Here is a 110086-nt window from a genome sequence, read left to right on the forward strand (position 1 = left end):
ATCCAGCTCGCGCACGGCCTGGGCATGGACGTGGTCGCCGAGGGCGTCGAGACACCGGCCAGCCTCGACGTGTTGCGCCAGGCCGGCTGCGACGCCGTGCAGGGATTCCTGTTCTCCGCGCCGCGACCGGCCGACGAGTTCATCCGCTTCGTGAGAGGAGGATAGCCATGACGAGCAACCAAGCTGTGACTGTCGACTGCTGCGTCTGCTGCAAGGAAATCCCGCTCGACGCCGCTTTCACGCCGGAAGGCGCCGAGTACGTCGAGCACTTCTGCGGACTGGAGTGTTATCAGCGCTTCCAGGCGCGAGCCAGGACCTGCGAGCGCGAACCCGAGCGAGCGCCAGATCAACAGCCTGATCGATCCTGAGTCCGGTCACGCCGCGCCTCGTGGGCACGCCACTGCATCAGAAGTTGAGACGGAAGCCGGTGGTCAGGATGTAATCGTTCCTGAGCGCGCTGCCGTTCAGGCGCTGCGAGACCGGTATCTGAATGCCCGCTTCGAGCACCCATTTGCGTGTTACGTACTGCACGGTGGGCGTGAGGAACAGCGTCGTGCCGCCCGAGTTTGGATCGTCAGTCCCGTTGACCTGATCCTTGGCGACATGAATGAGGTTGGCCTCCAGCCCGCCGTAAAGAAAGCTGGGGACGCCTTCGCCCAACATGCCGGGCCACAGCCGGCGCTGAACCGACAGATCGAGACGGCTGACCGCGCCGGCCCGGAAGCCGCTGGCTTCCCCATTGCGCTGATAGGCAATCTGAACATCGCCGCCCCAATCCAGCGATTGAAAGGACGCCACTGCGCCTCCCTGCCAGTCCCAAGAGCCGGAACCCGGCTGGAGCATCGGCGGCAGCCGTCCCAGGCGATCGGATGCGCGGTCGTCGCCGGTCGGCGCCGTGACGGCGAGAAACGGCGCAATGCGGAAGGTATGCCCTGTCGCGTTGGCTTCAAAGGCCGTGTAGCGGCCCATGAATGTCGCATCGCCGAAACCTGCCTGGCTGCGTGTCACGTCCGCCCCGCCCACGTTCACGGACAGCCGCTTGTCGGCATAAGGCAGCACGGCGAAGACCGCAAAGTCGCGGCTGACCCCGTAACCCAACACGGACATCAGGCCAGAAACCTCCATGCGGCGGTTCATCGACGATGGGTCGTCGGTGCTCTTCATGTAGACGAACTGCTCGCGCAGAATCCACTCGTCCTTGGAGATGGGCAGGGCCGTATTGAAGGTGAGCGGCGCGGCATTGGCGGCCCCCGCCCAGGCGCACAGCATGGCCAGCGCCAGTATGTTTCCGGGCGGGACATTCATTTGGCTTCTTCCTTGGATACCTTCGCCTCGCCGGGGGTAAAGCCGGCATCATGGATGAGCTGTTTGTAACGATCGAGATCGGCCTGCGCACCGGGTTTGAGCACGATGCGGACGTTCTGCCCCTTCAGGCTCGCGCTTGCATGATCGACTTCGCTCGCCTTGCCGAGGTTCTTCTCCAGCCCGTAGGCGCAGAACGGGCAGGTCATGCCCTTGACAGCAATGTCCACCACCAGGCGCTCCGCGCCGAAGGCCATCAGTGGCAAGCACAGCGCCAAAGCTGCTGCCAAGTGTTTCAGATGGGATCTTTGCATCACGATGATCTCCTTCGAAGATGGGACGCTCAGACCCCGAGCCAGATACGGATCGGCAGCGCCAGATAGGCGGCGAAGAGGCCGACGCCCCAGAGGGCGGCTGAGATTCCATGAATCCGCCGGTTCCAGCGGTCGGCTCGCTCGCACAGGCGCGCCAGCTCGGGGTCGCTCGGACAGGCTCGCCCAGGCCGGTAGAGCAGCCAGCCGGAAACGAGCAGCATCAGTCCGGAACCCGCGAACACCCAAGCCTTGTGCAGGGCCAGCGCGACCAGGAACGGCACTGCGCTGGTGACGGCCGCCACGGCGGCGCCCAGGCCCAGCGTGACGAACAGGATCGGCAGCGCGCAGCAGACCAGCGTGCCGGTCGCGGTGAACAGCGTCAGCCAACTGACGGCGTTTTGCCGAAGCTGCGACGAATCGGTCTTCATCGCGTGCGCCTACCAGGTGAGCCAGGGGAAAAAGGCGAAGTAGCCATTGAGCAGATACAGGCCGGTGACGATCAGCAGCAGGCTGCCGGTCAGCTCAAAGGCGCGGCGGAACCGTCCGAGCGGTTTCATCTGCTCGATCCACTCCATTGCGACCGCCGCCAAGGCCAAGGGGATCGCGCGGCCGATGGCGAAACTGATCAGCATGGCGGCGCCGAAAAGCGGCGAGCCGCTGGCTGCCGCCGCGCCAACCAACACGACGAGCGCCGGGGCGCAGGATGGGCAGACGGCGACGGAGAACGGAATGCCGAGCGCAAACGCGCCCCAGCCACTGCCGACCCGCTTGGCTCTGAATCCGACCTTCGGCAACGGCAGCTTGACCCACCCGGTCCACAGCAGGCCCAAGACGATCAGCCAGGGGCCGAGCAGCAACCCCCACCAGCGCCCCGCCAGCGCTTGCACCCCTTGACCGCCGAGTCCTGCCACGGCACCCAGCAACGCATGCGCGGCGATCAGGCCGCCGATGAAGGCAAGGCCGTAACGGGCCGCCTCGCTTGGCGCGCGGGCTCGGGTGACGTAGGCAAGTGGCACCGGCAATGCGGCTATCGCCAAGGGACTCACGCTGAACAGCAGCCCGGCCAGCAGGCTGATGCCGCTGGCGACCCCCACGCTTTGGGAGGCGAGCTGCCGTAGCGTCTCAAGCTCCATGGCTGCGCACTCCATCGCGCCGACGCAGTTCGGCAACGAGCTGTTCGGCTGTCGGGAGCGCGGTGAACACCAACTCGCCATCCACGGCAAGCGCGGGCAGCGTCAGCACCCCGAGATCGACCGCGCGGTCGAGATCATCGAGCACGTTGACCTCGCACCACTCGACTCCGGACAAGGCTTGCACCGCCGCCTTGAGCGCCGCTGTCGCCCCGGCACACTTGGCACAGCCCGGCGTGTAGAAGAGCTCGATCCTCATGGCGTGCGCTTCGCCTCAAAGCTGACCGCTTCCAGGGCCGCCAGGATCGGACAGTCATCGACAGGCAGCGCCCCACCCGAGCACTCGACGATCAGCACGTCGAGCGCCGCCGACATCGCCTGCATGGCGCGAATCTTGGCGGCGAGCTGGAGCTTCTTCTCGATGGCGCGGCTCTTTATGTCGTCGCAGCATGCGCCGTCGGCCTGGCGCAGATGCAAGAGTTCGCGAATCTCCGCGAGCGTGAAGCCGCAAGCCTGGGCGTGCTGGATGAAGCGCACCCGCCGCACCGCATCCTCGCCATAGAGGCGATAGCCGCTGTCGGTTTTGCTCGCCGGGACGAGCAGCCTCTCGCGCTCGTAATAGCGCAGCGCGTCGGGGCTGATATCCCCGGCCTTTGCCAGTTTGCCGATGGTCAGCATCAGGGCTGGCCGAGGCCGGCGGCGCGCAGGCTCGCCTCATCGACACCGCGATCAACGCAGCAGCCGGCGAGCCGGCCGTCGATCGCAACAGCCGGCACCGAGCGCACGCCGAGCGCCTTCGCGCGCTGTGCGACGGCCAAGTCGCGCATGTCGAGCACATCGACTTCGCACGAGGAGCAGGCCAGGCTTTTTACAAGGGTTTCGACATCGGTGCAGGCCGGGCAGCCGGCGCTGAACACCTCGACTTTGCGTTTGGCAGTCATTTCAAGGCTCCTGTTGATGTTCGTGATGCGTTGCAGCCACGCGGATGCGTGCTGCCCCGTCACGATTTCAGGATAAACCTTGGAGTGCACTCCATGGTCAAGCAGAACAGCCGGACGGATGAATGCCACATCATCGAAACCACGCTTTCAAGGTCGAGGAATACCGTCTGGATGGGCGCGAACGTGGGTTCGGTTCCCGGATTGCCGTTGTACGAAGGCGAGTAGCCCCCGTCGCGTCCCCCTGCGGGGCTCTTCCTTTTCATGGAACGCGGTGCCGGCGCATTGCCGATTCCCGGCGGACGGCCGCCGCCATGTGTCGCACGCTGGCCGCATGTTCGCTGGCGTTGCCGGCAGCATGCCCAGGCAGTCGAGACCTTCAAGACTGCGGCGCGGTTCGCCGTGCTGGTTGTTTCGTTCCCCGGGCGCACTCGCGTCCATCCACCTCACCCTCAAGGGACGGACCTCCCTTGCGGGCGGGAGTCCCTTGGTTGCCACAAGGAGTCTCCCGATGGATACCCAAGCCATCCGTGCACAGATGCCAACGCTGGTTGTCGGTCATGTGCCTACCAACGTCCGTTCGTTCAAGTTCAACATCTTCGACGGCCAGCCCAAGGTTTCGACGCTGGGCTTTCACATCGACCCGAAGCCTTTCGAGGGCAAGGTCATCGCCACCACCGACGAGGCCATCGTCGTCAAGACGGGGCGAGCCGAGTTCGCGGTGCTCGATCGCACGCTCGTGACCGAGGTGCCCGACGAGGGCGCCAAGGTGCAGGTCGAACCCTATGTCAGACGCCGCTTCGACGGTCAGCGGGCGGACACGCCCGAGGAGCAGACCGAGTTCACCGCCGACGGCCAGCCCTACACGGTGAAGCGGTTCGTGCTCGGGTCCGCACCGGCGAAGCTGCCGATCCCCGAGCCGCGCTGCCCCGAGCTGCAAGAACTGGTCGACCAACTGGAGCAGTTGCCCGCTCCCGACGGTTTCCGGCGCATCACCCACATGCTGGTGGATGCCGGTGCGCGGGACATCACCTGGGTCGATCCGCTGCCCGCCGACATCATCCGCACGCCACCGGCCATCGGCTTCACCGTCGCCACGATGAAGTTCCAGGGTCGCGTCACCGTGCTGTATGAGCGTGGCCTCGACCTCTACGCGGTGGAGCTGCACCGCGACGGCGAGCTGGTCGAACGGGTCGATGAGGTGTTCTTCGACACCCTCGGCGAGACGCTGGAACGGCTGATCGACGACGGGAGCTGGCGGCGCATCCGCGTGCAGTGCCTGTCGGGTCGCAAGGCTGTCCGGCACTGACCTCCCAGCAGCTTCCCGCCTTCGCGGCGGGAAGCCTCTCTTCCTGCCTCCCTGGAGATCACACCCATGACTGTTCGATTCAAAGGCACGGAGCTGCGGCCCGTGCTCGCCGAAGCGGTGGCGAATCAATGCCGCGTCATCCTGGTCAAGGATCAGGGCGTGTACTTCCTGGCCGAGCGCGGCGAGCGTCGACCCGATGGTCGCCAGAAGACCATCGCCTATGCCGCCGGCTGCAACCCGGATGTCGATGCCTTCGACGACTGGTGGGAACTGGCGCGTGCCGAGTTCGGCGGCGACGACTTCGGCGAGTTCTTCGATCCGCAGGAGGGCGTGTTTGCGCGCATCCTGCGCAGCGAGGACGACCTCGACGTGTCCGCCACCGCGACACACCTGTCGCTGCAGGCGGTTCCTCCCACGCCCAGCGGTAACTGACCGCCCATCCCCGGCCCCCGCTCCGGGGGCCTCTTTCTTCCCGGCAATGCGGACAGCCGCGAGTGCCGATTGCCGCTCGCCTGCGCGCCGTCCCGGCGCCACGCTTCCCGCCATGTTCCGCTGACGTCCGTCAGCGACATGCCCAGGCAGCCACGATCTTCAAGGCTGCGACGCGGTTCCGACCGCGTTGATCACACCAGTTCGCACCGGCATCCATGCGCGAACGGCCATCGGTTCTCGATGGCGATGCCACCAAGCTGTTCCATCAACCCACGCGGGGGTTCCACACCTTCCCCGCCTTGGGTCGGGTGTGTCTCCGCCTCATTGTTCTCAGGAGATTCACCATGACCACTTCCAACGAAAAGTCCTACTTCGATCTGCACATCACCGGCCTCGGGTACCTCAATCGCATCCGCGAAGTGAAGCCCAAGAAAGGCGATGCGTTCCTGGCCTGCGACATCGCGGCTCTGAACGGTCCCAGCGATGACGTCTCGTATGTGCGTTTCGACACGCGCGTATCGGGATCGGAAGCGCAGCACCTGGTGCGCCGCTGCATTCAGGCGGTCGACGCCGAGAAGAAGGTGATGATCGGCTTCCGCATGGGCGACCTGTGGACCGACACCTTCACCTACTCCAAGGGCAAGCGTGCCGGCGAGCAGGGTGTGAGCCTCAAGGCCCGCCTGCTGTTCGTCAGTTGGATCAAGGTCGACGGCAAGCTCGTCTACAAGGCCGAGCCCAAGCCGACCGAGACCGACGAGCGGGACCCGGAAGTCCCTGTGACGTCCGACGCGCCCGCCGCGCAGCAAGCCTCGGCACCGGAGCCTTCCGAGCCCGTCGCCGATGCTGCCGACGACGCAGCCGATGCCCCCGCATTGGCCGCTGCCGAGTCGTTCTGATCCGCAAGGCCCCATCCCCGGGGCCTTGTCTTCTCTTCGTCCGCAGGAGACCTTCATGATCACCATCCCCGGCCAACTGGCCATCAAGACCATCCACGGCAGGAACGGCGACTTCAACGTCGGCCGCCTGGCGACCTCGATCGGCGAGTTCGTCGTGAAGAACGCCGAACTCGATCAGTACCGCGAGGGCAAGTACGACGGTGATTTCGTCATCGTCGAGATTCGCCCCTCCACGTACAACGCCAACGGCCGCATGGTCATCGAGATCCGCGCCCATCTGGGCGGGATGACACTGTCCAACATCGACGCCCTGAGCCGCGACGAAGCCCGCCGGCTGAGTCCGCAGGAAGTCGATCCGATCGACGAGGAGGCGCAGGCGCCCGTGCCGGCAACGCCCCCGGCCAAGCCGAAGGCGAAGCCGCGCAGTCCGCGCGATCCCCTGGTCGATACCACGCCGTTCGGCAGCGAACCGGCTCCCGTGTCCGCTGCGGCCTCGGCCGAGGCAGACGACGCGGCGCTGTTCGGTGCCTTGTGGCCCCTGGGCGAGACCGTGAAGCTCGATGCGACCGTGGATCGTCGTGTGCTGCGTCAGCAGCGCGACCGTCTCGACAAGCTGGGCTACGAGTTCGCTCCGTTGTCCCAGGACTGGCACCTCAAAGCTGCCTGATCCATCCGCCGCCTTGCGCGGCATACCGCCACCCGCCGGGGTTCTCCCCCGACGGGGAGGGCTCCGGCCTTTTCTTCAAGGAGACCCTCATGGGCTGGACCTTCGTTCGTCAGACGCGCGATCAGTTGATCCGCGAGCTGCTCGCTCCGCAAGCGTCCAAACGCGCTTGCTGCGAAGTCATCGACCACACGCTGGACGGCGACGTTCTGTGGACCGTGGTTCGCATCACCGCCAGGCAGGCGGGCGTCATGGGCCTCGCGGCCGGTGAGTCCGTCTGCTACATCGGCTGCCATCTGCTGGAAAGCTCGGGCGGCGATTGGGGCTACAAGTCCCTCGATGAGTCCGTGCATCCGTACTACTACTCGTGCCCGCTGCGCTATCTCGACATGGCGCCGGTGCAAAGCCCCAAGTGGCGCGAGCGGGTTCACCGCTTCCACGCGGGGCGCGCTGTCTAGCGGCACGCATCTTCCTTCCACCCAACCGGGGCGAGCATGGCCCCGCGGGCTGTGGTTGCTCCTTCATTTTCAAGAGGACATCACCATGCCTGCACCTTCTTCCGCGAAACCGCTGTACCGCATCGACGAATGCCCCGACCTCATGGCCGACGGTTGCGTCGGTGACGAGCAGGGCAATCTCGTCTTTCTCTCGATCTGGGCGCGCGACACCGCCGTTCAGGAGTTCCTCGCCCGCCTGACCCTCGGCCGGGATGAACAGGGACTGGATCAGTTCCACGTCATCACCGAGCAGGGCGCATCCATCCCGGTCTTCGTCGGCAATGTCGAGAACCTGGAAAAGCGCATCACCCGCGCCTATCGGCGAACGCTGTTCGGTTCGCTGACGAATGTGTGGCTGTTCGATCGTCGCTGCGTGAAGCCAGACAAGGCCAACGCCAGCGCGCTGGCGCTTCTGCCCAGGGATTCCGCTCACCGGCTCGACCGGCTGTGGACGCTGGTGCAGGACACCTGCCCGCTGCCACTGCTCGACCACTGGCGCGACACCGTGCTGGAGCTGTTGCAGACACGGCGGATGCTGACCGGTCTTCCCTTGGCCCTCGGGCCGCTGGAAGGCCATCGGCTGGCCCTCGATGTCCCGGCGCTGACGAAGGCGTTGGGCGAGCTGATCCGCAACGGCACCCTCGGCGCCACGCAGTACGAACTGGCCGCGAACGCACCGCTTCGGCGTGTGGCGTGAGCCATCCCCACGGGCATGCGCGCCGCGCGTGCCCGCCTTCCCTCATCCATCATCAGGAGAAATCCATGGCACTCATGTTTCCGCGCCTGGCGCGCAACTTCATTCGTAACGGCTACTTCCCCACCGACGAGCCGACGCTGGAGCGGGCCTTGTCCGCACTGGCGCCGTCTCCCGGCTCCATGTCCATCCTCGATCCCTGCGCCGGCGAAGGCGTGGCGATTGCCGAAGCCGCCCACGCCCTCGGGCGCGAGCAGGTCCAGGCCTTCGTCGTCGAGTACGACGCCGAGCGTGCCCGCCACGCACGGCAACTGGTCGATCGCTGCATCCACGGTGACCTGATGGACACGCTGATCTCGCGCCAGTCCTTCGGGCTGCTGTGGCTGAACCCGCCGTATGGCGACCTGAGCAAGGACGTGAACGGCAACATCGGTTATCAGGGCCAGGGCCGTGCGCGGCTGGAAAAGCTGTTCTATCAGCGCGCGCTGCCGCTGCTGCAATACGGCGGCGTGCTGATCTTCATCGTGCCGTCTTACGTGCTCGACCCCGAGCTGGTCGGATGGCTGACGCGCCACTTCGCCGACCTGCGCATCTACCGTGCGGTGGAAACGCAGTTCAAGCAGGTGGTGATCTTCGGTCGCCGGGTTCGCCAGCGCGACCAGGCATCGGATTCGGTCAAGGCCACCCGCGGTCTGCTGCTGCAGATCGGACAGGGCGACGCCGAAGCCGAGGAGCTGCCGCTCGAATGGCCGTTCCTGCCGTACACCGTCCCTGCCAGCCCGGCCGAGCCGGAGCACTTCTATCGCGTGACGATGGAGCCCGAGCAGTTCGCCGATGAAGTCGGCCGGCTGCAAGGACTCTGGCCGGCGCTCGATACGCACCTGGGCGCCGCGCAGCAGTCGCTGCGTCCGCCCGCGCGGGCCTTGTCACACTGGCATCTCGCCCTGGCACTGGCCGCGGGCGCGATTTCCGGCGTAGTGACGTCCAAGACCGGGCGCGTGCTCGTCGTCAAAGGTGACACCCACAAGGAGAAGACGCTCCAGACGGAATACACCGAACGCGACGACGGCTCCGTGGCCGAGACGCGCATCCTCACCGACAAGTTCGTGCCGGTCATTCGTGCATGGGACTTGACGCTGGGCTCGCCCACGTGGGGCGAAGTGCTGACCATCCGCTGATCGCTGTTCCCTGACGGTTCGCCGTCGCTTTCATCCACCCACCGGGGTCACGTTGCCCCCGATGGGGTGCCGTGGCCCCTTCTTCCAGAAGGAGAAACCACCATGGCACTCGCAATCCTCAACCTCGCGTCACAAGCACGCTTTTCGCCCGGGCAGGTGGTCATGACCGCCGGCGTCGACGAGCTGGTCCGACAGGGCCGGCTCAACCCCACGCCGTACCTGCGCCGCCATCTTCATGGCGACTGGGGCGACCTGAGCGACGACGATCGGCGATTGAACGACGCCGCGCTGAAGTCCGGCGAGGATCGTCTGTTCTCGTCCTACCAGGTCACGCGCGACCTGAAGCTCTGGATCATCACCGAATGGGATCGCAGCGTCACCACACTGCTGCTGCCCAGCGAATACTGATCCGCATCCGGCGGCCTCGCGCCGCTTCTTTCTTCCCACCCAGGGGCACGTCACCGCCCCGTGGGGGAGGTGCATGCCCCATCTCTTTGGAGCATCACCATGTCCCTCGATCTCGATACCGTTCCCGAAACCGCTGTGCAGGGCGACCTGCTCGAAGCGGCCGCTTCACCCCTCACACTCAGCCTGCAGGACTTCGTGTCCGAGTTCGGCGACGAGCTGCTCGACTCGCTCAACCGCGCCAATCCTCCGGTCTACACCGGCCAGGTGCGGGTGCATCGGCAACTGATCCTCGCCGAGCTCAAGCGCAAGCTGTTCCCCGCGCAAGCCGATGTGGTCCATGCCGTCACCGAGCTGTTGGTCGATCGCGGCGAACGCGCCGCGATCGTCAATGGCGAGATGGGCTGCGGCAAGACGACGGTGGGTATTGCCACCGCCGCCGTGCTCAACGCCGAAGGCTACCGCCGTACCCTGGTGCTCTCGCCACCCCACCTGGTCTACAAGTGGCGGCGCGAAATCCAGGAGACGGTGGCCGGTGCCAAGGTCTGGGTGCTCAATGGCCCGGACACGCTGGTCAAGCTGCTGAAACTGCGCGAGCAGTTGGGCGTGCCGGCTCAGGTCCAGGAGTTCTTCGTCCTGGGTCGCGTGCGGATGCGGATGGGGTTCCACTGGAAGCCTGTCTTCGTTCGGCGGCGCACGCCTCACGGCGACGTGGGGGCCTGCCCGGATTGCGGGCATGTCATCACCGACCTCGACGGCGAGCCGATCAACCCGGTCGAGCTGGAAGCCGAGGAGTCCCGCCGCAAGTGCAGCCACTGCCGTGCACCGCTGTGGTCGTTGATCCGTCCCAGAGGCCTGTCCGCCAGCGACCAGTCCTCGACCGTGCTCAAGGCACTGAAGCGTATTCCAACCATCGGGGAAGTCACCGCGCAGAAGCTGATGCAAAAGTTCGGTGACGCCTTCCTCGCGTCGATGCTCGGGGACAACATCCACGAGTTCATCAACCTGATGGACGACCGCGGCGAGTTGGTCTTCTCGGACCGGCAAGCCCATCGCATGGAACGTGCGATGGCCAACATGGAGTTCGGCTTCGGCGAGGGCGGCTACCAGCCGTCCGAGTTCATCAAGAGGCAGCTTCCCCAAGGCACGTTCGACCTGCTCATCGCCGACGAGGCGCACGAGTACAAGAACGGCGGCTCCGCACAGGGCCAGGCCATGGGGGTTTTGGCGGCCAAGGCGCGCAAGACGCTGCTGCTCACCGGCACGCTGATGGGCGGCTACGGCGACGACCTGTTCCACCTGCTGTTCCGCGCCCTGCCTGGGCGGATGATCGAAGACGGCTACCGGCCGACCAAGCAAGGTTCCATGACGTCGGCCGCGATGGCGTTCATGCGCGATCACGGCGTGCTCAAGGACATCTACTCCGAGAGCACGGGCACGGCGCACAAGACCGCCAAGGGCACCAAGGTATCGGTGCGCACGGTCAAGGCGCCGGGCTTCGGTCCGAAGGGCGTGCTGCGTTGCGTTCTGCCGTTCACCGTCTTCCTCAAGTTGAAGGACATCGGCGGCAACGTGCTGCCGCCCTACGACGAGGAGTTCCGTGAGGTCACGATGGACACGGCGCAAGCCGCGGCCTATCGCGATCTGGCAGGACGGCTGACCGCGGAGCTGAAGCAGGCCCTGGCGAAGCGCGACACGACGCTGCTGGGTGTGGTCCTCAACGTGCTGCTGGCCTGGCCGGATTGCTGCTTCCGGTCGGAGACGGTGGTGCATCCACGCACGCGCAACACCCTGGCCTTCGTGCCGGCTCAGTTCAACGAGCTGGAGGTGATGCCCAAGGAGCGCGAGCTGATCGAAATCTGCAAGCAGGAGAAAGCAGAAGGTCGCAAGATCCTGGTCTATACGGTCTACACCGGCACGCGCGACACCACGTCGCGCCTGAAGGTGCTGCTGGAGCAGGAAGGCTTCAAGGTGGCGGTGCTGCGCGCGAGCGTGGATGCCTCCCGCCGCGAGGACTGGATCGCCGAGCAGTTGGACCGCGGCATCGACGTGCTCATCACCAACCCGGAGCTGGTGAAAACCGGCCTGGACTTGCTGGAGTTCCCGACCATCGTGTTCCTCCAGTCCGGCTACAACGTGTATTCGTTGCAGCAGGCCGCCCGGCGCTCATGGCGCATCGGCCAGAAGCAGCCGGTGCGCGTGATCTACCTCGGCTACGCCAACTCCTCGCAGATGACCTGCCTGGGGCTGATGGCCAGGAAGATCATGGTCTCGCAGAGCACCTCGGGCGACGTACCCGAGTCGGGCCTGGATGTTCTGAACCAGGATGGCGATTCCGTCGAGGTCGCCCTGGCCCGGCAGCTTGTCACGGCCTGATCCATGTACCCATGCCGGCGGCCCCTCGGGGTCGCCGGCTCCTTTCCACGGCCCTTCGGGGCCGTTTTTCTTGGGCGTATGACAGTTCATGGCGCCGCCCCGCCATGTATTCGGGCGGGCGTCAGTGCGTTTTGTTTGCTGCCCGCAGGCCAAGCGGCGGCGATGGTGAGCGCTCCGTGTTCCAGGGAAGCGCCCTCCATGCAACCATCCATCCGCGCTGTTCACCGCCTGGCCCTCGCCGCTGGCTTGCTGGCCGGCAGTCTGTTGGCCGCCGGCTGCGCCACGACCGCCGCACCGTCTGCGCCAGCGGTGCTGGCCGCTTCGCCAACCGCCGTCGCGCCGGAGCCGGGTTTTGTTCCGGTGGCCCGCTATGGCCGCTACACCCTGGTCGAGCTGGTGCCGGAACCTGCGCAGCGTGATCTCTTGCAACAGGCGGTGGAGGTCTCGATTCCGCCCATGCTCGATGCCAGCGTGGGTGACGCCATGCGCCATGTGCTCCTGCGCTCCGGCTACCGGCTCTGCGATGCGGCCGAAGCCGCCACCCTCTACGCGCTGCCGCTGCCTGCCGCACACCTGCGCCTGGGCCCGCTGATGCTGCGCGATGCCTTGCTGACCCTTGCCGGCCCGGCCTGGGAGCTGTCGGTCGATGACTTGAGCCGCCAGGTCTGCTTCAGCCGGCACGGTGCTCCCACCTTCCTTTCCGCCAACCCGCCCGGCACCGCCACGCCCGCGCCGGACGCCGACCGGCCCGAGGAGATGCAGCCATGACCTTTCCCCAAGCGCCATCCGAGCGCAATTCCCGCACGCGCTGGCTCAAGGTCGCCGCGGCCTTCTGGCTGCTGCTCATCAGTGCTGTAGCACTCATCAACAGCGTCGGCCTGTCGCGGCTCGCCGAACAGACCCAGAGCAGCGCACAGGATGCGCAGGTCAACGCGCTGGGCCTGCGCGTGGCCGATCTCGAACGACAGGCCGATGCGGACAAGCGCCGGCCGGCGCCGATCAGCCAGGCCGAATTCGCCAATGCGCGGCAGGCGCTGGACGAACGGATGACGCGCCTCGAAGAGGCCGACGAGGCGAGGGCCTTGGCCATCGACCTGCAGACGCTGCAGGCGCGCGTGAATGGAATCGAAACCCGCCTGGAGAAGACCCGGCAGGTTGCATCCGCTGCTCGCCCGCGCGTTCCGGTTGTGACGAAGCCCAAGGTGCCGGAGCCGCCGTTCCGGGTGCTCGGCGTGGAACTGCGTGGCGGCGAGCGCTTTCTGTCGATCACCTCCACCGCCGCGGCCTCGCTCGCGGGCGCCCGGCTGCTGCGCGAGGGCGACGCCGCGGGCGGCTGGCAACTGCAGTCCATCGAGGCGCAGGCGGGCGTGTTCCAGGTGAACGGCCAGACGCAGCGCGTTGCGGTGCCGTAGGGGGTCGCCATGAACCTGCGGCCGTTGTTCGCTGCCGTCGTCCTGTTCGCCGCTTTCGACGCATCCGCCCAGCCGGCCCCGGTGACGAACTCGCGCTTGGTGCCCGCCCAGGTGCAGCCGGGCGCTGATGCCGCGCTCGACGAGAGGCAGGCGCGGGAGTGGGGGCTTCGCTCCGAGGAGTGGGCGCGTTACCGGCAACTGATGCAGGGGCCGCTCGGGGTCTATTCGCCCCAGCTCGATCCGCTCACGACGCTGGGCATCGAGGCCCGCAGCGAGGAGGAGCGCAGGCGCTACGCCGAGCTGCAGGTGCAGGCCGAGGCCCGGCGCGTCGGCAAGACGCTGGCCTACCAGCGTGCCTACGACGCGGCGTGGCAGCGCCTGTTTCCCGGCCAGCCGCGCGTGAGCCTGCCCGGCGCCAAGGCGCAGGGTGCCGGCAACACCGGCTCCGGGCGCCTGGCGGTCTTCGTCAAGGCCGACTGCGCACCGTGCGCGCAGCGCGTGCAGCAGTTGCAGGCGGCCGGCACGGCCTTCGATCTCTACATGGTCGGCAGCCGTCAGGACGACGCGCGCATCCGGCAGTGGGCCACCCAGGCGGGCATCGACCCGGCCAGGGTGCGCGCTCGCACCATCACGCTCAACCACGATGCGGGGCGCTGGCTGTCGCTCGGCCTCCCCGGCGATCTGCCGGCCGTGGTGCGCGAGGTGAACGGCCAATGGCAGCGGCAATAGGTACTCCGGGCCGGGAGCGTCGGCCATCCCGCGTCACCATCCGCTGCGCCTGCGCCGTGCTGCTGCTCGCCACCGGCACCGCGGCCTTCGCAACGCCGGCGCGGGAAGTGCCGCCGCCGGCCTATCAACTGGCGGCGCATCGTGCAGACGTGCCGGCGGCGGTGCTGTACGCGGTGGCCTTGCAGGAGAGCGGCGCCATGCTGCGCGGGCGCCTGATCCCCTGGCCGTGGTCGCTCAACGTCGCCGGCACGCCGCAGCGCTATGCCACCCGCGCCGAGGCCTGCGCGGGGCTGCACCGTGCGCTCGCCCACACGCCGGCCAATCGCATCGACGCCGGTCTCGGCCAGGTCAATCTCGGCTACCACGCGCATCGCTACACGCAGCCCTGCGAGCTGCTGGACCCGTACCGCAATCTCGCCGTCGCCGCGGAAATCCTGCGCGAACAGCACACGCCGGGCGAGGACTGGCTGCTTGCCATCGGCCGCTACCACCGGCCCGCCGGCGGGGCACCCGCAGCGCGCTACCGGCGCAGTGTGCATCGGCACCTGACCCGCGTGATCGACCCCGGCGTTCCCGTTCCAACCCTCCAGGCCACCACGCCATGAACCACACCGTCCTCATCGCCGCCATCGGGCTGCTGTCCACGACCACCGTCTTCGCCCAGACCGTCTCCGCGCCGCTGATCGTCGTCGAAGACCGCGGCGGCGACTCCGCGCTGCCGTACTACCGGCCGCTGAATCCCCAGCCGGATCAGGCCGCACCGCCGGCCCCGATGCCAGTCCCTCGCGTGGGTAACGCAGCCGACGCCGAAGCCGCCATGCTGCCGGTGCGCTCGGCGCAACTGTCGCCGGGCGAGGTGCAGCGCCGCGTCATCCGGGCGCCGGGCCTGACGGCGCTGTTCCTGATCGGCGACGACGAGCGGTCGCGCGCCTGGCTGCGGCAGCGGCAGGCCGCGCTGCGCGAGCTGGGCGCCGTGGGCCTGGTGGTCAACGTGGAATCGGCGGCGGCACTCGCAGAGCTGCGCCGCCTGGCGCCCGGCCTGACCCTCTCGCCGGCCTCCGGCGACGACCTGGCCCAGCGCCTGGGCCTGCGCCACTACCCGGTGCTCATCACGTCCACCGGCATCGAGCAGTAGGTGCGCAAATGGCCCAACCGCATGCGGTCGAGGTGCTGCTGCGGCCAGCGGTGGAGCTTCATACCGTGGCGGTCTGCACCGGCGCCGCGATTCTGTGCCTGGTGGCACCGTGGTCGCTCGCGCTGAATCCGCTGCTCGGCCTGGGCTCGGCGCTGGCCTTCCTGACCTTCGGCGCGATTCGCCTGCGCGATGCCTGGGCGATCCTGCGCTATCGCCGCAACATCCGCCGCCTGCCGCGCTACGTGATGACCAGCCGCGACGTGCCGGTGAGTCAGCAACGGCTGTTCGTCGGCCGGGGCTTTCGCTGGGAGCAGCGGCACACGCACCGGCTGATGCAGACCTACCGGCCGGAGTTCCGCCGCTACGTCGAGCCGACGGCGATCTACCGGGCCGCCCGGCGGCTGGAGGAGCGGCTTGAGTTCGCACCGTTTCCCATCTCGACGCTGGCGCGCGCGCTGGCCTGGGACAGCCCGCTCAACCCCGCGCGGCCGCTGCCGCCGGTCGGCGGACTGCCGCGCCTGCATGGCATCGAGCCGCACGAGGTCGACGTCACCCTGCCGCTGGGCGAGCGCGTCGGCCACAGCCTGGTGCTGGGCACCACGCGCGTGGGCAAGACGCGGCTGGCCGAGCTGTTCATCACCCAGGACATCCGCCGCAAGGTCCGCGGCGAGCACGAGGTAGTGATCGTCTTCGACCCCAAGGGCGATGCGGACCTGTTGAAGCGCATGTACGTCGAGGCCAAGCGCGCCGGGCGCGAAGGCGAGTTCTACGTGTTCCATCTGGGCTGGCCGGACATCTCGGCGCGCTACAACGCCGTGGGCCGGTTCGGACGGATCTCCGAGGTGGCCACGCGCATCGCCGGGCAGCTCTCGGGCGAAGGTAACAGCGCCGCGTTCCGCGAATTCGCCTGGCGCTTCGTCAACATCATCGCGCGCGCCCTGGTGGAACTGGGACAGCGGCCGGACTACCTGCTGATCCAGCGCCACGTCATCAACATCGACGCGCTGTTCATCGAGTACGCCCAGCACTACTTCGCCAAGAACGAGCCGAAGGCCTGGGAGGTCATCGTCCAGCTCGAAGCCAAGCTGAACGACAAGAACATCCCGCGCAACATGATCGGGCGCGAGAAGCGCGTGGTGGCCCTCGAACAGTACCTGTCCCAAGTGCGCGTCTATGACCCCGTGCTCGACGGTCTGCGCAGCGCCGTGCGCTACGACCGGACGTACTTCGACAAGATCGTCGCTTCGCTGCTGCCGCTGCTGGAGAAGCTCACCACCGGCAAGATCGCGCAACTGCTCGCACCGAACTATTCCGACCTGTCCGACCCGCGACCGATCTTCGACTGGATGCAGGTCATCCGCAAACGCGCGGTGGTCTACGTGGGGCTGGATGCGCTGTCCGACGCCGAGGTCGCGGCGGCGGTGGGCAACTCGATGTTCAGCGATCTGGTCTCGGTCGCCGGTCACATCTACAAGTTCGGCATCGACGACGGGCTACCCGGCGCAGCGGCGGGCACCAAGATTCCGATCAACGTCCACGCCGACGAATTCAATGAACTCATGGGCGACGAGTTCATTCCGATGGTCAACAAGGGCGGCGGTGCCGGCGTACAGGTGACGGCCTACACGCAGACCTTGAGCGACATCGAGGCGCGCATCGGCAACCGTGCCAAGGCCGGCCAGGTGGTCGGCAACTTCAACAACCTGTTCATGCTGCGCGTGCGTGAGACCGCCACCGCCGAACTGCTGACGCGACAACTGCCCAAGGTCGAGGTGTACGCCACGGCACTGATGAGCGGCGCCACCGACAGCTCCGACCCGCGCGGCACTACCGCCTTCACGTCCAACACCCAGGACCGCATCAGCAGCAACAGCGTGCCGCTGATCGAGCCGGCGCATGTGGTGGCGCTGCCCAAGGGGCAGTGCTTCGCGCTGACCGAGGGCGGCAACCTCTGGAAAGTCCGCATGCCGCTGCCGGCACCCGACCCCGACGAAGCCATGCCGGAGGATCTGCAGGAGCTGGCCGGCTACATGCGACAGCACTACGTCGAGGCAGGCGACTGGTGGGAGAACCAAGGCATCCCCGGCCTGCAGGACAAGGCGCTGCCCGAAGACCTGCTGGACGACTTCAAGCAGATGGCCGCCGCTGAAGAGGCCGAAACATGAGCGATCCGGCCGTCGCGGCCCAGCGCCAGCAGCAACGACAGCAGGGGCTGATCGCCGGCCTGGTCACGTTGCCGTTCCGCTTCTTCGGCGTGCTGTGCGGCGCGCTGCTGCTGTGCATCCTGATCGAATGCGTCGGCATGCACTTCTTCTGGCCCGAGCAGGGCTGGCGCCACGCGCAGGGCATGCTGCACTACGAGCTGGATCAGCTCTCCACGCATTTCACGCGCAGCGCGCTGTTGCAGGAGCCGGGGCGCACCGCGCACCGGCTGGTCGAGCAGGGCTACGACTGGCTGTTCGTGAAAAGCGGTCTGCTGGACTGGATACGCGACGCCTCGGCGCAGGCCAGCGCCGGCAGCCATCGCCCGACCAAGGACTTCCGCTACTACCTGGGTCTGGTCTCCGTGAACGTGGAGAGCTACCTGATCGCGGCGGCCTACACGACACTGGTCTTCCTCGTGCGGCTGCTGGTGCTGTGCCTGACCTTGCCGCTGTTCCTGATGGCCGCCTTCGTCGGGCTGGTGGATGGCCTGGTGCGCCGGGACATCCGCCGCTTCGGCGCGGGACGCGAGTCGGGGTTCATCTATCACCGCGCCAGGGCCAGCCTGATCCCGCTGGCCGTGCTGCCGTGGGTGACTTACCTGGCACTGCCGGTCAGCGTGAACCCGCTGCTGATCCTGCTGCCCAGCGCCGCACTGCTCGGCGTGGCGGTGTGCATTGCGGCGGCGACGTTTAAGAAGTACCTGTGACCTGGGTGCCGCTGCGATGGAGTATGCGCCGTCAAGTTCGTAGCGACATGTGGATCAGTTTGAACATGTCTCCGCTGTACGTAGCAGCCACTCAATCTGCCGCCGCGCGGTGGAGATGACCTGACCAAAAATCCGAGCCTCGACATGCGGTTCACGATTGTCCGTAGGAAAGTCGGAAGACCGACTGCCGCCGACGAGCAGAACCTGAATCGGAGAACCGAGATACTTTGCCAGTTCGTGCCTGTAACCAATCGCTTGCACGTAATCATCGTGATTCAGCGCGTGGCTCGGCCGCTTGAACTCGATCAACAGGTACTGTCCGCCGAGGTTCTCGTTGAGGAGCAGGTCGGGGCGCCTGTTGGCCTTGTCACCTGTGTAGGTCTCTCCGAGGACATCTTCCACTTGCCGCCGCAATGTACTGTTCGAGCTGAATAGCGAGTATTCGGGACCGAATACCCACAGGTTTCGCTCCAGGGCTTTGTGCACGACGGCTTCCGTCGTAGCGGCGTCACGAGCGAGCGCGTCCAGTTGATCAAGGAAGACCTGGCGAGCCGTCGCTTGCTGTACAAGGAAGGCCATCTCTGCCAAGCCAAATTCATCAAGGCGCTCGGCTACCCCAGCGACATCGCCCGGTGTTGCTTCTGCGATGTGCTCCAGGAGGATGCGGTAGTCGGAACGCTCCATCGCTTCCAACAGCACATTTACCACCGGCTCGACTTTGCTCTCCGGCTCGCCGTAATACTTGTCGAGAATCTTCTTGATCGCGCGGTCGGCAAATACACGCTTGTGCTCTGGCAGAGCCGACAAGCGCGCGAGGATCGCTCTCTGCAAGCGGGCCTGCGCCAACTGAATTTCGCGCCGGTACTGCTGCTCATAGGCTTCTCGCAAGATGGGCTGGACGTAGCCCTCAACCTCTCTCAGAAGCTCGCTGTTCTCGACCGCCGCATCCCAGCCCGCCGTGATGTGGTCGCGCAGTCCATCTGCTTCGATCTCGCCGTAGAGCTTTCGCAGCAGCTTGGATGGAAAGTCATCTCGTTGATCAAGGCCGAAGAACCCAGGCCGCCCAACGGCCTTGCCGTCCACACGCAGAGTGATGCCTGGCTGACGCAACCCGGACTTGCCGTCGCTGATGGAGAAACGCAGCTTTACCTTACCGGCACTTGGAAGCTCCTCTTCCTGCTCCGAGTAGCTACCGGATACATCATCGACGTCGAGCCGCTTGCCGTCGATCGTGATTGCAAAGTCATCCTGTCGCCCGTAGTCCTGCAAAAGGATCTGGCGCAGCCGATTGGCATCCGGATAAGCCAGGCCCTGATGCAGATCGCTCAGCGTGATTGTCGTGCCATGCAGTTCCGGCCCACAAGGATCGCTTTGCAGGCCGATATTCAACTGTTCAATGTCTTCGACTTGGGACAGATCGTCCAGCCGCAAGGTGATACAGCACAATCGACCGCGCGCACGGGTTTCAAGCGTCATCACCGCTGCGGCCATGAGCCCGGCGAACTTGCCGATACCCTTGCGCCCCTTGACCAAGCGATTTTTCCCGGCCGTGCGCTCACCGCGCCGCGAACGCCGATCAGATGCGATCGACAAATAGTGCCGGCGCAGTTCTTCCTCGGTCATGCCAGTGCCGTCATCCTGGATGACGAGAGGGTCACCACTCAGAGGTTTCGGGAGGAGGATCGTTATCTGCTCCGCGTCGGCGTCCCATGCGTTGTCCACGAGTTCCTTCAGCGCTCGCTCGGACGAGGAGTATTCCTGACTCAACAATGTGGCGAGGCGGGAATCCACCTGGAAGCGCAGATGAGCACGGCTCATATCGGAATCTCCGTGGGCGAACAGCGGTAACTCAATTACGCCTTGACCTCAAAGCGCAGGTAATCCGCGAGCCGTTTCGACTCGCTGACTTCGTCATGGGGCACCAGCAGGTACTTCCAGGGCTTGGTGCCTACGTTCGCCGCATGATCGGAAGCGTGCTTGCACCAGCGCATGGCGGCAGCGGCCTTGGCCTGAACCTCCTGCGTGTTGATGTCGGCACGTGCCTTCGTCTCCACCATGAAGATGGTCGCGTCCGTCTCGGCCACGAAGTCGGGGATGTACTCCGGCTGCTCGGTGCCGAGCTTGTAGTAGATCTGGAACTGCCCCTTCGCGGGCTTGAGCCACTTCGTCGCGTCGCGCTCCAAGATGATGGCGAAGCGCCGCTCGGTATCCGAGTCGAACTTCTGCAGCGGGTACAGACAACGCGCGAAGCCACCGAAGAGCATCTGCTTGATGCGACTGGTCTCGGTCACGGTCTCCCGGAAGTGGTGGGCCGTCTGGCCTGCGGTGGCGGTGTAGTTGCACGGCTTGAGTTCGGTGAAGCCGCGACTGACCTGCACCTCGTACTCGGTCGCCTCCTCCCAGAAGTGGGCCATCATCTGCGCGTGGATTTCCCGTGCGATCAAGCGGCGGTCACGATCCAGCACGCTGATGGCCTCGTCCTCGGACAGATAGCCGCGCAGGTGCTGCACCATCTGGCCCGCGAGGTCGTAGAGCAGCTCGGCGTGGGTGAAGTAGTCGATGTCGTCGAAGTCCACCATGGCGTGGACGATGTAATCCTCCGGGCGCTGCTCCTTGAGCCCGACTTCGGCGGCCAGGGTGAACTGCTCGTTCGTGCGCAGCATCTGACCGACGATCTCGCGCTGGCCAGGCTGGAGATGGAGCTGGCTCACATCCAGCTTGAAGGCGTGGAAGCCCGTTGTGATCTCGCCAGTCGGCACCACCGCAATGCGTGGGATGTCGATGGTCTGCTGCACCACGATCTCGGTGGTCTTCGCCACCACGGCGGACAAGTCAAGTGCGGGGACTGATTCATCCACGTCCGCCAGCAATTCGCCTTGCAGCGGCTTCAGCCGCTCTGCCACTTCCGCGAGGATTTCCTTCTGCACTTCTGGTTTCAGCAGCGCGCTGCTGGTGGGCACCAGATCGCGCTTGACCTCGTACTTGCCGATGACGTCCATGACCACGCGCGCGGCCTGCTTCTCCGCCTCCGTGGTGAACACCGGTTTGGGCGCGGGGACTTCCGCTCCACTGTCAGTGGCTGAAACCCCTGTGATCACGACCGGTGCTTCCGTCAAACCGAGACGCGCCGCCGCCCCGGACTCGACCTGCACGCTGACCTTCTTATCGTCGGCGCTCGGCGCATCAAGGATGACCTGCTTCAGACGAATCGGCGAATCGCCGCGGTTGGCCTCGTCGATGATCTCCTGGAACTTGTCGTGCGCGACGATGTTCAAGCGATCCACCGACGCGACGCCCGTGCGCTTGCCGTAAGGCAGACGCAGGCCGCGCCCGATGGACTGCTCGATCAGCGTGCGGGCATTAGCCGCACGCAGCGGCACGATGGTATAGAGGTTGGTTACGTCCCAGCCCTCCTTGAGCATGTTGACGTGAATCACGATCTCGGTCGGCTCATCCACGCTCTCCACGGCCAGCAGGCGCGTGATCATCTCTTCTTCCTCCGCGCCGGTGCGGCTGGAATCGACCTGAATCACCTTGCCCTGGTAGCGCCCCTCGTAGAAGGCTCCCGACTCCAGAAGCGCCAAGAGTTGCGCCGCGTGCGTGGTATCGCGAGCGATGACGAGCATGAAGGGCTTGACCGGCTTGACGCCGTTCTCGCGGGCGTAGGTGAGCAGCTCGACCTTGGTCGTCTCATGCAAGCGCACGCCGTCTTCCAGTTTGGTCTTCTCGATCTCCTCGGGCGTGTGAGCCTTGGCGTCGAAGTTGCGCTGGGTGACCACGGCCGGCTCCTTGACGAAGCCATCCTCCATCGCCCGCGCCAGCGGGTAGTCGATCACCACGTTCTTGAACGGCACAGGCCCTCGGTTGGACTCGACGAAGGGCGTCGCTGTCACTTCCAGACCGAACAGCGGCTTGAGTTCGTTGATGGCGCGCACGCCGGCGCTGGCCCGGTAGCGGTGCGACTCGTCCATCAGCAGCACCAGGTCAGACAGGTTGGCCAGATGGTTGAAGTAGCTGTCGCCCAGCACTTCCTTCATCCGCTTGATGCGCGGCTCCTTGCCGCCGCGTACCTCGGAGTTGATCTTGGAAATGTTGAAGATGTTGATGCGCACGTCGTGGGCGAAGCCCATCGATTGATCGTCTACCGCTGCACCGGTCTGGTCGTAGTTGTCGCCGGTGATGATCAGCGGCGGTTGCTGCGCGAATTCGGCGATCCCCTTGAACACGTACTTCGGCGTGTTGCGCGTAAAGTCCGTGATGAGCTTGTTGTAGATCGTCAGGTTGGGTGCGAGCACGAAGAAGTTGTTGATGCCGTGCGCTAGATGCAAGTAGGCGATAAAGGCTCCCATTAGGCGCGTCTTGCCCACGCCCGTGGCCAGCGCGAAACACAGCGACGGGAACTCGCGCTCGAAGTCCTCCAGCGTGCTGAACTCGGCCTTCAACGTGGACAGAATGGCCGAGACATCACGCTCGTGACCCAATAGCTCGGGCGCAGCATCAAGCGCGCGAGCGAGCTTGATAAGGGACTCGGCTTGCGGCGGACGAAGAGACAGACGACCGGTAACGGCGTGCAGGACGCGGGTGCTCATTATTCGTTCCCCCCAAACAGGCCGCCCTGTCCCGCGTTGGCGAGGGCCGCATTCTTGTTCTTGATCTTCTTGCTGCTATCGACCGTGGCCGCAGGCTCGGCCTTCGCAAGCTGCGCCATCGGCAGATTGGCCACGTTCAGGCTGTAGTCGTCCTGGCCCCACTCACAGCGGGCCAGCACCATCCTGGGAATCTTCTTCAGTGTCAGGTTCGGCCAACGCTCGGATGCCCTGGCGGCCGTTACGCCGCGGAAGGCCGAACAGCACACCAGCAGGCTCTGCTCGGGGCCAACTTCATCGGACAAAGCCTGCAACTGCTCGGCGGACAGGTTTTGAGTGGTGACACAGATGAAATCGCGCTCGCTGGAGTGGCCGTGCTGCCACCAGCGCGTCTCCGAGGGTGCGTAGGTGAAGCCTTCCAGCTTCGCCAGGGCCTCGGCCAGCATCGCGGCGTTGTACTCCGGGTTAACAACAGGGTTGCCCCAGCGGTCGTTGACGATCAGGCTGGGGGCAAGGCGGTAATAGCGGAACCCGCCGCCACCCTGCCAACCAACGCTCTCGGTGACCCCTCCCTCATCTGTACCGTCAATCACCTTGCGGAGTCGCGGGATGACACATGTGTGGCAGTGCTCGCCTAGTTCGACCATGATCCAGCGGCGCCCCATTTTGTGCGCCACCGCTCCTGTGGTGCCGGAGCCGGCGAAGGAGTCCAATACGATGTCGCCGGGATTGGTGGCAATCGTTATCACCTGCCTGAGCAGACGTTCCGGCTTCGGTGTATCGAAAGGCACATCTTCTGGGAAGAGCGCCTGAATCTCTCGCTTCGCTTCCTGCGAGTGACCGACTTCTGAATGAGACCACCAAGTCCGAGGTACCAAGCCTTCCTGAACTTCACGCAAAAACAGTTTGACGGCTGGATTGTTGTCTCCCTTTTCACCAAACACGATCCTGCCTTCCTTGACCATCTTCCAGAAGTCATCTTCCAGCATGCGCCAGTGACTTCCCTTGGGGGGGCTTACCGACCGCCCAGAAGGCGTTGTTATCGTGTACATGAGCCCCTCGTGCCTCTCGCCGGCTGCAAAGATCGGACCCAGTCGCCACGCACCACGTGGGTCGTTGTCAGGGTTCTTGTACTTGCTCGCAGCTTCTTCGCCTCGCGGGAGGAGGTTTCGAACCTTCTTCCAGTCCTGCCCCATTGGCGAGTACAGCAGGACGTAGTTGTGTGCTGGCGAGACAGCCGCTGCATTGCTGCGCCCGTAAAAGTTCTCCCACACCATCGACGAGACAAACGCCTGACGCCCAAAAACCTCGTCGCAGAGCACCTTCAAGTAGTGCCCTTCATTGTCGTCAATTGCTATCCATAAGGAGCCATCAGCGGAAAGTAGGCGTTTGATGATCTCAAGACGGTCTCGCATCAATCCCAGCCAAATTGAGTGTTCAAGTCCATCGTCGTAGTGCTCAAACGCACTTCCAGTGTTGTACGGAGGATCAATGAACACGCACTTCACCTTGCCCGCAAACTCGGCCTCCAGCGCCTTGAGCGCTAATAGGTTGTCGCCAAAAATCAGCCGATTGTCGAAGATGTCGTTGTCCGTCACGCGATGCTTGGCGTGATAGGACTTCTCGGGGTCTTCGAGCAGGATGCGCGGCTCCAGCTTGGGCCGCTTCTCCTTCCCGATCCAGGTAAGTTCTAGTTTTTGTTTGCTCATGGCATCGCTCTCATAGTTGTGGCGCGCGGCTCGACAAGTAGTCGATCAGGCGCTTGCGCGGATACGCGTCCGCTGCATTCTGAATATTGCGTAGTGGCGCTATGGCCGGATCGGCACCCAGGGCGAAATGTGCTTCCATCAGGTCGGCCAGGAAGGCGGCGACGTTGCCCTGGTTGCGGAAGTAAGCCAGCGGCCCCTCAAGAACGAGTCGTTGCTGGCCGAGGTCGAAAGCCTGCTGCCGGAGCTGATCGAGCGGCTGGCTGATCAGCGCGGGAATCGCTGCCGGGTCGATGACGGCCGCCGTGCCAATGCGGCTGCGCAGGCGCTTCATCATGACGGCTGTGATGACGTGTACGCCGTGACGGTAGATCAGACGTTCCTGGCTGCGCGCTGGAGCCTTCTGCTCGTAATCCACCACCAGGGCGCGGATGGCGCGGTGGCACAGGACCGCATTGATCAGCGTCACGCCCGGTAGCGCGGCAGTGAACAGCGCCTGGTACTCGGTGGAGTCGGGGTTGGCGAGCCGCACCGGTTCGCTCTTGAGCCATACGGCGTAGCGTGGGTCGTTCTGTTGCGAGGCCATTGCCCGCAGAGCCTCATCGAGCGTGATGGCCTTGGGGCCGGTCGCGAGGGCCTCGGGGCGATAGTGGTAATCGAAGCTGAGGTGGGCGATCTCCTGCCGTAGCCGCTCCTGGTTCTCGTCCAGCGAGGCGAAGTTCGCGGTCTGCACCGGGTTCTGGTGGTTGCGAGCCTTGGTCACGCTCTTCCCAAACTGGCCGTCCGCCGATGCCTTAATCAAAGTGAGCATCACCTTGGCGTCATCGATGCTCTTGCCCGGATGCTGGCGCACGAACTCGGCAGCCGACGCCACCGTCTGCGCGCCGTTGATGATGGACAAGCCGCGCACCTTGAACTTCTTGACGCCATTCTTGTTAGCCTTCGGCTCGATCAGGTCGCAGACGGCCGTGACGCCATTGTTCAGGTAGAAGAAGTCCGCCGGGGCGTCATGCAAGGTCGTCTTGATGGCCTTGTTAACATCAGACTTGCTGCTGCCGAGGAAGTAGCGGATGTTGCGTTCGTACAGGGCCTTGCCGTGCGTCTGATGCAGGGCCACCAAGTCCGCCAGCCGCGCGACACCGTAGTACGTGGCTCGCGGGCTTTCGACTTTCGCGTGCTTCTGCAACGCGATATCCGTGTGCACGGGTTGGTAGGCCTGCTCCGCCAACAGATCGCGGGCGATCTCGGTTGCCGTGTAGTATTCCACCTGTTTGACCAGCCGCTCTTCGTCGAGGTCTTCGTCATCGAGCAGCGCCTGCAAGGCGTCGCGGGCCGTTTGCGATACACCATCGCCGGTGCAGGGCACGACCAGCTTGATGTGGCTGCACGCATCGAGTGCGCCCTCGATATCAGCCTTCCGATTTAGGACGTTCCCGTTGAACGCGGTGAAGTCCTGTTTGAGCAACAGGCGAATGCCCTCGCAGAACGGCAGCGCATCCTCCTGCTTGAACTGCTCGGACTCCTTCAACTTGGTTTGCAGCAGGTACAGCGTCTCCGACGGCGCGTGGTAGTGGATCGCGTCGATGCCCTTGTCGTTGAAATCATCCACGACCGAGGCGGCCGCCACCTGCGGCGTAATGTCGAGCAGTTTGTGGAGGACGAAGGCGCTGAAGGCCCGCGAAAGCTGTTTCGCCGCGTGATCGGCGGGATTGACGTTGCCGAGCAATGGCGGCAGGAACGGCACGAAGCGGGCGGCGAGCACCTGCTTCAAGATGGCCAAGTACTGAGGTTCGAGCGCCGGCATCAGGCCCTCCCGCCAATCCGAGCGCGCGCACGTGCCTGGGCACGCGCTTGCAGCGCTGCTTGCACCTGGGCGTAGAGCTGAGCGTTGGCCTGCTCCCGATCCGCCAGCACCACGGCGACGGCATAGGGCTCGTCCCCATCGCGCCCATCGGACCAAAGGCTGTCTTGCCGGGTCACCACGACGAACACCTTGTGACCGTTGGCCAGCGCCTGTTTGAAGCGCCATCGAGAGACCTGCAACGTGCCGTTCTTGCGGGTGTCGTTGGGTAGCCAGCGGCCGTTGGCGCGTTCGCCCATGCCTTCTTCCCGATTGCGCCGGTAGGCTTGGGTGACCTCATCCAGGCTGCCAGCCGTCACCAGGTGGAACCACAGTTTGGCTCTTCGGTAGTCCAGCCGCGTGGTGCGCACGGCAGGGCTGTAGGCGAGCGCGACGGTCACCTCACGCGTGCGGCGGCCACCGTCCCAGAAGCTGTCTGGTAGAGGTAATTCGAAGAAGTGGTGCTGGTCGTTTCCGACGCGCTCTTCGGCCAGCAGGGTGACGGTGTGATCAAGCGAGCGGAACAGCGCCGCATCGTCCACGCGCCCATACCCGACGAGGCGCAGGAGTTTGTCGCGGCCTTCAGCATTGTTGCCGGGGTTCAACAGCGCTTCGCAGGCTTGCGGCCAGCGGGCATGGGCGCCGATCAGTGCGCGCAGCAGGCTGGGCGAAGCGTCGGGCACTTCGGCCAGTAGCCGCGCGGCTTGGTGGGCGACTTGGGGGGCGGCGTAGCTAGTGCCGATGTCTTCCTTGAACGCCGGCCCCAAGGCAAAGCCGCCGTTGAGCGACACCACTCCCAGACCGGCATGGTCTGTGCCACCTCCAGTGCGCCGCAAGGCGATGTTGCCGGCATGCGCGACCACGTCGGGCTTGATGGCGCCGCTGGCAGAAGGGCCGCTGCGAGTCAATGGAAACGGCTGCTCCGCCCGTGCCAACACGTGGTCTTCAATCGTGTTGGGATGGCGCTGTGCATTGCGTGTGGCCTCGTTCAGGCTCAAGCCGCCAACGGTCAGCGCGTTGAGCGATGTGGCGGGGTCCAGCAGGCGGGCGTGGCCTTCGAACAGGTAGTCCGGGTAACTCGCGCGTGTATCGGCTGGCAACTGGGATGACAACAAATTGCCCGCTGGTACTACGAACAGGACCCCCAGCTCACGCGTCAGCCGATCCAGCGTGTAGGCGAGCCCGCGCACATGACGGCCATCGTAGACCTTGTTCAGGTCGCCATAGCTTAGGTTGAAGACCCGGCAGCCGTATTGCGCATGCAGTGCGCGCACGGCTTCCTCGACCGCCTTTTCGACGAACGCAGTTTGGTCTTGTCCGTCGTCTTCGAACACTTTGCCGGAGAACAGGCGAAGCTGCGGGACGAACTGCCCTTGCTGAATAGCGCTATGGACATCGCCGTACAACGCAAGCCCGCCGACGAAGGTGCCGTGCCAGTGGGGATCGGTGTCATCCGCACTGCGATGCGGTGCGAGGTAGCCCTGCGCGTCGCCGACCGCTGCGCCGAGCAACGAATGTCCGCGCGTCAAGCCTGAATCCAGCACGGCAATGGACGGAGCATCGTCAGAAGGGGGATCGATCGGAGGAAATTGGTTGATGTCGGTATGAAGCAGTTGTACGGCCACACCCAAGCGGGGCGGCAGGTCGGCAGTGCGCACATCGCGATGGTGCAAGATCTGCTCGGCCTGCGCACCGTTGCAGCGCACACGGACCATGACGAGCGAGGGTTGCTGGATGTCGTCCAGCCGCTCAATGCCTTGTGCATGCAACCAGTCGAGAAAGGCACGCACCATTTGCTGGCGCTTGTCCTGTCGCTCCTGGGGCCATAGTTCGACATCGAGCATGAAGGTTGGCGCGGCTGGAAATCCTTGCTCAAGCAAGGCCGCGCCGGTACGGTCCTGGGGTGTCCAGTGGTCGAAGTCTTCGATGACGTAGAACAGTTCCTTGCGTGTAACAACGCCATCACGTGCAAGGGTGGCCAGGCGGCTCTCGAACTCGCTCAAGCCGTCATCAGTGGCGAATGCCAGCACGATGGATTCATCTTCCTGGCTGACAATCTCCACGCCAGGAATGGCATCGAAGGCGGGCACGCTCTTGTCGCCCGCGCGCAGCCGAATCTTGAGCAGCTTACGGTCGTCGAACCCGCCGACGTCCTCTGCCATCGCACGTTGCCGCGCTTGGTCGAGCCGCCCGGCTAACGCGGCACCATGCGCTCTCGGATCGGCAGGAGGGCGAATTCCCGGATGACGCCTCGGATGGCGCTCCGTTGAGGGCGCTTCTCGCTCCAAGCGCAAGTGTTCATAGGCCATGCCTCCCCCTCCATCCCTTAACTCTTATGACGATACTCACGGGCAAGCGCGGTATCGAGGTGGCTTTTCTCCAGGAACTCCCGGCCGGACAGGATCATTTCCTTGACGGAGCGCCGAAGAACCCGCTCGATGTCGGCGTGCGACATGCCCTTGAACACGGATGCCACCTGGCCATCGTCGGGCTCGAAATTGCGGCGGACACCGGAGAGTTTCAGAGCTAACAAGCGTTTGATCTGCTCCAGATTCGGCATCTCGAAGCGCACAACCTCATCGAAGCGTCGCCAAACCGCCTTGTCCAATAAGGTTTCGTAGTTGGTGGTGGCGATCAGGATGCTCTCGCCTCGATAACCGTCCATCATCTGCAAGACGGCATTTACGGAGCGTTTGAGCTCACCATGATCGGCGCTGTCGCCACGATCCTTGGTCAGGGCGTCGAATTCATCGAACAATGCGACCACGGGATGCGTTGCGACGTAATCGAACACTTTGCGCAAATTGGCGGCCGTCTCTCCCAGAAACGACGAGATGACCGAGTCCAGCCGAACGAGGATGAGCGGCATGGACAGGGAATGCGCGATGACTTCGGCGGCCAGCGTCTTGCCGCAGCCGGGAGGCCCGCAAAACAACAGCTTCTGCGCGGGTTGCAGGCCATAGGATCGAAGCACGTCCGTCCGGTTGTGCTCCATCAGGATTTCATCGAGTGCCGACTGCGAAGCATCCGAGAGAATGATGTCTTTCTCCTCTCGAATCACGGCACGCTCTTCTAGTAGCGCAAGGCCGTTGTCTTTATTTGTCGGCACGCTGGGCAAACTTTGCAGCTTCCGCGCACTCTTCCCGACCGTTGCCTGATCGCCGTAAAGTAAACGCTCAAGGTCATTTGCGAGCAGATGATGGTTCTTCTCGCGCTCCTCTTTGATCACTGCCTCGGACGCCGCGCGAAAGCCCGAAGCATCGCCTTGCGTTCCCGATTTGATGAGTTGCCGCAGTAATTTTCCGCTAGCCATATCTCGCTCTCCTCAATTCTTGGCACGCTTCAACCGCGGCCTGGTCATGCGCAGGTCTAACGGTGCTACTTGATTAGTCATTACACCAGCTCCCACTCGACAGTGAACAGCGTGCGCTCCTCGACCTGCTGTTGGAGTTGCACTTCAAGCTGGCTGATCAAGTCATTGCGCTGCGCTTCGACTTCGTCCTGCCGGGCAAACAACTCGCGGCGCAGCTTGCTGCGCTTACTCTCCAGTTCGCGCTGCTTCTTCTGCCATGACAACTTTTCTTCCAGCGTCGGCGAGGTCGCGGCGGTTCGGCGCACCTCCTTGATCTCGCGGTCGATCTCCTTGATCTCCTGCTCCAGACCGAGCTTCAGGTCGTCCGCCCAGGCATCCAGCTTCTGGACTTCCTGCTCGAAGTAGCCGAGGTTGCGCTCGTTGACGTCGCGCAGGAGTGCGGTCTTGCGGGCTTCCACGTCGGCCAGCAGGGTGGCATCAGGGGCGTTGAACAGACTGGCCGCCTGCGTGGTCGCGGGCAGGCGCAGCAGTTTTTCCGGGTCTTCTTCCGCGAGCACGACGCCGTCGGTCGTGCCCGCCGCAACCAGCAGATGTTGCTCCTGGTTGCCGAGTGTCTCGACCGAGATTAGCTTCACGGTGAGCCATCCGGCCTTGCCGCGCCAGGCTTCAAGCGTGCTGATCTTTGCACCGTGGGCGTTGTAGTCGAACACAAGACGAGCCCCGTTGAGTGCGCGAGCCTTGGCCTGCTCGATGCCCCATCGCGCCAGCGGATGATTGATGCGGTATAGATGCGCGTCGCCGGAGCGGCGGGGCAATTCGTAGCGCCCCAGCTCGATGCCCGCGAGGCCGCCGTGCTCGACTCCAGTCGGTATGTGGCGGAGATCGAAGCCGTCGTCATCGAACGCGGCGCAATGGACCAGTTCGGCGCGGGTCAAGTCCATCAGCATGCGCTCGAAGCGGTTGCGCGCGTTGCGGCTGTCGTCGGCCCGCATGCGCAGCTTCTCCTGCACCTCCTCATCAAAGTTCTCAAGCAAGACCTGGCGCGTCTTGACCATCGCCTCGTTGATTTCGCCGGAGAGGTCGAGCTGGAGTTGCTCGAAGCTGGACTTGATTTCCTCGGGCTCTCGGCAGTTCTGGTAGATCTCGGCGATACGCCGCTCGAAATCGACACCGGAGCCGATGGCACCCAGCACTTCGTCGCTAGCCCCAAACACGCCCTCGAAGAGCTGGAACTTCTGCGACAGCAGCTCGTACACCCGTGCATCGGCCTCATTGCTGCGGTCGACGAAGTTGACCACCACCACGTCGTGCTTCTGACCGTAGCGGTGGCAGCGCCCGATGCGCTGCTCGATGCGCTGCGGGTTCCACGGCAGGTCGTAGTTGATGACGAGCGAGCAGAACTGGAGGTTGATGCCTTCGGCTCCGGCCTCGGTGGCAATCATGACCTTGCCACGCTCCTTGAAGTGCTCGACCAGTGCCGCACGGGTGTCGGCAGTCTTGGAGCCGGTGATGCGGTCGGTGCCTTCGTGGCGCTTCAGCCAGTCCTTGTAAATCGCCTGCGCACGCTGGTCGCTATTGGTGCCGTTGAAGAGCACGATGCCGTCGCCGTATGGCGTGTCGGCCAGCAAGTTGAGGAGGTATTCCTGCGTGCGCTTGGACTCGGTGAAGATGATGGCCTTCCGGGCCGCGCCCAACCGATCCAGTTCGGCGAAGGCGCGATCCAGCGCGGTGAGTAGCGCCTTGCCCTTGGCGTTGTCCCGGATGTTGGTTGCCAGCGCTTTGAAGTGGCGCAGCTCGTCGATCTCCTGCGCGATGGCCTCGCGTTCCGTTCGGCTCGATGCTTCGACATCTGAGTCTTGGTCGCTCCACTCATCGGCGGTTTCGTCGAGCGACTCGTAATCCTCGTCGAGTTCATCGACCAGATCGGGAGCCTCGGTGACTTCGTCGAGCACACCCTGGAGACGCTTGGCCATCGTCTCCAACGCACCCGCAATCGCGTGCGTGCTGGAGGCGAGCAGCTTCCATAGTACGAGCGAAATCAGTTGGCGCTGCCCCTCGGGCAGGGCCTTGAGGTTGGGGCGGCGCAGGTAATCGGCGACGAGCCTGGAAAGTTCCTGCTCTTCGCTCGACGGCGTGAACTCCTCGACGATGGCCTTGCGCGCTGTGTACGACACGTAGGGCTGAACCTGTTTGCGCAGGGTGCGCTTGCAGATGGGGGCCAGCCGGTCACGCAGGCTGCTGAAGGATTGCTCTCTGCCAGTGAATTGCGAGCGGAAGCTATCAAGGTCTCCGAACACGCGGTCATCGATGAAGCTGACCAGTCCATAGAGTTCGAGCAATGAGTTCTGCAACGGCGTCGCGGTCAGGAGCACCTTGGAGTGAACGCGCGACAGCGCCTCCTTGAGGGTCTTGGCGATGACGTTGCTGGTCTTGTAGACGTTGCGCAGGCGATGCGCTTCGTCGAGGACGACCAAGTCCCAGTCGATGCCCTTGACATCGTCAGCCTTGGCCTTCGCGAACTGATAGGAACAGATGATCGGACCGGACGCGAACAGGAACGGGTTCTGCCGCTCCTGTTTTCGGATTGCGTTGTAGCTTTTGGCTTCGAGGATCAGCCCTTGCAGGCCGAACTTGTCCTGCAACTCCTGATGCCATTGCTTGCGCAGGTTCGCCGGAACGATGATGAGGACCTTCCGCCGCCGTTCGGCCCAGCGTTGGGAAAGGACCAAGCCGGCTTCGATGGTCTTGCCCAGACCAACCTCGTCGGCGAGGATCACGCCGCGTGAGAGGGGGTTGCGGCAAGCGAAGAGTGCGGCCTCGACTTGATGAGGATTCAGATCGACTTGCGAATCGACCAAAGTCGAAGCCAGCGACTCCACGGAGTCGCCTGCTGCACGCCTGGTCAGCAGCCAAGCAAAGTACTGGCTCTGGTGCGGCGTCAGAAGCTGCTGTGTCGTCAACGGCGATCCTCCCCTTGTTCTTCCTCGAGCGTGATTCGGCGGCTGGCATGGTCCGCGCTCACTCGGCCTCCGGCTTCGTCTTGTTGATGCTTTCGGCGATCCACCGATCCAGCTCCGAGCGGCGAAAGCGCCAGGTTCCCCCAAGCTTGAACGCCGGAATCTCTCCTTTCTGGGCAAGGCGATAGACCGTCCGTTTGCCGGCTTTGAGGTAGGCCGCGACTTCCTCCAGCGTGAGGATCTCGCTTTCGACTTCACTCATCTGAAAACCATCTGGTTTGGTCTTTCGTGACTTTGGATTGCCAAGTTTGCCCAATTCTACCAAAGGGTGGTAGGCGCTAGCCAACAAGAAATCCACCAGGCATTGCGCGAATGTCGGCCAGCGCGACCAACAAATCCGGTCATGCCGTAGTTCCCATTCCCTGCGGCGCAAAGCGAGAGCGCGCCACAGCATCTGGCCATCCGCTTCAACAGGGAATGGCACGATGGGACAGACCAACCGCCGCACATCCGCATGGCCTGCGCTTGCCGTGGTGTTGGCTGTGTCGTTCTCGGCGCTTCAGCCTGCCGCCGCTGCCGACAGCCTCGCCTCGGAGCGTGAGCAGCTCGCCGCGCTCACCCGCCAACTCGACCTGCTCGACCGCCTCGCCGAGCACGCCGCCCATACCGCTCCGCAGGAACGCGCCCGCTACCACTTCGACTACGCCCGACTGCGTGCCGACCTGAACCGCGTTCGCGCCGGCCTGCAGGACTACCTCGTGCCCCAGCGCGCCCAGCCGCGCGATCCCGTCCCGCTGGCCGGCGACTACGTCCGCCGCGACCGCGCCGACGACGAGGAGCCGTCGCCATGACGCCCTCTGCCGATCAGGTCGCCGCCTTCCAGGCCAACGGCGGCTTTGCGCCTTCGGCCGTCGCTGCCGTGGTGCTGGGCTTCGTGTTCGCCGTGTTGCTGCTGTGGGGCGTGTGGGCCATGCGCACCGCCTACGTCGGCTGGGCCGAGCACCGCATCACTGAACGTCAGTTCCTCGCCGTCGTCGTGCGCTTCGTGGCGATGTACCTGGTGCTGACCTTCTTCCTCCTCTCCTGACCGTCACGAAGGGCCATACGCCATGAACACTCCAACGACATCCCATCGCATTCCGTCCCGCATCGCCGCTCCGCTGCTGCCGCTGGCGCTCGCGGGCCTGCCGCTGTCGGCCTTCGCGCAGGGCCTGCCGACCATGGAGGACCCTTCGCGCGGCCAAGGCAGCGGCATCCTGCAGACCTTGCAGAACTACGGCTACGACATCGTGCTGCTGATCGCGCTGCTCGTGGTCGCCTCGATGTTCGTCGGTGTCTGCTATCACGCCTACACACGCTACTCGGAGATCCACACCGGCCGCGCCACCTGGGGCCAGTTCGGCCTGACGGTCGCCGTGGGCGCAATCCTGCTGGTGGTCGGCATCTGGCTGCTCACCAAAGCCACCGGCGTGCTGTAAGGGCGGCAAGCGATGGCCGTCCCTTCGGAGACCCCGCGCGACACGCTGGTGACCTTCCTGCCGCACCGGCTGAACCGCCAGCCGGTGGTCGTGCGCGGGCTGACCGCCGACGAGTTGTGGATCTGCGCCGGCCTGTCGGCCGCCGCCGGGTTCGCGCTCGGCCTGCCGCTGGCCTGGCTCACGCACAGCATCGCCATGGTGCCCACGCTGATCGTCGCCGGCATCGCGCTGGGCGTCTTCGTCGGCGGTGGCTTCCTGCGCGCACAGAAGCGTGGCCGGCCCGACACCTGGCTGTACCGGCAGCTCCAGTGGCGGCTGGCCCTGCGGCACCCGGCGCTGGCAGCGCTCCTGGGCGGGCAGCGCCTCATCACCCGCGCGGGCTACTGGGCGACCCGGCGCAACGCCGATCGAGGTGCGCCATGAGCCGCTTCAAGAACGAGGTTGCGCACCTGCAGGCGCACGTGAAGACGCTGCGTCTGGGGGCCGGCGCGTTGTTCGTGGTGGCGCTGCTGCTCGGCTTCGGTTGGTGGAGTGCGCCGAAGAGTCTGACCATCCATGTGCCGCCGGACCTGCGCTCGGGCAGCACGCGCAAGTGGTGGGACGTGCCGCCCGAGAGCGTGTATGCCTTCTCGTTCTACATCTGGCAGCAGATGCAGCGCTGGCCCACGAACGGCGAAGAAGACTATCCGCGCAACCTGCGCGCGCTGTCGGCCTACCTGACACCGAGCTGCCGGGCCTTTCTGCAACAGGACTACGAGTACCGGCGCGCCAGTGGCGAGCTGCGTCAGCGCGTGCGCGGCATCTACGAGATTCCCGGCCGCGGCTACGGCGATGATCCGGCCACGCGCGTCAAGGTGGTCTCCGACCGCGATTGGATCGTCACGCTCGACGTGAGCGCGGACGAATACTACGGCTCCGAGCAGGTCAAGCGCGCCCTGGTGCGCTACCCCATCAAAGTCGTCCGGCTGGACATCGACCCCGAGCACAACCCCTTTGGTCTGGCGCTGGACTGCTACGCCAGTGCACCCCAGCGCATCGAAACGCCGCCGACGCCGACCCAGGCCGGCGCGCCCGCCAACGCCTCCGGCCACCTGCAGGGAGACTCTCCATGAAGCCCGTTGCCTTGTCGGCCCTGGCCGGCGTCCTGCTGACCCTCGGTTTCGTGCCGGCCAGCCAGGCCGTGGAAATCCTGCGCTGGGAGCGCCTGCCCCTGCCGGTGCCGCTGGTGGTCGGCCAGGAGCGCGTGGTCTTCATCGACCGCAATGTGCGCGTCGGCGTGCCGGCCAGCGTCGGCGACCATCTGCGCGTGCAGAGTGCGGGCGGCGCGATCTACCTGCGGGCGAGCGAGCCGATTCCGCCCACGCGGCTGCAACTGCAGGACGTGGAATCCGGCGCGCTGATCCTGCTCGACATCGCCGCCGAGCCGGCGAAGGACGGCCAGGCGCCGCTGGAACCGGTGCGCATCGTGGAAGCGGAAGCCCCGGCGAAGCGCTACGGAGGCGGTGCAGCAAGCGGCGCGGACGAGCAGGCCGATGCGCCCGTAGACAAATCCGTTCCCCGGCGCGAAACGCCGGTACCGGTCGTGCTGACGCGCCATGCCGCACAGAACCTGTACGCGCCGCTGCGCACCGTCGAGCCGGTCGCCGGCATCGGGCGCGTGAACCTGCGCCGCGGCCTCGCGCTGGACACCTTGCTGCCGACGCTGCCGGTGCACGCGCGGGCACTGGCCGCGTGGCGCCTGGAAGACCAGTGGGTAACGGCCGTGCGACTCACCAACACCGCCGCGCGCTGGCTCGACCTCGACCCGCGCGCCCTGCAGGGGAACTTCGTGGCGGCGACCTTCCAGCATCCGAACCTGGGGCCGGCCGGCACCCCGTCCGACACCACGGTGCTTTACCTGGTCACGCGCGGCCACGGCCTGGCCGAGTCGCTGCTGCCGGCGCTGAGCCCGATCGACGCCGCCGTGAACCTGCCGCCGGCCGCCGCGGCCGGCTCGACCGGAGGAGCGCGCGATGAAGAGTAATCCGCTGCTCAAGTGGCTGCTGATTCCGATGGCGCTGCTGCTGGTGTTCGTCGGCATCAAACTGTTCTCCGGCGCCCCCGGCGGCCAACCCGCCCCCAAGGGCGCGGCCAGTACGCTCACGCCCGAGGAGATGAAAGCCCTGGGCATCGCAGGCGACACGCCGCGCGATACCGTTGCCACGCTGGTGGCCCAGGTGAAGCAGTTGCGCACGGAGCTGCAGAGCGCGCTCGGCGACAACAAGCAGCACAAGGCCGAGAACGAGCGCCTGCGTGCGCGGGAAAGCGCGATCGACCAGCGCATCCAGAGCGCGCTGGAAGGCGAACGCAACCGCCTGGAGCAGGAACGCAACCAGGTGGCCAGCGACAGGCAGCAGACCCAGGGGCTGCTGCAGGATCTGCAGCGGCAACTGGACGGCCTTGCCGGCAAGGGTGGCCCGTCCGACCTGCCCGTCGGACTGGGGCTCGAAGAGGGTGACGGCCAGCGCTTCGACCGCGGCGCCGGTGGCACGCAGTGGGTCGAGCCCGACGATGCCAAGGTCGACGCCAAGAACGGCAGCAAGGAGCCGAGCTTTCCCCTGAGCTTCGGGTCGGCCCAGAAAAGCCTGTCGGCCGCAGTGGAATCCGTCGCCGACGTCGGCAGCCGCGCGGTGGGCGCATCCACGAAGGCTGTCTACACCGTGCCATCGAACTCGACGCTCATGGGGTCGGTTGCCATGACGGCGCTGATCGGGCGCGTGCCGATCGATGGAACCGTCAACGATCCCTATCCGTTCAAGGTGCTGATCGGCCCGGACAACCTCACGGCCAACGGCATCGACATCCCCGACGTGGCCGGCGCCGTGGTCAGCGGCACGGCCTCGGGCGACTGGACGCTCTCGTGCGTGCGCGGGCAAATCCGCTCGGTCACGTTCGTATTCCAGGACGGCACCATCCGCACGGTGCCGGAGGACAGTAGCAAGGGCGGTAGCAGCGGCGGCAACGCGGGTCACAACGGCGCCAGCATCCAAGGCGGCCTGGGCTGGATCAGCGACCCCTACGGCATTCCCTGCGTCAGCGGCGAGCGGCGCAGCAACGCCCAGCAGTACCTGGGCAGCCAGGCGCTCATCACCGCGGCCGGCGCGGGCGCCGCTTCGCTCATCAAGTCCGACAACGGCAGCGTGGCCGTGGTCGCCAACAGCAACGGCTCGCTGGGCACCGTCGGCATCAGCGGCAACGAAGCGATGGGCCGCATCCTCGCGGGCGGCGTGCGCGACATGGCCGATTGGGTCAACAAGCTCTACGGCCAGGCCTTCGCGGCGGTCTACGTGCAGCCGGGCGCCAGGGTGGCCGTGCATCTGGAGCAGCCGCTCGACATCGACTACGACGCCAAGGGGCGTCGGGTCCACCACCGCACCGGAGAAGCCCATGCCTCGGATCTGGATTGACGCGGCCGCCGTGCTGCTGGCGGCCACTCTGCTCGGCGGCTGCGCCACCAGCAAGGAGAAGCTGCTGCCGCACGGCGACAGCACCATGCTCGACATCTGGCATCAGGAGACCGGCGGCAGCGCGGGCGGCGGCCAGGCCGCGCGGCAACTGCTCGACGCGCGCCAGGGCCTGCGCCGGCCGCTGACCGAGGCCGATGTGCAGGCGGCGCCCGGCGTGCAGGCGCGCTACACCCGTACCGCGCAGAACGAGATTTACCGCAAGTTCCACCGCCTGCCGAACCCCGACCTGGTGATGTACGTATTCCCGCACCTGGCGGGCACCGACCCGGTGCCGGTGCCCGGCTACAGCACGGTGTTCCCGCTCTACCAGCGCGTGCAGTACGCGATGCCGGGCGAGCGCGTGGAGGACTACTGATGGCCTGGTCGCTGCCGTGGTCACGCAAGTCCGACGCATCGCCTGTTGACGCCGCGGATGCGACCGATGATGCCTGGGCGCGGCACGTGACGGCGCTGGCGGCACAGGGTGTCGCCGAGCCGGGCAGCGCGCTCGTCCGGGGCCGGCGCAGGCCGGCCACCCAGGACGACCACGATGCGCTCTATGGCGTCGCGCCGTCGTTCGCGGACTTGCTGCCCTGGGTTGAGTACCTGCCCGGCAGCAAGTGCATGTTGCTGGAAGACGGCCAGTCGGTGGCGGCCTTCTTCGAACTGGCGCCGGTCGGCACCGAGGGCCGCGAGATGGCCTGGCTGTGGCAGGCGCGCGATGCGCTGGAGAACGCCCTGCAGGACTCCTTTGACGAGTTGGACGACAACCCCTGGGTGGTGCAGCTCTACGCCCAGGACGAGGCCGACTGGGACAACTATCTGCGCTCCCTGGCGAACTATCTGCAGCCGCGTGCGCAGGGCAGCGCGTTCAGCGACTTCTACCTGCGCTTCTTCGCCCATCACCTGCGGGCCATCGCCAAGCCGGGCGGCCTGTTCGAGGACACCACGGTGACGCGCCTGCCGTGGCGCGGCCAGGTGCGGCGCGTGCGCATGGTGGTCTACCGCCGCACGTCCGCGGCCCCGGCCCCGCGGCGCGGCCAGTCGCCCGAGCAGGCGCTGACCACGATCTGCGACCGCCTCGCCGGCGGGCTGGCGAATGCCGGCGTGAAGGCTCGGCGTCTCGGCGCGGCGGACATCCACGCCTGGCTGCTGCGCTGGTTCAACCCGAATCCGACCCTGCTCGGCGCCACTGCCGAAGACCGGGAACGCTTCTACGCGCTGACCCGCTACCCGGAAGAGCGGGAGGAGGGCGAGATCGAACTCGCCAGCGGCACCGACTTCGCGCAGCGCCTGTTCTTCGGCGAGCCCCGTTCGGACGTGCCCAACGGCCTGTGGTTCTTCGACGGCATGCCGCATCGGGTGATCGTGATGGATCGCCTGCGCACGCCACCCGTGACGGGCCATCTGACGGGCGAGACGCGCAAAGGCGGCGATGCCATGAACGCGCTGTTCGACCAGATGCCCGAGGACACGGTGATGTGCCTGACGCTGGTCGCCACGCCCCAGGACGTGCTGGAGGCGCACCTCAACCACCTCGCCAGGAAGGCCGTCGGTGAGACCCTGGCCTCGGAGCAGGCCCGCCAGGACGTGCAGCAGGCGCGCGGCCTGATCGGCAGCGCGCACAAGCTCTACCGCGGCGCGCTGGCGTTCTACCTGCGCGGCCGCGACTTGGCCCAGCTCGATGCGCGCGGCCTGCAGCTCGTCAACGTGATGCTCAACGCCGGCCTGCAACCGGTACGCGAAGAGGACGAGGTGGCGCCGCTGAACAGCTATCTGCGCTGGCTGCCGTGCGTGTTCGATCCGGCTGCCGACAAGCGCCAGTGGTACACCCAGCTCATGTTCGCGCAACATGCGGCGAACCTAGCGCCGGTCTGGGGCCGCAGCCAGGGAACGGGGCATCCGGGCATCACGTTCTTCAACCGCGGCGGCGGCCCGATCACCTTCGATCCGTTGAACCGCCTCGACCGGCAGATGAACGCGCACCTGTTCCTGTTCGGCCCCACGGGTTCGGGCAAGAGCGCGACGCTCAACAACATCCTGAACCAAGTCACGGCGATCTATCGGCCGCGTCTGTTCATCGTCGAGGCTGGCAACAGCTTCGGCCTGTTCGGCGACTTCGCGGCACGATTGGGCCTCACCGTGCATCGCGTGAAGCTCGCGCCCGGCGCGGGCGTCAGTCTGGCTCCGTTCGCCGACGCCTGGCGTCTGGTCGATACGCCGAGCCAGGTACAGACGCTGGACGCCGATGCGCTCGACGAAGACCAGTCCGATGCCGGCATGGCCGTGGAAGGCGACGAGCAGCGCGACGTGCTCGGCGAGCTGGAAATCACTGCGCGGCTGATGATCACCGGCGGCGAGGACAAGGAAGAAGCGCGCATGACGCGCGCCGATCGCAGCCTGATCCGCCAGTGCATTCTCGATGCGGCCCAGCATTGCGTGGCGGACAAACGCACGGTGCTCACGCGCGATGTGCGCGACGCGCTGCGCGAGCGCGCCCGCGACGCCACGCTGCCGGAGATGCGGCGCGCACGGCTGCTGGAGATGGCCGACGCCATGGATATGTTCTGCCAGGGCGTGGACGGCGAGATGTTCGACCGGTCCGGCACGCCGTGGCCCGAGGCGGACATCACCATCGTGGATCTCGCCACCTTCGCGCGCGAGGGCTACAACGCCCAGCTCTCGATTGCCTACATCTCGCTCATCAACACCGTCAACAACATCGCCGAGCGCGACCAGTTCCTGGGCCGCCCGATCATCAACGTGACGGACGAAGGCCACATCATCACGAAGAACCCGCTGCTCGCGCCCTACGTGGTCAAGATCACCAAGATGTGGCGCAAGCTCGGCGCTTGGTTCTGGCTCGCCACGCAGAATCTGGACGACCTGCCGAAAGCGGCCGAGCCCATGCTCAACATGATCGAGTGGTGGGTCTGCCTGTCGATGCCGCCCGATGAAGTCGAGAAGATCGCGCGCTTCCGCGAACTCAACGCTTCGCAGAAGGCGCTGATGCTTTCGGCCCGCAAGGAGGCCGGCAAGTTCAGCGAGGGCGTGATCCTGTCCAAGTCGATGGAGGTGCTGTTCCGCGCCGTGCCGCCCAGCCTCTACCTGGCGATGGCGATGACCGAGCCCGAGGAGAAGGCCGAACGCTTCCAGTTGATGCAGCAGCACGGCATCAGCGAGCTGGATGCCGCCTTCCGCGTGGCCGAGAAGATCGACCGTGCGAGGGGCATCGAACCCCTGGCGCTGGACACGCTGGCCTGACGGGAGCGACACGATGCGCCTGCCTTCCTTCGCCCGCCGTCATCCCTGGATCGGTCTGCTGATCGTGGCGACGATTGCGGTTGCCTCGTGGATGCTGCTGCGCGTGCCGCATCCGGCAACCGAGTCGATGCCCCTGGCCGCCGCCGGGGCCGAAGCGTCGAAACCGGCCGGCCCGCCCTGGCTGTATGGCCGTGCCGATGCGCGCTTCACGGTGGTCGGGTACGCCGACCTGGAGTGTCCGTACTGCCGGGCCTACTTCCCCGCGCTCAAGCGCTGGATCGACGCCCACCCCGAGGTGAACTGGCAGTGGCACCACCTGCCGCTGTCCATGCACGAGCCGGCCGCGACTGCCGGGGCGCGCCTGGCCGAGTGCGCGGGCGAGACCGGCGGACATGCCACGTTCTGGCAAGCCGTGGCGTGGCTCTACGCGCACACCCGTGGCGACGGCCAGGGCCTGCCGGAGGGCCTGCGCTATCCCGACCTCACGCCAGCCATGCAGGGTTGTCTCGACAGCGATCGCCCCGATGCGGTCATCCGTGCCCAGGCGGCGGAAGCAGCACAGCAGGGCATCGCGGCCACGCCGGCCCTGCAACTGCGCGACCGCGAGTCCGGCAAGACCCTCCTGCTGCACGGCCCCGTCGAAGGCGATGCCTTGCTGTCGGCCATCGACCTGCTCGCCGCCGGCAGCACGACCGCAGCCGAACCCGCCCATTCCCCAGACATGCCCGCCGGCGTCGCCGGTGACATGCCCAGGTAGCCATCGATCTTCAAGGCTGCGGCGCGGCTCGTCCGCGTTGATCGAAACCCGTTCGCATCGCATCCCTTGACGCGAACAGCCACTGCATCCGCGGTGGCGGATGCCCGCTCATCACCTGTTCCATCCCCATCGTCCCCAGGAGGGTTTGCCCTCCAGGGGCAGGCGCCCTCCGATCTCATCCATTGGAGGTTCGCCATGTCTCTCGTCATCGCCGACTCCTGCCCGGAGTCGCTCACCCTGATCGCCGCCCAGCACGAAGACTGGATCATCCGGCAGGCCATCACCCTGCTGGAGAACCGCGTGTTCAAGGCCGGTCCAGCGCTGGGCAGTCCCGCCGCCGTGCGCGACTACCTGCGCCTGAAACTGGTCGCGGAGCCGAACGAAATCTTCGCCGTCGTGTTTCTCGACAACCAGCACCAGGTGCTCGCCTACGAGCCGCTGTTCAAGGGCACGGTCGACCAGACTTCGGTGTATCCGAGGGTGGTGGTCCAGCGTGCGCTGGCGCTCAACGCTTCGGCGCTGATCCTGGCGCATCAGCACCCCTCGGGGACCACCGAGCCATCGGCCGCCGATCGTGCGATCACCGAGCGGCTGAAGAGCGCTCTGGCCACCGTCGATGTCCGGGTGCTGGACCACTTCATCGTCGGCAAGGGCAGTCCGTACTCGTTCGCAGAAGCCGGCATGTTGTAGCGCACTCGTTTCATCACCACGGGAGCCCTTGGCTCCCGTTTCCTTTCGCCGGTCCGCAGGGAATCGGGGCTGACCGGTTTCGGTTTCTTTGTCGTTCCCTCATCTGCATTGCGCTCGACTACGAGCCTGCATCGACTCCTCGGAGACGCGCCATGCCGGCTCATTCCCTCAACCTTCCTGCCGCCTCGCGGCGCCCCCTGGCCGCCAGGCTGGCCGCTGGACTGTGCGCCGCGCTGCTCGGTCCCGTCGCGGCGGCCGCCGATGTGCTCGTCGTCACCGACAGCCGTCATCCGGTGGAGGCCCCGGCAGGCGTGCGGGTCATCGAGCTGGACCACGCCACGCGCATCGAGGTCGAACTCGCCGCGCACCTGCCGGCCGACCCGCTACAGGCCGCGGACCTGGTGCGGCAGCGATTGCATGACGGCGGCGAGGCCCTGCAGCGCCGCATCGGCCATGCCTATCAGGGTGTCGCAGATGCCTGGGGGCTGGGCATCGCCAAGATTCCCGCCGTGGTGGTCGATCGACGCTACGTGGTCTACGGCGAGCCCGACGTGCCCCGCGCCGTCGCGCGCATCAACGCCTACCGGAGCACGCAGCCATGAGCCTCCTGCTGGCATCCCGGCGCCTGCGCGCCACCGTCGCCTCGCTGCTGCTGAGCGCGGCCACGCCAACGTTCGCCCTGGACACCGCCACCATCGTCTCGTCGGCGCTGTCCCCCGACTGCCTGGAGTACCGCATCGCGGGTATTTGCTACTGGCTGTACTGCACGCCATTCGGCTGCTCGGTTCGCACCTCCGTCAAGGTGCGCCACTACGTCCCCGATGCGGTGGTGTCGAGCTACTCGAACACTGGCGAAAACCCGTGGCTGGAAGTCAGGGCGATGAGCATGCCCAACCCGACCGCCAAGGCTGGCGGTGACGGCACGACCAACCACGACAACGAGAACAACCTCGCCAAGTTCAAGAACGCCGATGTCATCGGCCATCCGGCCGGGATGGTGTTCAGCCAGTTCGCCAGCGCCTCCGGCTACACCTGCGAAGGCGCGGGCACGGCCTTCATGCCGTATCTGCTGAGCACGCTCGACACGATCGCCTGGCGCTACAACATCCCGGAAGCGTTCTACCCCGAAGCGCTCATCCCCGGCCGGCGCGAAATCGGTACGCGCACCGGCCTGAACCTCTGGGGCAACGTGTATCCCCGCGGTGGCTTCCTACACCAGACCGACGACCACAAGAGCGGCGCCGTGGTCGCGCAGCGCGCGGGCGACATCGTGACGCGCCGCAACCAGATTCACGTGTACCAGCCACTGCTGGCCAACGCCCGCGACGGCTACTGGCCGGCCGGCGCGTTGATGGAGACCGACGCCTCGACGGGCAAGTGGCAGGAGCTGACGCCCACGCTCTCGAACAGTTGCGTGGTTTTCCCGCACAGCCGCACCCGCGTGCAGGCCCAGCAAGGCGACTACGCCTGGGCCCTGTGGCGGCCGTACTCCTGCTGCCGGCGCCGTGGCCAGGTCTTCCTCGGCAGCGTCGATTTCATGTGAGGAACCCACGATGAACGCCTCCCTCCCTGACTTCCTGCGCCGCGCGAAATCGCCCCTGCGGGCCACGCTGCTCGTGGCGGCCATCACGCTGGCCGTCGGCGTCGCCTGGGCGCAGACCCGCATCGATCCCAATGGCGTGAACGTCAGCGGCAGCGTGATCGGCGACGACGTGCTCTACAGCATCGGCGGCGGCCGGGCCGTGTCGATGGGTGGTGCCGGCAACATGCAGAGCATCGGCGTCGGCGTCGGCTGGAACAGCAACCTGATCTGCGGCGACATGAGCATCACCACGACGCTGCAGAACCAGCTCAACGGCATCACCAACGGCTTCCAGACGATCATGAGCAACGTGATCCAGAACGCCACCAGCGCCGTGGCCTCGCTGCCGGCGCTGATCATCCAGCGCGCCGACCCGGGCCTGTACAACCTGCTCACCAACGGCATCCTGCAGGCGCGCCTGGATTTCGACCGCTCGAAGATGACCTGCCGCGCCATCGCCAATCGCATGGCGGACATGGCCGGCGGCCAGGCCGGCTGGGACCAGCTCGCCGAAGGGATGGCGCTGCGGGATGCGGTCAGCAGCACCGATGCCGTCTCCGCCATCGAGCAGGCCGAGTCCAACAAAGGAAACAACGGCGTGCCATGGGTCGGCGGCGGCAACGCGGGCGGCTCCGGTCAGAGTTCGATCAAGGTGGTCGGCGACGTGACGCGCGCGGGCTACAACCTGCTCAACGGGCGCAGCGCCACCGATACCTCGTCGATCGCGCGCAGCGCCTGCGGCAACCGCCTGACCTGCCAAACCTGGTCCTCGCCCCAGGCGGCCGCGGACTGGGCGACCCGCGTGTTGGGCGAACGCGAGCAGCGCACCTGCGAAAACTGCACGAAGACCCAGACCACGCCTGGCGTCGGGCTGACGCCTATGATCCAGGAAGAGTACGAGACCAAGCTGCAGGCGCTGCAGGAACTGGTGACGGGCGCCCGGCCGACGACGCTGGCCAATCTCGACGCAGCCGGCAGCAGCTCGCTGCCGATCACCCGCGGCGTGATCGAGGCCCTGCGTGACGAACCCGACCAGGACGTGCTGGGCCGGCGCCTCGCGTCCGAGGCTGCGCTGTCCAGCGTGCTGGAGAAGGCCCTGCTGCTGCAACGCACGTTGCTGACCGGCAAGAAGGAGCCGAACGTCGCTGCCAACGAGCTGGCCGTGCAGGCGGTCGACCAGGAGAACAGCGCGCTGGAGCAGGAGATCAACAACCTCAAGACCGAACTGGAGCTGCGCCGCACGCTGGCCGGCAACTCGGCGATGGCGATCATCCAGCGCCACAGCACCCGCGCTGCCGGTTCGCGCGGCGTCTTCGAGGGCGACACCACACGCGACCGTCTGCGGGAAGTCCAGAAGCCGCGGAGCGGTACGCCATGAGCCGGCTGGCCTGGCTGCGGCTGCCATGGCTGTTCAACCGCCGCGTCGGCGTGGCGCTGCTGTGGACCTTGCTGGTGGCCGCCGCCGCGGTGGCGGTGAACATCGCCGGCATCCACGTGGTCGGCGGCGTCGAAGGCTGGCAGCACTGGCTGCAGGCGCATGCCGGCCATTTCTTCGTGTGGCGGCTGTGCCTCTACGGAGCGACGGCTTACGGCTGGTGGTGGATGCGTCGGCGCCTGTTGCGGCGGGAGCCGTCACGCGAGACGCATCAGCGCCTGCTGCGCACGGAGATCGCGGCCGTGATCTCCGTGGTCGCGCTGGAAGTCAGCCAACTGTTGCGGCACGGCTGAGACCGGGAGGCAGGCATGACGCTCTACACCACGGACTACCTGGAGTATTACCTGACCCTGGTGGCTTGGGTGGTCAACAACGGCATCTGGAGCATTCTCGTGGCCAGCGGCGTGTTCGCGCTGCCGTTCGTGGCCATCGTGATCCAGGAGTGGCTCAAGGCCCGCAGCGAAGGTGCGGACGAAGGCAACAAGGGCGTGCTGTCGTCGATGCGCATCGAGAACCGGGTGTGGGTGGCGATCGTGGTCATCATGTTCGCCGGCATCCCGTTCATCCCGGTGGATCTCGCCACGATCAGGTTCGACACCACGCGCTCCGCGCAATGCCAGGTCAGTGTCCCGCTGCCCAACGACACGGGCTGGTCCAACGTCTACACGGCGCTCAACGACCAGAGCGCGCTGGTGCCGGTGTGGTGGTTCTTCATGCACGCGCTGTCGAAAGCCGTGACGGGCTCCGCGGTGGCGGCGATTCCCTGCGGCACGGACCTGCGTCAGATTCGCATGGATGTGGATGCCACGCGCATCGACGATCCGGTGCTGGCACAGGAGGTCGCCGACTTCACGCACGACTGCTACGGGCCGTCGCGCGCCAAGCTGTTCATGAACCGGCCGACGCTCTCCGACGAGCAGATGAACGACGTCACCTGGATCGGGTCGAGTTACTTCCTCGACACGCCCGGGTTCTATGACACCTATCGCGCCAGGACCCCACGCACGGCCTGGCCCTACGACGCGACCCGCGATGCGGGGCTGGCACAGGTGGACAGCGGCGGCGGCTATCCGTCCTGCCGGCAGTGGTGGGCCGATGGCGGCCAGGGACTGCGCAGCCGGCTGCTGGCACAGGTCGACCCGGACCTGCTGACCCGCATCGGGCGCTGGGTGGGCTTCCTGTCGCAGAGCGAGGTCAATGACTCGGTGATCCGCGCCGTCGTCTCACCGCGGCAGCAGAAGATGAACCAGGGCGCCGTCTACACCGACTACGGCGGCCAGATCGACAAGACGCTGCCGAACATCGTCACGCGCGGCGCGAGCGACCTGGGGCTGACCGTCGGCTCGCTGGGCTTCTTTCCGGCGATGGACGTGGTGCGCCAAGCGCTGCCGATGGTGCTGACGATGCTCAAGATGGCGCTCGTCATCTGCATCCCGCTGGTGCTGCTGATCGGCACCTACGACCTGAAGACGGTGGTGACGGTGAGCTGCGTCCAGTTCGCGCTGTTCTTCGTGGACTTCTGGTTCCAGCTCGCGCGCTGGATCGACAGCACGATCCTGGACGCGCTCTACGGCTGGGGGTTTGGCGCGGACAGGCCGCACACGAACTTCGATCCGTTGATCGGTTTGAACAACGCCTTTGGCGACATGCTCCTTAACTTCGTCATGGCGATGATGTTCATCGTGCTGCCGACGTTTTGGGTCATGGCATTGGCTTGGGCAGGCGTTCGCACGGGAAATATCGTGCAGGGGTTGTCCACCGCCACCTCGGACGCCAAGGGCGCTGGGGGGCGTGGCGCTGGTATGGCAATGAGCGCCGTATCGAAGAAGTGACCGCCGTTCAGTCGTCGTCGGTCACATGCGGGTCGATGCGCCAGTCGCTCTTGTCATAAAGCCCGAAGCCGTTGGGGCCTTCCCTCCACTCGGGTTGCGGTTCCTCTTGATCAGGGTCGTCGTGCTGCACGAGCCATGCAGCAGTCACCGCAAAGGCAAGCAGCAGGGCCAGCCAGAACGCGGAGTAGAGCAGCGCACCGAGCACGGCGAGCTTGACGATCCAGAGCACCGCCGTCGCCGCGCCCGCGGGCACCCCGCGCGTCACCAGCCAGCCGGCGACACGCTGCTCGCGGCGCAGGTATCCACGCCAGGCACGGCCAGCCCCCCGGCCCAGCCGGTGGCTCCAGCGCCCGTTGTGCGTGTTGGTGGTCATGCTCATATGCCTCGGCTTCAGTGGTGCCTCACCTCGCGGAGCGGCCGGTCGTGGCCTGCCCTCCAGCATAGACCGCGATCAGGAGGGCGGGTTGCGGCCGGCAGAGCCGGGTTGGCTCGGGTCGCAGGTCGATTAGATTCTGCACTATAAATAAAACCTTATGCTACTTTCCATGCACGTTCTTGCAATGGCTCTAGGAGTCGATTAGATTCTGTGTTATTTTTATAACATGGATGGAAATTCTCGGCACCAGGTAATCAAGCGACTCCAGGCGGGACTCCCCCGTGGGGCGCCGTTCGACCTTGCCACCCTGAGCCAGTTCGGGGTGTCGCCCCAGCTCGCCGCCCACTATGCCGACGGCGGGTGGCTCGTGCGCCTGGCCCATGGCGTCTATGCCTTCCCGAACGATGAGTTCGGGGTCTACGGTGCGCTGAAGTTCCTGCAACAGCGCGTGCCCGGCCTCCACGTCGGCGGCAAGAGCGCCCTGGCCCTGCAGGGGGTGCGGCACAACCTGGGCAGCCGGGAGGCGCTGGTGCTGTGGGGCGACGGTCGCTTCGCGTTGCCGGCCTGGTTCACTTCGCGCTTTCCGGCCCGCTACGTCCACGCCCGCCTGTTCGACTGGCCGGACACGGCGCTGGCCGGCAAGACCCTGACCACGCCGCCTGGCCTGCCCGAGGATCTGCGGGTGGCAGCCCCCGAGCGTGCCATGCTGGAGCTGCTGTACGAAGCCGGCGTCAAGCAGAGCCTCGAAGAGGCCCGCAACCTCTTCGATGGACTGCGTTCCCCCCGCAAGGACTTGCTCGGGCAACTGCTGTCCTGCTGCGCCAGCGTGAAGGCCGTGCGCCTGTTCCTGACCTGGGCGCGCGAGACCAGCCTCGTGGATGTCGATGCCCTGCTGGAGCAGTACCCGGTTCGCACCGGCAGCAACACGCGGTGGATGAGCCGGCTCGATGACGGCACCTTGCTGAGCCTGAGACCTCATGGATAAGACCTACGCGGACACCGTTCGCCTGCTGCTGGCCGTCGCGCCCGACGTGTTCGCCAACGACATCTTCGCCATGAAGGGCGGCACGGCCATCAACCTCTTCGTGCGGGACATGCCGCGCCTTTCGGTGGACATCGACGTGGTGTACCTCCCGTGGCAGACGCCGCGCGACGAAGCGCTGCAAGCCATCAACCAGGAGCTGGCCGCCATCGCCACGCGCGTTGCGCCACTGGGCGTGCAGACACGCCTGGTTCGCGCCAAGGACCTGGGAGACACCAAGCTGATCGTCGAGAACGACGCCAGCCAGGTGAAGATCGAGGTCAATGTCGTGTTCCGCGGCAGCGTGCTGCCCGTCGAGCGGCGGCCGCTGAGCGCCAAGACCAGCGATCTGTTCGGCGTCGAGTTCGAGCTGCCGGTTCTGGCACCGGACGAGCTGTACGCCAGCAAGCTGGTGGCCGCGCTGGATCGACAGCACCCCCGCGACCTGTTCGACGTGTGGCAGCTCTACGAATCGGGCGACATCAGCGACGGCATGGTCGAGTGCTTCGTGATCTATTTGGCGGGCCACAACCGGCCGCCTCACGAAGTGCTGTTCGGCAACGACAAGGACATCGCCGGCGAGTACGAGCGGGCCTTTGTCGGCATGACCGAAGTGGACTGCTCCCTGGAGACACTGCTCGACGCTCGCGGCAGGCTGCGGCGCGAGCTGCCACAGCGACTGAGCACCGCGCACAGGCGGTTTCTGAGCGGGCTGGCGCGCGCAGAACCGGACTGGTCGCTGGTGCAGTGCCAGCACGCCGCGCAACTGCCGGCACTGCGCTGGAAGCTTGCCAATCTCGAAACCTTCCGCAAGCGCCGTCCCGACGACTTCGCAGCGCAATCCGCCGCCCTCGACACCGGCTTGGGCCAGAGCTGACGAACATCCCGCAGCGCCCCACTTGCCGGGATTGCCCCATGCCGCATTCATCGTGGCACCCGCGAAGCAGCGGCCCTATACCCAAAGGCTTCCGACAAAGGCCAAAGGGCTGGGAAGGGGCAAAGGAAGGGCGCCAAGGGGAAAGGCCCTATCCTGAAAAGGCCAAAAGGCGCCCCGAGCAGCCCGTCATCCGGGGTTCGCCATGCTCTCGCTGTTCCAGCGCAAAAGGGTGCCACCCGCCGCCGGCACACCGCCCACCTCCGCCATCGAGCCTCAGAAAGGGTCGATGCGGCCGGAGTCGGCCGCATCGCTGCTGGCCACGCCGCGCCGGCAGAAACTGCTGGAACACATCTGGCAGCGCACATCGCTCTCGCGCCGGCAGTTCGCCACGCTCTACCTCGCCCCACTGGAGCGCTACGCCGAGCTGGTCCAGCAGTTCCCGGCCTCCGAGAACCACCACCACGCCTATCCGGGCGGCATGCTGGACCACGGCCTGGAAATCGTCGCCTATGCGCTGAAGCTGCGGCAGTCATACCTGCTGCCTGCGGGCGTCACGCCGGAGGCACAGGCGGCACAGGCCGAAGCCTGGACCGCAGGCACGGCCTACGCGGCCCTGCTGCACGACATCGGCAAGATTGCGGTCGATCTGCACGTCGAGCATGCAGACGGCAGCGTTTGGCATCCCTGGCACGGCCCGCTGCGAAAGCCCTACCGCTTCCGTTACCGAAAGGAGCGTGAGTACCGCCTGCACAGCGCCGCCACCGGGCTGCTCTACGCGCGCCTTCTCGATCGGGACATCTTCGACTGGCTCAGCGGCTATCCCGACCTCTGGGCCGCGCTGCTGTACGTGCTGGCCGGCCAGTACGAGCACGCCGGCACGCTCGGCGAGCTGGTCGTGCAGGCCGACCAGGCATCGGTCGCCCAGGAACTCGGCGGCGATCCCAGCAAGGCGCTGGCGGCGCCCAAACATGCGCTGCAACGCAAATTGCTCGACGGCTTGCGCTACCTGCTCAAGGAAGCGTTCAAGTTGAACCAGGCCGGCCCGGCGGACGGCTGGCTGACCCAAGACGCTCTGTGGCTGGTGAGCAAGACCGTCTCCGACAAGCTGCGCGCCCATCTGCTGTCGCAGGGCATCGACGGCATCCCGGCGAGCAACACGGCGGTGTTCAACGTGCTGCAGGATCACGGCATCGTGCAACCGACGCCGGATGGCAAGGCGATCTGGAAGGCTACCGTCACCAGCGACGCCGGCTGGTCGCACGCCTTCACCTTCCTGAAACTCTCGCCGGCGATGATCTGGGATGCCGCTGACCGGCCGGCGCCGTTCGCAGGCCGTGTGCAGGTCGAGGAGGAACAGGCGGAGCCGCAGGCGCCGGCGGTGGCCGATGGGCCGCGCGCCGAAGGCATCGAAGCTGCATCCGCGAGCGCGGCGCCGATCGCATCCACAGCCACGGATGCCGGCGTGGCCGCGCTGCTCGACCTGCTGGGCGACACCGCTCCACCCGCGACACCGGAGATCCCGAGTTCCCCTGTTGCCGAGCCCGAGCCGGCCCCTTCGACCATGCCCCCGCCGCAGATGAGCCTCGCGTCTTCCCAGGATCGCGCGGAGCCCTCCGGGGCGCACTTCATGGCCTGGCTGCGTCAGAGCATCCAGACGCGCAAGCTCATCATCAACGACGCCAAGGCCCTGGTGCATACCGTCGCCGGTACGACCTACCTCGTCAGCCCCGGCGTGTTCCAGCGCTACGCGCAGGAGTACCTTCAAGTCGCCGCGCTGGCCAAGCAGGAGAAGCTGGAGGGGTGGCAGTGGGTGCAGAAGCGCTTCGAGAAGTTGGGACAGCACCGCAAGCAGCCGAGCGGGCTGAACATCTGGACCTGCGAAGTCACGGGGCCGCGCAAGTCGCGCCGGCTGCACGGCTACCTGCTCGTCAGCCCGGATGCGCTGTTCCAGGAGACGCCGCCAGACAACCCATACCTGCGGCTCCTCAACGAGGCCGCAAAGCGCGAAGATTCAGCCCTTGGGGCCGAGGACGACGATCAGGCGTAGGCATGCGACCGCTGTGCGGGCCGGCTTCAATCTGCGGATGGGGCCGACTCCGCCAGCTTGGCTTCGGTCAGAGTCATCAAGTGGGCGGAACTGCATTTCAGCGCACGGGCAATCTTGAGGATGAGAGGGAGCGTGGGGACATGCTCGCCGCGCTCGATCTTGCCCATGTGCGACCGTTCGATGCCGGCCATGTGGGCCAGCGTTTCCTGAGCGATGCCCTGGTTGGTTCTTTCTTCCCGCACGGCAGCCCCAAACGCGATGGCTGGTTCCGCTTCGTAGGTAGTGGTGCCGGTGGGGCGGCCCCTTTGGATCGAACGCTTTGGCATTGCCAAGAGCGTCGAACACTGTCACGATTTAAACCACGTTAAACTTAACTCATCCAACGACTTCGAGATCAGTTGCCACGAGTTCACCGCCTGGGGGAGCTGGACGTGGAATCGAGTGACATCACCGCCGAAATTCGCATGGCCGTCCTCGGCGAATGGGTGCCTCCCCAGCTCGCCGACGTGCTCGCCCTGCAGCGTGCCGAAGAGCCGGAGACCCATGCCGTCCTGGCCGGCTGGACAGATCCCGGTCGAGGCGCGGAGATGCCGGACGACGGCTTCGACTTCGCCTTGTCTGCGGTTGCCCGGCAGTGGCCTGGCTGGGTATGCGAACCGCTGTGGCATGACACGCTGGCGGTCGCCGTGGCCAAGCGCTCCCACTTGCTGGCCTACCGTGAAGTGCCGCGCCAGGAAGTGCTCAAGCAGCCCTTGATCTGCTCGCAGTCCACGGCCGATGAACCATGGCGCATGACCGTGCAGCGTGTGTTCGAGAACGCGCTGCAAGAGCGAGAGCAAACGGTGGAGACATTCGATGTGGCGATGACGCTGGTTGCCGCCGGGTACGGGATCGCCATTGCGCCTGCCGCGAGACTGGCGAGCTACCTACGCCGAGGCATCGCCGTGCGGCCGCTGGCCGGCGCACCAACGATCGTGATGGCTTACCTGCTCCGCCGCGACGCTTCCTTGTCGGACACCCAGGCCAGATTCGCCCGCCGCGCGCGCTTGGTGTCCTGACAGAGGCGCGGGGATCGGGGTTTCGCCACGATCCCGCATTCCTGCTGCTAGGCGACTCCGACTCGCAGCGGGGTCCATTCGCTTTCCTTCACGGCTGCGCTCACTGCCATGACGAGCTTGTCGAGATTGCTGGCCGTCACGCCCTTCAGTGCCGAATGCCCCCGCAGCATCGAGCGCGGTTGCAGCAGTGCATGGTAGATCTGCCAAGGGTCCGCACCCCTGGTCAGCTTGAGGACGGACTGGATCAGCTCGTGTTTGAGTGGGTCGAGATGCCAATCCGGCACGCGCTGGCCGCGGTTGCCCACGTTCAACGCCAGCAAGTTGCCCGCCTTGATCTCGTAGCTGATCCACCTGCGGGACTTGCCCGCCATCTTGGCAAACGCCGCGACGGGAAGGTTGTGCGGCGCTTCGAAGACATCGAACAGTTCCATCCTCTCGCGCTGAATGTCCGAAGGCACCAGCGGCGCGGCCGATCGAGGGGGCGGAACCGCCGGCAGCCGATGTGCGGCGGCAGAAACCAACGGCATGGCGTCACCCGGCTTCGTCACCAGCAGGATTGGCGAAGCGGCAACCGGCGTGGAAGGTGCGCTTGCGGTTTGCTCATTCGGGAACGCGGGCACGCCTTCCAGATGCACGGTGAGCGGCATGCTGGCCGCCTCGACCTGGTTCTGCTCGAAGAGGTCGAGCCGATCGGCCCAGTCCTGCATCATGCGGCGACGCTGCTCCACGTACTCGGCATGGTTGTAGGTCGCGCTGACCTTGTTGGGATCGACATGCGAGAGCTGTGCATCCACCCAGACTTTCGGGTAGCCGATCTCGTTGAGCGCAGTGGACATCGTGCCGCGGATGCCGTGTCCGGTCAGGCGTTCCTGATAGCCCATGCGCTTGAGGGCACCATTGAGCGTGTTCTCGCTGATGCGCTTCTTCAAGTCGCTGTCGTGCCGGAACAGGTAGCGCTGGGCCGGCTTGAACTCATTGAGCAGGTGCCGGACGATCTCCATGGCCTGAATCGACAGCGGCACGATGTAGGGCGGGATGTCCTTCGCCTGCTGCCGCTTCTTGCGCATATCCAACTGGAGTTGCTTCACGACGTCGGCCGGGATGATCCACAGCCCACGGTCCAGATCGAATTGATCCGGCATTGCCTGTCGCAGCTCGCCGGTTCGCACGCCGGTCAGCAGCAATAGCCGCAGCCCGAGCTGGGTCTGCCGCCTGCCGCGATAGCTGCGCAGCCGCTGCAACAGCTTCGGCAGCCCGGCCATGCGCAGGAACGGGTTGTGGTTGACGGGTGGCAGCGGCAGCGCCACCACATCGAGATCGGCGGCGGGGTTCTGCTCCAGGCCCGGCACGATCACCAGCGCGTAGCGAAACAGCTGGTTGAACCACGTCCTGACTTTCTCGGCGACGGAGAGTGCCCTGCGCTTCTCGATCTTGGCGATCACCTCCAAGAGGTCGGGACGCTTGATCTCATAGATCGACCGCTTGCCCAAGGCGGGCAGCACATCCTTGTCGAAGATGCGCGGAAGGATCGAGAGGGTCGTCTGCCGGCCTTCCTTGAGGCTGAGCCCGCGATGCTTGAGCCACTTGCGATACACCGCCTCGAAGGTGTTTTCGTCGGCGAGCCGGACAGCGGTGCGCTTCTGCTTGCGGTGAACGCGAGGATTGGTGCCTTTGGCCAGCAGGGCGCGCGCTTCGTCGCGCAGGCTGCGGGCCTCGCGAAGCGTCACCTCCGGGTAGGTGCCGAGCGACATCCGCTTCTGCTTGCCCGCCCAGTAGTAGCGGAAGTGCCAAGTCCTGCCCCCTGCAGCCGTGACGGCCAGGGAGAGGCCATCCAAGTCAGGGAGGGTGTATGCCTTGCCAGTTGCCTTGGCCTGCCGAACGGCCAGGTCTGAGAGTGCCATGCTCTTGCTCCTGAACATGAGTCAGGAACCAGATGCTGGTCACGTCGACCTCGCCCCTCCATCAACAATCCGGAATCAGCCGCACCCGCAAAAATGGACTTGTTTGTGGACTTAAAAGTCCCGGCTGTAGGCGGATCGCAGTGGACCGCGGCAGAACGTCAAAGAGAGGAAAAGTCCTTGTGTGGCAACGACTTGCAGACTCTCTTGGACTTCTGCGGAAGTCCGCAGATTGATGCAGTGGAGCGGGTGATGGGAATCGAACCCACGCTTGAGGCTTGGGAAGCCGCCGTTCTACCATTGAACTACACCCGCTCGGGTGTCGTGCCCTCGGCGCAAAGCCGAAGCAGAGGCGGCGATTATAGCGCGCCTTTTTTCATCGCCGCCGCCTGCCGTCGCCCTGCCGCAGCGGCCCTCAGCCTCAAGGTTGTAAATATGTCCCCAATTTAGTGCATCTGGGCGACAGCGGCGCGCCGGGCCTGCCACTACAATTCGGGCTATGAATACGAACACCCCCGAAAACAACCCCGCAGCCGCCTCGGCCCCGGCTGCCGCAAGCACCCCCGCGACGCCTGGCGGCGAACCCTCGGCTACCGCCGTTTCCCCGGAAACGCAGGCTGCGCTGGCCAGTACCGCCCACGCTCCCAACAGCCCCGGCGCGACCCATATCCGCAGTTTCGTGCACCGCCGCGGCCACATTACGCAGGGCCAGCTGGCCGCGCTCGAGCGCCTGATGGGCCAATGGTCCATCCCGTATGCGCCGCGCCGCCTGGATCCCGCCGCCGCCTTCGGCCGGCAGGCGCCGACGGTGCTGGAGATCGGTTTCGGCATGGGCGAGACCACCGAGAAGATCGCGCTGGCGCGCCCGGGCGACAACTTCCTGGGCGTGGAAGTGTTCAACGCCGGCGTCGGCTCGCTGCTGCGCCGCATTGAAGACTCCAGCATCCCGAACCTGCGCATCATCCAGCACGACGCCGTGGAAGTGGTGCGCGACATGATCGCCCCCGATTCGCTGGCCGGCGTGCACATCTACTTCCCGGATCCGTGGCCCAAGAAGCGCCATCACAAGCGCCGCCTGATCCAGCCCGCGTTCATCTCGCTCTTGGCCAGCCGCATCGCGCCGGGCGGCTATATCCATTGCGCCACCGATTGGGAAGACTACGCGGTGCAGATGCTGGAAGTGCTGGGCAACGAGCCGCAGCTTGCGAACACCGCGGACGGCTACGCCCCCCGCCCCGATTACCGCCCCCTGACCAAATTCGAGAACCGCGGCCTGCGCCTGGGCCACGGCGTCTGGGACCTGATCTTCAAGCGAGTCGCCTGATGCTATACCCGCCCATCGAACCCTACCGCCAAGGCACGCTGGACACCGGCGACGGCCACCAGATCTACTGGGAACTCTGCGGCAATCCGCAGGGCAAGCCCGCCGTGTTCCTGCATGGCGGCCCCGGCAGCGGCTGCTCGCCCGTGCATCGGCAGCTATTCGATCCGCAGCGCTACAACGTGCTGCTGTTCGATCAGCGCGGCTGCGGCCGTTCGCGGCCCCACGCCAGTCTGGAGAACAACACGACCTGGCATCTGGTATCCGACATCGAGCGCCTGCGCACCGAGGTCATGGGCGCGGAAAAGTGGCTGGTGTTCGGCGGGTCCTGGGGTTCGACGCTGGCGCTGGCCTATGCGGAAACGCATGTATCGCACGTGAGCGAGCTGGTGCTGCGGGGCATTTTCGGGCTACGCAAGGCAGAAATCCAGTGGTTCTATCAGGAAGGCGCGTCGTGGCTATTCCCCGACCGCTGGGAAGAATATCTGGCGCCGATTCCGGAAGACGAGCGCGGCGACCTGGTGGCCGCGTATCACAAGCGCCTGACGGGCGATGACCCGGCCGAGCAGTTGCGCGCGGCCAAGGCCTGGAGCAAGTGGGAAGACAGCACCATCACGCTGCTGCCCAGCCCGCGCCATCAGCAAAGCCATGCCGCCGACCGTGCCGCGCTGGCATTCGCACGCATCGAGAACCACTACTTCGTGAACCACGGCTTCATGGAAGAAGGCCAGTTGATCCGCGACGCGCACAAGCTGCGCGGCGTTCCGGGCACCATCGTGCAGGGGCGCTACGACGTCTGCACGCCCGCGCGCACCGCCTGGGACCTGCACCGCGCCTGGCCCGAAGCCGAATTCCACCTGGTCCCGGACGCGGGCCATGCGTTTGACGAACCCGGCACGTTGGCGCGGCTGATCGCCGCCACCGACGGCTATGCGCGATAACTGAGGAGACCTGCATGCACATCACCCTGAACGGAGACGCACGGGAGTTTCCCCTGGACACGACCGTGAACGAACTGCTGGAGGCCCTGGGCTATGCCGGCAAGCGCGTGGCCGTGGAACGCAATGGCGAAATCGTGCCCAAGAGCCAGCACGCGCAGACCGCGCTGACGGACGGCGACCAGGTCGAAATCGTGGTGGCCGTGGGCGGCGGCTGACGCCTGCGCCGCGTTGAAAAACTGCCAAGACAAGGGCCGCTGCAATAGCGGCCCTTGTCGTATGTAGCCGCGCGCCCGATGCGGTTTAGACCGATCGCGGCGCATTCCCTGCAAACTGACCAGCATTCTTGCGTAGTCTGCCAACAGGCTAGCAACCTGTTACACGTTAACCCCTCGTCGCGCGGGGAATGTGCGAGTCATAATCGTTCCTGCTGGTTTCGTACTCTCTTGTCTTGCTGTTGTTCTAGCGTTGCACATCGCCCTCGCGGGGCAGAGGAGGCATCATGAACACCGCAGTCATCATCAACCTGATCATCCAGCTTGTCGCCGGCGCAGCCGGGGGCAATGGCCTGGGAAAGATGCTCCAGCAGTTCAATCTGGGCCCGTTGGGCAACACCATCGCAGGCGCCATCGGCGGCCTGGCTGGGGGTTCCTGGCTGGCTCCGATGATCACCGCAGGAGCGAACGCGGTTGCAGCGGGCAATACGGGACTGGATCTTTCCGCGATCGCCAGCAGCGTGGTCGGCGGCGGCGTCGGTGGCGCCGTGCTGACCCTGATCGCCGGCGTCGTGCGCAAAATGTTCATGGGCCAAAAGCCCTGATGGCACTTGTTTCTCTCACCGCAACATAGATAAAGGAAACACTATGGGTCTGCTCAATTTCATCAAGGACGTTGGAGAAAAGCTCTTCGGCGCCAGCGAGGCCAAGGCCGCGACGGCGGACGAATTGAAGAAAGAGCTCGATAAGCACGGCCTGAATGCCGACGGCTTGCAGATCTCGGTCGATGGCGACAAGGTCACGGTGGCGGGCGAGGCCCTCAGCACGGAAGCGGCCGAGAAGATCACTCTGGCGCTGGGCAACACCGTGGGCGTGGCCCAGGTGGACAACCAACTGAAGGTGAAGCAGGCCACCCCGGAAGCCAAGATGTACACGGTACAGAAGGGCGACAACCTGTGGAAGATTGCCGAGGCGCAATACGGCAAGGGCCAGGGCGCGAAGAACAACCTGATCTTCGAAGCCAACAAGCCCATGCTGACCAGCCCCGACAAGATCTATCCGGGCCAGGTGCTGCGCATCCCGCCCCTGTCCTGATCATTGCGATAAATCGGACAGGCCGGAAGGCACCCATGCGCTTTCCGGCTTGCATCGCGGCAGGCGCCCCCTGCTAGCCGCGATTACTTGGCCAGACGCAACGTCTGGCCATTTTTTTGCCCGTCTCTCCAATAAAAAAGCCCCAACAGGGGCATTCCAGTCCGGCGCAAGAAGGCCTTTTTCCGCCGGGCCGCCCCAAGGAAAAAGAGCCCCCCTCGGGGGGCAGAGAACTCACGCAGTGAGCGAAGCGTGGGGGCACCGCAAGCGCACGCAGTGCGCGCGCCGCGGGGGGCCTCACTTCATTCCAAAGCGGCCCAAGCCCTTCATGCCGCCCATGGCGCGCATCATCTTGGCCATGCCGCCCTTCTTCATCTGCTTCATCATGCCCTGCATCTGGTCGAACTGCGCGAGCAGGCGGTTGACTTCCTGCACCGGCACGCCGGAACCGGCCGCGATGCGGCGCTTGCGCGAGGCCTTGATGAGTTCGGGCTTGGCGCGTTCGGCCGCGGTCATGGAATTCAGGATGCCTTCGGTGCGGCGCAGCTGCTTTTCAGCCTGCCCACCCTGCAGCTGGCCAGCGGCCTGCTGGAACTGGGCCGGCAGCTTTTCCAGCAGCGAGCCCATGTCGCCCAGCTTCTTCACCTGGCCGAGCTGGTCGCGGAAGTCGTTCAGGTCGAACTTGTTGCCCGACTTGATCTTCGCGGCCAGCTTCTGGGCTTCGGCGATGTCGATGTTCTTCTGAGCCTGTTCGACCAGCGACACGATGTCGCCCATGCCGAGCACGCGCTGCGCCATGCGCTCGGGGTAGAAGGGCTCCAGGCCATCGAGCTTTTCCGAGACGCCGACGAACTTCAGCGGCTTGCCGGTGACGTAGCGCACCGACAGGGCCGCGCCGCCGCGGGCGTCGCCGTCCAGCTTGGTCAGCACCACGCCGGTCAGGGGCAGCGCTTCGGCGAAGGCGCGCGCGGTGTTGACCGCGTCCTGGCCCTGCATGGCGTCGACCACGAACAGCGTTTCCACCGGCTTGACCAGGTCATGCAACGCGCGGATTTCGCGCATCATGGCCTCGTCGATGCCCAGGCGGCCGGCCGTGTCCAGGATCAGCACGTCATAGTGATGGCGGCGCGCATGGTCCACCGCGTTGCGGGCGATGTCCTCGGGCTTCTGGCTGGGGTCGGACGGCAGGAAGTCCACGCCCACCTGGGCTGCCACGCTCTTCAGCTGATCGATAGCGGCCGGGCGATAGACGTCGGCGGACACCACCAGCACTTTCTTCTTGCCGGTCTTGCGGCCGTGCTGGGTGTGCTGGCCTTCACTGAGCCAGCGCGCCAGCTTGCCGGTGGTGGTGGTCTTGCCGGCGCCCTGCAGGCCTGCCATCAGGATGACGGCGGGCGGCTGCACCGCCAGCGACAGTTCGCCGGAGTCGGCGCCCAGGTCGCCGCCCATCAGGGCGGTCAGCTCCTTGTGGACCACGCCCACCAGGGCCTGGCCCGGGCTGAGGCTGCTGGCGACTTCTTCGCCCAGCGCCTTTTCCTTCACGCGCGCGACGAACTCGCGCACGACGGGCAGGGCCACGTCGGCTTCCAGCAGCGCCATGCGCACTTCGCGCAGCATCTCCTGGGTGTTGGCCTCGGTCAGGCGGGCTTCCCCGCGCAGCGTCTTGACGACGCGCGACAGGCGTTGAGTTAGGTTATCGAGCATGAGAGGCGTTTCCGCTTAAACTAGTTGATTGAACGGTGGCCGCAGGCGCGGATTCTGCGCTTTCGGGCGGCATGCGCCCCAAGGCCCCATCCAGACAACGGTTTCTATGTCACTAGGCATTGTATTTCACACGGCGGCTGCCTTGGCGTACGCGGTGCTCGGGGGGTCGCTCTGGATCCGCCTGGCCGGCGCCGGCGGCGTGGAACAGACGGGAAAAATCGCCCGCCTGTGCCTGCTGGGAGCCCTGGTTCTCCATGGAATCGGGCTGCAACAATCGATGCTGGGCACCCAGCACCTGTTCATAGGGTGGGCGCTGGCCCTGTCCGCCGCCATCTGGCTGGGCATGGTGGTGTTCTGGCTGGAAAGCCTGCTGGTGCGCATAGACGGCCTGCAATTGCTGCTGCTGCCGGCAGCCACCATCGCCAGCGGCCTGGCCGCCATCTTCCCCCAGGGCCAGTTCGTGCCCCACGCCAATGACGCCTGGCTGCGCGTCCACCTGCTGATCGCCCTGGCGGCCTACGGCCTGATCACCATCGCCGCGCTGCACGCCATGATGATGGCGCTGCTGGACCGCCACCTGCACCGTCCGCTGGACGCCCCCGCCGAACGCAGCATCATCGGCCGCGTGCTGGACTCCCAGCCGCCGCTGCTGGTGCAGGAACAGCTGCTGTTCCGCATCATCTGGATCGGCTTCATCGTGCTGACGCTGGCCGTGGGCACGGGATCCGTGGCGTCCATGAAGCTGACGGGCAAGATCCTGCCGTTCGACCACAAGACCGTGTTCACGCTGTTGTCATGGCTGACCTTCGGCGTGCTGCTGGCCGGCCGCCACATCTGGGGCTGGCGCGGCCGCGTCGCCCTGCGCTGGACGCTGACGGGTTTCGGGTTCCTGATTCTGGCCTATACCGGCAGCCGGTTCGTGCTGGAAATGATTCTGCATCGAGGTTGAAGTGGGCAAGTTGCTGTTCTGGATTGTTCTGATCATCCTGGTGCTGTTCGTGGCCCGCCTGGCCGGCCGCATGGCAGCCACGCGGCAAGCCGGCCAGCAGGGCGCGAAAAAGCCCAAGACCGATGCGCGCGGCCCCAAGCCGCTGGAGTCCATGGTGCGCTGCGCCCACTGCGGCATCCATCTGCCCCGCTCCGAGGCCTTGCAGCAGAACGGCCAGACCTGGTGCAGCGCGGAACACGCGCGTCTGGGCCCGGCCCGGCACTGATCCGCCTGATTAGAGGCTTGCCGCCCCGCACGGCATAATGCGTGTTGGAAACCACACGCATGCTCTCTTCCCATGGCCTTGCTTCTGGATCGTCATGGCTGGCTGGCGCCAGCCCCGGGTGTTTCGCTCATGCCCTCCCCCAACCGCGATGCGCGCCCCGGCGGCGCGCAGGCGTCGCTGCTGGTGCTGCACAACATCAGCCTGCCGCCGGGCCAATTTGGCGGCCCTGAAGTCGCGGGGCTGTTCCTGAACACCCTGGACTACGGTTCGCATCCCTGGCTGGAACGGCTGCGCGGCCTGCGCGTGTCGGCGCATTTCTTCATCCGCCGCGACGGCAGCATCGTCCAGTTCGTGTCCACCGACGAACGCGCCTGGCATGCGGGCGTGTCGCGCTTTGCAGGCCGCGAACGCTGCAACGATTTTTCCATCGGCATCGAGCTGGAAGGCACTGACACCTTGCCCTATGCCGAACCCCAGTACCTGGCCCTGCGCAAGCTGACGCCAGTGCTGCGCGCGCGCTATCCCCTGGCGGCAGCCTGGGGGCACGAGCACATCGCCCCCGGGCGCAAGACCGACCCCGGGCCCGCTTTCAACTGGACGCGCTTTGCGCGCGACAGCGGCTTTGCACGGCGGCAGCTGCCGCCCGTCTGACACTACAAGGAATGGTTATGTTGAAGATCTGGGGACGCCTGACTTCCGTCAACGTTCAGAAAGTCATGCTGGCGGTGCGCGAACTGGCGCTGCCACATTCCTTCATTCAGGCGGGCGGCCCGTTCGGCGTGGTCGACACACCCGAATTCGCCAAGCTGAATCCCAACCGCACCGTGCCGCTCATCGACGACGGCGGCTTCGTGCTGTGGGAATCGAACGCCATCGTGCGCTATCTGGCCGCGCGCTACGGCGCGGGCAGCCTGTGGCCAGAAGACGTCTGCATGCGCGCGGATGCGGACCGCTGGATGGACTGGCAGGCCACCGAATGGCAAGGCGTCATGGGGCCCGCGTTCCTGGGCCTGATCCGCACGCCCGAGGATAAGCGCGACCGCGCCGCCATCGAAAACTCGGTCAAGCGTTCAAATGCGCGCGCCCAGATCCTGGACCAGGCCCTGCAGGGCCGCGAGTTCATCGCTGGCCGCCACCTGACCATGGGCGATATCGCCCTGGTCTGCTCGGCCCACCGCTGGCTGGCCCTGCCGATCGAACGGCCCGACACGCCGGCGCTGTCGGCCTGGTACCGTCGCGTCATGATGCGTCCGGCCCCGCAGGGCGTGCTGACGCTGCCGCTGGAATAAGACGCAGGGCCGCGGCCTCAGCCGCGGTCCACCTTCCACCCCAGTTCCGCTGAAATCCCCGCCGCGGCGCCCTGCACCACGGCGACCATGTCGCGCATGCGCTCCAGCGACATGTAGGGCACCGTGCTGGACACGCTGATCGCCGCGACGATGCCGCTGGAAGCGTCGCGCACGGGCGCCGCCACGCAACGGATCGAGGGCTCGTTGTCTTCCAGATCGAACGCATAGCCGTGGGCGGCATAGTCGCGCATGCGGTCGCGGAAGGCCTCCCAGGTCGGGCTGCCGCCTCCCGCGCGCGACGACACCGGCGCGCCGACGCGGTACAGCGCTTTCCATTGCGGCTCTTCGGTATCCAGCAGCAAGGCCTTGCCCACGCCGGTGGCGGCCAGCGGCATGCGGTGCCCCACGCGGGAGCGCATCTCCAGCCCCTTCTTGCCGGGGATCTTTTCCAGGTACAGGACTTCGTCGTTGTCGCGCACGGCCAGGTGGATGGTGTCGCCCGTCTGCTCAGCCAGGCTGTCCAGGTAGGGACGCGCCAGCGTCGCCATCGGAAAGGCTTCGCGCGCCTGGAAGCCCAGTTCGATCAGCTTCGGCCCCAGCACATAGCCCACGCCGGGCAAAGACCGCAGATAGCGTTCCTGCACCAGGCAACTGGCCAGCCGGTGCGTGGTGCTGCGCGCCACGCCGATGCGGGCGCAGATTTCCTTCAGGTCGCGCGCGCCGCCGGACACGGCCTGCACCACCGCCAGGCCGCGCATCAGCGTCTGCGTGCCCGCGGGCGCGGCGGCATCGGGATCCAGGGTGGGCGTACGGTCGGGAGTCTGCGTGGAGGTCATGAAAGCGAGGCCGGGCAACAAGAGACGAGTGCAAGCATAACCGCCGCGATCGCGGCGGGATGCGGGGATAAGACGCGGATTGCGGGCGATTCCCGCAAAGAACGCCGAGGAGGTGAAACAAGCTTCACCGCCATTTATTCCCTATATATGGGATTTAATTCTATATTTTGAGATTTTTCAAGCGCTGATCTAGAATTTTTCCCATCGCCCGCCGCGCGCTCACCTACGCCCGGCAGGCATGAGACAACAAGGTCCGCAGAACCCTGCCCCGCGCCAGCCTCACCGCGCGTCCGCAGCCCGGTTTGCGGCCGGAAACGAGACAGCTTCTGATGACTACCGGATCTCCCGCCCGCGCGGCGCTTATCGCGCTGGATTGGGGCACCTCCTCGCTGCGCGCCTACCGGCTGGATGCCGCCGGCCGCACGCTGGATACGCGCCATCTGCCCTGGGGCATCATGCGCCTGCCGCAGCCGCTGCAGGACGGCGCCGCCACCACCGCCCTGTCGGGCTTCGAACTGGCTTTCGAACAAGCCTGCGGCGACTGGTTGCGCGCCGAACCGGCCCTGCCGGTGATCGCCTGCGGCATGGTCGGCAGCGCCCAGGGCTGGAAGGAAGCCGCCTACCTGGACGTGCCGGTCGACCTGCAGCGCATCGGCACGCTGCTGACCAAGGTCGAGCGCGAGGGCGGCCCCGCCCTGCACATCGTGCCCGGCCTGATCCAGCGCCACGGCCTGCCCAACGTCATACGCGGCGAAGAAACCCAGGTCGTCGGCGTGATGGCGGACCAGGCGACCCGCAGCGCCGACAGCGTCCTGATCGGCCTGCCCGGCACCCATTCGAAGTGGGTCAGCGCCCGCCGCGGCCGCGTCACCCACTTCGACACCTTCATGACTGGCGAGGTCTACGCGGCGCTGCGCGGCCACACCATCCTGGGCCGGACCATGGCCGACGCCGCCAGCGCCGACATGGCCGCCTTCGAACGCGGCCTGAAGGTCGCCGGGGCGCCGGCCGGGCGCGCGGGCGTGCTGTCCACCATCTTCAGCACGCGCGCGCTCGGCCTGACCGGCGAACTGGCGCCCGAATCGCAGGCCGACTATCTGTCGGGCCTGCTCATCGGCCATGAAATCGCGGCGCTGGCCGGCATGCTGCAGCAGCAGGGCGAACTGCCCCGCATCGTGCTTTGCGGCGACGCCGCGCTGTGCCGGCGCTACATCCAGGCCATGCAGCACTACGGCCTGGGCACGCCCGAACAGGCGCAGAACGCCACCGAGCGCGGCTTGTGGCACCTGGCCGTCTGCGCCGGGCTGGTCGCCTCGCCCTCCACGGAATAGGAATCGAACATGAACCATCCCGGTCTGCAAACCGCCATGGCCCACTGCGGCCTGATCGCCATCCTGCGCGGCATCAAGCCCGCCGAGGCCGAAGCCATAGGGCTGGAGCTCTACGCCGCCGGCTTTCGCCTGATCGAAGTGCCGCTGAATTCGCCCGACCCGCTGGACAGCATCCGCGCGATGCGCGCGGCGCTGCCCACCGACTGCCTGATCGGCGCGGGCACCGTGCTGGACCCCGAGGACTGCGCCCGCGTCCAGCAGGCCGGCGGCGAACTCATCGTCATGCCGCACAGCGACGCCGCCGTGATCCGCGCAGCCAAGGCGCTGGGCATGGCCTCCTGCCCCGGCGTGGCCACGCCCACCGAAGCCTATGCCGCGCTGGCCGCAGGCGCCGACGTGCTGAAGATGTTCCCGGCCGAGCAGCTCGGCCCCGCCGTGCTGAAGGCCTGGCGCGCCGTGCTGCGTCCGCCGATTGCGCTGGCGCCCGTGGGCGGCATCACGCCCGACAACATCGCCATCTACGCCCAGGCGGGCGCCAGCGGCTTCGGCCTGGGCTCCGCCTTGTACAAACCCGGCCTGTCGGCCGCCCAAGTCGGCCAGAACGCGCGCGCATTCATCGCGGCCTGGCAACGCGCCTATCCCGCCCAGGAGACCCAAGCATGAAGATCACCAAGCTCACCACCTACATCGTGCCGCCGCGGTGGTGCTTCCTGAAGATTGAAACGGACGCCGGCATCGTCGGCTGGGGCGAGCCCGTGGTCGAAGGCCGCGCCCATTCGGTCGCCGCCGCCGTCGAGGAACTGTCCGACTACCTGATCGGCAAGGATCCCCGCAACATCGAAGACCACTGGACCGTGCTGTACCGCGGCGGCTTCTACCGCGGCGGCGTCATCCACATGAGCGCGCTGGCCGGAATCGATCAGGCCCTGTGGGACATCAAGGGCAAGGATCTGGGCGTGCCCGTGTCGCAGCTGCTGGGCGGCAACGTGCGCGACCGCATCCGCGTGTACTCGTGGATCGGCGGCGATCGCCCGGCCGACACCGCGGCGGCCGCCAAGAGCGCCGTGGAGCGCGGCTTCACCGCCGTGAAGATGAACGGCACCGAGGAGCTGCAGTACATCGATTCCTTCGACAAGGTCGAGAAGTGCCTGGAGAACGTGGCCGCCGTGCGCGACGCGGTCGGCCCCAACGTCGGCATAGGCGTGGACTTTCATGGCCGCGTGCACAAGCCCATGGCCAAGGTGCTGATGAAGGAGCTGGACCCGTTCAAGCTCATGTTCATAGAAGAGCCGGTGCTGAGCGAACACTACGAAGCGCTGAAGGAACTGGCCCCGCTGACCTCCACCCCGATCGCGCTGGGCGAACGCCTGTTCTCGCGCTGGGACTTCAAGCGCGTGCTGTCCGAGGGCTATGTGGACATCATCCAGCCCGATCCCTCGCACGCCGGCGGCATCACCGAAACCCGCAAGATCGCGGCCATGGCCGAAGCCTATGACGTGGCGCTGGCCCTGCACTGCCCGCTGGGCCCGATCGCGCTGGCCACCTGCCTGCAGATCGACGCCGGTTGCTACAACGCCTTCATCCAGGAGCAAAGCCTGGGCATCCACTACAACGCCGCCAACGACCTGCTGGACTATGTCAGCAACCGCGAAGTCTTCGCCTACGAGGACGGCATGGTCGCGATTCCGCAAGGCCCCGGCCTGGGCATCGAGGTCAACGAGGAATACGTGAAGGAGCGCGCCGCCGTGGGCCACCGCTGGCGCAACCCTGTCTGGCGCCACGCCGACGGCAGCTTCGCCGAATGGTAAGCCGATAAAAATCAGCCGATAAAGAGAAAGAGGAGACATCCCTTGTCCACAGCCACCCACGCCGGCCTGCAGAGCGCCCAGCGCCCCACGCGCAGCCGGTATCTCATCATGGTGATGCTGTTCATCACCGTCGTCATCAACTACCTGGACCGCAGCAACCTGTCGATCGCAGCACCCGCGCTCAAGGACGAGTTCGGCCTGGACACCGTGCATGAGGGCCTGATCCTGTCGGCCTTCGGCTGGACCTACGCCGCCATGCAGATCCCCGGCGGCTGGCTGGTCGACCGCGTATCGCCGCGCCTGCTGTACGCAGCCGCGCTGATCCTGTGGTCGGCAGCCACGTTCTTCATGGGCTTTGCCGGCAGCTTCGTCATCCTGTTCGTGCTGCGCCTGGCCGTGGGCGCGCTGGAAGCGCCCGCTTATCCAATCAACAACCGCGTCGTCACCACCTGGTTCCCGGAACGCGAACGCGCCACCGCCATCGGCTTCTATACCTCGGGCCAGTTCGTCGGCCTGGCGTTCCTGACGCCGGTGCTGGCCTGGCTGCAGCACCACTATGGCTGGCACATGGTGTTCGTCAGCACCGGCCTCCTGGGCATTGTGTGGGGCGTGCTGTGGTTCATGATCTATCGCGAGCCGCGCCAGTTCAAGGGCGCGAACGCGGCGGAAATCGAGCTGATCCAGCAAGGCGGCGGCGTGGTCGACCTGGACCGCAGCGTCAAGGAAAAGAAGGCGCCGTTCAACTGGAACGACCTGGGCCTGGTCATGAGCAAGCGCAAGCTGTGGGGCGTGTACCTGGGCCAGTTCTGCCTGACGTCGACGCTGTGGTTCTTCCTGACCTGGTTCCCCACCTACCTGGTCAAGTACCGCGGCATGGACTTCATCAAGTCCGGCTTCCTGGCCTCGGTGCCGTTCCTGGCGGCCTTCGTCGGCGTGCTGTGCTCGGGCGTGCTGTCCGACTTCCTGATCCGCCGCGGCGCCACCGTCGGCCTGGCGCGCAAGCTGCCCATCATCCTGGGCCTCCTGATCTCCACGTCCATGATCGGTGCCAACTTCACCGATTCCACGCCCTGGGTGATCTTCTTCCTGGCCCTGGCCTTCTTCGGCAACGGCCTGGCATCGATCACCTGGTCGCTGGTGTCCACGCTGGCGCCGGTGCGCCTCTTGGGCCTGACCGGCGGCGTGTTCAACTTCGTCGGCAACCTGTCGTCGATCTGCACGCCCATCGTGATCGGCTTCCTGGTGACGAAGGACAGCTTCGCGCCTGCCATTGTGTACGTGTCGTCGCTGGCCTTGCTGGGCGCGCTGTCGTACATCCTGCTGGTGGGGAAGGTGGAGCGGATCGAGGCTTGAAACGCTGCGGTCCTCCGGCATGAAAAAGGGCGCCTGCATGCCACAGGCGCCCTTTTTGCTTGCTGCGCGTCGCGCGCTCAGCAGCCCTGCATCGCCACCTTGCGCTGGCGCTCGTTGCTTGCGCGCTGCCACAGCACCAGGCCCAGGCCGGCCGCGGCGATAACCGCGCCGGCTACAGGCACCGCGGCATAGCCCATGCCCGCCGAGATCACGCCCCCGCCCGCCGCCGCGCCTACCGCATTGCCCAGGTTGAAGGCGCCCACGTTCACCGACGAGGCCAGGCCCGGCGCATCGGTGGCGGCGCGCATTACCCGCATCTGCAGCGGCGGCACCACGGCGAACGTGCCGAAACCGAAGATCAGCAGCGCAATGGCTGCGCCGGTCTGCGTCGTGGCCAGCCACGGGAACGCCAGCAGGTCGGCGATGATCAGCACCAGGAAGGCGATCAGGCTGCCGTCCAGCGAACGGTCGGCAAAGCGCCCGCCCATCGTGTTGCCGAGGGTGAAGCCGACGCCGATCAGCACTAGCATTGCCGTGACGAAGTTGGGCGAAGCGCCCGTCAACTCCGCCAGGGTCGGCGCCACGTAGGTGTAGAGCGTGAACATCGCGCCCGCACCCAGCACCGTGGTCAGCAAGGCCACCAGCACCACCGGGCTCTTCAGCACGGCGAGTTCACGGCGGATGTCGGGACGGCGACCTGCCTCACCCGCCGGCAACGCGAACCATAGCGACAACATCGCGATCAGGCCCAGCACCGAGGTCGCGGCAAACGACATGCGCCAGCCGATGACCTGGCCCAGCCAGGTGGCTGCTGGCACCCCGCCGACGTTGGCGATGGTCAGCCCCAGGAACATGGTGGCCACGGCGCTGGCCTGCTTGTGGCGCGGCACCACGCTGGCCGCCACCAGCGAACCCAGGCCGAAGAACGCGCCATGGTTCAGACTGGTGACCAGGCGCGCGAGCAGCAGCGTCGTGTAGTTGGGCGACAGCGCGGACAGCACGTTGCCCACCGTGAAGATCGCCATCAGCACCAGCAAGGCGTTGCGGCGCGACCAGCGCGACAGGGCCAGCGTCATCAGCGGCGCGCCCACCATCACGCCGATGGCGTAGGCGCTGATCAGCATGCCGGCGCTGGGAATGGACACGTCCACCCCTTCGGCGATGACGGGCAACAGGCCCATGGGAGAAAACTCGGTCACGCCGATGCCGAAGGCACCGACGGCGAGCGCCAGCAATGGCAGGCCGGCCTTCACCGGCTGGGAGTCCTGGGGATTCATGTGGTTTCCTTGGGTTCGATTGCGCCGACCAGGGACCGGGCCGGCGCAAAGGGCCGGAGCGCGGGAAAACCCGATCGGAAGGCAGGCAGCCAGTATGCCGCCGTCATCCTTGCGGAAAAAGGCAGGAAACAGCGAAACACTTTTGACTTGGAGTCATGAATCCAGGAAACGGGCCGAGTCGTCTCAGGCCAGCCCGAGCAGCCTTTCCGTCTCGCGCGCCAGGGCGACCAGCCGCGGGCCGATGTCGGCTGCGCGCTCGCGGTAAGGCCCGTCCTGCGCCGGCACGCCGCAATTGAAGACGTACAGCAACGACTGATAGGGCCTGCCCAGCGGCGCGGCAAAGCCATAGGCGTCCGGCCGCCACTCCAGATTGTTGCCGCAATAGCCTTTGCGCTCCAGATCGCGGCGCGCAGCCGCCAGGCTAGGAAAGTGGACCTCGTAGTGCCGGGGATCCGCCACGCGCAGCTGGTTCAGGACGACCGCCCTCTCCTCATCCGACGCCCGCGCCAGCCACGCCTTGCCGGCGGCGCTGGACAGCAGCGGCAGCGACGCGCCTATGTCGGGCCGCGTCTGCAAGGCCTCGTTGGAGCGGGCGGTTTCCACGTACACCATCTGCAGGCGGTCGCGCACCACCAGCGACACGGCGCCGCGCGCGTGGTCGGCCAGCTGCTTCATCAGCGGCCGCGCCAACTGTCGGATCTGCATGCTGGCCAGCAAAGGATAGCTCAGCGCCAGGACCGAGGCACCCAGCCGGTAGCGCGCGGGCTCGCCTACGCTCTGCAGAAAACCCAGCTCCACCAGCGTGTGAGTCAGGCGCGCCACGGCACTGCGGGACAACCCGGTCTGCTGCGCGAAGTCCTTGTTGGCCAGCACCGGCCGGTCGGCGCGAAAGCACGCCAGGATGTCGATGCCGCGCGCCAGCGTGGTGGTGAATTCGCGATCCTGGTCATGCGTCATGCTGGCGCTCCAGCATTTTTTCCACGCGCGCCACCAGCGTCAGCAGGCGCGGCGCGATGCGGCCGCGCAAGTCGCCCGGCCGCAACCGCGTCACGGGTACGCCGCAGTTGAACACCAGCGCCTGGCCGTCGACGGGGGTGCGCATGGGTACCGCCACCGCATGCACGTCGGAATGCCAATCGCCCTGCCCCACGCAATAGCCGTGTTCGGCGTAGTCGCGCTGAGCCTGATCCCAGTCCGGCGCGTGGCGCCGCCAGATGGCGGGATCCTGGCGCCGCAACGCCGCCAGCAAGGGCTCCGCCTCGTCCGCCGGCGCCTGCGCCAGCCAGGCCCGTCCCATGGCCGAAGGCAGCAGCGGCAGCAAGGCGCCGATATCCGGCCGGAACGACACGGCGTCGTGTCCGCGGCAGGTTTCCACGTACACCATGTTCAGGCCGTGATGCATGCCCAGCGAGGCCGAGCCGCCCGCCGCGTCCGCCAGGCGCTTCATCAGCGGGCGCGCCAACTGGCGAACCTTGATGCTGGCCAGAAGCGGATAGCTCAGCGACAGCACCGCCGTGCCAAGCCGGTACCGCCGCAAGCCCCCGTCGTAACGCAGCAAGCCGCGCTGCATCAGTGTGGTGGTCAGGCGTGAAATCGTGGCCTTGGACAGACCGGTGCGGTCCGCCAGCTCGCGGTTGCTGAGCGCGGGTTCGCCATGCCGGAACGCCTGCAGCACCGACAAGCCGTGCGCCAGCGTGGTGGCGAAGGCGGGGTCGGCATGGCGCTCGCCGGGGCGGGTGGTCATGGTGGAGGTCCTGGGCGCGGAATGCGCGGTCTATCCCTGCCGATCATAGAGCAGCGACGGCTCGCCATGCATTCAAGATATCGAAACACTTGTCTCAAATCCCTTGGCCTTTTGCTAGCCTGGATTCAACACGGCGCGGCACGCATCAGCGCCCATGATGAAACGGAGACTAGCCATGATCAGGGACCCCGACGGATTCCCGCAATTCCTAGCATCGCTGCGCCGCTACGTGCGAGAGCAACTGGCGCCGCGCGAAGCCGAGGTCGCCCGCCTGGACGAGGTGCCGCAGGACCTGGTCGCCAGCATGGCCGCGCAGGGGCTGTTCGGGTACTCCATTCCCGAGGAATACGGCGGCGCGGGCATGACGACCGAGGAGCTGATCCTGGCCGCCATGGAACTGTCGCAATGCTCGGTGGCGTTTCGCGCCCGGGTCGGAACCAATACCGGCATCGGCTCCGAGGCGCTGGTGGCCGACGGCACCGACGCGCAGAAGGCCCGCTACCTGCCGCGGCTGGCCTCCGGGGAACTGACCGGCTGCTTCGCCCTGACCGAGCCGCAAGCGGGTTCCGACGCCACGGCCCTGCGCACCACGGCCGTGCGCGACGGCGACCACTACGTGCTGAACGGCGAGAAGTGCTTCATCACCAATGCGCCGCTGGCGGGCCTGTTCACCGTCATGGCGCGCACCGATCCCGATGCGCCTGGCGCCAAGGGCATCACCGCCTTCATCGTGGAGCGCGGCACGCCGGGCCTGTCCACCGGCCAGCCCTACGACAAGATGGGCCAGGCCGGATCGCCCGTGTCCGCCGTGCATTTCGAGGACTGCCGCGTGCCGGCCGACTGCATCATCGGCGGCCAGGAAGGCGTGGGCTTCAAGACCGCGATGAAGGTCCTGAACAAACAACGCATCCATCTGGCCGCGCTGTGCATCGGCCCGGCGATCCGCATGCTGGACGACACGCTGCGCTTCGTGGCCGAGCGCCAGCAGTTCGGCAAGCCGTTGATGGACTTTCAGCTGATCCAGGCCATGCTGGCCGACTGCCAGACCGAGATCCAGGCCGCCCGCGCCCTGGTGCTGCAAACCGCCCGCGAGCGCGATGCCGGCGCCGACGTGACGCTGAACGCCTCGATCTGCAAGTATTTCGCGTCCGAGATGTGCGGCCGCGTGGCGGACCGTTGCGTGCAGATGCATGGCGGCTACGGCTACATCGCCGATCACGGCATAGAACGCTTCTACCGCGACGTGCGCCTGTTCCGCCTGTACGAGGGCACCAGCCAGATCCATCAATTGAACATCGCCCGCCATACGCTGAGCCAGGCGGGCTACACGCCCGGCCGCTAGGGCAATACAGGGACCGCAGCCGCAAGAAGCCGGCGGCCCGCCAACCAAAGGAGACTTCCATCATGCTGCACAAGCACCTGCCGAAGTGGATCGGCGCCATGGCCGCCGCCTTCGCCTGCGCGGCGCTGCCGCCGCAAGCCGCGGCCGCCTATCCCGACAAGCCCGTGAGGCTGATCGTGCCGTTCGCCCCCGGCGGCTCGACCGACATCCTGGGCCGCCTGCTGGCCGAAGCGCTGCATCCCATCCTGGGCCAACCCGTCATCGTCGAGAACAAACCCGGCGCCGGCGGCAACATCGGCGGCGACTTCGTGGCCCGCGCCGCGCCCGACGGCTACACGCTGCTGTTGGCGGCGGCCGGACCCACCGTCATCAATCCCAGCCTGTACGCCAACATGCCGTTCAATCCGGCCAAGGACCTGGCGCCCATCACATGCCTGGAGCGCGAACACAATCTGATGGTGGTGACCAAATCCATGCCGGTGAAGACGCTGCAGGAATTCCTGCAGTACGCGCGCAACAACCCCGGCAAGCTGTCCTTTGGCTCTCCCGGCAACGGTTCGCCGGCGCAGCTGGCTGGCGAACTGCTCAAGCAGCAGACCGGCATCCAGGCCGAGCACGTGCCCTACAAAGGCACCGGCCCCGCCGTCACCGACCTGGTGGCCGGCCACATCGATTTCATGATCGACAACATGCCGGCGCTGCTGCCGCAGGTAAAAGCCGGCGGCCTGCGCGCGCTGGCGGTGCCCAGCGACCAGCGCGCCACCGCGGCGCCCGACATCCCCACCTTCGATGAAGCTGGGCAGAAGGGCTTTGTGGTGATGGCCTGGAAGGGGTTGATGGCGCCTGCCGGCACCGATCCGGCGGTGATCGAACGGCTGCACGCAGCGGTGGTCAAGGCGCTGCAGGACCCGCAGCTGCGCACCCGCTTCCAGGAGCTGGGCGCGGAACCGCTGGCCAGCACGCCGGCCGAGTTCGCCAAGCAGATCGCGGACGAAACCGCCTGGTGGGGCAAGCTGGTGCAGTCCACCGGCACCCGCATCCAGTAGGCCCGCCGGGAGACCGCCATGCAAATCCTGATCCGAACGCTGCGCGCGCTGTGCGCCGTCGCCCTGCTGGGCGCGGCCGGGGCGGCACAGGCCGCCGCCTATCCCGACAAGCCGATACGCCTGATCGTGCCCTACGCGGCCGGCGGCGGCACCGACACCGCGGCGCGCATGATCGCCCGCAAGCTGGCCCCCTTGCTGGGCCAGCCCGTGGTGGTGGAAAACAAGCCCGGCGGCGCGACGCAGATCGGCACCGCCTTGGTCGCCAGCGCCGCGCCCGACGGCTACACCCTGCTGATGGGCACCGCCAATCTGGCGACCAACAGCGTGCTGTACGCCAAGCTGCCCTACGACGTGAAGAAGAACCTGACGCCCGTGGTCTGGGCGACGGACGTACCGGTCTACCTGCTGCTGCCCGCCGCCAGCCCCATACGCAGCCTGGAAGACTTGAAGCGCGCCGCCGCGCAGCAGCAGGGCCTGACATTCGCCACCGCGGGAACGGGCAGCATCCCCCATCTGGCGGGCGAGCAGTTCGCCCACCAGACCGGCATCGCGCTACGGCACATCCCCTACAAGGGCAGCAGCGAAGCCGCCACCGCGCTGGTCGGCGGCCAGGTCCAGATGAGCTTCGACAACCTGCCGCCGGTGTATGCGCAGGTCAAGGCCGGGCGTCTGCGCGCGGTCGCCATCGCCTCGCAAACGCGCAATCCCGAGCTGCCCGACGTGCCCACGCTGGCTGAACTGGGCGTGCCGTTGTCGGCCTCGTCCTGGTGGGGCGTGATGGCGCCCGCCGGTACGCCCAAGGACGTGATCGCCCTGCTGAACCGGCAGATCAACGCCGTGCTGGCCGATCCGGAAGTGCGCAGCTACTTCAACGGGCTGGGCATGCAAGCCACCGGCGGCACGGCCGAAGCGTTCGGCCGGCACATCGCCGACGAAACCGACAGATGGCGCGCCGTGGTCAAGCAGGCCGGCGTCAAGATCGAGGAATAAACCATGCAGTCCAAGCAAGAACGCAACGGCGGCGACGCCCTGCAAGACGTATGCGCGCGCGTGCGCCGCTTCGTCGACGAGGTGGCGATACCCGCCGAGTCCCCCGCCATTGCCCGCGACGTGGCCGCGCTGGATCGCTGCGTCGCCCAACTGCGCATACAGGCTCGCGAGGCCGGCCTGTATGCGCCGCAGCTGCCGCGGGAATGGGGCGGGCTGGGACTGGGCTGGCGCGCCCTGGCCCAGGTGCTGGAAGAAGCGGGGCGCGGCTTCCTTGGACCCGCGGCGCTGAACTGCGCCGCGCCCGACCAGCCCAACATGCTGACGCTGCTGCGCCTGGGCAACTCCGCCCAGCAGGAACGCTTCCTCGCGCCGCTGGTGCGCGGCGAACAGCGAGCCTGCTTCGCCATGACCGAGCCCGCGCCCGGCGCCGGTTCCGATCCGTCCATGCTGCGCACCCGCGCCGAACGGCGCGGCGCGCGTTGGGTGCTGAACGGCCACAAGCAATTCATCAGCGGCGGCGTGGGCGCGGATTTCGCGCTGGTGCTGGCGCGCACCGATACCGGCGCCACGCTGTTCCTGGTGCCGGCGGACACGCCGGGCTACCAGGTGGTGCGCGACATCGGCATGGTGACGGGCTACCAGATCGGCGGCCACGCCGAGATCCTGCTGCGGGACTGCGAGGTCGGCGATGAAGCCGTACTGGGCGAACCCGGCCGCGGCCTGGAGTATGCGCAGCTGCGGCTGGAGCCTGCCCGGCTGTCCCATTGCATGCGCTACATCGGCCGCGCCCGTCGCGCGCTGGAGACGGCGCAGGCCTATGTGATGCAGCGCGAATCCTTCGGCTCACGCCTGGCCGATCTGCAGCAGATCCAGGCAATGGTCGCGGACTCCCACATCGACCTGCACGCCAGCCGCCTCATGACGCTGGATTGCGCAACCCGCATGGACGAGGGCCTGTCGGTGAAGCAGCACAGCGCCATGGCCAAGGTCTTCGTGTCCGAGGCGGTGAACCGCGTGGCCGACCGCGCCGTGCAGATGATGGGCGCATCGGGCCTGTCGGACGACACGCCCGTGTCCATGGTCTGGCAGGAGATGCGCCCCTTCCGCATCTACGACGGCGCCAACGAACTGCACCGCGCCACGCTGGCGCGCCGGCTGCTGGCCTGAGCCCTCAAGGAGACGAACATGGAAAACCTCGAATTCCAGGCCTACCGCCTACATGCGGGCGCAGCGGGCCAGCCCCCGCAAGGCCGCTACGAAACCTTGTCCGCGGACCAGCTGTCCGCGGGCGACACGCTCATCAAGGTGGCCTATGCGGGCCTGAACTACAAGGACGCGCTGGCCCAGGCCGGACGCGGCGGCATCATCCGCGAGTATCCGCGTATCGGCGGCATCGATCTCTCGGGCACCGTGGTGCATTCCGCCGACCCGGCGCTCGCGCCCGGCCAGGAGGTCGTGGTGCACGGCTTCGGCATCGGCGTGGACTGCGACGGCGGCTACGCCGAGTATGCGCGGGTGCGCCATGACTGGGTGCTGCCGCTGCCCCCAGGCATCGGGTTGCGCGACGCCGCCGTGCTGGGCGCGGCGGGCTACACGGCCGCGCTTTCGCTGCACTGGATGGAACATTGCGGACTGACGCCGGAACAAGGCGAGGTGCTGGTCACCGGCGCCACCGGCGGCGTTGCCGGCGTCGCCATCGACATCCTGAGCCAGCGCGGTTATCGCGTCTGCGCCATGTCCGGCAAGCCGGCTGCGGCGGACTATCTGCGCTCGTTGGGCGCGCAGGAGGTGATCGCTCCGCCCGACCTGTCGGCCGGCATCAAGCCGCTCATGAGCGCGCGCTGGGCGGGCGTGGTCGACTCCGTGGGCGGCCCGCTACTGGCCCACGCGTTGGCCAGCCTGAAGCCGGACGGCGTGGCCGCCGCCTTCGGCAACGCCGGCGGCGCGGAACTGCCCACCACCGTCATCCCTTTCATCCTGCGCGGCGTCAAGCTGCTGGGCATCAACGCCAACAGCCCCATGCCGCTGCGGCGCCAGGTATGGAACAAGCTCGCCGCCGAGTATCGCCCCGCGCATCTGGACCTGATCGCGCGCGTCATCGAACCCCGCGAGCTGCCGCTAGCCCTGGCCGCCATGCTCGAACGCGGCAGCACGGGCCGCAGCGTCGTGCGCTACTCCTGACTCTTCATCGCCACATCATGACTGACTCCTCCCTGTCCCGCCTCTTCAATCCGCAAGGCATCGCCATCGTCGGCGCCTCGACGACGCCCGGCAAGATCGGCGCAATGCCGGTCAGGTTGCTGCTCCAGCACGGTTACGGCGGCCGCATCATTCCCGTCAACCCGCGCGCGGACGCCATCGCCGGCCTACCGGCCCTGCCCGGCCTGGACGCGCTGGACGCGGACGTGGACCTGGCCATCCTGGCCGTGCCTGCCGCCCATGCCGCGCAGGCGCTGGAACGCGCCCGGCCCGGCCAGGTAGGCGCCGCCGTGGTGTTCACCTCGGGTTTTTCCGAGACCGGCGCGCAAGGGACCGCGCAACAGGAACGGCTCTGCGCCATCGCGCGCGAGCGGGGCATCCGCCTGCTGGGACCGAATTGCCTGGGCTTCATGAACGTGCGGCGCAATGTCTACGCGACGTTCTCGCCCGCCCCCGCCAACGGCATCGTCGCCGCAGGCGGCATCGGCATGGTGTCGCAGAGCGGCGCATTCGGCGCTTATGCCTACAGCATGGCGCGCGAGCGCGGCCTGGGCCTGTCGCACTGGATCAGCACCGGCAACGAGGCCGACATCGACGTGGCCGATTGCATCGAATGGCTGGCTTGCGACGCCGATACCCGCGTCATCATGGCCTACATGGAAGGCTGCCGCGACGGCGCCAAGCTGCGCCGCGCCCTGGCCGCGGCGCGCGCGGCGGGCAAACCCGTGGTCGTCACCAAGATCGGCCGCACCCAGGCTGGCGCGCAAGCCGCCGCCTCGCATACGGCAGCGCTGGCCGGCGACGACGCCGTGTACGACGCGCTGTTCCGCCAGTATGGCGCCCTGCGCGCGCGCACCATCGAGGAATTCTTCAACCTGGGCTATGCGCTGGACACCTGGAAACGGCCGCCGCAGGGCCGCCGGCTGGGGATCTTCACCATCTCCGGCGGCGTGGGCGCGCTGATGGCCGACGAAGCCGAGGACACCGGCCTGGCGCTGCCCGAACCCGCCGCCGAAGCTCAAGCCCGCCTGCTGGAGCGCGTGCCCTTCGCCAGCGGCCGCAATCCCGTCGACGTCACCGGCCAGGCCGTGTCCGAACCCGGACTGCTGCTGGCCACCGCCGACGATATGCTGGCCGATGGACGCTACGACGCGCTGGCCGTCTTCCTGGCCGCTGCTGGATCCTCCGAAGCCTTGTGGCCTACCTTCGAGGCTTTCGCAAGGCAGATGCAGGCCCGCCATCCGGACGTGCCGCTGGCCATCAGCGCACTGTTTCCGCCCGCGCGCCGCCGCGAGCTGGAACAGCTGGGCTGCCTGGTGTTCACTGATCCCAGCGCCGCCATCCGCACGATAGGCGCGGTGGCCGGGCTGGCTGCTCATACGGGTAGCGACGTTGCTGACGATGCTCCCACGATGCCCGCGGCGCACACACCGCCATTGCTGGACGCCTACAACGAAGTCCAGGCCATGGCGCTGCTGCGCCAGGCCGGCTTGCCGGCCTCGCCCTGCACGCTGGCCGCCGACGTGGACGCGGCAGTGCGCGCCGTCGCCGAGCTGGCTGCTACGAACGGCGACGCCGCTCCCGTCGTGCTCAAGGTGGTATCGCCCGACATCACGCACAAGAGCGACGTAGGCGGCGTGAAGCTCAACATCCGCGGTGAAGCCGCCGGGCGGCAGGCCTATGCCGACATCATGGCCGCCGTGCGCCAGCACCGGCCCGACGCCCGCATCGACGGCGTGCTCGTCGCGCCCATGGCGCCCAAGGGCGTGGAATGCATCGCCGGCGTGCATTGCGACCCGGTGTTCGGCCCGGTCGTCATGTTCGGATTGGGCGGCGTCTTCGTCGAAGTGCTCAAGGATGTGAGCTTCCGCCTGGCCCCCTTCGGTCGCGAGGAAGCCCTGGCGATGATCCGCGAAATCAAGGGCTACGCGCTGCTGCAAGGCGCGCGTGGCGCGCCTCCTTGCGACGTCGACGCGCTGGCCGACGCGCTGGCGGCGCTATCCCGCTTCGCCCACGCGCGGCGCGCGGACTTCAGTTCGGTGGAGATCAATCCCTTACTGGCTTTACCTGAGGGTAAGGGGGTGGTGGCGCTGGATGCTGTAGTGATACGCGGCGAGGGGGCCGCGCAGACGGTCTAGCCGATGGGGCCGCGGACGGCTACGAAGCGCAACGGCCGCTCGTCGAACAAGCGGCCGACCTTGCGGTCCGCGTGATAGATGTCCAGCACATCGGCGACGGTCATGGCAGACTCGGGCGCTTGGGCGCTACCTGCACTTCCAGGCCCAGCAGATCCAACATGTCCAGCACCTTCTGCAATTGCAGCGTGGGCTTCCCGCGCTCCAGATCCACCACATAGCGGTTGCCGGTGCCGGACAGGCCAGCCAGATCCGCTTGCAGCAAGCCCTGCGAGCGCCGGACGGCCTTCACCAATTCGCCCAATTCGGTCGATGTGCGAATCGTTACGCCGGCCCCGCCTGCGAGCGCGGCAGGAACATCGTTCGAGGCCATGCCTATCCCCAAAATTACCGAACGGGAATAATTTTTTCAACCCAAGCTTTTTTTTGTACGAAATTACCGAGCGGTAATTTTTAAGCCACTGCTTGTGAAGCGTCTCCCAGACGAAAAAAAGGCGCCAGAGGCGCCTTTCCTTCTTCAAACGGATGCGCTGCTTACTTCAGCAGCAACGCATTCAAGCGCTTCACGAACGCGGCCGGGTCGGCGATCTGCGCGCCTTCGGCCAGCAGCGCCTGATCCAGCAGCAAACGCGCCCACTGGTCGAACTCGCCGTCTTCGGCGGCGCGGATGCGGGCCAGCAGCGGGTGCTCGGGGTTGATTTCCAGCACCGGCTTGACGTTGGGCGCTTCCTGGCCGGCGGCCTTGAGCATGCGCAGCAGATGCGGGCTGAGTTCGTTCTGGCCCACCACCACGCAAGCCGGCGAGTCCACCAGGCGCAGCGTCACGCGCACTTCCTTGACCTGGTCTTCCAGCGTCTTCTGCAGGCGCTCGACCAGCGGCTTGAAGTCCTCGGCCACTTCGGCCTGGTGCTTCTTTTCTTCCTCGTCGGCCAGCTTGGCCAGGTCCAGGCCGCCCTTGGCCACCGACACCAGCGACTTGCCGTCGAATTCACGCAGGTAGGACAACATCCATTCGTCCACGCGATCCGACAGCAGCAGGACTTCGATGCCCTTCTTGCGGAAGATTTCCAGATGCGGGCTGTTGCTGGCCGCGGCGAAGGTATCCGCCGTGACGTAGTAGATCTTGTCCTGGCCTTCCTTCATGCGCGACACGTAGTCGGCGAACGACACGGTCTGGGCCTGGTCGCCCGTGTGGGTCGAGGCAAAGCGCATCAGCTTGGCGATGCGTTCCAGGTTGGCGTGGTCTTCGCCCGCGCCTTCCTTCAGCACCTGGCCGAACTCGGACCAGAACGTGGCGTAGTCTTCCGGCTTGTTCTCCGCCATGTCTTCCAGCAGCGACAGGATGCGCTTGGCCGAACCCTCGCGGATGGCGCGCACGTCGCGGCTTTCCTGCAGGATCTCACGCGACACGTTCAGCGGCAGGTCGGCCGAATCGATCACGCCGCGCACAAAGCGCAGGTACGAAGGCAGCAGCTGATCGGCGTCGTCCATGATGAAGACGCGCTTGACGTACAGCTTCACGCCGCGGCGGCCGTCGCGGTCCCACAGGTCCATGGGCGCGTGCTTGGGCACGTACAGCAGCTGCGTGTATTCGCTGCGGCCTTCGACGCGGTTGTGGGTCCAGGCCAGCGGGTCGTCGTAGTCGTGCGACACCGTCTTGTAGAACTCGCGGTACTGGTCTTCAGTCACGTCCGACTTGCTGCGGGCCCACAGCGCATTGGCCTGGTTCACCGTTTCCAGTTCTTCGGTCTTGATCTGCTCGCCCTTTTCCTGGTCCCACTCTTCCTTGGCCATGCGGATGGGCAGGGAGATGTGGTCCGAGTAGCGGCGCAGGATCTCGCGCAGCTTCCAGCCGTTGAGCAATTCGTCTTCGTCGGCGCGCAGGTGCAGCGTGACGTCCGTGCCGCGCGTGGCCTTCTCGGCAGCGGCGATGGTGAATTCGCCCTGGCCGTCGGATTCCCACTGGATCGCGTCCGTGGCGCCGGCGCGGCGGCTGACCACCGTGACCTTGTCGGCCACGATGAACGAGGAATAGAAGCCCACGCCGAACTGGCCGATCAGCTGCGCGTCCTTCTGCTTGTCGCCGGTCAGCTGCGAGAAGAATTCCCGCGTGCCGGAGCGCGCGATCGTACCCAGGTTGGCCACCGCTTCTTCGCGCGACAGGCCGATGCCGTTGTCGGAGATGGTGATGGTGCGGGCAGCCTTGTCGTAGCTGACCGTGATGGCCAGTTCGCCATTGCCTTCCAGCAGCTCGGGCCGGTCGATGGCCTCGAAGCGCAGCTTGTCGCAGGCGTCCGATGCGTTCGACACCAGCTCGCGCAGGAAGATTTCCTTGTTGCTGTACAGCGAATGGATCATCAGGTGCAGCAGCTGCTTCACCTCTGCCTGGAACCCCAGGGTTTCGGACGTGGAAGGCGTGGCGGTTTGGCTCATAGTTCTACGTGGCTAGGTAAAAAATTAGGGACGGTTATTGGCTGCCGGGACTTCTGGCCCGCGCGGCCGCCGGGAAACCCTACTGATGTGGGGGCCAATGGCGCATTTTCAAGGGCGGGCAGGAAAACCCCGGCCGGCCCCAACCTCCCATTTTGGGGAGTGGCGGCGGCGCCTCAGAAAATGGAGAACACCTTCCGATAACGTGTCCTGGCTTCCAGCACGGTTTCATACTGCGGCACCGCCAGCTTGCCGGCCCGGACCAGCTTGCGGATGTCGGCAGTCGTGATCTGCCGAGTTTCTTGCGAGCGCAGCAGGAAATCCGCCGCGTCGCGGTCCATGATCTGATAGATCGAATGGAAAATCAGCTGCGAGGGTCCAAGCTCGTCGAGGTAATAGAGTTTCTCGCCCTTCTGCCAGACCGTGCCGAAGTTGTGATAAACCACGCCGCGCTTGATCCATTCCCCAGCCGGCGCATCCGTCAGCTGATTGACCAGCGTGGAACGGGACACCAGCCCGCCGCCCCCGCCCCGCGAGTTGCGAGCCCAAACTTCCTGCGCCTGCAGGAACAACGTCTGTTTGCCGTCCGTGTACACGTATGGCGACAGCTCGGTGAAGGATCCCGAAGCGAAGGGGTCGTCCCCCGCCCGTTCCACCTGCCGCGTCTGCGTGTTGTAGAAAAAGATGCCGTTCTTGCTGCGGAACAGCGCCTGGTACACATGCCGGCCGTGCTCGTTCAGCAGGCGGTACGGCGCATGCGCCGCGTCGAAGGGCTGCGCGCCCACGTACACCATGCCGTCGCGCGGATCTTGTAGATAGGGCTGGCGGTACAGGTCGCCCACCATGAAGGTATACAGCGCGGGATCATCCGACAGCGGCAGCAACTGCTCGTGGAAATAGACGCGGCGGCCGTCGGCGAAAAAATCGTCGCTGGAACGGACATCGCCATCCCTGCCCGCGGGCAGGCGGCGCAACGAAGCCGGCGCCGCCTGCGGCATTTCGCGGCCCCGGTAGTACACGCGCACATCGTCAGTGGCCAGCTCGCGGTCCAGCAGCGGCCGGTAGGGCCGGACGCTGGCCGGCAGGACGACGAACGGATACAGGTAGGTCTGCGGCTTGGGGCCGGCGTCCGCCTGGTACTGGATCTTCTGCCAGAACTCGTCCAGCATGCCCAGCTTTTCGTTGCGCACGCTGTGCATCGAACAGAAAACCGTGACCGCGCCATCGCTGAAATAGCTGTTGCCCAGGTAGCGCGCGGACGCGGGCTTCATGTCCGGCAAGACCTGGTTGCCGCAATACACGTGGCGCTGGTCCCTGGCCGCCTGCCTGCCGTCGAAAGCCCCGGTATCGAAGGCCGTGAAACTGGCTGGATCGGCGTCGTCCATGCGGTAGTAGCCGTTGCTGGGGACGGCGGCGTAAACGCCGCCCTGATAGTTCTTATAGATGCTGTTGCCGTAGGACTGTCCACGGTCGACGGCCGCGAAGTCGTCGCCGTCCATCAACCAGAACAACAGGAACATCGGCAGCGCGGCGATGATCAGGACCAGCGAGATCACGGCCCATTTGGCGCGTTTTTGCATGGAGTGGCGGGGCTGACCTGCCGTTGATTGGCGACCAGGGATTCTAACCAGCGGCCGCAATCCCGGCCCGGGTCTGCGGCGCATCTGCGCCCCCTCCCGGTCCGTCCCCGGACGGCGCGAGGCCTTCCCCGCTAAAATCCCGCACTTTCCCCCCTACCCATCCCTGGCCGGCCCATCCGCCATGCAACCCGCCTCCCTGACCCAACCCGCCCCCCACGGCTCATCCGACGCCGACCCCAGCCCTGACCTGGTCTACGGCCCCGACGACCGCCCCGCGCCTCCCGTGGCCTTCGTCGCCGCCCTGCAGCACCTGCTGGCCATCCTGGTTCCCATCGTCACCCCCGGCCTGCTGATCTGCCAGGCCCTGGGCGTGAGCTCCCGCGACACCACCCTGATCGTGTCCATGTCGCTGGTCATCTCCGGCATTGCCACCTACGTCCAGTGCAAGCGTTTCGGCCCCCTGGGCGCCGGCCTGCTGATCGTGCAGGGCACCAGCTTCAACTTCGTCGGCCCGCTGATCGCGGGCGGCTCGGTCATGGTCAAGCAAGGCACCCCGGTCGAAGCCGTCATGGCCGCGATTTTCGGCGTCGTCATCGCGGGCTCCTTCGTCGAAATGGGCATCAGCCGCATCCTGCCCTTCGTCAAGCGCCTGATCACGCCGCTGGTCACCGGCATCGTCGTGCTGCTCATCGGCCTGACCCTGATCAAGGTCGGCCTCATCAGCATGGGCGGCGGCTATAGCGCCATGGGCAACGGCACCTTCGCCAGCGCCGAGAACCTGACCCTGTCGGGCCTGGTCCTGGGCACCATCATCCTGCTGAACCGCGTGCCAGTCGTGTGGGTGCGCAGCACCGCCCTGGTACTGGCGCTGGCCGTGGGCTACATCGCCGCCGCCTACATGGGCCGCCTGGACTTCACCGGCGCCCGCGAAGCCGCCCTGTTCCAGATCCCCACGCCGCTGCACTTCGGCCTGGGCTTCTCGTGGGCGCTGTTCGTGCCCATGCTGATCATCTACCTGGTCACGTCCCTGGAAGCCATCGGCGACGTCACCGCCACCAGCAAGGTCTCCAAGCAGCCCGTCGAAGGCCCGCTGTGGATGCAACGCATCAAGGGCGGCGTCCTGGTCAACGGCGCGAATTCGCTCCTGGCCGGCGTCTTCAACACCTTCCCCAGTTCGGTCTTCGCGCAGAACAACGGCGTGATCCAGCTGACCGGCATCGCCAGCCGCCACGTCGGCGTGTGGATCGCCGGCATGCTGATCCTGCTGGGCCTGTTCCCGGCCGTGGCCGGCATCCTGCAGGCCGTGCCCGAGCCCGTCCTGGGCGGCGCCGCCATGGTCATGTTCGGCGCGGTCGCCGCGTCCGGCATCAACATCCTGGCCGGCATCCACCTGGACCGCCGCGCCCTGCTGATCATCGCCGTGTCCCTGGCGCTGGGCCTGGGCGTGTCGCAAGTGCCGGAAATCCTGTCGCACCTGCCCCATGCCGTAAAGAGCGTGCTGGAGTCGGGCGTGGCTACTGGCGGCATCTGCGCGCTGGTGATGAACTGGTTCCTGCCTGAAAAAAAGTAAGGCAGCGGATTCCTCGGAAAGCCAGTCCCTACCTGCCCCTGTGTGCGGAGGGACTGGCCCCTGTCAGATGGCTGGATCCAGGGCCGCCTGACAATTTTTCCCAGACCGCATATAATCGCCGTCTTCGCTTCTCCCGCGACCGTCATCTGGACGTGTCCGCGACCTCCTAGCCCGGGTGGTGAAATTGGTAGACGCAGGGGACTCAAAATCCCCCGCCGCAAGGCGTGCCGGTTCGATTCCGGCCCCGGGCACCAGAATTCAAAAAGCCGTTGACGTTTACCGTCAACGGCTTTTTTCATGGCAGATTGCCGCACGCGGCGCTTCGCACATATTCATTTCGACGCTCCGCGCGCAACGGGCGCTCTCGAATGCGTGCAACGTATACACCCCAAGCTAGCGGACAATATCGGGACTTGGACCAAATTGCGGCCGATAGAATTTCCTCGCAACAAGGTTGGTTCCGTCCCCCGACCGCGCGGTGCAAGCCTACTCTGACAAGCTGGAGGTTCGATGGCAATCAAGGCCGTAGCATTCGACGTTTTTGGAACATTGGTCCGCATAGAACGGCCCACCCGCCCGTTCCGCAAGCTGGTCCGCCTGCTGCATGAGGCGGGCCGCCGGCGCCAGAGCGACGACGGCATCCGGGCGATGAGCAATGCGATGGACCTGAGACAGACAGCTCGCTTGTTCGGCGGTATGGTCAGCGAAGAGAACTTGCGCTCTCTGGAAGCCGAACTACATGAGGAAATCCAATCCATCACGCTATTCGCTGATGCAGCCCCGACTCTGGCCGCCTTGAAAGACCAAGAAATCAAAATAGCGCTTTGCTCCAACCTCGCTGCGCCATACGGACCTCCGGTATTGGACTTGCTACCCATCCAACCGGACTTTTGCGCCTGGTCATACGAAGCCGGCGCCGTGAAGCCACAGCCTGAGATCTACCAATACCTCTGCGATGGTATTGCGTGCCAGCCCGAAGAGATACTCATGATCGGCGACACCATTGAAGCAGATATGCTCGGGCCTCGGAAATTTGGCATGCATGGGTACCACTTGGACAGGCACGCGACGGCGACGAATTCAACTGAATCGGTGGACTCGCTGAATGACGTGCTCACGATATTGTCTGCTCGCTATTGAAGGGTTTGCCCGCGATAGACAGGAAAAGCAGGTTCCAAGATGGAATTCAGGACTCGCCGATGGCTCTTCTGCTGAATATTGGAGTTATGTGCGCAGCTTCAATCGTAAACATCTGCCGGTTATTTCTTGGGGCTTTGACTATCCAGTCCGACAGAAGCCAGATACCGGAAAAAATCGACACCTAGTGTCCTTGCCGCGCTACTCCAAAAAAATGGTTCCCGGCTACAAGGTAAGGTAGTGAAATCGTAGTCTGACACCTTTTATCCGCAAACAAAAATTCCCATCCGCGGCCACAACACCTTTACGCAGTTTCTTGGGGAAGGCAGTCCGTTCGACTACTAGAGAATGGTCATGTAGTAGGGATCGAGACCGTGCTCTTCACACCAAATCCTCAAACGCTCACCTGTGAAGTCAACGTAGCCAGTTCCGTCGGGGAACGATGCAATCAGAGCATGGCCAGACACTAGCTGAAGGACACTGCCCCGTTTGCTAAAGCCACTGGTCCCGATGAGTTCTGCGACAGGCCCGTCAAGTCCGGAGGAGTGCTTCTTGCCGATGTATTGAGCAAAGGAGTCATCTAGCTCGAGTTCGCCGCCATGCGCGCCGAGCATCTCTGCCACGGTGACCGCGGCGGCGCTGAGCTTCGAAGGTGCCCAAGCCGTGATAGCAGGACGTTTCAGTTGCTTGGTTGAGTATGACTGTCCCCTCACTTCAAACGCGGGCAAATCATCCTTGATAGTGCCCCGTGCGACGAGCAACTCTCGGAGGTTCTCCTGGTCGAGGTCGGCCCCGAAAGGCATGCGGACGTCGCAAAAATGCGAGATCTTTGTCCACAGGAATTCAAGCAAGGTCCTGGCGACATTGCGGGTTGCTGACGCCAGCAGCACCCACTCCCCATTCGACCGAAAAACGAGATATGGACGTCCAGTACATTTCACGACGCTGAACTGACCTGCCGTGATCAAGGAAGGCAAAAGTTCTGGCGTAGCGTTGCTACCCCTTCCGGCGTGCGATTCAACCACGTCCAAAATTGCTTCTCTTAGGCCGCGCTCAGTGGCGTACCCGTCAAAGCCGAGCAGCACGGTCACTGGGGCAAAGAGTTGGCGCGAGAGTGTCACGAAGAACAGCCGATCGGAATGGGGGAGTGCATCTAGCTCCTTAGCGGAGCGTGGCGCCGCTCGACCGGTCACTTTCTCATAAGAAGACCTCGCGGCGGCGAAGTCGAAGTCTTCATCAGCGTCAAGCCGAGCGATGAACTTTTTAAGGAAGAGCCTTTGGACTGCCGCTAAATGAGCAATTCCGTCCGTCAAGTCGGCTTTCCCAAGGGTCTTCTTCACTTCCAGGACACATAGAACCTGCTCGATAGGATAGATGTATTGGTCAGTCAATCCGTACTGCTGACCGTCACCACAAACGAGCATGCCGTCTATCTGATTAGGGATTCCATCAATGAAACCGGAGACTACACGTAGATCCAGTTCGGGCGGCAGGACAAATTCTTTTTCGATGCCCGCATTAGCTATCGCCTCGTAAGCGCTCCCGAGCGTGGGCATGTGCGGCATGTCGATCAACTTAACCTTCGTTCTCTCGGCTAAAACGAAGGATTCAAGTAGTTCTGCGGCATTTTTGATCATGCTAGAAATTAAGAGAGATTGTGCTTGGCATCGTTCAGCCGGGAGCCCGAATGCGCGCGTCGTTCAGTGCGACAGTCGCGCTATTACTTCGCGCCATCCGGGCCAGTCTGTTGTACCTGTAACGCCATCCCCGAGGTTGGTCCTTTCCCATTCGGCAAGCGCCTGCTTTTCCGTTTCGCTCATTTTGGGATGAAGCGTGACAATGCGTTCAATGGTGAGAAGGAAAGGATTCTCTTTGGTGGTCTTTTTGGTCATAACAATTCCTCTTGCATTTCGTTCTTAGGTCCGCAACCTGCGCACTCTGGGCCTCAATATTCCGCCCAGGTGGCCCACGACCAGTCCAGAGCGCGCCTGCCCATTTTCGCTCGGTTTGAGGATGCAAAGACGTGCCAGTTGCTCTCGGTATCGAGAGGTCGTCCAAATCTCGCATGAACTTGATGTATGGCACCTTCAATGCAGAGCACCACATCCTCAATTCAACGACGTCTAGGCGCCTCTGACCTCTCTCGCACTTGCTGACGAACGATTGCGTCTCTGTGCCTAGTTTCCCGCGAGACGGTCAATTCACGGTCACGCCCGCCTCGCGCACCACATCGCCCCACAAGGAAATCTCCTTCACGATCTGATCGCGAAAGTCCTGCGGGCTACCAGGCGCGGCCTCTTCCCCGGTAGCCTTCAGACGATCAGCCATCTCGGGCATGACAACCGCCGCATTGATCGCGGCGTTGAGCTTGGCCTGCACCTGCGGCGGCACGCCCTTGGGCGCGATGATGCCGTACCACACCGTCACGTCATAGGGCACGCCAGCCTCGCGCACCGTCGGGATGTCGGGCGCCGAGGACACGCGCTGCGGCAAGGTCACGGCCAGCACCTTCAGGCGCTTGTCCTCGCGATAAGGCAGCGTCGAACCCGCCGTGGTCAGCATTACGTTGACCTGGCCTGATACCGTGTCCGTCAGAGCCGGCGCGGACCCCTTGTAGGGGATGTGGACCATGGTGATACCGGCCGTCTTCAAGAAGGCCTCCATCGCCAGATGCGATATGCCGCCCGTGCCGGACGAGGCATAGGTCAATCCGCCCGGCTTCTTCTTGGCCAGGGCCACCAGATCGCCCAGGCTGTCCGCCGGCACGCCGGGATTGACCGACACGAAGAAGGGGGCACGCGCGATCATGCCGATCGGCGTCATGTCTTCCACCGGATCGAACGGCAGCTTGTACAGGCTGGGGTTGACGGAATAGCTATTGGAAATCAAGGTCAGGGTGTAGCCATCGGGCGCTGCCTTCAGGCCCTGCTCCACGCCCAGCTTGCCGCCCGCGCCTGGGCGGTTCTCCACCACCACGGGCTGCTTCAGGCCATCGGACAGCAACTGCCCCAGAAGACGCGCGATCCCGTCATTGCCGCCTCCAGCGGCAAAGGGCACGATCAGCTTGATCGGCTGTGAAGGGTAGTCGTCCGCGTGCGCATTGGAAACCGATGCGGCAAACGCCACGGCAGCCAGCGTCATCCCCAGTACCGCCTTGCCCAGCTTGGCGCCGGATAGCATCGTCATAGTTATCTCCTCTCTTATCGGCCGCTGCGCGGCCACGTTTATTGGCGAAAAGGCGCAAGACTACAACTTAACGAGTGAAGTTGCAGTCTTGCGCCCTGCTTTCCGCGACGCTCGGTTGCGTTGGCCGGTCTTTTTTATGTTGCGTGCGTGGCCTGAAACGCATGATCCCGAAACCGCTCCACCAGGGTTGCCACGGCGGATTTGTCCAGCGCTTGCACCGCATAGCAAAGCCCGATGCGCCGCGACATCTCCAACCCTTCCAGCGGCCTGGTCTCCACGCCGGCCTGACTGCAAGCAAGGGACTCCGGCGCAACGCATATGCCTGCGCCAGCCGCCGTCAATGCCAATGCCAGGCGCAGCGATCCTGCGTGGGCGGCCGGCGTGTTTGCCCCGGCGCCATAGTAGGGAAGCAGACGCTGATGCGTCGGATGATCCGGGCACACGATCCAAGGCAATGCGGCTTCGGCGCCGCTGCCTGCCGGTCTGGCCAGCACGTAAGGATCGACGGATAGCGGCAGGAACAGCTCGTCCTCGCAGCGCTCGTCTTCGGTCGCCAGCCGGGCATCGCCCTGACAACCCTCAAGCAGGCTCACGAAAAGCGTCGGCACGGCCTCCCGCGCCGCGCGCATGAAGGCGGCGATGTCCTGTCCCGCGATATCCGCCTCCACGCCGATTTCGATGCGCGACGCAGACGAACCCTGGCGAAACTGATGCGTCATCGAGTCCGTTTGCGACAGGATGCGGCGCGCCTGCGGATACAAGATGCGGGCGTCCTCCGTCACGGCCACGCCGCGCGCCTGGCGCGCGAACAATTGCGTGCCCAGCAAGTCCTCCAGGCTCTTGATCGTGCCGGACAGAGCGGGCTGGCTCAGGTGCAGACGGCGGGCAGCGGCCGTGATGTTGCGCTCTTCGAAGACGGCGACAAAGGCCTTGAGCTGACGGCTATCCATAAGTTTTTCCGATTTCTTCCAAAGGAATAAACCATTTCTCAGGGAAAACCCCTGGGAATAGAATGATTCCCGACACTCAAGCATACATAAAACCGATACCAGGAGTCCGCCATGTCTACCTTGAAAAAGCCTCTCGTCATCATCACGGGCGCCAGTTCCGGCATAGGCCTGGCCACCGCCCGCCTGTTCTCGGCCCACGGCCACCCGCTGCTGCTGCTGGCCCGCCGGCTGGAAAAAATGCAGGCGCTGAACCTGCCCGACACCCTGGCGCTATCCGTGGACGTGACCGACCGCGTCGCGCTGGCCGCCGCTGTGCAGGAAGGCGAGGCGCGCTTCGGTCCGGCCGATGCGCTCATCAACAATGCGGGCGTCATGCTGTTGGGCGACATCACGCGCCAGGACCCGGAGCAATGGGACCGGATGCTGGACGTGAACGTCAAAGGCGTGCTGAACGGCGTGCATGCGGTCGCGGCGGGCATGGTCCAGCGCAAGCGCGGCAGCATCATCAACATCAGTTCAGTGGCCGGGCGCAAGACCTTCCCCAATCACGTGGCTTACGTGGGTACCAAGTTCGCCGTGCACGGCCTCTCGGAAAACCTGCGCGAGGAACTGTCGGCGCACAACGTGCGCGTGACCACCATCGCGCCGGGCGCCGTGGAAACCGAGCTGCTGGGCCATACCACCGACGCGGACATCAAGACGGGCTACGAAGCCTGGAAGGCCGAGATGGGCGGCAAGGTGCTGGCCGCCGAGGACGTAGCCAACGCCATCCACTACGCCTATGCACAGCCGGAAGGCGTGTGCGTGCGGGAAATCGTGCTGGCGGCCACGCGCCAGCAAGCATGAGGCATCCGTTGCCGTGACCGTATGACGTTCAGCCCTGCGCCTCCGCGCGCAGCGCGGCCCGCACCGCAGGGCGCTCTCCGATGCGCGCGGCGTATGCCGCCAGGGAAGGCCAGCGATCCAGGTCGATCGCGAAGAACCTGCACCACCCCAGCACGGTAAACAGATAGGCATCGGCCACGCTGAACTGCTCGCCCATCAAGTAGGTGCTTTCGGCCAGGATGCCGTCCAGGTAGTCGAAGCGCTTGTAGAGCCGTTCGCGGAAATGCGCCTTGGCGGCTTCGGGCAAGGCAGTCTGGAACAAGGGCGCCGAGCCCGCGTGGATCTCGCTACTCACGAAACTGAGCCATTCCTGCAGGCGTGTACGCTCGCGCGTGCCGTTGAGCGGCGCTAGCTGCATGGCGGGCCGCAGGTCGGCAAGGTACTGAACGATGGCCGGCCCTTCCGTCAGCACGTCGCCCTGGTCCAGTTCCAGCGCGGCGACATAGCCTTTGGGATTGATGGTGCGGAAATCGCGGCCGTCCGCGGTCTGCTTGGTCTGGTTGTTTACCTTGACCAGTTCGAATGGCAGCTCCAGTTCGCGCAAGACGATATGCGGCGACAGCGAGCAGGTATGCGGGGCGTAGTAGAGCTTCATGACATCTCCAGGGAACAACAGGGGAGCAGTCTCTCGCGCCGCGACACACAGGTAAAATTAATGCTCCATTCTCTTATCATTAGCTCAGCTACTTAATATGTTGAACCTGGGGCATTGGCGCCTGCTCGTCGCGACGGCCGACACGGCCAACATCTCGCGCGCCGCCGAGCGCGTGGGCATTACCCAGTCCGGCGCCAGCCAGGCCATTGCGCAACTGGAAGCGTCGCTGGGGCTCCAGGTTTTCACCCGTTCGCGCAAGGAAGTGGCGGTAACCGCCCTGGGCGAACAGGTCATCGATCACGCCCGCGCGATGCTGTCTCACCTGGAGTCCATCCGCGCGCTTGCCGACGACAGCCAGGGACTGAGCCAGGGCCGTATCCGCCTGGGCAGCTTTCCTTCGGTCATCTCGACGCTGCTGCCCTCCCTGCTGCATAGCTTCCGGCAGCGCCACCCCGGCATCGAGGTGGTGGCCTTGGAAGGTACGGATGAAGAGGTCGAGGATTGGCTGTCGCGCGGCGCCATCGATCTGGGCGTGGTGATGAACCCCACAGCACCAAGGCAAGCCCTGATCCTGGGCCGCGACCGCTGGATGGCGCTGCTGCCCGGCGCACACCCATTCAGCCGCCGCGCGTCGTCGCGGGGTATTGCGCTGGCCGACTTGGCCGATGAGCCGTTCATTCTGGCGACCGGCGGCTGTGCCGTGAATGGCCTGAGCCTTGCGCGCAAGGCCGGGCTGGAGCTCAACGACATCCGCGTTACGGTCCGCGATTGGGCCAGCGCCTGCGCGTTGGTGCGCGAGGGCATGGGGGCCGCAGTGGTTCCCGAGTCCACCCTGCCCTCGGACATGCGCCAGCTCCGGGCCTTGCCGCTGACGCCGGCGGCGCGCAGGGAGTTCGGCCTGGTGCGCTCCGCGGCCAGCCGGAAATCCGCGGCGGTGGACGCGCTTTGGAAGCATGCAGCCCTCGCCTTCAGTCCAAAGGCTTCGGCCAAAGTACGTACCCGCTGAGACGAACCGCACGCGCATCCCCCTCCCCCCGGCAGTGGAAACTCCGCGCTACGATCTGGTTGTCGTTCCATCTGGATTCGCGAAGCGCTGCCCTAGGGAAACAACGCGCCATGACACCCCGCCTGTACGCGCTTACCCTGCTCTCCATGCTCGCCTTCGCCGGCAACTCGCTGCTGTGCCGCCTTGCGCTCAAGCACACCGCCATCGATCCCGCCACCTTCGTGGCCATCCGCATCGCTTCCGGCGCATTGGTGCTGTGGCTGGTGTTGCGCCTTCGCAAACCGGCGAAACAGCTGGAAGGCAATTGGCGTGGTGCGTCGGCGCTGCTGGCCTATGCCGTGGCCTTCGCCTATGCGTACACCCAGATCTCGGCTGGCACGGGCGCCTTGCTGCTGTTCGCGTCGATCCAGATCAGCATGATCCTGTATGGATTCTTCATCGGCGAGAGGCTGAGCGCCACGCAGGGGCTGGGCATAGGACTGGCGGTGGCCGGTCTGGTGATCCTGATGCTGCCCAGCGTCAGCGCGCCGCCGTTGTTCCACGCCTTGCTGATGATAGTGGCCGGCATCGCGTGGGGCGCCTATTCGTTGCTGGGCCGCGGCGCCAAGGACGCGGCGTCGGCGACGGCGGGCAACTTCATCCGCGCCACGCCTGTCGCGTTGCTGCTATTCCTGCTGCATGGGCTGAGTTCACGCGTGAGCTACGATGCCGCGGGCGTGGCATATGCCGTGGCTTCCGGTGCGGTGACCTCAGGCCTGGGCTATGTCTTCTGGTACGCGGCGCTCAAAGGCCTGAAAGTGACTCACGCCGCCACCGTGCAGCTCAGCGTGCCGGTGTTGACGGCATTTGGCGGGACCCTGTTCCTGGATGAGCCTGTGACCGGCATCCTGGTAACGGCGTCGGTACTGATCCTGCTCGGCATCGCGTTGGTGGTGCTGGTCAAGAAGCAGCTCCCCTGACAGCCCGCTTCAATTCACCCGCTTGGGCAGCACCGCCCGCATCCAGCGCGACAGGCGCGGCCGGATGCGCTGGTTATGCAGCAGCACCGCGCCCACGGCGCCGATGAATGCGCCGACCACCGTATCCAGGAAGCGCGCCTCGATGACGGCCGCGGGATAGCCCTGGCCCAGGTGCGGCGCCTCGGCCAGGAAGATCGTCAGGGGCGTGATCAACACCACGGCGCTGGCGTAGTGACGCACCACCAGCGTTTCGATGCCGAACGACAGCGCCATCATCACCAGGCTCAGCGTCCACACGTTCAGCGGCAGGCTCAACAAGGCCCATGCCACGCACAAGCCCACGGCGGTACCCAGGATGCGATGCAGCTGACGGTTCCAGGCCGCCATCAAGGTCGCGCCCTGGATAATGGCCAGGCAGCTGACGGGCACCCAGTACGGGCGCGGCAATTGCAGCAGCTCGGCCACCAGCAGCGACACGCCCACGAAAAGGCCGATGATCACGGAGTCGTAGACCACGAAATCGAACGTGGGCCTGGGCAGCGCGGTTTCGGGCGGCGGCGGCGCGACCCGCGTCATGTGCAGGGAATACACAAACGCCACCAGGCACGCGACCAGGCTACCCAGGGCCACCATGCCGACGCGTGTGGGAATTTCTTCCACGCGCCCCGGCGTGTAGGCCGCGATCGCGGTCGCCATGATGTAGAACAGGCTGCCCGGCGGGCCCAGCCGGTAGCAGCGGCAGACCATGTTCACCACCATGGCAATGAAGGTCAGCGCCACCAGCATGACCGCGGGCCAGAACTGCGTCAGCGCGCCCACGGCATAGCAGGCCACCATGCCGAAGGACGCCGCCAGCAACATCATCATGCGGTGCTGCAGCGAAGAATTGGGCAGGCTCAGGAACACCATGCCGCCCAGGCTGGACATCAGGCCGTAATCCATGCGTCCGAAATAGGCGCCCACCAACAAGGGCAGCCCGGAGGACAGGGCTGCAGCCAGGGGCATTTCCCAGGGCCGGTCGCTGGCGTTGACCCGGATCAGTTCGCGCCACACGCCCAATAGGCGCGTCTTGGCCCAGCTGTACCCGCGCCATGCGGCGGAGCCTCGCTCGGAGGGTTCTTCGTTCTTGTTCATGGACAGGCCTGTAGAAAATTCCGCCGGACGGATTTAACGGGAATTCCCTGATTCTCCCCCCTTATGCCGCTGGCTACCATTCGCCGCACCTCAGCCTTCGGCTGATCGCTACAAATGCGCCGGATGGCGCGGAGACACCCATGAAAGCACTCAAACTGGCCGCGGCAGGCACCGCCTTACTCATTTCGTCCTTGACCGCCCACGCCGGCGCGACTTTCGAGGCGGTAAAGAACAAGGGCTTCGTCCAATGCGGCGTGTCCACCGGCGTCGCCGGCTTCTCGGTGAACGACAGCAAGGGCGGCTGGATCGGCCTGGACGTGGACCTGTGCCGCGCGCTGGCCATCACCATGTTCGGCGACGCTTCCAAGGCCAAGATCATGGCCGTCAGCGCGCTGCAACGCTTCACCGCCCTGCAATCCGGTGAAGTCGACGTGCTGCCCCGCAATACCACGCTCTCGTTGACCCGCGACACCACGCTGGGCCTGATCGGCGTGGGCGTGAACTACTACGACAGCCAGGGCATCATGGTGAACAAGTCCCTGAACGTGAAGAGCGCCAAGGAGCTGGACGGCGCCACGGTCTGCGTGCAGCCCGGCACCACCACCGAACTCAACCTGGCCGACTGGTTCCGCTCGCAGAACATCGTCTTCAAGCCCGTGGTCGTCGAGCGCCTGGACGAGATCATCCGCGCCTTCGCGGTGGGCCGTTGCGACGCCTTCACCGGCGACAAGTCGCAGCTGGCCGCGGCGCGCAGCAACCTCGAAAACCCGGAAAAGTACGACATCCTGCCGGAGAACTTCTCCAAGGAGCCGCTGGGTCCGATGGTCCGCCAGGGTGACGAGCAATGGTTCAACGTCGTGCGCTGGACCCTGTTCGCCATGCTGGAAGCCGAGGAATACGGCATCACGTCCAAGAACGTCGACGAAATGCTCAAGAGCACCAACCCCAACGTGCAGCGCCTTCTGGGCGTGACGCCGGGCATGGGCAAGAACCTGGGCGTGGACGACAAGTGGGCCTACAACATCATCAAGAACATCGGCAACTACGGCGAGAGCTTTGAGAAAAACCTGGGCCCCAGCAGCCCGCTGAAGCTGCCGCGCGGCCTGAACGCTTCTTACCGCGACGGCGGCCTGATGTACGGCTGGCCCGTGCGCTAAAGGCACGGCAGGACGGCGCCAGGCATCGCCCGCTACGGTTTCGCGCCGTGGAACAGCGGCGATGCCTGGATTTTTTCCAGCATGCCTCTTGCGGCGCTGGTCAGCGGCCGATTGGCCCGCACGATCAAGCGCGTCTGCGCCGCTTCGAAGATGGGATTGGTGGTGCGCAGCGCCACCAGCTCGCCTCGCGCGACCTCTTTCACCACCGAGTTCGCCGACGTGAAGGTCAGCCCCAGACGGCTTTCCACATAGCGCTTGAGCGTCACCACCGAGTTGGCGATGAAGTTGGGCGACAGCACGATGTTCTCGGATAGCTCGGCCATCTCGATCAGCTGGCGCAAACCGAAGCCCGGCCCCATCAGCGCGATCGGATAGCGCGCCACGTCCTTCAGCGTCGGCCGCTTGCGCTGCCGGGCCAGCGGATGATCCGGCCACGCGATCACGCACAGCGGATGGTTGCGCGTGTGCACCACGCGTATGCCGGGGTCCGCCGGCGCGCCGAACACCACGCCAATATGCGCGTCGTCGTGCACCACAGCGCGCACCGCATCGGAAGCGCCGGCCACTTTCAGCGAAACCCGCACGCCAGGATGCTGCCGGCAGAACGCATCCACCACGCCGCTCATCAGGATATCGACGAAGCCCTCGCTGGTAACGATCTGGATGTCGCCGCGTTGCAACCCGTTGACCTCATCCAGCCGGGCGCGCAAGGCCTGCTCGCTGGCCTGCCGGTCGCGGCAGTGATCCATCACAATCGCGGCCATGTCGGTGGGCACGATACCGCGGCCCTTGCGCTCCAGCAGCGCCACGCCCAATTCCGTCTCCAGCAGCTGGATCTGGCGGCTGACGATGGAAGGCTCCACGCCCAGGCGTTCCGCCGCCCCGCGCACCGATCCGGTGGTGACCGCCTCGAAGAAGTACTGCAGGCGCCGCGCGCTCAAACCTCCGTCCATACTTGTCCCCATTTGTATGATTTCTTCAAATCGTTGCCTTTTTAGCAACAAACTTCCCCTCAGCTTACATTGATTTACAGGGCGGCGATTGCGAATAATGCGCGTACTTTCAAATCCGCTCGGTTGCGAGCCGCAAGCTGGAAGCCAGCAGCGGCGGCAATGCGAGGTAACGCCCATTTCGAGCCTTAAAGCATGAAACTCTTCGCTTCGATCCTCGCTGCCGCAACCCTGAGCGTATTCAGTCAGCAAGCCGCGGTCGCTTCCCCGGAGGCCGCCTACCCGAGCAAGCCCGTCAAGCTCGTGGTCGGCTACGCGCCGGGCGGCTCGTCCGACGCCGTGGCGCGGCTGATCGCCGGCCGCCTGTCGGACAAGCTGGGCCAGACCTTCGTGGTCGAAAACCGTCCCGGCGCCGCCAGCAACATCGCCGCCGCCACCGTGGCGCGCTCGCCCAACGACGGCTACACCATCCTGCTGGGCTCGAACGCCAGCACCATCAACGTGTCTCTGTACAAGGAACTGTCCTTCGACTTCCAGAAGGACTTCGCGCCGGTGGCGCTGCTGACGCGCTTCCCCAACATCATGGTGGTGAACAACACCGTGCCGGCCAAGACGGTGCAGGAGTTCATCGACTACGCCAAGGCCAACCCCAAGAACATCTTCTTCGCCTCGTCCGGCGCGGGCTCGTCCACGCGCCTGTCGGCGGAACTGTTCAAGATGATGACCGGCGTGCAGATGGAGCACGTGCAGTACAAGGGCAGCGCGCCTGCCCTCACCGACCTGATGGCCGGCCGCATCCAGGTGATGTTCGACACCGCGCCTTCCGTCATGCAGCTCATCCAGGGCGGCAAGCTGCGCGCACTGGGCGTCACCAGCGCTACCGTGCAGCCCTTCGCGCCCGAGATCCCCACCATCGACGCCACCGTCAAGGGCTACGAGATGACGTCCTGGTACGCGCTGTTCGCGCCCACCGGCACGCCCGCGGGCATCGTGGAAAAGCTGAACAAGGAAGTCAACGCGATCCTGGCAGAGAAGGAAATCCAGGAAAAGCTCGCCGGCATGGTCGCCACGCCCGGCGGCGGTACGACCGAAGAACTGCGCCAGCACGTCGCTTCCGAAATCGCCAAGTACGCCGACGTGGTCAAGGCCTCCGGCGCCACCGCGGACTAAGCACTCGTACCATGCGCGTTTTCACCGGTTCGCTGTCCACGGAAACCAATACGTTCGCTCCGCTGCCCACCTCGCTGGATGACTTCGCCGACCGGGGCTACTACCCCGCCGGCACCCATCCCGCCGAGATGACCATCTTCAGCGGACCCCTGTGGGCAGCGCGCCAGCGCGGCGCGCAACACGGCTGGACCGTGATCGAAGGCATGGCCGCCGGCGCCCAGCCCGGCGGCATCACCACCCGCCACGCTTACGAAACGCTGCGCGATGAACTGCTGCGCGACCTGCGGCAAGCGCTGCCGGTCGACATGGTGGTGCTGGGCCTGCACGGCGCCATGGTGGCCGACGGCTACGAAGACTGCGAAGGCGATCTGCTGGCGCGCATACGCGAAATCGTCGGCCCCGAGGTCGTCGTGGGCGCGGAGCTGGATCCGCACTGCCACCTGTCGGACGCCATGGTCGCCAACGCCGACATGCTGGTCGCCTACAAGGAGTATCCCCACACCGACATCCGCGAACGCGCGTTGGAATTGGTGGACTTCTGCGCGGCGCTCGTCGATCGGCGCATTGCTCCTGTGGCCGCCGTGGTCGACTGCGATATGGTCGTCACCATCCGCACGCCACAGGAACCGGCGCGCAGCTACATCGACCGCATCAGCGCGCTGGAAGGCCGCGACGGCATACTCTCCATCTCCTTGGTGCACAGCTTCGCCTGGGGCGATGTGCCAGACATGGGGACCAAGCTGCTGGTCTATGCCGATGGCGATGCCCGAGCCGCCCAGCAACTGGCGCGGCGCCTGGCTGACGAGCTGATAGGCATGCGCGAAGCATTGACGCCCGTCTACCCCAAACCGGACGAAGCCATCGACCAGGCTTTGGCATACGGCGCAACGCCGGTCGTCATCGCCGATGCGGCCGATAATCCGGGCGGGGGTGGTGCGGGTGACTCCACCTTCCTGCTGCGGCGTCTGCTGGAAAGGGGTGTGCGCAATGTGGCTATCGGCCCCATGTGGGACCCCATCGCCGTCCGCATCGCTTTCAGCGCCGGCGTAGGCGCGCGCTTGCCCTTGCGCATCGGGGGCAAGATCAGCCCCCTGTCCGGGGACCCGCTGGACCTGATGTGCACGGTCAAGGCGCTGGTGCCGGACATGGTCATGACGGGGTTGTCCGGATCGCCGGCTGTCGTAGGGAATTCCGCCCTGGTCGAGGCTGATGGCATCGAAATCGTGCTGATCACGGTACGGGCCCAGGCCATGGATACCGATGTCTTCACCCAGCTGGGCTGCCGGTTGGAGGAGAAGACGCTGATCGTGGTGAAGTCGGCGCAGCATTTCCAGGCGTCGTTCGCCAAGGTGGCGCGGGCTGTGGTGTTTGCGGATGCGCCGGGGTCGGCGACGTTGGATTTGCGAGGCTTGACGTATCGGCGCGTGGAAAGGCCCAAGTGGCCAATTGACAGGTGAGAGTTGCATGTCGTCCAGCCTAGCGCCACGCGATCCTGCAACGTTGCAATCATCAAGCCAAACTGACTGAACAGCTACCCAATCTTCCTGGTCGCGAAATGCTTGCTTCTAAACTCATTGACGTCCGAAATATGCTCGGACCGATGGATCATTCGATGGCAATTGGCGCATAGCACAGCGAAATCCGATTCTGGATCCATCGGCACCTTTTGCCCCTTTAGCGTAGCGAGAGGCCGCAGATGGTGCGCCTCAATGTAGCCCTTACCCAGCGCTCCATAGATCTTCTCGAAATCAAGATTACAAACTTCGCAGACACAGCCTTTCTTTGCCTTCACCTGCTTAGTGAGCTTGGCGCTACGCTCCAACCGCGCATGCATCCGAAAGCGCGTCAAATCCTCATACAACAGGTCTTCCGGCTCATCAGCTTCCGACTCTGTGCTAAAGCCACCCACAGTCTCGGCCTCGTAGAGCGTGCCATATAGCGCCAACATAGCCTTCAGATCCTGAACCAACACTTCTTCTGTAGGCAGATCTCCCGCCGGATAGTATTTGGCGCAAATGTTCGCCGCCTCATAAAAGGCCGTATCGTTCGACGACGCGCTGGGAGCAAGGTCGATTTCCAGCAGAGGGAATTGTTTCCAAGCAGAGCCCAGCAAAGCTCTAAAATTCGTCGCCTTCGCCTTCAGCGCTGTCTTGGCATCTGACTTGTAGTGCGCCTTCGCTTCAGTCATCCCCTGGTTCAGACTCAGGTACACCCCTTGCATATCTTCGCGAAACAAGTAGACCGGGTAGTAGCCTGACTGAGCACTCTCGGTAATCGGCGCATAGAACACCCCCAACCATGGGCCGCGCCCCCAATTTCCTTGGCCCGCGCTGCCCTTACAAGTGAGTTGCCGATCGGTGCCGACAATAGCTGCCACCGTATCTCGGAAGTCTCGACGTACGAACTGAGCGAGAGCGTGGCCGGAGAAGGCTTCACCACGCGCCGCTGCATATTCCTCCAGGACCTTACTCAGACACTGCCGGATACTCATGTGCTTTTGGCCTCTTTTTCGGGATGAACTCTTGCGTTATCCCTAAATGAATGATTGAGGCCATTTATAACATTTTGAAATAATCATTAGTAATCAAGGGACTACACAACAAGTCCGAGGTCATTCCTTAGAGCTTTCCACACTCTCGAGTTACCCTAGCAATTCCTGCAGTAGCCCGCTGAATGCGTTACTCTCCCCCTCCCCAATTCAAGTCCGCAAGGAGCCCCAAATGGCACAAGCCTCCGCCCGCCACATCCTCGTCTCCACCGAAGCCAAGGCCAACGAACTGAAGACCGCCATCGAGAACGGCGGCGACTTCGCTCAGCTGGCCAAGGAAAACTCCAGCTGCCCGTCCTCGCGCGACGGCGGCAACCTGGGTACGTTCGGTCCGGGCCAGATGGTCAAGGAATTCGACACCGTGGTGTTCAGCGCCCCGGTCGGCGTGGTCCAGGGTCCCGTGAAGACCCAGTTCGGCTACCACCTGGTTGAAGTGACCAGCCGCAAGGACTAAGTCCCGCTGCTGCACGCGAAAAGGCCGCCGCCAGAAGAATCTGGCGGCGGCCTTTTTTTGTCTGCTCGAAAGAGCGAGCCAGGAATCTATTCCTTGCCCGTCATCACCATGTGCGCCAGCGCATCCGCGTCCAGCCCGGCCACGTCGCGCTCGATGACCTTGGTCCCGCTCTTCAGGATCGCAACCCTGTCCGCCAACGCCACCACGTCGGCCATGTTGTGGCTGATGAGGATCACGGTGCGCCCTTCCTCGCGCAGCTTGCGCACCAGGTTCAGCACCAGCGCGGTTTCCTTGACGCCCAGCGCGGCGGTGGGTTCGTCCATGATGACGACGCGGGCGTCCCAGCGCAGGGCGCGGGCGATGGCGACGGCCTGGCGTTGGCCGCCGGACATGCGTTCCACGGGCCGGTCCATGTCGTCGATGGGCACGGACAGGCGCTGCAGGTAGCCGCGCGCATCCTGCGCCATGCGGCGCTTGTCCAGGACGCTGAACGGACCCACGCGCCGCACCAGTTCGGCGCCCATGAAGATGTTCTCCCAGATCGACAGCCGCGGGGCCAGCGCCAGGTCCTGGTAGATGGTGGCGATGCCTTGCACCAGGGCGTCGTGGGGCGAGCCGAACATGACCTGCTGGCCGTTCAAGCTCATCGCGCCGCCGCTGGGTTCCTGCGCGCCGGAGATGATGCGGATGAGCGTGGACTTGCCCGCGCCGTTGTCGCCGCAGATGGCCATGACTTTGCCCTGGGGCACGTCCAGGTCCACGCCCTTCAGGGCTTCGACGGCGCCATACGACTTCTTGATCTGGCGTAGCGACAACGCGGCGGTCATGGCTGCTGGCTCTTACTTGGCGGGTTGCAGGAATTTCTGGACGTTGCTGGCGTCGACCAGGACGGAGTCCATGAACAGGTAGGGGCCGGCGGCGATGGTTTCCCTGGGTTCCTTCTTCACGACGATGCGGTCGATAGCGTAGATGGCCTTGGTGCCCATCTGCTCGAAGGGAATCATCATGGTGGCGGTGACGAGGCTGTTGGGATCGGCGATGCGGCGATAGGTTTCCGGGCTGCCGTCGACGGACACCAGCGTGATGTCGCCCTTCTTCATGCCCTGGGCCTGCAGCAGATCGTCGATGACATAGGCCTGGCCGTCGAACGAGGCCCAGATGCCCTTGAACTGGCCCTGATGGCGCAGCAGCAGCGCCTGCATGCCGTTGCGCACATCGTCGCGCCAGCTCTGGGTGCGGGCCATGCTGAACTTGGCCAGGTCCTTGACGGCGGTGTTCTCGGTCAGGACGGCGTCCAGCATCTTGCCGCGGATGCGGGTGCCGGAGTTGCCGTCGAAGCGGGCGGACAGGATATTGCCCTGGTAGCCCATCTTGCCCAGCATGTAGAGCACGGACTGGGCACCAGTGGCGTATTCGTTGACCTCGACGTCGAACAGCATGTGGGGGCTGGCGCCGGACATCACGCCGACGACGGGTATGCCCTTCTCTTTGGCGGCCTGTAGCTGCGCATCGGTTTCCACGGGCTTGCCCATGGCGATGACGATGGCGTCGACCTTCTTGTTGACCAGGGTGTCGAGCTGTTCGGCCAGCTTGGGCAGCGACCCTTCGGCGTTCAGCTGGGTCACGGTCCAGCCCTTGGAGCGGGCGGCTTCGGCCGCGGCATTGGCGACGCGCGCGTGGGTTTCCGAAGACATCTGGAATGCGACGATGCCCACGTCGAAGGCGTGCGCGGCCGCGCCCATGGCCAGGGCCTGCACCGAAAACGCGGCCAACAGCAGATTGCGCATCAAGGATTTACGCATGGTTCTCTTCCCCTTCCGATCAGAATTTGAAGGCCGCTTTCTTCAGCACGGCCGATGACACCGCGACGGACGCGATGATGATGAAGCCCAGAACGATGTCTTGCACGTAATACGGCGCGCCCATGAGGACCAGGCCATTGCCCAGCACCTTGAGGATCAACGCGGCGACCAGCGTGCCAGGTATGTTGGCGTGGCCGGGGTTGAACATGGTCATGCCCAGCAGCACCGCGGCGATGGCGTACAGGAAGTAGTCACCGGCCATGTTGGGCGCGGCCGAAGACAGGCTGGACGTGAGCAGCACCGCCGCCAGCCCCGCGCACAGGCCGGACAGCGCCAGGCCTATGCTTTTCATGGCGCGGATGTTGATGCCGGCCAGCCGCGCGGACTCACCGGCCTCGCCGGTGGCCGTCATACGGGCGCCGGTGCGGGTCCATTTCACCAAAAAGAAGGCAAGCAGCACGGCGCCCAGCATCCACAGCACCAGGGCGGGAACGCCGAAGGGCTTGCCGCGCGCGAGGTCCGTGAAGACGGCGGGCCAGCGGCCGACATAGGACACGCCATCGGTCAACATGAAGGCGAAGCCGCGCGCCATGGCCGCCATGCCCAGCGTCGCGATCAGTGAGGGCACGCGCAGCCGCGTGACGGCGATGCCGTTCACGAGGCCGCACAAAAGGCCTACGCCCAGGCCCGCGCCTATCGCCAGAAGCACCGGCTGACCGGTATGAACCAGGGCGCCCGTGACGACCGCCGCGAGGCTGGCGACGTCGGCCACGGACAGGTCCAGTTCGGCCGTGACCAGCGCCAGCGTGAAGCCGATGGCGATGATGGCCAGGAAGCTGGTTTCCTTGGCGATGTTCAAGAGATTATTGGGTGCCGCGAAATTCGGGGCCGCCAATGCGAAGAAAACCACCAGGACCAATCCCGCGATTGCCGTGCCGTACTTTTCCAGGATGCCGCGCATCGACTCAACCCTTGCTGCGTTTTGCTTGTTATGTGGGCGCGTCGCTGCACCCCGCTGATGGCGAGGTAGTTTATACCTGGGCCATCAGCCCATGTCGATGCCGGCCAGCGCGCGCGACACGGGCGCCAGCGCGGCTTCCGCGGCGCGGAACTGGCGGTACATGCGGCGATAGGCATGCGCCCGCTCGGCCTGGGGCTCGTAGCGTTGCGCCACGCGCACCAGCGCGTCCTGGGCGGACGCAAAGCTGCCGTAGCGGCCCAGGCCGGTCCAGGCGGCGACCGCCGCGCCCAGCACGCCGGGCTGCTCGGCCTGGCCTACCACCAGCGGACGTTCGCAGATGTCGGCCTTGACCTGGCACCATTGGGCATTGGACGCCGCGCCACCGCCGAAGCGGATTTCTTCCACGGGACAGCCCAGCGCGCTTTCGGCGCGCTCCAGCACGATGCGGTTGAGAAAGGCCACCCCTTCCAGCACCGCCCAGGCCAAGTCGCCGGGGCCGTGGCGGCGGTTCAAGCCCAGGAAGGCGCCGCGCAGGTGCGGATCCCAATATGGCACCCGTTCGCCTTGCAGATAGGGAAGAAACAGCGCCGGCTGCGGATCGCGCGGCGCGTCGAGCAAGGCGTCCATGGCCTCGCCCACCCCGGCCATGCCTTCGTCGCCCAGGCGGCCCAGCAGCGGCAAGAGCCACGCCACCGTATCCGCGCCATTCTGGCCTGGTCCGCCAATCTGGTGATGCCCGCCGCCCCAGTCCACCGTCATCAGGCCTTGGGCCTGCACCGGCTCCGCGCCCACGGCGCCAAAAACTTCAGTGGTGCCGGAGATGTTGTAGGCGTAACCCGGGCGCAATGCGCCCAGGCCAGCCACGGCCGCCCAGGTGTCGTTGGCGCAAGCGACGACAGGACGTCCCGACAGACGCGCCAACGCGCCCGGCAGGCCGGCTTGCACGACGCCGACGACCTCCAGCGGGTCGAGCAGGCGCGGCACCCAGGCCGGATCGGCTCCCGCCGCCGTCAACAGGTCGGCGCAGTCGGGCGCGGCCGTCGCCGCTGCCGCCAGCCGCGCCATCGACACGGTGTCGCTCACGGCGCGTCCGGTCAGGCGGAAATTCAGGTAATCCTTGGGTTCCAGCACCAGCCGCACCCGCGCCGCGTGTTCGGGTTCGGCGTGCAACAGCCAGGCCACGCGCGCCCACGGATGGAAGGCGTTGATCTGTCCATGTTCGGGATGCGACGACGGCACAGACACGAGCCATGCTTCCACGTCCGCCGCCGCGCGCGTATCGCGCCAGGTGATCGCCGGCCGGATGGCGGCGCCATGCGCATCGATGAAGACCTGCGTGCGCGTGACGCCGCAGATCGCAATGGCCTCTACCGCATTGAAAGCGGCGTCCGCCTGCGCCGCCAGCGCATCGGCCAGGGCTTGCAGCCCGCGCCACCAGGCATCGGCGTCGATCTCGTCCCAGCCCGGATGGGCGGCGGGACTGGCGCACGCGGGGCTTTCGATGAAACACGAATGCGCGATGCCGCCGCGATCGTCCACCAACGCGGCGCGAAAGCGCGTGCCACCCAGATCCACCGCCAGGACGTAGCTCATGCCGGCACCTGCATCAGGCGGATCTGGCCGCACCCGGGCTGCATGGCCCGCAGCGGGCGGAGGGTCTGGATATCAAGCATGGGAGGCGACTTCTGCGTGATCGGATAGCTGTCGGAACGGGCGTTCCGGCATAGGTAAATTGTAGTCCTGTCAGGGCTCACGCGCAGCGTTCGCGTCGGGCGTCGCTGCACCGCAGCACCGGAAATCCTATCAATTGATTATTTCTGTTCAGGTGACATGGGCGGCGGGCGTGGGACAGAATGGCCCACACCCGGAGGAGACAGCCGGGGCCATGAAAACCATCAAGAACGCATGCGCAAGCGCGCAGCCCGAGGCCCATGAAAAAGTCCAGGAACAAGGTCATCATCACCTGCGCCATTACCGGATCGGTCCACACGCCGTCGATGTCGCCCCATCTGCCCGTCACGCCCGACGAGATCGCGCAATCCGCGCTGGATGCCGCCCAGGCCGGCGCCGCCATCGTGCATCTGCACGCGCGCCAGCCCGATACCGGGCAGCCGACCCAGGATCCCGCGCTGTATGCGCAGTTCCTGCCCCGCATCAAGAACGCTTCGGACGTGGTGATCAACATCACCACGGGCGGCTCGCCCGTGTTGCCGCTGGCCGACCGCATGGCGCCGGCGCTGCAATTCAAGCCCGAGGTCGCCTCGCTGAACATGGGGTCGATGAACTTCGGCATGTACGAACTGCTGGAGCGCTTCAAGGAGTTCAAGCACGCCTGGGAACGTCCCTATCTCGAAGGCAGCAATGACCTGATCTTCAAGAACACCTTCAAGGACATCGAGCGCATCCTGACCTCGTGCGGCGACAACGGCACGCGCTTCGAGATCGAGTGCTACGACATCGGGCACCTGTATACCGCCGCGCACTTCGTCGACCGCAAGCTGCTCAAGCCTCCATTCCTGATCCAGTCCGTGTTCGGCATACGCGGCGGCATCGGCACGCATCCCGAAGACGTGATGATGATGAAGCGCACCGCGGACCGGCTGTTCGGCGACGACTACATCTGGTCGGTGCTGGCCGCCGGACGCAAGCAGACGCCGCTGGCGACGATGGCAGCGACCCTGGGCGGCAACGTGCGCGTGGGCCTGGAGGACTCGCTGTGGGACGGGCCGGGAGAACTGGCGCGCTCGAACGCGGACCAGGTGCGGCGGATCCGCCGCATCCTGGAAGACCTTTCACTACAGATTGCCACGCCCGACGAGGCGCGCGAAACGCTGCAATTGAAGGGCCGCGACAACGTCGCGTTCTGAACCAGATCCATTCAGTGGGGAGACCAGACATGAAAAAGACATTGTGCGCAGCCGCGCTCGCGACGCTGTTGGGGACTGCCGGCATGGCGCAAGCCGACGACGGCGTGATCCGCATCGGCTTCATCACCGACATGTCCGGCCTGTCGGCGGACGCCGACGGCCCGGGCGGCGCCGAGGCGATCAAGATGGCGGTGGCGGACCTGGGCGGCGTGGTTGCCGGGAAGAAGGTCGAGGTGCTGGTGGCAGATCACCAGAACCGGGCCGACATCGCCTCGTCCCGGGCGCGTGAATGGCTGGACCAGAAAGGCGTGAACATGCTGATTGCGGGCGCCAATTCGGCGGCGGCGCTGGCGATGGCGAAAGTGGCCGAAGAAAAGAAGACGCCGTTCTTCGTGGTGAGCGCGGGCGCCTCCGAGCTGACGAACTCGCAATGCACGCCCTACACCGTGCACTATGTGTACGACACGGTTTCGCTGGCGCGCGGCACGGCCCGGGCGATGATGAAGGAAGGCAACAAGGACTGGTACTTCCTGACGGTAGACCATGCCTTCGGACACGCGCTGGAGCGCGATGCGTCAGCGGTGGTGCAGGCCGACGGCGGCAACGTCAAGGGGCGGGTCCGGCATCCGCTGAACGCGGCGGATTTCTCTTCCTTCATCCTGCAGGCGCAGGCATCCGGCGCATCGGTACTGGGGCTGGCGAACTCGGCCAGCGACACCAGCAATGCCGTCAAGGCCGCCAATGAATTCGGCCTGACGCCGAAGATGAAGATCGCGGGCCTGCTGGTATTGATCACGGACGTGCACGCGCTGGGGCTGCAAGCCGCGCAGAACATGTACCTGACCACGGCCTGGTACTGGGACCAGGATGATGCCTCGCGCAAGTGGGCCGCGCGCTTCGAAACCACCATGAAGAAAAAGCCGTCGATGCTGCAGGCCGGCGACTATTCCGCCGCCACCACCTATCTGAAGGCGGTGGAAGCCACCAAAAGCACCGATGGCGACACCATCATGAAATGGCTGAAGGCGAATCCGGTCAACGACTTCTTCGTGAAGGACGGCAAGATCCGCGCCGATGGCCTGATGGTGCACGACATGTTCCTGATGCAGGTAAAGAGCCCGGCGGAGTCGAAGGCGCCCTGGGATTACTACAAGCTGGTGGCCCGGGTGCCGGGCGACCAGGTCTATACCTCGCCGGCGGAATCGACCTGCCGTTTGATGAAGCCCTGAGGCGTAACGACAAGGATCTGGCATGACTGTGAAGAACGCTGTTCCCGGGGACATCTCCGCGTTGCCCGTGGACCTATCGGGCAAGCGCGTCATCGTGACCGCGGGCGCCGCCGGCATCGGCGCGGCAATCGCCGGCGCATTCGCGGACCGCGGTGCCAGCGTACACATCTGCGATGTGGATGAGCAGGCGCTGGCGGCCAGCCCTCACCCCTGGTCGCGCGCCGACGTGAGCCGGCGCGAAGAGATCGATCGCTACATGCAGGAAGCGCTGGCGCAGCTGGGCGGCCTGGACGTGCTGGTCAACAACGCGGGCATCGCCGGCCCCACGGCGGGCATCGCGGACATCCAGCCGCAGGAGCTGGATGCAACGCTGGACATCAATCTGGCATCGCAGTTCCACACGGTGCGCCATGCGCTGCCGGCGCTGCGCGCGTCGGGCGGCGGCAGCATCATCAACATCAGTTCGGTGGCTGGCCGCATGGGCGTCCCCATGCGCACGCCCTACGCCGCGACCAAGTGGGGCGTGGTGGGCTTGACGCGTTCGCTCGCGGTCGAGCTGGGCGGCTATGGCATCCGCGTCAACGCGTTGCTGCCGGGTTTGGTGGCCGGGCCACGGATCGACCGCGTGATCGAGGCGCGCGCCAGAAACATGGGCCTGACCGTGGAAGAAGAGACCCGGCTGGAGTTGGCTGGCGTCAGCCTGCGGCAATTCGTGCGGGCCGCCGACATCGCCAACATGGCGCTGTTCCTGGCCAGCCCCTTCGGGGCGATGATCAGCGGGCAGGCGATCAGCATAGACGGCGACCTGCAATCGCTTCCCTGGCAGCCGCCGGCCGAGTAAGGCCGCGGCCTACTCCAGCAACTGGACCGTATGGGCATAGACGCCCTGGCGGCGGTCCTGCGCCGTGGCGCGCAGGGCGTCCAGCAACCGCGCGGCCAGGTCCTGGCCGCGCTCTTCCTTGCGGGTGATGAGGTAGAAATCGAACCACTGCCGCGAGGCCAGAGGCCGGGCCACCAGATCGGGATACGCCATCACGATGTCCCAGGCGGACAGCGCATTGACCAGGCTGATGCCCCGGACCGCCCGCACCGTGCCCGGCAGCAGAGACATGTGCGCCCGCATGCCGGAGCTCAGCAACAGCGTGTCCGCGATGTCGCCCTGGGCCACTACATAGTCGGACCACAAGGGTTTCACGTAGGTGTCTGGCGGAATATCGGCCGCCGCGATGGTGTCGCGCGCCGCCAAGGGATGATCGCGATGCGCGATGGCCATGACGTCGGCTCGCAGGAACGGCGTGAACGCCAGGCGGGCGCTGTCGCGTTCCACCGCGCCCAGGCCGAAGTCCGCGCGCATGGTTTCGACCGCGCTGATGGCCTGCACGGATGATTCGATATCTATGGAAAAAGGCCGGGTGCCGTTGGCGTCCAGGTAGCGCCGCACCGCGTCGGGCGCGTAACCCAGCGCCAGCGCGGGCGAAGACGCGATGCGCAGGCCGCGCCCGCCGAATTGTTCAATGCTGTGCAGGGCCTCGTCGATGCGGACCAGTTCATCCAGCACGAATTTGGCCTCGCTGTAGAGGTACTGGCCGGCCTCGGTGGGGCGCAAGGTCTTGTGGGACCGGTCGAACAGCTGCACGCCGGTCGCGCCTTCCAGGCGGGATATCGCGTGACTGACCGCCGGCTGCGTCAGGTGCATGGACTGCGCAGCCTGCCGGGTCGATCCGGTCATGACCACCGCGTAGAAAATGCGCAGGTCGTGAATATTGAAATTGCGCTTCATGCGGCGCGAGCCTCCCTGGGTGGTCGGTTGCCCGACTGCGCCCGGCCGGGCGTCGATGGCCGGCCTGCGCGAGGCCTTCTTGTAGCCCAGACCGCCGCTAGTGTCGAACCTGGAGCGGGGACAGCGCGGGCCTGGCCTGCGGCGCCTGCCGGACCCGTTCAATCTGCGGCGAAGTCCATTTGCCTTCCAGCAGCGCGGGCTTGGGCCAGTAGTACCGCAACGTGACCATGAAGGGCCCGGCCGGCGCGGGCAGCCAGTTGGACTCCTTGCCCTTGCCTGGCGACTCCGGCTGGATGTAGATCGTGATGCCGCCATCGCGGTCGCGCTTGAGCGACGGCAGCATGGACGAATTGATCAGGTAACGCTTGAGCGGATTGGATGCCAACAACTGTTCGGGCAGGCGATACATGGTCATGGACCAGAATGCATTGACGGGCGGCAGGCTGCGCGGGGCGAAGCGTAAGGTGTATTGGTTGCGGCCGTCCAGCGGCTGGCCTGTGCTGTCGTTCTCCAGCACGGGATAAAGCGCTTCCTCGCGGCTGTTGCCGCCGATGCCGACCTGCGTGCCGGTGGCACGCGCGAGGTAATCGTTCTTCAGTGTGTTGCGGTCGCCGAACAACCGGTCGGTCTTGCCGTTCAGGACCTCGCGGTTCTTGTCGATGTCGTTCTGGCCGTCGTGCATGCCTTCCTGCAAGGCGCGGCGCAATGCGGGATTCATGCTATTGAAGTCGAACTCCTGGCCCGGTTCCAGGCCGATGCTGGAAAAACGTTCGCGCAACGATTGTTCCGAAGGATGGGCCGGCGCGAACTGCAGCAGGAAGGCAAGCTGGTTGTAGAACTCCAGCGAACTGCGCATCTGCGCGGGAGGCTCGGGCGCTATCCAGTCCACCGCCGGCGCCGGCTCGGGCGCGCGCTGCTTGCGGTAGGCGGACAGCGTCTGGATCTTGTAGCGCGACTGGATGCGCTTGACGTTGGGCAGGTCGCCCGCGTTAAAGAGTTGCGTGCGCCCGACCAGATTGACCAGGTCGGTCTCCGACCTGATCACCTTGGTTATGCCGGCCGGCGCCTTGCCCTTCCAGCGCGGGCCGGCAACCAGGAACCGGCCGCCGCCATTGCCCGTGCTGCGGCTGCCGATGTAGGCGAAGTTGTAGGTGTACAGGTCCATCAGCTGCAGCACGAAGTAGCGGCGCGGCTCCATGGCGGGCACGGTGATGACCACGGGCTCGGTCCGCAGGTCCAGGACCGCGAAGGTATACGGTGTATCGGCGTTGGGCGTGACGAAGGCGGTATCTTCAGGCGTGAAAACCCGCGCGACGTTGTTGACGGTATTGAACGGACCTTTGTACTGAGGGTTGTTCTTGTCGATGCTGAAAGCATG

The 110086-nt window shown here is 65.6% G+C and carries 109 protein-coding genes and 2 tRNA genes (1 of these 111 cut by a window edge); 70 read left to right on the plus strand and 41 right to left on the minus strand.

The window, feature by feature from the left end; translation table 11 throughout:
* The first annotated feature begins 24 nt into the window (after positions 1–24).
* Positions 25–165: an EAL domain-containing protein gene (locus tag N5C88_RS18150; RefSeq protein ID WP_088446861.1), complete on the plus strand. Its 141-nt coding sequence runs from the start codon at positions 25–27 to the stop codon at positions 163–165.
* A gap of 2 nt (positions 166–167) precedes the next feature.
* A complete protein-coding gene (locus tag N5C88_RS18155; protein WP_088446860.1) occupies positions 168–368 on the plus strand; it encodes a DUF3330 domain-containing protein in 201 nt (66 codons plus the stop codon).
* A 37-nt stretch (positions 369–405) separates the two neighbouring features.
* On the opposite strand, the gene N5C88_RS18160 is transcribed toward N5C88_RS18155, so the two are convergent.
* From N5C88_RS18160 to N5C88_RS18190, 7 genes are read right to left on the minus strand one after another with little or no spacing between them, the layout of a single operon-like run.
* On the minus strand, positions 406–1305 hold the full coding sequence (locus N5C88_RS18160) for a transporter (protein ID WP_088446859.1): 900 nt from the start codon (positions 1303–1305) through the stop codon (positions 406–408).
* Positions 1302–1616, minus strand: coding sequence for a heavy metal-associated domain-containing protein (locus N5C88_RS18165; RefSeq protein WP_116151335.1), 315 nt, complete (start codon positions 1614–1616; stop codon positions 1302–1304). Before N5C88_RS18165 ends, N5C88_RS18160 begins: the two co-directional genes overlap by 4 nt.
* Positions 1617–1645: 29 nt before the next feature.
* The gene (locus N5C88_RS18170; protein ID WP_088446858.1) at positions 1646–2044 is read right to left on the minus strand and encodes a hypothetical protein; all 399 of its coding nucleotides are present in this window, start codon (positions 2042–2044) and stop codon (positions 1646–1648) included.
* Positions 2045–2053: 9 nt separating this feature from the next.
* Complete coding sequence (locus N5C88_RS18175) at positions 2054–2749, minus strand: cytochrome c biogenesis protein CcdA (protein ID WP_088446857.1); 696 nt, start codon at positions 2747–2749, stop codon at positions 2054–2056.
* Positions 2739–3005 (minus strand): thioredoxin family protein, encoded by a 267-nt coding sequence (locus tag N5C88_RS18180; protein WP_088446856.1) that lies wholly within the window; start codon positions 3003–3005, stop codon positions 2739–2741. The genes N5C88_RS18175 and N5C88_RS18180 overlap by 11 nt, the downstream gene beginning before the upstream one ends.
* Positions 3002–3424, minus strand: coding sequence for a heavy metal-responsive transcriptional regulator (locus N5C88_RS18185; protein ID WP_088446855.1), 423 nt, complete (start codon positions 3422–3424; stop codon positions 3002–3004). The genes N5C88_RS18180 and N5C88_RS18185 overlap by 4 nt, the downstream gene beginning before the upstream one ends.
* Complete coding sequence (locus tag N5C88_RS18190; protein ID WP_232482085.1) at positions 3424–3816, minus strand: thioredoxin family protein; 393 nt, start codon at positions 3814–3816, stop codon at positions 3424–3426. The genes N5C88_RS18185 and N5C88_RS18190 overlap by 1 nt, the downstream gene beginning before the upstream one ends.
* A 379-nt stretch (positions 3817–4195) precedes the next feature.
* Here N5C88_RS18190 and N5C88_RS18195 point away from each other — a divergent pair, with 379 nt between their 5' ends.
* From N5C88_RS18195 to N5C88_RS18270, 16 genes are all read left to right on the plus strand, one after another.
* Positions 4196–4993 carry a GTPase gene (locus N5C88_RS18195; RefSeq protein WP_088446853.1) on the plus strand — a complete coding sequence of 266 codons (798 nt, stop codon included), beginning with the start codon at positions 4196–4198 and terminating at the stop codon, positions 4991–4993.
* Between the two features lie 66 nt (positions 4994–5059).
* Complete coding sequence (locus tag N5C88_RS18200; RefSeq protein ID WP_074198380.1) at positions 5060–5425, plus strand: DUF3085 domain-containing protein; 366 nt, start codon at positions 5060–5062, stop codon at positions 5423–5425.
* A gap of 344 nt (positions 5426–5769) precedes the next feature.
* Entirely contained in the window at positions 5770–6321 is a 552-nt protein-coding gene (locus tag N5C88_RS18205; protein WP_074198379.1) for an STY4534 family ICE replication protein, read from the plus strand.
* Positions 6322–6376: 55 nt separating this feature from the next.
* A complete protein-coding gene (locus N5C88_RS18210) occupies positions 6377–6988 on the plus strand; it encodes a DUF3275 family protein (RefSeq protein WP_003294141.1) in 612 nt (203 codons plus the stop codon).
* 89 nt (positions 6989–7077) lie between these two features.
* Positions 7078–7443: a hypothetical protein gene (locus tag N5C88_RS18215; RefSeq protein ID WP_088446852.1), complete on the plus strand. Its 366-nt coding sequence runs from the start codon at positions 7078–7080 to the stop codon at positions 7441–7443.
* An 85-nt stretch (positions 7444–7528) separates the two neighbouring features.
* The gene (locus N5C88_RS18220) at positions 7529–8179 is read left to right on the plus strand and encodes a hypothetical protein (protein WP_003141029.1); all 651 of its coding nucleotides are present in this window, start codon (positions 7529–7531) and stop codon (positions 8177–8179) included.
* 65 nt (positions 8180–8244) lie between these two features.
* The gene (locus N5C88_RS18225; RefSeq protein WP_088446851.1) at positions 8245–9354 is read left to right on the plus strand and encodes a DUF6094 domain-containing protein; all 1110 of its coding nucleotides are present in this window, start codon (positions 8245–8247) and stop codon (positions 9352–9354) included.
* Between the two features lie 102 nt (positions 9355–9456).
* Positions 9457–9762 carry a hypothetical protein gene (locus N5C88_RS18230; protein ID WP_088446850.1) on the plus strand — a complete coding sequence of 102 codons (306 nt, stop codon included), beginning with the start codon at positions 9457–9459 and terminating at the stop codon, positions 9760–9762.
* A 99-nt stretch (positions 9763–9861) separates the two neighbouring features.
* Entirely contained in the window at positions 9862–12135 is a 2274-nt protein-coding gene (locus N5C88_RS18235; protein ID WP_166740739.1) for a helicase-related protein, read from the plus strand.
* Between the two features lie 198 nt (positions 12136–12333).
* Positions 12334–12903 carry a PilL N-terminal domain-containing protein gene (locus N5C88_RS18240; RefSeq protein WP_166740740.1) on the plus strand — a complete coding sequence of 190 codons (570 nt, stop codon included), beginning with the start codon at positions 12334–12336 and terminating at the stop codon, positions 12901–12903.
* A complete protein-coding gene (locus N5C88_RS18245; RefSeq protein WP_088446848.1) occupies positions 12900–13547 on the plus strand; it encodes a hypothetical protein in 648 nt (215 codons plus the stop codon). The genes N5C88_RS18240 and N5C88_RS18245 overlap by 4 nt, the downstream gene beginning before the upstream one ends.
* Before the next feature lie 9 nt (positions 13548–13556).
* On the plus strand, positions 13557–14276 hold the full coding sequence (locus N5C88_RS18250; RefSeq protein ID WP_088446847.1) for a TIGR03759 family integrating conjugative element protein: 720 nt from the start codon (positions 13557–13559) through the stop codon (positions 14274–14276).
* Positions 14261–14881, plus strand: a complete 621-nt coding sequence (locus N5C88_RS18255; RefSeq protein WP_088446846.1) for a lytic transglycosylase — start codon at positions 14261–14263, stop codon at positions 14879–14881. Before N5C88_RS18250 ends, N5C88_RS18255 begins: the two co-directional genes overlap by 16 nt.
* Entirely contained in the window at positions 14878–15411 is a 534-nt protein-coding gene (locus N5C88_RS18260) for an integrating conjugative element protein (RefSeq protein WP_088446845.1), read from the plus strand. The genes N5C88_RS18255 and N5C88_RS18260 overlap by 4 nt, the downstream gene beginning before the upstream one ends.
* An 8-nt stretch (positions 15412–15419) precedes the next feature.
* Positions 15420–17576 (plus strand): type IV conjugative transfer system coupling protein TraD, encoded by a 2157-nt coding sequence (gene traD / locus N5C88_RS18265; RefSeq protein WP_088446844.1) that lies wholly within the window; start codon positions 15420–15422, stop codon positions 17574–17576.
* Positions 17573–18322, plus strand: a complete 750-nt coding sequence (locus tag N5C88_RS18270) for a TIGR03747 family integrating conjugative element membrane protein (RefSeq protein ID WP_012584746.1) — start codon at positions 17573–17575, stop codon at positions 18320–18322. The genes traD and N5C88_RS18270 overlap by 4 nt, the downstream gene beginning before the upstream one ends.
* Before the next feature lie 54 nt (positions 18323–18376).
* Here N5C88_RS18270 and N5C88_RS18275 read toward each other — a convergent pair whose 3' ends face one another.
* The 8 genes from N5C88_RS18275 to N5C88_RS18310 form a co-directional block, all read right to left on the minus strand.
* Positions 18377–20140, minus strand: a complete 1764-nt coding sequence (locus N5C88_RS18275) for an ATP-binding protein (RefSeq protein WP_033959598.1) — start codon at positions 20138–20140, stop codon at positions 18377–18379.
* A gap of 35 nt (positions 20141–20175) precedes the next feature.
* On the minus strand, positions 20176–22911 hold the full coding sequence (locus tag N5C88_RS18280; RefSeq protein ID WP_088446843.1) for a DEAD/DEAH box helicase family protein: 2736 nt from the start codon (positions 22909–22911) through the stop codon (positions 20176–20178).
* Complete coding sequence (locus N5C88_RS18285; RefSeq protein ID WP_088446842.1) at positions 22911–24617, minus strand: site-specific DNA-methyltransferase; 1707 nt, start codon at positions 24615–24617, stop codon at positions 22911–22913. The genes N5C88_RS18280 and N5C88_RS18285 overlap by 1 nt, the downstream gene beginning before the upstream one ends.
* 10 nt (positions 24618–24627) lie before the next feature.
* Entirely contained in the window at positions 24628–26418 is a 1791-nt protein-coding gene (locus N5C88_RS18290) for an AIPR family protein (protein WP_088446841.1), read from the minus strand.
* Positions 26418–28616 (minus strand): S8 family peptidase, encoded by a 2199-nt coding sequence (locus N5C88_RS18295; protein ID WP_088446840.1) that lies wholly within the window; start codon positions 28614–28616, stop codon positions 26418–26420. The genes N5C88_RS18290 and N5C88_RS18295 overlap by 1 nt, the downstream gene beginning before the upstream one ends.
* A 164-nt stretch (positions 28617–28780) precedes the next feature.
* Positions 28781–29767 carry an ATP-binding protein gene (locus N5C88_RS18300; protein ID WP_003141003.1) on the minus strand — a complete coding sequence of 329 codons (987 nt, stop codon included), beginning with the start codon at positions 29765–29767 and terminating at the stop codon, positions 28781–28783.
* An 80-nt stretch (positions 29768–29847) separates the two neighbouring features.
* Positions 29848–32727 (minus strand): SNF2-related protein, encoded by a 2880-nt coding sequence (locus N5C88_RS18305; RefSeq protein WP_088446839.1) that lies wholly within the window; start codon positions 32725–32727, stop codon positions 29848–29850.
* 58 nt (positions 32728–32785) lie between these two features.
* Positions 32786–32986: a helix-turn-helix domain-containing protein gene (locus tag N5C88_RS18310; RefSeq protein ID WP_031754989.1), complete on the minus strand. Its 201-nt coding sequence runs from the start codon at positions 32984–32986 to the stop codon at positions 32786–32788.
* Between the two features lie 223 nt (positions 32987–33209).
* Between N5C88_RS18310 and N5C88_RS18315 the strand changes: the two genes are divergently transcribed.
* The 16 genes from N5C88_RS18315 to N5C88_RS18390 all read left to right on the plus strand — a co-directional run bounded on the left by N5C88_RS18315 (position 33210) and on the right by N5C88_RS18390 (position 47247).
* Positions 33210–33575: an RAQPRD family integrative conjugative element protein gene (locus tag N5C88_RS18315; protein ID WP_088446838.1), complete on the plus strand. Its 366-nt coding sequence runs from the start codon at positions 33210–33212 to the stop codon at positions 33573–33575.
* The gene (locus N5C88_RS18320) at positions 33572–33811 is read left to right on the plus strand and encodes a TIGR03758 family integrating conjugative element protein (protein ID WP_003294214.1); all 240 of its coding nucleotides are present in this window, start codon (positions 33572–33574) and stop codon (positions 33809–33811) included. Before N5C88_RS18315 ends, N5C88_RS18320 begins: the two co-directional genes overlap by 4 nt.
* A gap of 22 nt (positions 33812–33833) precedes the next feature.
* Positions 33834–34202, plus strand: a complete 369-nt coding sequence (locus tag N5C88_RS18325) for a TIGR03745 family integrating conjugative element membrane protein (RefSeq protein WP_003294215.1) — start codon at positions 33834–33836, stop codon at positions 34200–34202.
* Between the two features lie 12 nt (positions 34203–34214).
* Complete coding sequence (locus N5C88_RS18330) at positions 34215–34625, plus strand: TIGR03750 family conjugal transfer protein (RefSeq protein ID WP_088446837.1); 411 nt, start codon at positions 34215–34217, stop codon at positions 34623–34625.
* A complete protein-coding gene (locus tag N5C88_RS18335) occupies positions 34622–35314 on the plus strand; it encodes a PFL_4703 family integrating conjugative element protein (RefSeq protein WP_088446836.1) in 693 nt (230 codons plus the stop codon). The genes N5C88_RS18330 and N5C88_RS18335 overlap by 4 nt, the downstream gene beginning before the upstream one ends.
* On the plus strand, positions 35311–36225 hold the full coding sequence (locus N5C88_RS18340; protein ID WP_088446835.1) for a TIGR03749 family integrating conjugative element protein: 915 nt from the start codon (positions 35311–35313) through the stop codon (positions 36223–36225). Before N5C88_RS18335 ends, N5C88_RS18340 begins: the two co-directional genes overlap by 4 nt.
* Entirely contained in the window at positions 36215–37648 is a 1434-nt protein-coding gene (locus N5C88_RS18345) for a TIGR03752 family integrating conjugative element protein (RefSeq protein ID WP_077566018.1), read from the plus strand. The genes N5C88_RS18340 and N5C88_RS18345 overlap by 11 nt, the downstream gene beginning before the upstream one ends.
* Positions 37629–38063, plus strand: coding sequence for a TIGR03751 family conjugal transfer lipoprotein (locus N5C88_RS18350; protein WP_034005108.1), 435 nt, complete (start codon positions 37629–37631; stop codon positions 38061–38063). Before N5C88_RS18345 ends, N5C88_RS18350 begins: the two co-directional genes overlap by 20 nt.
* Positions 38063–40951: a conjugative transfer ATPase gene (locus tag N5C88_RS18355; protein WP_088446833.1), complete on the plus strand. Its 2889-nt coding sequence runs from the start codon at positions 38063–38065 to the stop codon at positions 40949–40951. Before N5C88_RS18350 ends, N5C88_RS18355 begins: the two co-directional genes overlap by 1 nt.
* Positions 40952–40964: 13 nt before the next feature.
* Complete coding sequence (locus N5C88_RS18360) at positions 40965–41708, plus strand: DsbA family protein (protein WP_088446832.1); 744 nt, start codon at positions 40965–40967, stop codon at positions 41706–41708.
* A gap of 195 nt (positions 41709–41903) precedes the next feature.
* Positions 41904–42398: a DNA repair protein RadC gene (radC, locus tag N5C88_RS18365; RefSeq protein WP_088446831.1), complete on the plus strand. Its 495-nt coding sequence runs from the start codon at positions 41904–41906 to the stop codon at positions 42396–42398.
* Positions 42399–42550: 152 nt separating this feature from the next.
* Positions 42551–43000, plus strand: coding sequence for a TIGR03757 family integrating conjugative element protein (locus N5C88_RS18370; RefSeq protein ID WP_088446830.1), 450 nt, complete (start codon positions 42551–42553; stop codon positions 42998–43000).
* On the plus strand, positions 42997–43941 hold the full coding sequence (locus tag N5C88_RS18375) for a TIGR03756 family integrating conjugative element protein (RefSeq protein ID WP_088446829.1): 945 nt from the start codon (positions 42997–42999) through the stop codon (positions 43939–43941). The genes N5C88_RS18370 and N5C88_RS18375 overlap by 4 nt, the downstream gene beginning before the upstream one ends.
* A 10-nt stretch (positions 43942–43951) precedes the next feature.
* On the plus strand, positions 43952–45358 hold the full coding sequence (locus tag N5C88_RS18380; protein ID WP_023115031.1) for an integrating conjugative element protein: 1407 nt from the start codon (positions 43952–43954) through the stop codon (positions 45356–45358).
* Positions 45355–45708 (plus strand): hypothetical protein, encoded by a 354-nt coding sequence (locus N5C88_RS18385; RefSeq protein ID WP_088446828.1) that lies wholly within the window; start codon positions 45355–45357, stop codon positions 45706–45708. The genes N5C88_RS18380 and N5C88_RS18385 overlap by 4 nt, the downstream gene beginning before the upstream one ends.
* Before the next feature lie 15 nt (positions 45709–45723).
* Positions 45724–47247, plus strand: coding sequence for a conjugal transfer protein TraG N-terminal domain-containing protein (locus tag N5C88_RS18390; RefSeq protein ID WP_023115033.1), 1524 nt, complete (start codon positions 45724–45726; stop codon positions 47245–47247).
* 7 nt (positions 47248–47254) lie between these two features.
* Here N5C88_RS18390 and N5C88_RS18395 read toward each other — a convergent pair whose 3' ends face one another.
* Complete coding sequence (locus N5C88_RS18395) at positions 47255–47626, minus strand: DUF3742 family protein (protein ID WP_003282186.1); 372 nt, start codon at positions 47624–47626, stop codon at positions 47255–47257.
* Between the two features lie 223 nt (positions 47627–47849).
* Between N5C88_RS18395 and N5C88_RS18400 the strand changes: the two genes are divergently transcribed.
* The 3 genes from N5C88_RS18400 to mobH all read left to right on the plus strand — a co-directional run bounded on the left by N5C88_RS18400 (position 47850) and on the right by mobH (position 51568).
* Positions 47850–48608 (plus strand): type IV toxin-antitoxin system AbiEi family antitoxin domain-containing protein, encoded by a 759-nt coding sequence (locus N5C88_RS18400; protein WP_088446827.1) that lies wholly within the window; start codon positions 47850–47852, stop codon positions 48606–48608.
* Positions 48601–49521: a nucleotidyl transferase AbiEii/AbiGii toxin family protein gene (locus tag N5C88_RS18405; RefSeq protein WP_078568390.1), complete on the plus strand. Its 921-nt coding sequence runs from the start codon at positions 48601–48603 to the stop codon at positions 49519–49521. The genes N5C88_RS18400 and N5C88_RS18405 overlap by 8 nt, the downstream gene beginning before the upstream one ends.
* A gap of 202 nt (positions 49522–49723) precedes the next feature.
* Positions 49724–51568, plus strand: coding sequence for a MobH family relaxase (mobH, locus tag N5C88_RS18410; RefSeq protein WP_088446826.1), 1845 nt, complete (start codon positions 49724–49726; stop codon positions 51566–51568).
* A 26-nt stretch (positions 51569–51594) separates the two neighbouring features.
* On the opposite strand, the gene N5C88_RS18415 is transcribed toward mobH, so the two are convergent.
* Positions 51595–51894 carry a helix-turn-helix transcriptional regulator gene (locus N5C88_RS18415; RefSeq protein ID WP_003282197.1) on the minus strand — a complete coding sequence of 100 codons (300 nt, stop codon included), beginning with the start codon at positions 51892–51894 and terminating at the stop codon, positions 51595–51597.
* 105 nt (positions 51895–51999) lie between these two features.
* On the opposite strand from N5C88_RS18415, the gene N5C88_RS18420 reads away from it, so the two are divergent.
* Positions 52000–52626, plus strand: a complete 627-nt coding sequence (locus N5C88_RS18420) for a LysR substrate-binding domain-containing protein (RefSeq protein WP_280015941.1) — start codon at positions 52000–52002, stop codon at positions 52624–52626.
* 47 nt (positions 52627–52673) lie between these two features.
* Here the strand turns inward: N5C88_RS18420 and N5C88_RS18425 are convergent, their stop codons facing one another.
* Together N5C88_RS18425 and N5C88_RS18430 are read right to left on the minus strand one after the other, a co-directional pair.
* Positions 52674–54527, minus strand: a complete 1854-nt coding sequence (locus N5C88_RS18425) for an integrase arm-type DNA-binding domain-containing protein (RefSeq protein WP_088446825.1) — start codon at positions 54525–54527, stop codon at positions 52674–52676.
* Positions 54528–54765: 238 nt separating this feature from the next.
* Positions 54766–54839 (minus strand) — tRNA-Gly (locus N5C88_RS18430).
* Positions 54840–55023: 184 nt separating this feature from the next.
* Here N5C88_RS18430 and trmB point away from each other — a divergent pair.
* The 5 genes from trmB to lysM all read left to right on the plus strand — a co-directional run bounded on the left by trmB (position 55024) and on the right by lysM (position 58093).
* Complete coding sequence (trmB, locus tag N5C88_RS18435) at positions 55024–55848, plus strand: tRNA (guanosine(46)-N7)-methyltransferase TrmB (RefSeq protein WP_165867763.1); 825 nt, start codon at positions 55024–55026, stop codon at positions 55846–55848.
* Positions 55848–56786, plus strand: a complete 939-nt coding sequence (pip, locus tag N5C88_RS18440; protein WP_059373912.1) for a prolyl aminopeptidase — start codon at positions 55848–55850, stop codon at positions 56784–56786. The genes trmB and pip overlap by 1 nt, the downstream gene beginning before the upstream one ends.
* 14 nt (positions 56787–56800) lie before the next feature.
* Positions 56801–57001 (plus strand): sulfur carrier protein ThiS, encoded by a 201-nt coding sequence (thiS, locus tag N5C88_RS18445; protein WP_057285417.1) that lies wholly within the window; start codon positions 56801–56803, stop codon positions 56999–57001.
* Positions 57002–57285: 284 nt separating this feature from the next.
* Positions 57286–57603, plus strand: coding sequence for a hypothetical protein (locus N5C88_RS18450; RefSeq protein WP_118931500.1), 318 nt, complete (start codon positions 57286–57288; stop codon positions 57601–57603).
* Between the two features lie 43 nt (positions 57604–57646).
* A complete protein-coding gene (gene lysM, locus N5C88_RS18455; protein ID WP_054459342.1) occupies positions 57647–58093 on the plus strand; it encodes a peptidoglycan-binding protein LysM in 447 nt (148 codons plus the stop codon).
* Positions 58094–58387: 294 nt separating this feature from the next.
* On the opposite strand, the gene ffh is transcribed toward lysM, so the two are convergent.
* Positions 58388–59794, minus strand: a complete 1407-nt coding sequence (gene ffh / locus N5C88_RS18460; protein ID WP_280015942.1) for a signal recognition particle protein — start codon at positions 59792–59794, stop codon at positions 58388–58390.
* 106 nt (positions 59795–59900) lie between these two features.
* On the opposite strand from ffh, the gene ccsA reads away from it, so the two are divergent.
* The 4 genes from ccsA (at position 59901) to N5C88_RS18480 (ending at position 62297) form a co-directional block, all read left to right on the plus strand.
* The gene (gene ccsA / locus N5C88_RS18465) at positions 59901–60743 is read left to right on the plus strand and encodes a cytochrome c biogenesis protein CcsA (protein ID WP_059373914.1); all 843 of its coding nucleotides are present in this window, start codon (positions 59901–59903) and stop codon (positions 60741–60743) included.
* A gap of 1 nt (position 60744) precedes the next feature.
* The gene (locus N5C88_RS18470; protein ID WP_280015943.1) at positions 60745–61008 is read left to right on the plus strand and encodes a PP0621 family protein; all 264 of its coding nucleotides are present in this window, start codon (positions 60745–60747) and stop codon (positions 61006–61008) included.
* A gap of 72 nt (positions 61009–61080) precedes the next feature.
* On the plus strand, positions 61081–61659 hold the full coding sequence (gene ampD / locus N5C88_RS18475; RefSeq protein WP_280015944.1) for a 1,6-anhydro-N-acetylmuramyl-L-alanine amidase AmpD: 579 nt from the start codon (positions 61081–61083) through the stop codon (positions 61657–61659).
* Positions 61660–61676: 17 nt separating this feature from the next.
* Positions 61677–62297, plus strand: a complete 621-nt coding sequence (locus N5C88_RS18480) for a glutathione S-transferase (RefSeq protein ID WP_059373917.1) — start codon at positions 61677–61679, stop codon at positions 62295–62297.
* 17 nt (positions 62298–62314) lie between these two features.
* On the opposite strand, the gene N5C88_RS18485 is transcribed toward N5C88_RS18480, so the two are convergent.
* Positions 62315–63133: an IclR family transcriptional regulator gene (locus tag N5C88_RS18485; RefSeq protein ID WP_059374026.1), complete on the minus strand. Its 819-nt coding sequence runs from the start codon at positions 63131–63133 to the stop codon at positions 62315–62317.
* Between the two features lie 329 nt (positions 63134–63462).
* Between N5C88_RS18485 and N5C88_RS18490 the strand changes: the two genes are divergently transcribed.
* Genes N5C88_RS18490 through N5C88_RS18505 form a run of 4 tightly spaced genes read left to right on the plus strand, consistent with a single transcriptional unit; the run spans position 63463 to position 67625 of the window.
* Positions 63463–64464 carry a 2-dehydro-3-deoxygalactonokinase gene (locus tag N5C88_RS18490; RefSeq protein WP_059373918.1) on the plus strand — a complete coding sequence of 334 codons (1002 nt, stop codon included), beginning with the start codon at positions 63463–63465 and terminating at the stop codon, positions 64462–64464.
* 9 nt (positions 64465–64473) lie between these two features.
* Positions 64474–65127, plus strand: a complete 654-nt coding sequence (locus tag N5C88_RS18495; protein ID WP_280015946.1) for a 2-dehydro-3-deoxy-6-phosphogalactonate aldolase — start codon at positions 64474–64476, stop codon at positions 65125–65127.
* Positions 65124–66272: a galactonate dehydratase gene (gene dgoD, locus N5C88_RS18500; protein ID WP_280015947.1), complete on the plus strand. Its 1149-nt coding sequence runs from the start codon at positions 65124–65126 to the stop codon at positions 66270–66272. Before N5C88_RS18495 ends, dgoD begins: the two co-directional genes overlap by 4 nt.
* 42 nt (positions 66273–66314) lie before the next feature.
* Positions 66315–67625 (plus strand): MFS transporter, encoded by a 1311-nt coding sequence (locus tag N5C88_RS18505; protein WP_118931497.1) that lies wholly within the window; start codon positions 66315–66317, stop codon positions 67623–67625.
* Positions 67626–67702: 77 nt separating this feature from the next.
* On the opposite strand, the gene N5C88_RS18510 is transcribed toward N5C88_RS18505, so the two are convergent.
* The 3 genes from N5C88_RS18510 to N5C88_RS18520 form a co-directional block, all read right to left on the minus strand.
* On the minus strand, positions 67703–68902 hold the full coding sequence (locus tag N5C88_RS18510; RefSeq protein WP_118931495.1) for an MFS transporter: 1200 nt from the start codon (positions 68900–68902) through the stop codon (positions 67703–67705).
* A 183-nt stretch (positions 68903–69085) separates the two neighbouring features.
* Positions 69086–69859 (minus strand): IclR family transcriptional regulator, encoded by a 774-nt coding sequence (locus tag N5C88_RS18515; RefSeq protein WP_059373923.1) that lies wholly within the window; start codon positions 69857–69859, stop codon positions 69086–69088.
* Entirely contained in the window at positions 69849–70646 is a 798-nt protein-coding gene (locus tag N5C88_RS18520; protein WP_118931585.1) for an IclR family transcriptional regulator, read from the minus strand. Before N5C88_RS18520 ends, N5C88_RS18515 begins: the two co-directional genes overlap by 11 nt.
* Before the next feature lie 175 nt (positions 70647–70821).
* On the opposite strand from N5C88_RS18520, the gene N5C88_RS18525 reads away from it, so the two are divergent.
* From N5C88_RS18525 to N5C88_RS18550, 6 genes are all read left to right on the plus strand, one after another.
* On the plus strand, positions 70822–71988 hold the full coding sequence (locus tag N5C88_RS18525; RefSeq protein WP_280015948.1) for an acyl-CoA dehydrogenase family protein: 1167 nt from the start codon (positions 70822–70824) through the stop codon (positions 71986–71988).
* 62 nt (positions 71989–72050) lie between these two features.
* Positions 72051–73034, plus strand: coding sequence for a tripartite tricarboxylate transporter substrate binding protein (locus N5C88_RS18530; protein ID WP_118931493.1), 984 nt, complete (start codon positions 72051–72053; stop codon positions 73032–73034).
* Between the two features lie 18 nt (positions 73035–73052).
* Positions 73053–74024, plus strand: coding sequence for a tripartite tricarboxylate transporter substrate binding protein (locus N5C88_RS18535; RefSeq protein ID WP_251878898.1), 972 nt, complete (start codon positions 73053–73055; stop codon positions 74022–74024).
* A 3-nt stretch (positions 74025–74027) separates the two neighbouring features.
* On the plus strand, positions 74028–75191 hold the full coding sequence (locus tag N5C88_RS18540) for an acyl-CoA dehydrogenase family protein (protein ID WP_280015949.1): 1164 nt from the start codon (positions 74028–74030) through the stop codon (positions 75189–75191).
* A gap of 18 nt (positions 75192–75209) precedes the next feature.
* The gene (locus N5C88_RS18545) at positions 75210–76205 is read left to right on the plus strand and encodes an acryloyl-CoA reductase (RefSeq protein ID WP_280015950.1); all 996 of its coding nucleotides are present in this window, start codon (positions 75210–75212) and stop codon (positions 76203–76205) included.
* A gap of 17 nt (positions 76206–76222) precedes the next feature.
* Positions 76223–78361 carry an acetate--CoA ligase family protein gene (locus N5C88_RS18550; protein ID WP_280015951.1) on the plus strand — a complete coding sequence of 713 codons (2139 nt, stop codon included), beginning with the start codon at positions 76223–76225 and terminating at the stop codon, positions 78359–78361.
* A gap of 100 nt (positions 78362–78461) precedes the next feature.
* Here the strand turns inward: N5C88_RS18550 and N5C88_RS18555 are convergent, their stop codons facing one another.
* The 3 genes from N5C88_RS18555 to N5C88_RS18565 all read right to left on the minus strand — a co-directional run bounded on the left by N5C88_RS18555 (position 78462) and on the right by N5C88_RS18565 (position 82368).
* Entirely contained in the window at positions 78462–78731 is a 270-nt protein-coding gene (locus N5C88_RS18555) for a helix-turn-helix domain-containing protein (protein WP_059373930.1), read from the minus strand.
* A 161-nt stretch (positions 78732–78892) separates the two neighbouring features.
* Positions 78893–80791 carry a molecular chaperone HtpG gene (gene htpG / locus N5C88_RS18560; protein ID WP_280015952.1) on the minus strand — a complete coding sequence of 633 codons (1899 nt, stop codon included), beginning with the start codon at positions 80789–80791 and terminating at the stop codon, positions 78893–78895.
* 173 nt (positions 80792–80964) lie between these two features.
* Positions 80965–82368, minus strand: a complete 1404-nt coding sequence (locus tag N5C88_RS18565; protein WP_280015953.1) for a DKNYY domain-containing protein — start codon at positions 82366–82368, stop codon at positions 80965–80967.
* A 181-nt stretch (positions 82369–82549) separates the two neighbouring features.
* Here N5C88_RS18565 and N5C88_RS18570 point away from each other — a divergent pair, with 181 nt between their 5' ends.
* From N5C88_RS18570 to N5C88_RS18580, 3 genes are all read left to right on the plus strand, one after another.
* Positions 82550–83938 (plus strand): uracil-xanthine permease family protein, encoded by a 1389-nt coding sequence (locus N5C88_RS18570; RefSeq protein ID WP_059373933.1) that lies wholly within the window; start codon positions 82550–82552, stop codon positions 83936–83938.
* A gap of 169 nt (positions 83939–84107) precedes the next feature.
* A tRNA-Leu gene (locus N5C88_RS18575) sits at positions 84108–84192 on the plus strand.
* A 256-nt stretch (positions 84193–84448) separates the two neighbouring features.
* On the plus strand, positions 84449–85078 hold the full coding sequence (locus N5C88_RS18580; protein WP_251878885.1) for an HAD family hydrolase: 630 nt from the start codon (positions 84449–84451) through the stop codon (positions 85076–85078).
* A gap of 338 nt (positions 85079–85416) precedes the next feature.
* Here N5C88_RS18580 and N5C88_RS18585 read toward each other — a convergent pair whose 3' ends face one another.
* From N5C88_RS18585 to N5C88_RS18600, 4 genes are all read right to left on the minus strand, one after another.
* The gene (locus N5C88_RS18585; RefSeq protein ID WP_251878883.1) at positions 85417–86712 is read right to left on the minus strand and encodes a DUF6602 domain-containing protein; all 1296 of its coding nucleotides are present in this window, start codon (positions 86710–86712) and stop codon (positions 85417–85419) included.
* Positions 86713–86775: 63 nt separating this feature from the next.
* Positions 86776–86967, minus strand: a complete 192-nt coding sequence (locus tag N5C88_RS18590) for a hypothetical protein (RefSeq protein WP_251878881.1) — start codon at positions 86965–86967, stop codon at positions 86776–86778.
* A gap of 304 nt (positions 86968–87271) precedes the next feature.
* Entirely contained in the window at positions 87272–88261 is a 990-nt protein-coding gene (locus N5C88_RS18595) for a tripartite tricarboxylate transporter substrate binding protein (RefSeq protein ID WP_280015954.1), read from the minus strand.
* Between the two features lie 134 nt (positions 88262–88395).
* On the minus strand, positions 88396–89295 hold the full coding sequence (locus N5C88_RS18600; RefSeq protein WP_280015955.1) for a LysR family transcriptional regulator: 900 nt from the start codon (positions 89293–89295) through the stop codon (positions 88396–88398).
* A gap of 27 nt (positions 89296–89322) precedes the next feature.
* Here N5C88_RS18600 and N5C88_RS18605 point away from each other — a divergent pair, with 27 nt between their 5' ends.
* Positions 89323–90057: an SDR family oxidoreductase gene (locus tag N5C88_RS18605; RefSeq protein WP_280015956.1), complete on the plus strand. Its 735-nt coding sequence runs from the start codon at positions 89323–89325 to the stop codon at positions 90055–90057.
* A 28-nt stretch (positions 90058–90085) separates the two neighbouring features.
* On the opposite strand, the gene gstA is transcribed toward N5C88_RS18605, so the two are convergent.
* On the minus strand, positions 90086–90691 hold the full coding sequence (gene gstA / locus N5C88_RS18610; protein WP_280015957.1) for a glutathione transferase GstA: 606 nt from the start codon (positions 90689–90691) through the stop codon (positions 90086–90088).
* Positions 90692–90788: 97 nt separating this feature from the next.
* Between gstA and N5C88_RS18615 the strand changes: the two genes are divergently transcribed.
* Together N5C88_RS18615 and N5C88_RS18620 are read left to right on the plus strand one after the other, a co-directional pair.
* Positions 90789–91697 (plus strand): LysR family transcriptional regulator, encoded by a 909-nt coding sequence (locus tag N5C88_RS18615; protein ID WP_251878873.1) that lies wholly within the window; start codon positions 90789–90791, stop codon positions 91695–91697.
* 110 nt (positions 91698–91807) lie between these two features.
* The gene (locus N5C88_RS18620) at positions 91808–92656 is read left to right on the plus strand and encodes a DMT family transporter (protein ID WP_280015958.1); all 849 of its coding nucleotides are present in this window, start codon (positions 91808–91810) and stop codon (positions 92654–92656) included.
* 9 nt (positions 92657–92665) lie between these two features.
* On the opposite strand, the gene N5C88_RS18625 is transcribed toward N5C88_RS18620, so the two are convergent.
* Entirely contained in the window at positions 92666–93790 is a 1125-nt protein-coding gene (locus N5C88_RS18625) for an FUSC family protein (RefSeq protein WP_280015959.1), read from the minus strand.
* 140 nt (positions 93791–93930) lie between these two features.
* On the opposite strand from N5C88_RS18625, the gene N5C88_RS18630 reads away from it, so the two are divergent.
* Positions 93931–94947 (plus strand): amino acid ABC transporter substrate-binding protein, encoded by a 1017-nt coding sequence (locus N5C88_RS18630; protein ID WP_059373945.1) that lies wholly within the window; start codon positions 93931–93933, stop codon positions 94945–94947.
* Between the two features lie 32 nt (positions 94948–94979).
* Here the strand turns inward: N5C88_RS18630 and N5C88_RS18635 are convergent, their stop codons facing one another.
* Entirely contained in the window at positions 94980–95900 is a 921-nt protein-coding gene (locus N5C88_RS18635) for a LysR family transcriptional regulator (protein WP_059373946.1), read from the minus strand.
* Positions 95901–96092: 192 nt separating this feature from the next.
* Here N5C88_RS18635 and N5C88_RS18640 point away from each other — a divergent pair, with 192 nt between their 5' ends.
* Both N5C88_RS18640 and N5C88_RS18645 read left to right on the plus strand, forming a co-directional pair.
* Positions 96093–97067, plus strand: coding sequence for a tripartite tricarboxylate transporter substrate binding protein (locus tag N5C88_RS18640; protein WP_059373947.1), 975 nt, complete (start codon positions 96093–96095; stop codon positions 97065–97067).
* A gap of 11 nt (positions 97068–97078) precedes the next feature.
* Entirely contained in the window at positions 97079–98524 is a 1446-nt protein-coding gene (locus tag N5C88_RS18645) for a M81 family metallopeptidase (protein WP_280015960.1), read from the plus strand.
* Positions 98525–98598: 74 nt separating this feature from the next.
* On the opposite strand, the gene N5C88_RS18650 is transcribed toward N5C88_RS18645, so the two are convergent.
* Positions 98599–99558 carry a DUF3578 domain-containing protein gene (locus tag N5C88_RS18650; RefSeq protein ID WP_118931475.1) on the minus strand — a complete coding sequence of 320 codons (960 nt, stop codon included), beginning with the start codon at positions 99556–99558 and terminating at the stop codon, positions 98599–98601.
* 229 nt (positions 99559–99787) lie between these two features.
* Between N5C88_RS18650 and N5C88_RS18655 the strand changes: the two genes are divergently transcribed.
* A complete protein-coding gene (locus N5C88_RS18655) occupies positions 99788–100069 on the plus strand; it encodes a peptidylprolyl isomerase (protein WP_059373949.1) in 282 nt (93 codons plus the stop codon).
* 86 nt (positions 100070–100155) lie between these two features.
* On the opposite strand, the gene N5C88_RS18660 is transcribed toward N5C88_RS18655, so the two are convergent.
* The 4 genes from N5C88_RS18660 to N5C88_RS18675 all read right to left on the minus strand — a co-directional run bounded on the left by N5C88_RS18660 (position 100156) and on the right by N5C88_RS18675 (position 104425).
* The gene (locus N5C88_RS18660) at positions 100156–100896 is read right to left on the minus strand and encodes an ATP-binding cassette domain-containing protein (RefSeq protein WP_059373950.1); all 741 of its coding nucleotides are present in this window, start codon (positions 100894–100896) and stop codon (positions 100156–100158) included.
* Between the two features lie 12 nt (positions 100897–100908).
* The gene (locus N5C88_RS18665) at positions 100909–101871 is read right to left on the minus strand and encodes a substrate-binding domain-containing protein (RefSeq protein ID WP_118931473.1); all 963 of its coding nucleotides are present in this window, start codon (positions 101869–101871) and stop codon (positions 100909–100911) included.
* Positions 101872–101890: 19 nt separating this feature from the next.
* Positions 101891–102832, minus strand: coding sequence for an ABC transporter permease (locus tag N5C88_RS18670; RefSeq protein WP_118931472.1), 942 nt, complete (start codon positions 102830–102832; stop codon positions 101891–101893).
* Between the two features lie 84 nt (positions 102833–102916).
* Positions 102917–104425: an FGGY-family carbohydrate kinase gene (locus N5C88_RS18675; protein ID WP_280015961.1), complete on the minus strand. Its 1509-nt coding sequence runs from the start codon at positions 104423–104425 to the stop codon at positions 102917–102919.
* 338 nt (positions 104426–104763) lie between these two features.
* Here N5C88_RS18675 and N5C88_RS18680 point away from each other — a divergent pair, with 338 nt between their 5' ends.
* Genes N5C88_RS18680 through N5C88_RS18690 form a run of 3 tightly spaced genes read left to right on the plus strand, consistent with a single transcriptional unit; the run spans position 104764 to position 107769 of the window.
* Complete coding sequence (locus N5C88_RS18680) at positions 104764–105699, plus strand: 3-keto-5-aminohexanoate cleavage protein (RefSeq protein WP_059373954.1); 936 nt, start codon at positions 104764–104766, stop codon at positions 105697–105699.
* Positions 105700–105728: 29 nt separating this feature from the next.
* Positions 105729–106928 (plus strand): ABC transporter substrate-binding protein, encoded by a 1200-nt coding sequence (locus N5C88_RS18685; protein WP_280015962.1) that lies wholly within the window; start codon positions 105729–105731, stop codon positions 106926–106928.
* A gap of 22 nt (positions 106929–106950) precedes the next feature.
* Positions 106951–107769, plus strand: coding sequence for an SDR family oxidoreductase (locus N5C88_RS18690; RefSeq protein ID WP_280015963.1), 819 nt, complete (start codon positions 106951–106953; stop codon positions 107767–107769).
* 9 nt (positions 107770–107778) lie between these two features.
* On the opposite strand, the gene N5C88_RS18695 is transcribed toward N5C88_RS18690, so the two are convergent.
* Complete coding sequence (locus N5C88_RS18695; RefSeq protein ID WP_118931467.1) at positions 107779–108708, minus strand: LysR family transcriptional regulator; 930 nt, start codon at positions 108706–108708, stop codon at positions 107779–107781.
* A 97-nt stretch (positions 108709–108805) separates the two neighbouring features.
* Positions 108806–110086 carry the 3' portion of a DUF1254 domain-containing protein gene (locus tag N5C88_RS18700; RefSeq protein ID WP_280015964.1) on the minus strand. The gene runs 249 nt beyond the window's last position, so only the last 1281 of its 1530 coding nucleotides appear in the window; its start codon lies beyond the right edge, outside the window — the gene reads right to left on this strand; the stop codon is at positions 108806–108808.

This window comes from Achromobacter sp. GD03932 (genome assembly GCF_029839485.1).
Taxonomy (GTDB): Bacteria; Pseudomonadota; Gammaproteobacteria; order Burkholderiales; family Burkholderiaceae_B; genus Achromobacter; species Achromobacter bronchisepticus_A.

Bases quoted from the DNA above. Each gene is read 5' to 3' on its own strand.
- N5C88_RS18530 (WP_118931493.1), top strand. From the start codon at position 72,051: ATGCTGCACAAGCACCTGCCGAAGTGGATCGGCGCCATGGCCGCCGCC.
- N5C88_RS18585 (WP_251878883.1), bottom strand. From the start codon at position 86,712: ATGATCAAAAATGCCGCAGAACTACTTGAATCCTTCGTTTTAGCCGAG.
- N5C88_RS18690 (WP_280015963.1), top strand. From the start codon at position 106,951: ATGACTGTGAAGAACGCTGTTCCCGGGGACATCTCCGCGTTGCCCGTG.
- N5C88_RS18200 (WP_074198380.1), top strand. From the start codon at position 5,060: ATGACTGTTCGATTCAAAGGCACGGAGCTGCGGCCCGTGCTCGCCGAA.
- N5C88_RS18195 (WP_088446853.1), top strand. From the start codon at position 4,196: ATGGATACCCAAGCCATCCGTGCACAGATGCCAACGCTGGTTGTCGGT.
- N5C88_RS18290 (WP_088446841.1), bottom strand. From the start codon at position 26,418: ATGCCGGCGCTCGAACCTCAGTACTTGGCCATCTTGAAGCAGGTGCTC.
- N5C88_RS18315 (WP_088446838.1), top strand. From the start codon at position 33,210: ATGGGACAGACCAACCGCCGCACATCCGCATGGCCTGCGCTTGCCGTG.
- N5C88_RS18175 (WP_088446857.1), bottom strand. From the start codon at position 2,749: ATGGAGCTTGAGACGCTACGGCAGCTCGCCTCCCAAAGCGTGGGGGTC.
- N5C88_RS18205 (WP_074198379.1), top strand. From the start codon at position 5,770: ATGACCACTTCCAACGAAAAGTCCTACTTCGATCTGCACATCACCGGC.
- N5C88_RS18300 (WP_003141003.1), bottom strand. From the start codon at position 29,767: ATGGCTAGCGGAAAATTACTGCGGCAACTCATCAAATCGGGAACGCAA.
- N5C88_RS18605 (WP_280015956.1), top strand. From the start codon at position 89,323: ATGTCTACCTTGAAAAAGCCTCTCGTCATCATCACGGGCGCCAGTTCC.
- N5C88_RS18150 (WP_088446861.1), top strand. From the start codon at position 25: ATGGACGTGGTCGCCGAGGGCGTCGAGACACCGGCCAGCCTCGACGTG.
- N5C88_RS18490 (WP_059373918.1), top strand. From the start codon at position 63,463: ATGACTACCGGATCTCCCGCCCGCGCGGCGCTTATCGCGCTGGATTGG.
- N5C88_RS18155 (WP_088446860.1), top strand. From the start codon at position 168: ATGACGAGCAACCAAGCTGTGACTGTCGACTGCTGCGTCTGCTGCAAG.
- N5C88_RS18580 (WP_251878885.1), top strand. From the start codon at position 84,449: ATGGCAATCAAGGCCGTAGCATTCGACGTTTTTGGAACATTGGTCCGC.
- N5C88_RS18535 (WP_251878898.1), top strand. From the start codon at position 73,053: ATGCAAATCCTGATCCGAACGCTGCGCGCGCTGTGCGCCGTCGCCCTG.
- mobH (WP_088446826.1), top strand. From the start codon at position 49,724: ATGCTCTCGCTGTTCCAGCGCAAAAGGGTGCCACCCGCCGCCGGCACA.
- N5C88_RS18240 (WP_166740740.1), top strand. From the start codon at position 12,334: ATGCAACCATCCATCCGCGCTGTTCACCGCCTGGCCCTCGCCGCTGGC.
- N5C88_RS18270 (WP_012584746.1), top strand. From the start codon at position 17,573: ATGAGCGATCCGGCCGTCGCGGCCCAGCGCCAGCAGCAACGACAGCAG.
- N5C88_RS18210 (WP_003294141.1), top strand. From the start codon at position 6,377: ATGATCACCATCCCCGGCCAACTGGCCATCAAGACCATCCACGGCAGG.
- N5C88_RS18375 (WP_088446829.1), top strand. From the start codon at position 42,997: ATGAGCCTCCTGCTGGCATCCCGGCGCCTGCGCGCCACCGTCGCCTCG.
- N5C88_RS18565 (WP_280015953.1), bottom strand. From the start codon at position 82,368: ATGCAAAAACGCGCCAAATGGGCCGTGATCTCGCTGGTCCTGATCATC.
- N5C88_RS18330 (WP_088446837.1), top strand. From the start codon at position 34,215: ATGGCCGTCCCTTCGGAGACCCCGCGCGACACGCTGGTGACCTTCCTG.
- N5C88_RS18245 (WP_088446848.1), top strand. From the start codon at position 12,900: ATGACCTTTCCCCAAGCGCCATCCGAGCGCAATTCCCGCACGCGCTGG.
- N5C88_RS18250 (WP_088446847.1), top strand. From the start codon at position 13,557: ATGAACCTGCGGCCGTTGTTCGCTGCCGTCGTCCTGTTCGCCGCTTTC.
- N5C88_RS18540 (WP_280015949.1), top strand. From the start codon at position 74,028: ATGCAGTCCAAGCAAGAACGCAACGGCGGCGACGCCCTGCAAGACGTA.
- ampD (WP_280015944.1), top strand. From the start codon at position 61,081: ATGGCCTTGCTTCTGGATCGTCATGGCTGGCTGGCGCCAGCCCCGGGT.
- N5C88_RS18635 (WP_059373946.1), bottom strand. From the start codon at position 95,900: ATGGACGGAGGTTTGAGCGCGCGGCGCCTGCAGTACTTCTTCGAGGCG.
- N5C88_RS18170 (WP_088446858.1), bottom strand. From the start codon at position 2,044: ATGAAGACCGATTCGTCGCAGCTTCGGCAAAACGCCGTCAGTTGGCTG.
- N5C88_RS18340 (WP_088446835.1), top strand. From the start codon at position 35,311: ATGAAGCCCGTTGCCTTGTCGGCCCTGGCCGGCGTCCTGCTGACCCTC.
- N5C88_RS18285 (WP_088446842.1), bottom strand. From the start codon at position 24,617: ATGAGCAAACAAAAACTAGAACTTACCTGGATCGGGAAGGAGAAGCGG.
- N5C88_RS18395 (WP_003282186.1), bottom strand. From the start codon at position 47,626: ATGAGCATGACCACCAACACGCACAACGGGCGCTGGAGCCACCGGCTG.
- ccsA (WP_059373914.1), top strand. From the start codon at position 59,901: ATGTCACTAGGCATTGTATTTCACACGGCGGCTGCCTTGGCGTACGCG.
- N5C88_RS18660 (WP_059373950.1), bottom strand. From the start codon at position 100,896: ATGACCGCCGCGTTGTCGCTACGCCAGATCAAGAAGTCGTATGGCGCC.
- N5C88_RS18230 (WP_088446850.1), top strand. From the start codon at position 9,457: ATGGCACTCGCAATCCTCAACCTCGCGTCACAAGCACGCTTTTCGCCC.
- N5C88_RS18595 (WP_280015954.1), bottom strand. From the start codon at position 88,261: ATGACGATGCTATCCGGCGCCAAGCTGGGCAAGGCGGTACTGGGGATG.
- N5C88_RS18685 (WP_280015962.1), top strand. From the start codon at position 105,729: ATGAAAAAGACATTGTGCGCAGCCGCGCTCGCGACGCTGTTGGGGACT.
- N5C88_RS18425 (WP_088446825.1), bottom strand. From the start codon at position 54,527: ATGGCACTCTCAGACCTGGCCGTTCGGCAGGCCAAGGCAACTGGCAAG.
- htpG (WP_280015952.1), bottom strand. From the start codon at position 80,791: ATGAGCCAAACCGCCACGCCTTCCACGTCCGAAACCCTGGGGTTCCAG.
- N5C88_RS18280 (WP_088446843.1), bottom strand. From the start codon at position 22,911: ATGAGCACCCGCGTCCTGCACGCCGTTACCGGTCGTCTGTCTCTTCGT.
- N5C88_RS18350 (WP_034005108.1), top strand. From the start codon at position 37,629: ATGCCTCGGATCTGGATTGACGCGGCCGCCGTGCTGCTGGCGGCCACT.
- N5C88_RS18615 (WP_251878873.1), top strand. From the start codon at position 90,789: ATGTTGAACCTGGGGCATTGGCGCCTGCTCGTCGCGACGGCCGACACG.
- N5C88_RS18390 (WP_023115033.1), top strand. From the start codon at position 45,724: ATGACGCTCTACACCACGGACTACCTGGAGTATTACCTGACCCTGGTG.
- N5C88_RS18260 (WP_088446845.1), top strand. From the start codon at position 14,878: ATGAACCACACCGTCCTCATCGCCGCCATCGGGCTGCTGTCCACGACC.
- N5C88_RS18675 (WP_280015961.1), bottom strand. From the start codon at position 104,425: ATGAGCTACGTCCTGGCGGTGGATCTGGGTGGCACGCGCTTTCGCGCC.
- N5C88_RS18680 (WP_059373954.1), top strand. From the start codon at position 104,764: ATGAAAAAGTCCAGGAACAAGGTCATCATCACCTGCGCCATTACCGGA.
- N5C88_RS18640 (WP_059373947.1), top strand. From the start codon at position 96,093: ATGAAACTCTTCGCTTCGATCCTCGCTGCCGCAACCCTGAGCGTATTC.
- N5C88_RS18485 (WP_059374026.1), bottom strand. From the start codon at position 63,133: ATGACCTCCACGCAGACTCCCGACCGTACGCCCACCCTGGATCCCGAT.
- radC (WP_088446831.1), top strand. From the start codon at position 41,904: ATGTCTCTCGTCATCGCCGACTCCTGCCCGGAGTCGCTCACCCTGATC.
- N5C88_RS18310 (WP_031754989.1), bottom strand. From the start codon at position 32,986: ATGAGTGAAGTCGAAAGCGAGATCCTCACGCTGGAGGAAGTCGCGGCC.
- N5C88_RS18345 (WP_077566018.1), top strand. From the start codon at position 36,215: ATGAAGAGTAATCCGCTGCTCAAGTGGCTGCTGATTCCGATGGCGCTG.
- N5C88_RS18400 (WP_088446827.1), top strand. From the start codon at position 47,850: ATGGATGGAAATTCTCGGCACCAGGTAATCAAGCGACTCCAGGCGGGA.
- N5C88_RS18335 (WP_088446836.1), top strand. From the start codon at position 34,622: ATGAGCCGCTTCAAGAACGAGGTTGCGCACCTGCAGGCGCACGTGAAG.
- N5C88_RS18645 (WP_280015960.1), top strand. From the start codon at position 97,079: ATGCGCGTTTTCACCGGTTCGCTGTCCACGGAAACCAATACGTTCGCT.
- N5C88_RS18590 (WP_251878881.1), bottom strand. From the start codon at position 86,967: ATGACCAAAAAGACCACCAAAGAGAATCCTTTCCTTCTCACCATTGAA.
- N5C88_RS18515 (WP_059373923.1), bottom strand. From the start codon at position 69,859: ATGACGCATGACCAGGATCGCGAATTCACCACCACGCTGGCGCGCGGC.
- N5C88_RS18545 (WP_280015950.1), top strand. From the start codon at position 75,210: ATGGAAAACCTCGAATTCCAGGCCTACCGCCTACATGCGGGCGCAGCG.
- pip (WP_059373912.1), top strand. From the start codon at position 55,848: ATGCTATACCCGCCCATCGAACCCTACCGCCAAGGCACGCTGGACACC.
- N5C88_RS18405 (WP_078568390.1), top strand. From the start codon at position 48,601: ATGGATAAGACCTACGCGGACACCGTTCGCCTGCTGCTGGCCGTCGCG.
- N5C88_RS18415 (WP_003282197.1), bottom strand. From the start codon at position 51,894: ATGCCAAAGCGTTCGATCCAAAGGGGCCGCCCCACCGGCACCACTACC.
- N5C88_RS18495 (WP_280015946.1), top strand. From the start codon at position 64,474: ATGAACCATCCCGGTCTGCAAACCGCCATGGCCCACTGCGGCCTGATC.
- N5C88_RS18160 (WP_088446859.1), bottom strand. From the start codon at position 1,305: ATGAATGTCCCGCCCGGAAACATACTGGCGCTGGCCATGCTGTGCGCC.
- N5C88_RS18625 (WP_280015959.1), bottom strand. From the start codon at position 93,790: ATGAACAAGAACGAAGAACCCTCCGAGCGAGGCTCCGCCGCATGGCGC.
- N5C88_RS18525 (WP_280015948.1), top strand. From the start codon at position 70,822: ATGATCAGGGACCCCGACGGATTCCCGCAATTCCTAGCATCGCTGCGC.
- N5C88_RS18620 (WP_280015958.1), top strand. From the start codon at position 91,808: ATGACACCCCGCCTGTACGCGCTTACCCTGCTCTCCATGCTCGCCTTC.
- ffh (WP_280015942.1), bottom strand. From the start codon at position 59,794: ATGCTCGATAACCTAACTCAACGCCTGTCGCGCGTCGTCAAGACGCTG.
- N5C88_RS18450 (WP_118931500.1), top strand. From the start codon at position 57,286: ATGAACACCGCAGTCATCATCAACCTGATCATCCAGCTTGTCGCCGGC.
- N5C88_RS18235 (WP_166740739.1), top strand. From the start codon at position 9,862: ATGTCCCTCGATCTCGATACCGTTCCCGAAACCGCTGTGCAGGGCGAC.
- N5C88_RS18180 (WP_088446856.1), bottom strand. From the start codon at position 3,005: ATGAGGATCGAGCTCTTCTACACGCCGGGCTGTGCCAAGTGTGCCGGG.
- N5C88_RS18670 (WP_118931472.1), bottom strand. From the start codon at position 102,832: ATGCGCGGCATCCTGGAAAAGTACGGCACGGCAATCGCGGGATTGGTC.
- N5C88_RS18385 (WP_088446828.1), top strand. From the start codon at position 45,355: ATGAGCCGGCTGGCCTGGCTGCGGCTGCCATGGCTGTTCAACCGCCGC.
- N5C88_RS18655 (WP_059373949.1), top strand. From the start codon at position 99,788: ATGGCACAAGCCTCCGCCCGCCACATCCTCGTCTCCACCGAAGCCAAG.
- N5C88_RS18695 (WP_118931467.1), bottom strand. From the start codon at position 108,708: ATGAAGCGCAATTTCAATATTCACGACCTGCGCATTTTCTACGCGGTG.
- gstA (WP_280015957.1), bottom strand. From the start codon at position 90,691: ATGAAGCTCTACTACGCCCCGCATACCTGCTCGCTGTCGCCGCATATC.
- N5C88_RS18255 (WP_088446846.1), top strand. From the start codon at position 14,261: ATGGCAGCGGCAATAGGTACTCCGGGCCGGGAGCGTCGGCCATCCCGC.
- N5C88_RS18570 (WP_059373933.1), top strand. From the start codon at position 82,550: ATGCAACCCGCCTCCCTGACCCAACCCGCCCCCCACGGCTCATCCGAC.
- traD (WP_088446844.1), top strand. From the start codon at position 15,420: ATGGCCCAACCGCATGCGGTCGAGGTGCTGCTGCGGCCAGCGGTGGAG.
- N5C88_RS18370 (WP_088446830.1), top strand. From the start codon at position 42,551: ATGCCGGCTCATTCCCTCAACCTTCCTGCCGCCTCGCGGCGCCCCCTG.
- N5C88_RS18520 (WP_118931585.1), bottom strand. From the start codon at position 70,646: ATGACCACCCGCCCCGGCGAGCGCCATGCCGACCCCGCCTTCGCCACC.
- N5C88_RS18360 (WP_088446832.1), top strand. From the start codon at position 40,965: ATGCGCCTGCCTTCCTTCGCCCGCCGTCATCCCTGGATCGGTCTGCTG.
- lysM (WP_054459342.1), top strand. From the start codon at position 57,647: ATGGGTCTGCTCAATTTCATCAAGGACGTTGGAGAAAAGCTCTTCGGC.
- N5C88_RS18550 (WP_280015951.1), top strand. From the start codon at position 76,223: ATGACTGACTCCTCCCTGTCCCGCCTCTTCAATCCGCAAGGCATCGCC.
- N5C88_RS18630 (WP_059373945.1), top strand. From the start codon at position 93,931: ATGAAAGCACTCAAACTGGCCGCGGCAGGCACCGCCTTACTCATTTCG.
- thiS (WP_057285417.1), top strand. From the start codon at position 56,801: ATGCACATCACCCTGAACGGAGACGCACGGGAGTTTCCCCTGGACACG.
- N5C88_RS18220 (WP_003141029.1), top strand. From the start codon at position 7,529: ATGCCTGCACCTTCTTCCGCGAAACCGCTGTACCGCATCGACGAATGC.
- N5C88_RS18320 (WP_003294214.1), top strand. From the start codon at position 33,572: ATGACGCCCTCTGCCGATCAGGTCGCCGCCTTCCAGGCCAACGGCGGC.
- N5C88_RS18555 (WP_059373930.1), bottom strand. From the start codon at position 78,731: ATGGCCTCGAACGATGTTCCTGCCGCGCTCGCAGGCGGGGCCGGCGTA.
- N5C88_RS18380 (WP_023115031.1), top strand. From the start codon at position 43,952: ATGAACGCCTCCCTCCCTGACTTCCTGCGCCGCGCGAAATCGCCCCTG.
- N5C88_RS18665 (WP_118931473.1), bottom strand. From the start codon at position 101,871: ATGCGTAAATCCTTGATGCGCAATCTGCTGTTGGCCGCGTTTTCGGTG.
- N5C88_RS18355 (WP_088446833.1), top strand. From the start codon at position 38,063: ATGGCCTGGTCGCTGCCGTGGTCACGCAAGTCCGACGCATCGCCTGTT.
- dgoD (WP_280015947.1), top strand. From the start codon at position 65,124: ATGAAGATCACCAAGCTCACCACCTACATCGTGCCGCCGCGGTGGTGC.
- N5C88_RS18480 (WP_059373917.1), top strand. From the start codon at position 61,677: ATGTTGAAGATCTGGGGACGCCTGACTTCCGTCAACGTTCAGAAAGTC.
- N5C88_RS18165 (WP_116151335.1), bottom strand. From the start codon at position 1,616: ATGCAAAGATCCCATCTGAAACACTTGGCAGCAGCTTTGGCGCTGTGC.
- N5C88_RS18275 (WP_033959598.1), bottom strand. From the start codon at position 20,140: ATGAGCCGTGCTCATCTGCGCTTCCAGGTGGATTCCCGCCTCGCCACA.
- trmB (WP_165867763.1), top strand. From the start codon at position 55,024: ATGAATACGAACACCCCCGAAAACAACCCCGCAGCCGCCTCGGCCCCG.
- N5C88_RS18600 (WP_280015955.1), bottom strand. From the start codon at position 89,295: ATGCTTGAGTGTCGGGAATCATTCTATTCCCAGGGGTTTTCCCTGAGA.
- N5C88_RS18225 (WP_088446851.1), top strand. From the start codon at position 8,245: ATGGCACTCATGTTTCCGCGCCTGGCGCGCAACTTCATTCGTAACGGC.
- N5C88_RS18325 (WP_003294215.1), top strand. From the start codon at position 33,834: ATGAACACTCCAACGACATCCCATCGCATTCCGTCCCGCATCGCCGCT.
- N5C88_RS18510 (WP_118931495.1), bottom strand. From the start codon at position 68,902: ATGAATCCCCAGGACTCCCAGCCGGTGAAGGCCGGCCTGCCATTGCTG.
- N5C88_RS18185 (WP_088446855.1), bottom strand. From the start codon at position 3,424: ATGCTGACCATCGGCAAACTGGCAAAGGCCGGGGATATCAGCCCCGAC.
- N5C88_RS18295 (WP_088446840.1), bottom strand. From the start codon at position 28,616: ATGGCAGAGGACGTCGGCGGGTTCGACGACCGTAAGCTGCTCAAGATT.
- N5C88_RS18215 (WP_088446852.1), top strand. From the start codon at position 7,078: ATGGGCTGGACCTTCGTTCGTCAGACGCGCGATCAGTTGATCCGCGAG.
- N5C88_RS18650 (WP_118931475.1), bottom strand. From the start codon at position 99,558: ATGAGTATCCGGCAGTGTCTGAGTAAGGTCCTGGAGGAATATGCAGCG.